The 112796-nt window shown below is 64.9% G+C and carries 105 protein-coding genes, 1 other RNA gene, 1 pseudogene and 1 riboswitch (2 of these 108 cut by a window edge); of the genes and pseudogenes, 53 read left to right on the forward strand and 54 right to left on the reverse strand.

Annotated features, from left to right (window positions below):
• Positions 1 to 175: the 3' portion of a hypothetical protein gene (locus E2I15_RS20330; RefSeq protein ID WP_137480586.1), read on the forward strand. Its footprint begins 26 nt before the window's first position; the window shows 175 of its 201 coding nt (coding positions 27–201); its start codon lies off the left edge, out of view; it ends in the stop codon at positions 173 to 175.
• A 23-nt stretch (positions 176 to 198) separates the two neighbouring features.
• Here E2I15_RS20330 and E2I15_RS20335 read toward each other — a convergent pair whose 3' ends face one another.
• Both E2I15_RS20335 and E2I15_RS20340 read right to left on the reverse strand, forming a co-directional pair.
• Positions 199 to 630 carry a PAS domain S-box protein gene (locus tag E2I15_RS20335; protein ID WP_137480584.1) on the reverse strand — a complete coding sequence of 144 codons (432 nt, stop codon included), beginning with the start codon at positions 628 to 630 and terminating at the stop codon, positions 199 to 201.
• Between the two features lie 103 nt (positions 631 to 733).
• Positions 734 to 1633, reverse strand: coding sequence for a LysR family transcriptional regulator (locus tag E2I15_RS20340; RefSeq protein ID WP_137480582.1), 900 nt, complete (start codon positions 1631 to 1633; stop codon positions 734 to 736).
• 146 nt (positions 1634 to 1779) lie between these two features.
• On the opposite strand from E2I15_RS20340, the gene rnpB reads away from it, so the two are divergent.
• Positions 1780 to 2194, forward strand: an RNA gene (gene rnpB, locus E2I15_RS20345) — RNase P RNA component class A.
• Between the two features lie 173 nt (positions 2195 to 2367).
• On the opposite strand, the gene E2I15_RS20350 is transcribed toward rnpB, so the two are convergent.
• The gene (locus E2I15_RS20350; protein ID WP_137480580.1) at positions 2368 to 3819 is read right to left on the reverse strand and encodes a GntP family permease; all 1452 of its coding nucleotides are present in this window, start codon (positions 3817 to 3819) and stop codon (positions 2368 to 2370) included.
• A gap of 4 nt (positions 3820 to 3823) precedes the next feature.
• Positions 3824 to 4843: a patatin-like phospholipase family protein gene (locus E2I15_RS20355; protein ID WP_137480578.1), complete on the reverse strand. Its 1020-nt coding sequence runs from the start codon at positions 4841 to 4843 to the stop codon at positions 3824 to 3826.
• Between the two features lie 228 nt (positions 4844 to 5071).
• On the opposite strand from E2I15_RS20355, the gene E2I15_RS20360 reads away from it, so the two are divergent.
• The 3 genes from E2I15_RS20360 (at position 5072) to E2I15_RS20370 (ending at position 8527) form a co-directional block, all read left to right on the forward strand.
• On the forward strand, positions 5072 to 5251 hold the full coding sequence (locus E2I15_RS20360; protein ID WP_137480576.1) for a hypothetical protein: 180 nt from the start codon (positions 5072 to 5074) through the stop codon (positions 5249 to 5251).
• Positions 5252 to 5312: 61 nt separating this feature from the next.
• Positions 5313 to 5840: a hypothetical protein gene (locus tag E2I15_RS20365; protein WP_155262472.1), complete on the forward strand. Its 528-nt coding sequence runs from the start codon at positions 5313 to 5315 to the stop codon at positions 5838 to 5840.
• A gap of 179 nt (positions 5841 to 6019) precedes the next feature.
• Positions 6020 to 8527 carry an arylsulfatase gene (locus E2I15_RS20370; protein WP_170991630.1) on the forward strand — a complete coding sequence of 836 codons (2508 nt, stop codon included), beginning with the start codon at positions 6020 to 6022 and terminating at the stop codon, positions 8525 to 8527.
• A 133-nt stretch (positions 8528 to 8660) separates the two neighbouring features.
• On the opposite strand, the gene E2I15_RS20375 is transcribed toward E2I15_RS20370, so the two are convergent.
• Entirely contained in the window at positions 8661 to 9377 is a 717-nt protein-coding gene (locus tag E2I15_RS20375; RefSeq protein ID WP_137480574.1) for an alpha/beta fold hydrolase, read from the reverse strand.
• Positions 9378 to 9482: 105 nt separating this feature from the next.
• On the opposite strand from E2I15_RS20375, the gene E2I15_RS20380 reads away from it, so the two are divergent.
• A complete protein-coding gene (locus E2I15_RS20380) occupies positions 9483 to 10226 on the forward strand; it encodes a sulfite exporter TauE/SafE family protein (RefSeq protein WP_137480572.1) in 744 nt (247 codons plus the stop codon).
• A gap of 51 nt (positions 10227 to 10277) precedes the next feature.
• On the opposite strand, the gene E2I15_RS20385 is transcribed toward E2I15_RS20380, so the two are convergent.
• The 4 genes from E2I15_RS20385 to E2I15_RS20400 all read right to left on the reverse strand — a co-directional run bounded on the left by E2I15_RS20385 (position 10278) and on the right by E2I15_RS20400 (position 16301).
• Positions 10278 to 12077 (reverse strand): ABC transporter ATP-binding protein, encoded by a 1800-nt coding sequence (locus E2I15_RS20385; protein ID WP_137480570.1) that lies wholly within the window; start codon positions 12075 to 12077, stop codon positions 10278 to 10280.
• A gap of 519 nt (positions 12078 to 12596) precedes the next feature.
• Positions 12597 to 13130: an REP-associated tyrosine transposase gene (locus tag E2I15_RS20390; protein ID WP_137480635.1), complete on the reverse strand. Its 534-nt coding sequence runs from the start codon at positions 13128 to 13130 to the stop codon at positions 12597 to 12599.
• Positions 13131 to 13362: 232 nt separating this feature from the next.
• On the reverse strand, positions 13363 to 14952 hold the full coding sequence (locus E2I15_RS20395) for a DHA2 family efflux MFS transporter permease subunit (protein WP_137480568.1): 1590 nt from the start codon (positions 14950 to 14952) through the stop codon (positions 13363 to 13365).
• A gap of 47 nt (positions 14953 to 14999) precedes the next feature.
• Complete coding sequence (locus tag E2I15_RS20400; protein ID WP_170991629.1) at positions 15000 to 16301, reverse strand: HlyD family secretion protein; 1302 nt, start codon at positions 16299 to 16301, stop codon at positions 15000 to 15002.
• A gap of 189 nt (positions 16302 to 16490) precedes the next feature.
• Between E2I15_RS20400 and E2I15_RS20405 the strand changes: the two genes are divergently transcribed.
• Positions 16491 to 17132 (forward strand): TetR/AcrR family transcriptional regulator, encoded by a 642-nt coding sequence (locus E2I15_RS20405; RefSeq protein ID WP_137480565.1) that lies wholly within the window; start codon positions 16491 to 16493, stop codon positions 17130 to 17132.
• Positions 17133 to 17180: 48 nt separating this feature from the next.
• On the opposite strand, the gene E2I15_RS20410 is transcribed toward E2I15_RS20405, so the two are convergent.
• Both E2I15_RS20410 and E2I15_RS20415 read right to left on the reverse strand, forming a co-directional pair.
• Positions 17181 to 17537, reverse strand: coding sequence for a hypothetical protein (locus tag E2I15_RS20410; protein ID WP_137480563.1), 357 nt, complete (start codon positions 17535 to 17537; stop codon positions 17181 to 17183).
• Between the two features lie 84 nt (positions 17538 to 17621).
• A complete protein-coding gene (locus E2I15_RS20415) occupies positions 17622 to 20555 on the reverse strand; it encodes a cadherin-like domain-containing protein (protein ID WP_137480561.1) in 2934 nt (977 codons plus the stop codon).
• 372 nt (positions 20556 to 20927) lie between these two features.
• Here E2I15_RS20415 and E2I15_RS20420 point away from each other — a divergent pair, with 372 nt between their 5' ends.
• On the forward strand, positions 20928 to 21770 hold the full coding sequence (locus E2I15_RS20420; protein WP_137480559.1) for a GNAT family N-acetyltransferase: 843 nt from the start codon (positions 20928 to 20930) through the stop codon (positions 21768 to 21770).
• 242 nt (positions 21771 to 22012) lie between these two features.
• Here the strand turns inward: E2I15_RS20420 and E2I15_RS20425 are convergent, their stop codons facing one another.
• Positions 22013 to 24685: a flavin-containing monooxygenase gene (locus E2I15_RS20425; RefSeq protein WP_137480557.1), complete on the reverse strand. Its 2673-nt coding sequence runs from the start codon at positions 24683 to 24685 to the stop codon at positions 22013 to 22015.
• 260 nt (positions 24686 to 24945) lie between these two features.
• Positions 24946 to 25650, reverse strand: a complete 705-nt coding sequence (locus tag E2I15_RS20430) for an SDR family oxidoreductase (protein ID WP_016845816.1) — start codon at positions 25648 to 25650, stop codon at positions 24946 to 24948.
• Positions 25651 to 25790: 140 nt separating this feature from the next.
• On the opposite strand from E2I15_RS20430, the gene E2I15_RS20435 reads away from it, so the two are divergent.
• Positions 25791 to 26609 (forward strand): ABC transporter substrate-binding protein, encoded by an 819-nt coding sequence (locus E2I15_RS20435; RefSeq protein ID WP_137480555.1) that lies wholly within the window; start codon positions 25791 to 25793, stop codon positions 26607 to 26609.
• On the opposite strand, the gene E2I15_RS20440 is transcribed toward E2I15_RS20435, so the two are convergent.
• The 4 genes from E2I15_RS20440 to E2I15_RS20455 all read right to left on the reverse strand — a co-directional run bounded on the left by E2I15_RS20440 (position 26583) and on the right by E2I15_RS20455 (position 32822).
• The gene (locus tag E2I15_RS20440; RefSeq protein WP_016845814.1) at positions 26583 to 27281 is read right to left on the reverse strand and encodes an ABC transporter permease; all 699 of its coding nucleotides are present in this window, start codon (positions 27279 to 27281) and stop codon (positions 26583 to 26585) included. The genes E2I15_RS20435 and E2I15_RS20440 overlap by 27 nt on opposite strands.
• 75 nt (positions 27282 to 27356) lie before the next feature.
• Positions 27357 to 27734: a response regulator gene (locus tag E2I15_RS20445; protein ID WP_016845813.1), complete on the reverse strand. Its 378-nt coding sequence runs from the start codon at positions 27732 to 27734 to the stop codon at positions 27357 to 27359.
• 114 nt (positions 27735 to 27848) lie between these two features.
• The gene (locus E2I15_RS20450) at positions 27849 to 29084 is read right to left on the reverse strand and encodes an extensin-like domain-containing protein (RefSeq protein WP_137480553.1); all 1236 of its coding nucleotides are present in this window, start codon (positions 29082 to 29084) and stop codon (positions 27849 to 27851) included.
• A 117-nt stretch (positions 29085 to 29201) separates the two neighbouring features.
• On the reverse strand, positions 29202 to 32822 hold the full coding sequence (locus E2I15_RS20455) for an autotransporter outer membrane beta-barrel domain-containing protein (RefSeq protein ID WP_246668206.1): 3621 nt from the start codon (positions 32820 to 32822) through the stop codon (positions 29202 to 29204).
• A 545-nt stretch (positions 32823 to 33367) separates the two neighbouring features.
• Between E2I15_RS20455 and E2I15_RS39280 the strand changes: the two are divergent.
• The 6 genes and pseudogenes from E2I15_RS39280 to E2I15_RS20490 all read left to right on the forward strand — a co-directional run.
• Positions 33368 to 33466: pseudogene (locus E2I15_RS39280) on the forward strand (DUF2147 domain-containing protein); the annotation flags it as partial.
• A gap of 121 nt (positions 33467 to 33587) precedes the next feature.
• Positions 33588 to 34700 carry an AraC family transcriptional regulator gene (locus E2I15_RS20470; RefSeq protein WP_137480551.1) on the forward strand — a complete coding sequence of 371 codons (1113 nt, stop codon included), beginning with the start codon at positions 33588 to 33590 and terminating at the stop codon, positions 34698 to 34700.
• Between the two features lie 86 nt (positions 34701 to 34786).
• The gene (locus E2I15_RS20475) at positions 34787 to 35545 is read left to right on the forward strand and encodes a F0F1 ATP synthase subunit A (RefSeq protein ID WP_137480549.1); all 759 of its coding nucleotides are present in this window, start codon (positions 34787 to 34789) and stop codon (positions 35543 to 35545) included.
• A 56-nt stretch (positions 35546 to 35601) separates the two neighbouring features.
• Positions 35602 to 36216: an inner membrane-spanning protein YciB gene (locus E2I15_RS20480; RefSeq protein WP_137480548.1), complete on the forward strand. Its 615-nt coding sequence runs from the start codon at positions 35602 to 35604 to the stop codon at positions 36214 to 36216.
• Between the two features lie 18 nt (positions 36217 to 36234).
• Positions 36235 to 36684 (forward strand): hypothetical protein, encoded by a 450-nt coding sequence (locus tag E2I15_RS20485; protein WP_137480628.1) that lies wholly within the window; start codon positions 36235 to 36237, stop codon positions 36682 to 36684.
• 159 nt (positions 36685 to 36843) lie between these two features.
• Complete coding sequence (locus tag E2I15_RS20490; protein WP_422109860.1) at positions 36844 to 38328, forward strand: FecR domain-containing protein; 1485 nt, start codon at positions 36844 to 36846, stop codon at positions 38326 to 38328.
• A gap of 92 nt (positions 38329 to 38420) precedes the next feature.
• On the opposite strand, the gene E2I15_RS20495 is transcribed toward E2I15_RS20490, so the two are convergent.
• The 3 genes from E2I15_RS20495 to E2I15_RS20505 all read right to left on the reverse strand — a co-directional run bounded on the left by E2I15_RS20495 (position 38421) and on the right by E2I15_RS20505 (position 40160).
• The gene (locus E2I15_RS20495) at positions 38421 to 39248 is read right to left on the reverse strand and encodes a class I SAM-dependent methyltransferase (RefSeq protein WP_246668204.1); all 828 of its coding nucleotides are present in this window, start codon (positions 39246 to 39248) and stop codon (positions 38421 to 38423) included.
• Between the two features lie 117 nt (positions 39249 to 39365).
• Positions 39366 to 39776: a hypothetical protein gene (locus E2I15_RS20500; RefSeq protein ID WP_137480542.1), complete on the reverse strand. Its 411-nt coding sequence runs from the start codon at positions 39774 to 39776 to the stop codon at positions 39366 to 39368.
• 78 nt (positions 39777 to 39854) lie between these two features.
• A complete protein-coding gene (locus E2I15_RS20505) occupies positions 39855 to 40160 on the reverse strand; it encodes a nickel-binding protein (RefSeq protein ID WP_028332582.1) in 306 nt (101 codons plus the stop codon).
• Between the two features lie 166 nt (positions 40161 to 40326).
• Between E2I15_RS20505 and E2I15_RS20510 the strand changes: the two genes are divergently transcribed.
• Positions 40327 to 42141, forward strand: a complete 1815-nt coding sequence (locus E2I15_RS20510) for a winged helix-turn-helix domain-containing protein (protein WP_137480540.1) — start codon at positions 40327 to 40329, stop codon at positions 42139 to 42141.
• On the opposite strand, the gene E2I15_RS20515 is transcribed toward E2I15_RS20510, so the two are convergent.
• Complete coding sequence (locus tag E2I15_RS20515; RefSeq protein ID WP_137480539.1) at positions 42142 to 42924, reverse strand: NUDIX hydrolase; 783 nt, start codon at positions 42922 to 42924, stop codon at positions 42142 to 42144.
• 136 nt (positions 42925 to 43060) lie between these two features.
• Positions 43061 to 43930, reverse strand: coding sequence for an archaetidylserine decarboxylase (gene asd / locus E2I15_RS20520; RefSeq protein ID WP_137480538.1), 870 nt, complete (start codon positions 43928 to 43930; stop codon positions 43061 to 43063).
• A 34-nt stretch (positions 43931 to 43964) separates the two neighbouring features.
• On the opposite strand from asd, the gene E2I15_RS20525 reads away from it, so the two are divergent.
• Complete coding sequence (locus tag E2I15_RS20525; RefSeq protein ID WP_137480536.1) at positions 43965 to 45629, forward strand: aminotransferase class III-fold pyridoxal phosphate-dependent enzyme; 1665 nt, start codon at positions 43965 to 43967, stop codon at positions 45627 to 45629.
• 201 nt (positions 45630 to 45830) lie between these two features.
• Here E2I15_RS20525 and E2I15_RS20535 read toward each other — a convergent pair whose 3' ends face one another.
• The 3 genes from E2I15_RS20535 to E2I15_RS20545 all read right to left on the reverse strand — a co-directional run bounded on the left by E2I15_RS20535 (position 45831) and on the right by E2I15_RS20545 (position 48456).
• Positions 45831 to 46448 (reverse strand): hypothetical protein, encoded by a 618-nt coding sequence (locus tag E2I15_RS20535; RefSeq protein WP_016841638.1) that lies wholly within the window; start codon positions 46446 to 46448, stop codon positions 45831 to 45833.
• Between the two features lie 229 nt (positions 46449 to 46677).
• Positions 46678 to 47367, reverse strand: coding sequence for a class I SAM-dependent methyltransferase (locus E2I15_RS20540; protein ID WP_050629930.1), 690 nt, complete (start codon positions 47365 to 47367; stop codon positions 46678 to 46680).
• Positions 47368 to 47400: 33 nt separating this feature from the next.
• Positions 47401 to 48456 (reverse strand): glycosyltransferase family 4 protein, encoded by a 1056-nt coding sequence (locus E2I15_RS20545; RefSeq protein ID WP_137480534.1) that lies wholly within the window; start codon positions 48454 to 48456, stop codon positions 47401 to 47403.
• Between the two features lie 137 nt (positions 48457 to 48593).
• Here E2I15_RS20545 and E2I15_RS20550 point away from each other — a divergent pair, with 137 nt between their 5' ends.
• Positions 48594 to 49976, forward strand: coding sequence for a TAXI family TRAP transporter solute-binding subunit (locus E2I15_RS20550; RefSeq protein ID WP_137480532.1), 1383 nt, complete (start codon positions 48594 to 48596; stop codon positions 49974 to 49976).
• A gap of 115 nt (positions 49977 to 50091) precedes the next feature.
• Entirely contained in the window at positions 50092 to 50874 is a 783-nt protein-coding gene (locus tag E2I15_RS20555; RefSeq protein ID WP_137480530.1) for a sulfite exporter TauE/SafE family protein, read from the forward strand.
• 23 nt (positions 50875 to 50897) lie between these two features.
• On the opposite strand, the gene E2I15_RS20560 is transcribed toward E2I15_RS20555, so the two are convergent.
• Positions 50898 to 52118 (reverse strand): acyltransferase family protein, encoded by a 1221-nt coding sequence (locus E2I15_RS20560; protein WP_246668203.1) that lies wholly within the window; start codon positions 52116 to 52118, stop codon positions 50898 to 50900.
• A gap of 253 nt (positions 52119 to 52371) precedes the next feature.
• On the opposite strand from E2I15_RS20560, the gene E2I15_RS20565 reads away from it, so the two are divergent.
• From E2I15_RS20565 to E2I15_RS20575, 3 genes are all read left to right on the forward strand, one after another.
• A complete protein-coding gene (locus E2I15_RS20565; protein ID WP_137480526.1) occupies positions 52372 to 53061 on the forward strand; it encodes a L,D-transpeptidase in 690 nt (229 codons plus the stop codon).
• Between the two features lie 188 nt (positions 53062 to 53249).
• A complete protein-coding gene (locus E2I15_RS20570; RefSeq protein WP_170991628.1) occupies positions 53250 to 54818 on the forward strand; it encodes a DUF4403 family protein in 1569 nt (522 codons plus the stop codon).
• Between the two features lie 201 nt (positions 54819 to 55019).
• Positions 55020 to 56234, forward strand: coding sequence for an ABC transporter substrate-binding protein (locus E2I15_RS20575; RefSeq protein WP_137480522.1), 1215 nt, complete (start codon positions 55020 to 55022; stop codon positions 56232 to 56234).
• Positions 56235 to 56419: 185 nt separating this feature from the next.
• On the opposite strand, the gene E2I15_RS20580 is transcribed toward E2I15_RS20575, so the two are convergent.
• The 3 genes from E2I15_RS20580 to E2I15_RS20590 form a co-directional block, all read right to left on the reverse strand.
• A complete protein-coding gene (locus tag E2I15_RS20580) occupies positions 56420 to 59488 on the reverse strand; it encodes an alpha-mannosidase (protein WP_137480520.1) in 3069 nt (1022 codons plus the stop codon).
• A gap of 239 nt (positions 59489 to 59727) precedes the next feature.
• The gene (locus tag E2I15_RS20585) at positions 59728 to 60246 is read right to left on the reverse strand and encodes a PRC-barrel domain-containing protein (protein ID WP_137480518.1); all 519 of its coding nucleotides are present in this window, start codon (positions 60244 to 60246) and stop codon (positions 59728 to 59730) included.
• A 335-nt stretch (positions 60247 to 60581) separates the two neighbouring features.
• Positions 60582 to 60959, reverse strand: coding sequence for a PRC-barrel domain-containing protein (locus E2I15_RS20590; protein ID WP_028344225.1), 378 nt, complete (start codon positions 60957 to 60959; stop codon positions 60582 to 60584).
• Positions 60960 to 61247: 288 nt separating this feature from the next.
• Between E2I15_RS20590 and E2I15_RS20595 the strand changes: the two genes are divergently transcribed.
• Both E2I15_RS20595 and E2I15_RS20600 read left to right on the forward strand, forming a co-directional pair.
• Complete coding sequence (locus E2I15_RS20595) at positions 61248 to 61985, forward strand: response regulator (RefSeq protein WP_018273044.1); 738 nt, start codon at positions 61248 to 61250, stop codon at positions 61983 to 61985.
• Positions 61986 to 61987: 2 nt separating this feature from the next.
• On the forward strand, positions 61988 to 63346 hold the full coding sequence (locus tag E2I15_RS20600) for an ATP-binding protein (protein ID WP_137480516.1): 1359 nt from the start codon (positions 61988 to 61990) through the stop codon (positions 63344 to 63346).
• A gap of 29 nt (positions 63347 to 63375) precedes the next feature.
• Here the strand turns inward: E2I15_RS20600 and E2I15_RS20605 are convergent, their stop codons facing one another.
• A complete protein-coding gene (locus E2I15_RS20605; protein WP_137480514.1) occupies positions 63376 to 63573 on the reverse strand; it encodes a hypothetical protein in 198 nt (65 codons plus the stop codon).
• A gap of 373 nt (positions 63574 to 63946) precedes the next feature.
• On the opposite strand from E2I15_RS20605, the gene E2I15_RS20610 reads away from it, so the two are divergent.
• The 7 genes from E2I15_RS20610 (at position 63947) to E2I15_RS20640 (ending at position 70241) form a co-directional block, all read left to right on the forward strand.
• On the forward strand, positions 63947 to 64471 hold the full coding sequence (locus E2I15_RS20610; protein WP_137480512.1) for a lytic transglycosylase domain-containing protein: 525 nt from the start codon (positions 63947 to 63949) through the stop codon (positions 64469 to 64471).
• 167 nt (positions 64472 to 64638) lie between these two features.
• A riboswitch (TPP riboswitch) is annotated at positions 64639 to 64780 on the forward strand.
• Positions 64768 to 65781, forward strand: a complete 1014-nt coding sequence (locus tag E2I15_RS20615) for an FAD-dependent oxidoreductase (RefSeq protein ID WP_137480510.1) — start codon at positions 64768 to 64770, stop codon at positions 65779 to 65781. (Overlaps the previous riboswitch by 13 nt.)
• On the forward strand, positions 65772 to 65969 hold the full coding sequence (gene thiS, locus E2I15_RS20620; protein ID WP_038383033.1) for a sulfur carrier protein ThiS: 198 nt from the start codon (positions 65772 to 65774) through the stop codon (positions 65967 to 65969). Before E2I15_RS20615 ends, thiS begins: the two co-directional genes overlap by 10 nt.
• A 185-nt stretch (positions 65970 to 66154) precedes the next feature.
• Positions 66155 to 66937, forward strand: coding sequence for a thiazole synthase (locus E2I15_RS20625; protein ID WP_137480509.1), 783 nt, complete (start codon positions 66155 to 66157; stop codon positions 66935 to 66937).
• A complete protein-coding gene (locus E2I15_RS20630; RefSeq protein ID WP_137480507.1) occupies positions 66924 to 67532 on the forward strand; it encodes a thiamine phosphate synthase in 609 nt (202 codons plus the stop codon). The genes E2I15_RS20625 and E2I15_RS20630 overlap by 14 nt, the downstream gene beginning before the upstream one ends.
• A 23-nt stretch (positions 67533 to 67555) precedes the next feature.
• Positions 67556 to 69454, forward strand: a complete 1899-nt coding sequence (gene thiC, locus E2I15_RS20635) for a phosphomethylpyrimidine synthase ThiC (protein WP_137480505.1) — start codon at positions 67556 to 67558, stop codon at positions 69452 to 69454.
• 391 nt (positions 69455 to 69845) lie between these two features.
• Complete coding sequence (locus tag E2I15_RS20640) at positions 69846 to 70241, forward strand: hypothetical protein (RefSeq protein ID WP_137480503.1); 396 nt, start codon at positions 69846 to 69848, stop codon at positions 70239 to 70241.
• A gap of 91 nt (positions 70242 to 70332) precedes the next feature.
• Here the strand turns inward: E2I15_RS20640 and E2I15_RS20645 are convergent, their stop codons facing one another.
• Positions 70333 to 72003, reverse strand: a complete 1671-nt coding sequence (locus E2I15_RS20645) for a flavin-containing monooxygenase (protein ID WP_137480501.1) — start codon at positions 72001 to 72003, stop codon at positions 70333 to 70335.
• 154 nt (positions 72004 to 72157) lie between these two features.
• On the opposite strand from E2I15_RS20645, the gene E2I15_RS20650 reads away from it, so the two are divergent.
• The gene (locus tag E2I15_RS20650; RefSeq protein WP_137480499.1) at positions 72158 to 72553 is read left to right on the forward strand and encodes a hypothetical protein; all 396 of its coding nucleotides are present in this window, start codon (positions 72158 to 72160) and stop codon (positions 72551 to 72553) included.
• Positions 72554 to 72687: 134 nt separating this feature from the next.
• Entirely contained in the window at positions 72688 to 73209 is a 522-nt protein-coding gene (locus E2I15_RS20655) for a mismatch-specific DNA-glycosylase (RefSeq protein ID WP_137480498.1), read from the forward strand.
• Positions 73210 to 73237: 28 nt separating this feature from the next.
• On the opposite strand, the gene E2I15_RS20660 is transcribed toward E2I15_RS20655, so the two are convergent.
• Positions 73238 to 73672, reverse strand: coding sequence for a lipid-binding SYLF domain-containing protein (locus tag E2I15_RS20660; RefSeq protein ID WP_016840903.1), 435 nt, complete (start codon positions 73670 to 73672; stop codon positions 73238 to 73240).
• Positions 73673 to 73878: 206 nt separating this feature from the next.
• Between E2I15_RS20660 and E2I15_RS20665 the strand changes: the two genes are divergently transcribed.
• The 3 genes from E2I15_RS20665 to E2I15_RS20675 are packed head-to-tail and all read left to right on the forward strand — an operon-like array spanning position 73879 to position 75198.
• Positions 73879 to 74316, forward strand: a complete 438-nt coding sequence (locus E2I15_RS20665; RefSeq protein ID WP_137480496.1) for a YeeE/YedE family protein — start codon at positions 73879 to 73881, stop codon at positions 74314 to 74316.
• A 2-nt stretch (positions 74317 to 74318) separates the two neighbouring features.
• Positions 74319 to 74798, forward strand: a complete 480-nt coding sequence (locus E2I15_RS20670; protein ID WP_137480494.1) for a DUF6691 family protein — start codon at positions 74319 to 74321, stop codon at positions 74796 to 74798.
• 4 nt (positions 74799 to 74802) lie between these two features.
• Complete coding sequence (locus E2I15_RS20675) at positions 74803 to 75198, forward strand: RidA family protein (protein ID WP_137480492.1); 396 nt, start codon at positions 74803 to 74805, stop codon at positions 75196 to 75198.
• A 302-nt stretch (positions 75199 to 75500) separates the two neighbouring features.
• On the opposite strand, the gene E2I15_RS20680 is transcribed toward E2I15_RS20675, so the two are convergent.
• On the reverse strand, positions 75501 to 76259 hold the full coding sequence (locus E2I15_RS20680; protein WP_137480491.1) for an SOS response-associated peptidase: 759 nt from the start codon (positions 76257 to 76259) through the stop codon (positions 75501 to 75503).
• Positions 76260 to 76321: 62 nt separating this feature from the next.
• Here E2I15_RS20680 and E2I15_RS20685 point away from each other — a divergent pair, with 62 nt between their 5' ends.
• From E2I15_RS20685 to E2I15_RS20705, 5 genes are all read left to right on the forward strand, one after another.
• Positions 76322 to 76822, forward strand: a complete 501-nt coding sequence (locus E2I15_RS20685; RefSeq protein WP_137480489.1) for a hypothetical protein — start codon at positions 76322 to 76324, stop codon at positions 76820 to 76822.
• 42 nt (positions 76823 to 76864) lie between these two features.
• Positions 76865 to 77284, forward strand: a complete 420-nt coding sequence (locus E2I15_RS20690) for an NUDIX hydrolase (protein ID WP_137480486.1) — start codon at positions 76865 to 76867, stop codon at positions 77282 to 77284.
• Between the two features lie 84 nt (positions 77285 to 77368).
• On the forward strand, positions 77369 to 77746 hold the full coding sequence (locus tag E2I15_RS20695; RefSeq protein ID WP_028343726.1) for a TIGR02301 family protein: 378 nt from the start codon (positions 77369 to 77371) through the stop codon (positions 77744 to 77746).
• Positions 77736 to 78392 (forward strand): HAD family hydrolase, encoded by a 657-nt coding sequence (locus E2I15_RS20700; protein WP_137480484.1) that lies wholly within the window; start codon positions 77736 to 77738, stop codon positions 78390 to 78392. Before E2I15_RS20695 ends, E2I15_RS20700 begins: the two co-directional genes overlap by 11 nt.
• A 155-nt stretch (positions 78393 to 78547) precedes the next feature.
• Positions 78548 to 78814 carry a hypothetical protein gene (locus tag E2I15_RS20705; RefSeq protein ID WP_028332620.1) on the forward strand — a complete coding sequence of 89 codons (267 nt, stop codon included), beginning with the start codon at positions 78548 to 78550 and terminating at the stop codon, positions 78812 to 78814.
• Positions 78815 to 78820: 6 nt separating this feature from the next.
• On the opposite strand, the gene E2I15_RS20710 is transcribed toward E2I15_RS20705, so the two are convergent.
• Positions 78821 to 80155 (reverse strand): dihydroorotase, encoded by a 1335-nt coding sequence (locus E2I15_RS20710; RefSeq protein WP_137480482.1) that lies wholly within the window; start codon positions 80153 to 80155, stop codon positions 78821 to 78823.
• Between the two features lie 128 nt (positions 80156 to 80283).
• On the opposite strand from E2I15_RS20710, the gene ygfZ reads away from it, so the two are divergent.
• The 5 genes from ygfZ (at position 80284) to E2I15_RS20735 (ending at position 85832) form a co-directional block, all read left to right on the forward strand.
• The gene (gene ygfZ / locus E2I15_RS20715) at positions 80284 to 81165 is read left to right on the forward strand and encodes a CAF17-like 4Fe-4S cluster assembly/insertion protein YgfZ (RefSeq protein WP_137480480.1); all 882 of its coding nucleotides are present in this window, start codon (positions 80284 to 80286) and stop codon (positions 81163 to 81165) included.
• Positions 81162 to 81788, forward strand: a complete 627-nt coding sequence (locus tag E2I15_RS20720; protein ID WP_137480478.1) for a DNA-3-methyladenine glycosylase I — start codon at positions 81162 to 81164, stop codon at positions 81786 to 81788. The genes ygfZ and E2I15_RS20720 overlap by 4 nt, the downstream gene beginning before the upstream one ends.
• On the forward strand, positions 81785 to 82396 hold the full coding sequence (locus E2I15_RS20725; protein WP_028343721.1) for a YfbR-like 5'-deoxynucleotidase: 612 nt from the start codon (positions 81785 to 81787) through the stop codon (positions 82394 to 82396). The genes E2I15_RS20720 and E2I15_RS20725 overlap by 4 nt, the downstream gene beginning before the upstream one ends.
• A 115-nt stretch (positions 82397 to 82511) precedes the next feature.
• Positions 82512 to 83018, forward strand: coding sequence for a tyrosine phosphatase family protein (locus tag E2I15_RS20730; protein ID WP_137480476.1), 507 nt, complete (start codon positions 82512 to 82514; stop codon positions 83016 to 83018).
• A 108-nt stretch (positions 83019 to 83126) separates the two neighbouring features.
• Entirely contained in the window at positions 83127 to 85832 is a 2706-nt protein-coding gene (locus E2I15_RS20735) for a DUF2339 domain-containing protein (RefSeq protein WP_137480473.1), read from the forward strand.
• A 24-nt stretch (positions 85833 to 85856) separates the two neighbouring features.
• Here the strand turns inward: E2I15_RS20735 and E2I15_RS20740 are convergent, their stop codons facing one another.
• The 7 genes from E2I15_RS20740 to E2I15_RS20770 all read right to left on the reverse strand — a co-directional run bounded on the left by E2I15_RS20740 (position 85857) and on the right by E2I15_RS20770 (position 94481).
• The gene (locus E2I15_RS20740) at positions 85857 to 86090 is read right to left on the reverse strand and encodes a DUF6894 family protein (protein ID WP_016844381.1); all 234 of its coding nucleotides are present in this window, start codon (positions 86088 to 86090) and stop codon (positions 85857 to 85859) included.
• Between the two features lie 139 nt (positions 86091 to 86229).
• Positions 86230 to 86808, reverse strand: coding sequence for a hypothetical protein (locus tag E2I15_RS20745; protein WP_137480471.1), 579 nt, complete (start codon positions 86806 to 86808; stop codon positions 86230 to 86232).
• 187 nt (positions 86809 to 86995) lie between these two features.
• Positions 86996 to 87982 (reverse strand): acrylyl-CoA reductase (NADPH), encoded by a 987-nt coding sequence (gene acuI, locus E2I15_RS20750; RefSeq protein WP_137480469.1) that lies wholly within the window; start codon positions 87980 to 87982, stop codon positions 86996 to 86998.
• A 100-nt stretch (positions 87983 to 88082) separates the two neighbouring features.
• On the reverse strand, positions 88083 to 89327 hold the full coding sequence (locus E2I15_RS20755) for an MFS transporter (protein ID WP_137480467.1): 1245 nt from the start codon (positions 89325 to 89327) through the stop codon (positions 88083 to 88085).
• A 190-nt stretch (positions 89328 to 89517) separates the two neighbouring features.
• Positions 89518 to 90996: a cell wall hydrolase gene (locus E2I15_RS20760; protein ID WP_137480465.1), complete on the reverse strand. Its 1479-nt coding sequence runs from the start codon at positions 90994 to 90996 to the stop codon at positions 89518 to 89520.
• Between the two features lie 328 nt (positions 90997 to 91324).
• Positions 91325 to 94234, reverse strand: a complete 2910-nt coding sequence (gene ppdK / locus E2I15_RS20765; RefSeq protein WP_170991627.1) for a pyruvate, phosphate dikinase — start codon at positions 94232 to 94234, stop codon at positions 91325 to 91327.
• 91 nt (positions 94235 to 94325) lie between these two features.
• Positions 94326 to 94481: a DUF3096 domain-containing protein gene (locus E2I15_RS20770; protein WP_016844375.1), complete on the reverse strand. Its 156-nt coding sequence runs from the start codon at positions 94479 to 94481 to the stop codon at positions 94326 to 94328.
• A 234-nt stretch (positions 94482 to 94715) separates the two neighbouring features.
• Here E2I15_RS20770 and E2I15_RS20775 point away from each other — a divergent pair, with 234 nt between their 5' ends.
• Positions 94716 to 95075: a DUF1236 domain-containing protein gene (locus tag E2I15_RS20775; protein WP_137480461.1), complete on the forward strand. Its 360-nt coding sequence runs from the start codon at positions 94716 to 94718 to the stop codon at positions 95073 to 95075.
• 234 nt (positions 95076 to 95309) lie between these two features.
• On the opposite strand, the gene E2I15_RS20780 is transcribed toward E2I15_RS20775, so the two are convergent.
• The 8 genes from E2I15_RS20780 to E2I15_RS20815 form a co-directional block, all read right to left on the reverse strand.
• Positions 95310 to 96410, reverse strand: a complete 1101-nt coding sequence (locus E2I15_RS20780) for a hypothetical protein (protein ID WP_137480459.1) — start codon at positions 96408 to 96410, stop codon at positions 95310 to 95312.
• 119 nt (positions 96411 to 96529) lie between these two features.
• Positions 96530 to 97123, reverse strand: a complete 594-nt coding sequence (locus E2I15_RS20785; protein ID WP_137480457.1) for a class I SAM-dependent methyltransferase — start codon at positions 97121 to 97123, stop codon at positions 96530 to 96532.
• Positions 97124 to 97126: 3 nt separating this feature from the next.
• Positions 97127 to 99223: a glycine--tRNA ligase subunit beta gene (glyS, locus tag E2I15_RS20790; RefSeq protein WP_137480455.1), complete on the reverse strand. Its 2097-nt coding sequence runs from the start codon at positions 99221 to 99223 to the stop codon at positions 97127 to 97129.
• A complete protein-coding gene (locus E2I15_RS20795) occupies positions 99223 to 100173 on the reverse strand; it encodes a glycine--tRNA ligase subunit alpha (protein WP_137480453.1) in 951 nt (316 codons plus the stop codon). Before E2I15_RS20795 ends, glyS begins: the two co-directional genes overlap by 1 nt.
• Positions 100174 to 100352: 179 nt before the next feature.
• On the reverse strand, positions 100353 to 100544 hold the full coding sequence (locus E2I15_RS20800; protein ID WP_026193154.1) for a hypothetical protein: 192 nt from the start codon (positions 100542 to 100544) through the stop codon (positions 100353 to 100355).
• Between the two features lie 116 nt (positions 100545 to 100660).
• Positions 100661 to 101572: a S49 family peptidase gene (locus tag E2I15_RS20805; protein ID WP_137480451.1), complete on the reverse strand. Its 912-nt coding sequence runs from the start codon at positions 101570 to 101572 to the stop codon at positions 100661 to 100663.
• A gap of 245 nt (positions 101573 to 101817) precedes the next feature.
• Positions 101818 to 102621 carry a tRNA1(Val) (adenine(37)-N6)-methyltransferase gene (locus tag E2I15_RS20810; protein WP_137480626.1) on the reverse strand — a complete coding sequence of 268 codons (804 nt, stop codon included), beginning with the start codon at positions 102619 to 102621 and terminating at the stop codon, positions 101818 to 101820.
• Between the two features lie 16 nt (positions 102622 to 102637).
• Positions 102638 to 102865 (reverse strand): putative signal transducing protein, encoded by a 228-nt coding sequence (locus tag E2I15_RS20815; RefSeq protein ID WP_026193157.1) that lies wholly within the window; start codon positions 102863 to 102865, stop codon positions 102638 to 102640.
• Between the two features lie 135 nt (positions 102866 to 103000).
• Here E2I15_RS20815 and E2I15_RS20820 point away from each other — a divergent pair, with 135 nt between their 5' ends.
• Positions 103001 to 104011, forward strand: coding sequence for a polyprenyl synthetase family protein (locus E2I15_RS20820; protein WP_026193158.1), 1011 nt, complete (start codon positions 103001 to 103003; stop codon positions 104009 to 104011).
• Positions 104012 to 104093: 82 nt separating this feature from the next.
• On the opposite strand, the gene E2I15_RS20825 is transcribed toward E2I15_RS20820, so the two are convergent.
• Entirely contained in the window at positions 104094 to 104933 is an 840-nt protein-coding gene (locus E2I15_RS20825) for an AraC family transcriptional regulator (protein ID WP_137480449.1), read from the reverse strand.
• 238 nt (positions 104934 to 105171) lie between these two features.
• Between E2I15_RS20825 and E2I15_RS20830 the strand changes: the two genes are divergently transcribed.
• Both E2I15_RS20830 and E2I15_RS20835 read left to right on the forward strand, forming a co-directional pair.
• A complete protein-coding gene (locus E2I15_RS20830; protein WP_137480448.1) occupies positions 105172 to 106413 on the forward strand; it encodes an ABC transporter substrate-binding protein in 1242 nt (413 codons plus the stop codon).
• Positions 106414 to 106636: 223 nt separating this feature from the next.
• The gene (locus E2I15_RS20835) at positions 106637 to 107740 is read left to right on the forward strand and encodes a mandelate racemase/muconate lactonizing enzyme family protein (RefSeq protein ID WP_137480446.1); all 1104 of its coding nucleotides are present in this window, start codon (positions 106637 to 106639) and stop codon (positions 107738 to 107740) included.
• 198 nt (positions 107741 to 107938) lie between these two features.
• Here E2I15_RS20835 and E2I15_RS20840 read toward each other — a convergent pair whose 3' ends face one another.
• Positions 107939 to 108289: a hypothetical protein gene (locus E2I15_RS20840; RefSeq protein WP_137480444.1), complete on the reverse strand. Its 351-nt coding sequence runs from the start codon at positions 108287 to 108289 to the stop codon at positions 107939 to 107941.
• Positions 108290 to 108483: 194 nt separating this feature from the next.
• Here E2I15_RS20840 and E2I15_RS20845 point away from each other — a divergent pair, with 194 nt between their 5' ends.
• Positions 108484 to 108708, forward strand: coding sequence for a hypothetical protein (locus tag E2I15_RS20845; RefSeq protein ID WP_137480443.1), 225 nt, complete (start codon positions 108484 to 108486; stop codon positions 108706 to 108708).
• A gap of 90 nt (positions 108709 to 108798) precedes the next feature.
• On the opposite strand, the gene E2I15_RS38795 is transcribed toward E2I15_RS20845, so the two are convergent.
• The 3 genes from E2I15_RS38795 to E2I15_RS20855 all read right to left on the reverse strand — a co-directional run bounded on the left by E2I15_RS38795 (position 108799) and on the right by E2I15_RS20855 (position 110379).
• Positions 108799 to 108936, reverse strand: a complete 138-nt coding sequence (locus tag E2I15_RS38795; protein WP_016848367.1) for a hypothetical protein — start codon at positions 108934 to 108936, stop codon at positions 108799 to 108801.
• Positions 108937 to 108966: 30 nt separating this feature from the next.
• A complete protein-coding gene (locus E2I15_RS20850; protein ID WP_016848368.1) occupies positions 108967 to 109401 on the reverse strand; it encodes a cupin domain-containing protein in 435 nt (144 codons plus the stop codon).
• Between the two features lie 321 nt (positions 109402 to 109722).
• Positions 109723 to 110379 (reverse strand): glutathione S-transferase, encoded by a 657-nt coding sequence (locus E2I15_RS20855; RefSeq protein WP_137480441.1) that lies wholly within the window; start codon positions 110377 to 110379, stop codon positions 109723 to 109725.
• A 174-nt stretch (positions 110380 to 110553) separates the two neighbouring features.
• Here E2I15_RS20855 and E2I15_RS20860 point away from each other — a divergent pair, with 174 nt between their 5' ends.
• Complete coding sequence (locus E2I15_RS20860) at positions 110554 to 111777, forward strand: polyhydroxyalkanoate depolymerase (protein WP_137480439.1); 1224 nt, start codon at positions 110554 to 110556, stop codon at positions 111775 to 111777.
• Between the two features lie 269 nt (positions 111778 to 112046).
• Positions 112047 to 112796 carry the 5' portion of a substrate-binding domain-containing protein gene (locus E2I15_RS20865; RefSeq protein ID WP_137480437.1) on the forward strand. Its footprint extends 45 nt past the window's final position, so 750 of the gene's 795 nt are visible here — the first part of the coding sequence; its start codon is at positions 112047 to 112049; the stop codon falls past the right edge of the window.

Here is a 112796-nt window from a genome sequence, read left to right on the forward strand (position 1 = left end):
GGCGCTGCGTCAGCTTATCGCCGACGAAGGGCTGACCATCGCGATCCTTGCGGCGGTTGCCGCAGCGACGGTGATCGCATTTGGTTTCGGCGCGGAAGCCGACATCGTCGCCACGATGCTGGTCATCGGCCTCGTGACCGCGCTAGCGGAGACCCGCCTGCGATCGGGGAAATAGCGGTCACCTCATGGCCGGCGTCATCACGATGTCCCGGCCTGCTGCGCGGCGCGGCGCCGCAACTCCTTGAGTTCCTCGAAACGCTTGGTCACGTCACGCATCACCGCGACGGTGCCGGCGACCTTGTGCGCCGCATCGTGCAGCATCGCGATGGTGAATTCGACGGAGATGCGCGTGCCGTGCCTGGTCAGCGCCGGCACCGACAGCAGATCGCCCTGACCGTAGCGGCTCGTCCCGGTCGCCATCGTGTGGCGGAAGCCGGCCCAGTGACGCGCGCGCAGATTCTCCGGAATGATCAAATCGAGCGATTGTCCGATCGCCTCCTCGGCGCTGAAGCCGAACAGCCTGACCGCGCCGGGATTCCACAAGGTGATGCGGCCTTCGGCATCGGTCGCAACGATCGCGTCGGAGGCGCCCTTGAGCAACGCCTCTCCCACTTCTGCCGCAATATCCATCGTTGACCTCCTGCTGACGCCATCCTGCTGTGAACGCGGATGTCTGCGCTGACAAGCGAAGAAAACCGATGGGACTGATCGGTGATGCCGATAGCAATCGCGGTCAGCGCCGCCGCCGCGTGGCAGGCCTCGCCCGCGGGAGGTCCGCGCTCGTATTGACCTGGGATGCGGCAAGCCGATGCATGGTCTCGACCGCGCGCGCCAGATGATCGTCCTGGCTGTCAGCCGGATAGGCGACATAGGCCGGCATCGCAAAGCCAGGTGCGCCGGCGACGGCGTGCAGCCGCCGCGCCTTCAGGAGCGGCTCCACGATACGGCGCGCAAAGAATCCGGAGCCGCCATTCTCCAAGAGATGCTGCAAGCCGAGCCAGCCGATGTTCACCGTCAGCGCGGGCCCGGCGAAATTCGGAAACAGCGTAGAATGACGCGCGTAGAATTCGGGTCCCCAATCGACATAGACATAGCCCGGCCCCGGCTCCGGTACGCTCTTCGGATCGGTCGACACCAGGATGAGCTGCTCCTCGAACAGCTGCTCGACCTTGAGGCCGGGGCGGCTCTGCGGCGTGTACATCACGCCGATATCGATGCGTCCCTCGACCAGCCCCTGCATCAGCTCGGGCTCGAGCGCGCTCTCGGCGCGGATCGAGATGTCGGGATGCGCCCGCGTCATCAGCGGCAGCCAGCGCAGCAGATATTCTTCCCAAAGGCCGATGCGGCCGCCCACGACCAGCGTCGCGGAAAATCCCTTGGGGATGCCGACGTCATGGCGCGCCTGCTCGACGGTGCGGACCAGCACCGAGGCGTGGCGCTGAAACCGCCGGCCTGCCGGCGTCAGCGTGGTGCCAGCCTTGTTACGCACGAACAGCACGCAGCCGAGCTGCTGCTCGAGCGTGTGGATGCGGGTGCTGACGGTCGACTGGCTGACATGCAGCCGCTCCGCCGCGGTGATGAAGTTGCCGGCGCTGACCACCGTCAGGAACGTCCGGGCCAGTTCGGTATCCATGGCGCCTCGACCTTTGAATCGATCAAATCGATATCAAAGGCCCCTGCTCTGCGAATGTCAAAATCGAAGACCGGCTAGGCGCCACGCCAAGGGTTAACCATCGCAATCGCTTGACGCGGGCGGCCAAAGCCCGCATGCGTACGCCGTCAGTCGGCCGGACGGCCGCTCCCGCAAGCGCCGAAAGGCCGCGGGGGAGGAAAGTCCGGGCTCCATCGACATGCGGTGCCGGATAACATCCGGCGGGGGCGACCCCAGGGAAAGTGCCACAGAGAACGAACCGCTCCCTCCTCGGAGGAAGTAAGGGTGAAAAGGTGCGGTAAGAGCGCACCGCGTTTCCGGCAACGGAGACGGCATGGCAAACCACACCGGGAGCAAAACCGAATAGGGACGGCAACGCGGTTAGTTCGCGCATGCGCGATAACACCGCAGGGCGATGTCAGGCCCGCTGTCCGGGTAGGTTGCCGGAGGCAAGGTGCAAACCTTGTCCCAGAGGAATGGCCGTCGCGCATCATTCGCAAGAATGGTGCCCTACAGAACCCGGCTTACAGGCCGGCTGATATTCTAAATCGTTTTCGAGCGAAGTGGAGTTCCGGTTCGCATCAAGAAAACGCGTCTTGCTTAGATGGACCATGAGGGGCTCGGCGCAACACGCCGGGCCCCTCGCCATTTTCAGGTGACCGTCATTCCAGCCGGGCTCGCCTTGCGGCCGGCAGAGCCGACCCATCATCCTTGCGTCAGAACGACCCGAAAGCGGTGCCGATCGCAATCACCGCTACGAGCGCGATAACGGAACTCGCAATGCCGACCATGACAATGTCGAGATAGCTGTCGCGATGCTTGAGCCCACAGATCGCAAGCAGGCTGACGACCGCGCCGTTGTGAGGCAAAATGTCCAGTGTTCCCGAGCCGATCACCGCGACGCGATGCAACAGGCCGGGGTCAATACCCGCCTCCGCGGCAAGGTGCATATAAGTCTGGCCCAACGCATCGAGCGCGATCGTCAAGCCGCCGGAAGCCGATCCCGTCAGCGCGGCGAGGATGTTCGTCGCGACCGCGAGCGACACCAATGGGCCGCCCTCAATTTGTAATACCCAGTCCCGCACCACGCCGAAAGCGGGAAGCGAGGCGATAACGGCGCCGAATCCGACAAGGCTTGCGACGCTCAGGGCCGGCAGGACCGACGCGTTGGCACCCGCATCCATGGTTCGTCGTAGTGCGGGCAACCGCGTCCAGTTGCAGAGGATGACCGTCACGATCGCTCCGGCCAACGCCACGACAACCGACCATACACCGGCCACGGCAGCCAGCGATGTATTTCCCCACCGCTGTTCGGCCAGGAACGAGAAATCAAGCCGAGGCAGCACAACAAGCGACATCACCAGATTGACGGCGACGACGACGATCAGGGGAAGGATGGCGTTGAAAATCGGGACGGCGGCGCTGCTGTGATGTCCGCGGCGGAGCTCCGCCGGGTCGAATTCTCGCGCCGTCGTAGCCCGCTCGCGCAACAGCTCGTCGTCGGCTGCATCCGCCGGAACCGGCGGCTCGTCGCCATAACCCTCCTTTGCACGACGCGCTGCTTTCTCCGCGCGAAGAAGCCACCACAGCCCGACGCCCAGCATGATGATCGATGCGACAACGCCGAGGCCCGGTGCGGCAAAGGGGGTCGTGCCGAAGAAAGGCATCGGTATCGCATTCTGTATCGACGGCGTGCCCGGCAGCGCCGACATGGTGAAGGTCGAAGTCCCGAGAATGACCGCCGCCGGTACCAGACGACGTGGAATCCCCGCCGTGCGAAACAGCGACTGCGCCATCGGAACGATGACAAAGAAGGCGACGAACAGGCTGACGCCGCCGTAGGTGACCAGTGCGCCTGCGAGCACGACCGCGAGGATGACCCGGCGTTCGCCCAGGCACCGGGAGATGAAGCCCGCGACCGCAGCGACCGCGCCGCTGTCATCCATGAGCTTTCCGAACACGGCGCCAAGCAGAAAAATAGGAAAGAACTGCGCGAGAAACTCCGACGCACTACCCATGAAGGTCTGCGTCCAGTTGGCAAGCAGCGGCTCGCCACCGAAGGCTGCGGCCACCAGCGCACAGAGCGGCGCAAGCAGCAGCACGCTCCAGCCGCGGAAAGCAAGACAGACCAGCAGCCCAAGCCCGACGAGAATGCCGAGAAGACCCATCGTCTCAGCACTCCGTCAGCAGAATATCGAGATCTGCCGTCGAACGCTCACCGAGATCGGCGCCATGCGCGTCGAGGAATTCGCCGGCGGCTCGCCGCCCTTCCTCGTGCAGCTTGGCCACGAACGCCCATTCGGCATTAAGCTTGGATGACGAACCGAACGTCGCAAGCATGTCGCTCTTGATCCGGTGCGTCTTCATCTGCGCCCAGCGGGCGCCCTCCCCGGTACCGGGGTCGGCGACCTGGCGAAGCAACGCGATCATCCGCAGCTCCTTTGCCAGCGGTGAGTTGAATGAGATCTCGTTAAGCCGGTTGAGAATGTCGGCGGCCGTACGCGGCTGCTCCGGACGCTCGGTCGGGTTGATCTGGACGACGACGGTGTCGCGCGCGTCGGTCTCGCGAACGAGCGGCGTAATCGTGGGATTACCCGCATAGCCGCCGTCCCAATAGGGCTCGCCATCGATCTCGATCGCGCGAAACATCGTTGGCAGGCAAGCCGACGCAAGCAGGACATCCGCGGTAATCTCGGCGTTGCGAAAAATCCGTCCGCGGCCGGTACGCACGCGCGTGGCGGTGATGAAGAGCTTGATCGGCGCGCGTGCAAGACGCTCGAAATCGATGCTGTCGTTCAATATGTCGCGGAGCGGATTGAAGCCAAGAGGATTGAGGTCGTAGGGTGAAAGCATCCGCGACATCAAATCGGTGAAGAGATAGGCCGGGGAGCTGTCAAGCGACCAGCGTCCCATCAGGCGGTCGAGCGGCGACCGTTGCAACGGGCTGAATGCGGCGGCGCGCGAGACGCTTCGCCAATATTTTTCAAGCGCTTCGCGTGCGCCGGCAGCGCCGCCCGCGGTCCAGCCATCCGCCAGCACGGCTGCGTTCATCGCTCCGGCCGATGTCCCCGATATGCCCGCAATCTGAAACCATGACTCTTCGAGAAGCCGATCCAGGACACCCCACGTGAACGCACCGTGCGATCCCCCACCTTGAAGCGCCAGGTCTACGAGCACGGGGCTGCGGTTCATGAGTCCATGCTCACCAGCACGCGAGGCCCTGATTATGTCGCAGTTTAACCGAACATGCGAGACAAAGTTGCGGTCGCTGCCCAGTTCCGATGGCACACTTCGAACGAAATTGTCTCAACTCGAAGCGAAGCGGACCGACCGCGTCAGTGCAGCCGCAGGCTCGCGTTTCTTGGAAGGCGACATGCATCGGTGGCGGGCGTAGAGTGTGTCCCTCGCGGAGGATCGCAGATGGACCTTCAGAAGATCATGGCGAAGGCAAGGGACATCGCCAGGAGCAGCGGCACGATCACAACCGAGCAACTGAACGGGATGTGCCCCAACAATATGGAGCCTGAAGATATCGCGGCCCTCTTTGCGGCTCTGCGGGCTGAGGGGATTCGTCTCAAGGATGACGAAGCAGAAAAGTAGGGGCCACTGTGCCTTGACGCTGGAGCAAGGCAACTCAAGAAGATCAAAAGGAGGAATAGGAATGTCGGTCGCCGGCAAGTTCGAACGTAGCATCCTCAGCCATGAAGAATATGAGGCGATCCGTCTGACGCATCATCCCGCCATCTACGGCGTCGAGGTGGCTGAGCTCGAGGCCATGCGACCCCGCTTGCGCAAGATGCGCGACAAGGAGCGAACGGTCGGCCGCCAAAAGCAACGAGAGAGCCGCGGAAAGGCTGAGGCTCGCGGGACGAGCTTTCCGGGAACCGCCAAGCATGCTTCAGAGCGTAAGCAGGTCTTCGCAGCGGCGCTGAAACGGGTGAACACGGAGCTCCGGCGTCAGCACAATTTGGCAGCCCGGACGGCACATGTCGAAGCGGCTCGAAAGGCCCTCGCACTGCACCGGGCCGCGAACTTCACAACTCGTCCCTCGGCTGGAGCCACCGCGGACGAAGGCATGGCGCCGAAGCCAAGCGAACGCCGGCGAAAGGTCATAGCAGGCGCGAAGATCGGACGCGTGTCGCAGGCGACAAAGGTGGCTCAGGCCGTCCGCGACGCGCGCGGTGCATAACCCGGGCAAACAAGTGGCTGATTGATTTCAGCGAGGCATTTCAGCGGCATTGGTCAATGCCGCTGACCTAGTCGGGACTGCTCCAATCTTCGCGCGCGCTTTCCGGCTTGATATACATCAATGTTACGACCGCCGCGACAGATGACGTTGCCGATATTTTTTGAATTGGGAGCGTCACCATGTATTGCTCGAAAGCTGTGTCGGCTCTTACTCTTGGATTGCTCATCTCCACTTCGGCGCTAGCCCAGCAAAACACCGCTGCGCCGGGCTCGCCCGGCGCCACGGCAGCGATCGACGGAAGGCAGCTTCCGCCACCCGATCCCAAGTTCGGCGGCATTATCAAGGACGGCGCCCTGCAGTCGAAGCCGTGGTGGCCGTCGCGTGTCGTCCCGCCCAGGGACGCACCGAACGTGCTCCTGATCATCACCGACGACGCCGGTTTCGGCGTGCCGAGCACCTTTGGCGGCGTCATCCCGACGCCGACGATGGACCGCATCGCGAATGACGGCCTGCGCTACAACCGCGTCTTCTCCACCGCCCTTTGCTCGCCGACCCGCGCGGCGCTGATCACCGGACGCAATCACCATTCGGCGGGCTTCGGCGTGGTCTCCGAGCAGTCGACCGGCTTCCCGGGCTACAACAGCATTATCGGCAAGGATAAAGCGACAATCGGTCGAATCCTGCTCGACAACGGCTACGCCACTTCGTGGTTCGGCAAAGAGCACAACACCCCGGTCTACACCGCCAGCCAGCTCGGGCCGTTCGACCAATGGCCGGTCGGCATGGGCTTCGAGTATTTCTATGGCTTCGTCGGCGGCGACGCCAACCAGTGGGAGCCCAACCTCTTCCGTAACACGACGCAGATTTATCCGTTCCAGGGCAAGCCGCCCGGCACCTGGAACCTCGTCACCGCGATGGCGGACGACGCCATCGATTGGATGACACGGATGCACCAGACCGACCCGTCGAAACCGCTCTTCATCAAATACGCGCCCGGCGCCACCCACGCGCCGCACCACCCCACCAAGGAGTGGGTCGACAAGATCAGCGCGATGCATCTGTTCGACGATGGCTACGAGAAGCTGCGCGAGCGCATCCTCGAGAACCAGAAGCGGCTCGGCGTCGTTCCCAACAACACCAGGCTCGCACCATGGCCCAAGGAGATGCTGAAGCCGTGGGACCAGTTGAGCCCCGTGGAGAAAAAGCTCTTCATCCGTCAGGTCGAGGTCTTTGCCGCCTACGCCGCCTATAGCGACCACGAGATTGGCCGCGTGATCCAGCAATTCCAGGACCTCGGCAGGCTCGACAACACGCTTGTCATCTACATCAACGGCGACAACGGCACCAGCGCGGAAGGCGGACCGCTCGGCACGCCAAACGAAGTTGCGTTCTTCAACGGCCTGAACGAGCTGCCGGCAGACGTGCAGATGAAGTTCTACGACGTCTGGGGCACCGAACAGACCTACAACCACATGTCGGCCGGCTGGTCATGGGCATTTGATACCCCGTTCGACTGGTTCAAGCAGAACGCTTCCAGGCTCGGCGGCATCAACCAGAACATGGTGGTGTCGTGGCCGGCACGCATCAAGGACAAGGGAGCCTTGCGCGAGCAGTTCGTGCATGTGATCGACGTCGTCCCCACGATCCTCGAGGCCGCGGGCATCCGCGCGCCAGAAGTCGTCGACGGCATCAAGCAGGCACCGATCGAAGGCACGAGCTTCGCCTACACGTTCGACGCGGCGAACGCGAAGACCGCGTCGCGTCACAAGACCCAGTACTTCGAGATGTTCGGCCAATGGGCTCTCTATGACGAGGGCTGGATGCTCTCCACCAAAGTCAACCGCGCGCCCTGGCAGACGTTCGGCCCGGCCAACCCGGACCCGCTCAACAATCAGGTCTTCCAGCTCTACAACCTGAACAACGACTTCAGCCAGACCGAGGACATCGCGGCGCAGAACCCTCAGAAGGTCAAGGCGATGCGACAGAAGTTCGTTTCAGAAGCCAGGAAGTATCAAGTCTTCCCGCTCGATGCTTCAGTCGCGGCCCGCATCGTGGCACCGCGCCCGAACATCACCGCCGGCCGCAAGGAATTCGTGTACACGCGGCCGATGACGGGACTGCCGCAGGGGGATTCGCCGGCGCTGCTCAATACCTCGTACACGATCACCGCGGACATTGATGTGCCGCAGGGCGGCGCCGAAGGCATGATCTTGACTTCGGGAGGCCGCTTCGCCGGCTATGGCTTCTACCTGCTGCAGGGCAAGCCGGTCTTCCTCTGGAACATGGTCGATCTCGAACGCATCAGGTGGGAGGGCTCTGATGCGCTGTCGCCGGGCCGGCACACGGTTGAGTTCGATTTCAAATACGACGGCATTGGTGCCGGCACGCTCGCGTACAACGATTTCAGCGGCCTCGCTCAGCCCGGCACCGGCACGCTGAAGGTCGATGGCAAGACGGTTGCCAGCCGGAAGATGGAGAAGACGCTGCCGATGATCCTGCAATGGGACGAGAGCTTCGACATCGGCTCCGACACGCTCACGGGCGTGAACGATGCAGACTACAAGCCTCCATTCCCCTTGACGGCCAAGCTCAACAAACTCACGATCAAGGTCGACCGGCCGCAACTGACGCCCGCGGACATCAAAAAACTGCAGGCGGCGATGCGGGAAAAGGCCAGCGCCGACTGATCGCAGGGCATGCGTGCGGACCGCGCTACCTGGCGGAGAGCCCGCACCTGCGGGCCATCGCGCCGCGACGTTTTCGAGAACAATGCGCCGCGAAGCTCGGGATGCCGGGTGCGATGTCTAGCATCGCCCCGGACTAGGCAGCAATCTCCTGCAGCAGCGCCATCAGCGCCTCCGGCGCGGTGACGTTGGGCGAATGGCTGGCGTCGATCTCGAAATAGCGCCAGCCGGCTTCGTTTTTGATGCGCCTGGCGAACTGGCCGAACGTGTCGGCCTGCGTGGCGCGGGTGGCGTAGATGTAGCTGCGCGGCAGGCTGGTCTCGCCGTGCTTCAATCTCAATTTCTGCTCGAAGCATTTGATCGGCATGTCGACGCGCCGCGCGGTCAGCCATTCGACGTCTGCGGGAGACGTGTCCGGCGGCACCGGCATCGGCGGAATCCGCCAGCCATCGCCGTCGCTCGCGAACTCACGCATGGTCTCGACGGCCTCTTCGTTGAGATCGAACAGCGACTGGCCGTCGCGCGGAACGAAGGCGTCGATGTAGATCATCTGCGCGATGCGCTCGCGCACCCGGTCGGCGACGCCGGTCGCGACCATGCCGCCATAGGAGTGCCCGATCAGCACGATGTCGCGCAGGTCTTCGTAACTGATGACGCTGAGCACATCCTGGATATGCGCTTCGAGGTCGAGTCCTTGATGCGCAAGGTGCGCGCGCTCACCGAGCCCGGTGTAGCTCGGCGTGACCAGCCGATGCCCGGCGGCCTGCATCAGGGGATGCATCTTCTTCCAGACCCAGCCTGCCGACCAGGCGCCGTGACAGACCAGAAAGGTCTTTTGCGAATTCGTAGTCATGGGATGCTCCCGTTCCGATTGTCGTTGATGAGCCGCGATTTTGAAGTGTACCGACAGCTTGCGTCGTGTAAACGTCCCGGCAACGATCATAAGAACGAGATGAGGATGACCACGGCAAGCTATGCGATCCTGTTCTTCGGCGCGCTTGCCGGCGGTTTCGTCTCCGGCCTTGCCGGCTTCGGCACCGCGCTGATGGCGCTCGGCATCTGGCTCTACGTGCTGCCGCCGACACTCGCGGTGCCGCTGGTGCTGGTCTGCTCGGTCATCGCGCAGCTCTCGACGCTGCCGTCGATATGGAAGAGCATCGATTTCCGGCTGGTCTGGCCGTTCGTCATCGCAGGCCTCGCGGGCGTGCCGATCGGCATCCTGCTGATCGCGCAGGCAGACCCCGAGGTCTTCAAGCTGACGATCGGCGTCTTTCTGCTGGTGTTTCCGACCGCGTTGTTCCTGCAGCGCAAGCCGATGTCGATCGCCTTCGGCGGCAAATGGGCCGACGGCGCGATCGGATTTGCCGGCGGCATCCTCGGCGGCCTCGCCGGACTGTCCGGCCCGCTGCCGATCCTGTGGGCCAGCGTGCGCGGCTGGGGCAAGCAGCAGCGTCGCGGCGTGTTCCAGATCTTCAACTTCACGATCCTGGCCGCCGCGCTTTGCGTGCAGATCGCAAGCGGCCTGGTGAAGCCCGAGCTGATCTGGCTGGTGGCGTGCGCGTTTCCGGGGACGCTGCTCGGCGCCTGGCTCGGCGCGCGGCTCTATCACGCGCTCAGCGACCGCAATTTCTCCGACGTCGTGCTGCTGCTGCTGTTCCTGTCCGGCGTCGCACTGGTGTGGAACGGGCTGGCGCCGAAATAATGCATTCGCGCGTGGCTGAAGGACAAATGTCCATCAGCCACGCGCTTTCGTTCACTCAGCCGCGGCCTGGCCGAACTCGGTCGCCTGGCGCTCGAACAGGCCGCGATAGATGCCGCCGGGACGCGCGGCCAGCACCTCATGCGTGCCCTGCTCGACGATCTCGCCGCGGTCGAACACCAGGATGCGATCCATGCTGCGTACCGTCGACAGCCGGTGCGCGATCACGATCGAGGTGCGGCCCTTCATCAGCCGTTCCATCGCCTGCTGGATCAACGCCTCCGATTCCGAATCGAGGCTCGAGGTCGCCTCGTCCAGGATCAGGATCGGCGCATCCGCCAGGAAGGCGCGCGCCAGCGCCACGCGCTGCCGCTCGCCGCCCGACAACTTGACGCCGCGCTCGCCCACCAGAGTGCCGTAACCCTTCGGCAGCCGCATGATGAAGTCGTGCGCATTGGCAAGCCGCGCCGCCTGCTCGATCGCCTCCATGCCGGCGCCCGGCCGGCCATAGGCGATGTTCTCCGCCAGCGTGCGGTGGAACAGGATCGGCTCCTGCTGCACGATCGCGATCTGGCTGCGCAGCGATTGCTGCGTTGCCCTGGCGATGTCCTGACCGTCGATCAGGATCCGGCCAGCGGAGACGTCGTAGAGCCGCTGCACCAGCTTGACGAAGGTCGTCTTGCCGGAGCCGGAGCGCCCGACCAGGCCGACCCGCTCGCCGGCGTCGATGTCGACCGAAAGCCCGTCATAGAGCGGCCGGCGATGGCCGCCATAGTGGAACGTGACGTCGTCGAACACGATGCGGCCGCCCTGGATGTCGATCGTCCCAGCGTCATCCGCATCGACGATGCCGAGCGGCTCGCCATGGATCTGCACCAGCTCCTCCATGTCGTTGACCGAACGCTGCAGGTTGTTGATGTGCATGCCAACGTCGCGCAGATACGCATGGATGATGTAGTAGCTGGTCAGCACATAGGTGACGTCGCCCGGCGTCGCGGCGCCCTGCGTCCACAGCAGGATCGCACCGCCGATCACGGAAGCGCGGAAGCACAGCAGCACCAGGAGCTGCGCCGTCGAGGTGTGGTTGTAGCGGAACCAGGTCCGCCGCACCCGCCTCCGCCAGCGGCTGATGACGCCGTCGAGCCTGATGTCCTCGCGCGCTTCCGCACCGAACGACTTCACCACCGCGTTGCAGGTCAGGGCATCGGCCAGCGTGCCGCCGACCTTGGTGTCCCACGCATTGGAAACCCGCGCGGCCGGCGCGACGTAGCGCACCTGGAACGCCATGGTCATCGCGACATAGATCACCGAGCCGACCGCGATCACCGCGCCGAGCTGCGGCCAATGCACGCCGAGCAGGATCATCGAGCCGACCAGCACCACGACCGACGGCAGCAGCGCCATCAGGATGGTGTCGTTCAGCAAATCGAGCGCCCACATGCCGCGCGTGATCTTGCGCACGGTGGAGCCGGCGAACGAATTGGCGTGCCAGTCGGTCGAGAAGCGCTGCACCCGCATGAAGGCCTGCTGCCCGACATCGGACATCGTCTTCAGCGTGAACGGCACGATGGTCTGGATGCCGACCAGCCGCAGCACCAGCGACAGCGCGCCGAGGCCGACGATGGCGCCGAACGCCAGCATCGCGGCATGGCGCGCGACCGCATCGGTGGCGCCCGCGGTCAGCGCGTCGACCAGATGGCCGGAAAACACCGGCATGAACAGGTCGGCCGCGGTTGCGCCGAGGAATCCCGCCGTCACCGCGGAGGCACGGAGCGGCTGTTCCAGCCAATGGCGGAAGACAAAGGGAAGCACGATCCGGATCGCGGCCGGCCGCTTGGTCGTCAGAGAGGTCATGGCACATTCCGGCCACGCTTTTGCAGCGCGAGCCGGCTCCATCTGAGGCGACGTGCGGGCGGAATCCGACCGCGAGCGCCGCTGGAAATTGTCGATAGATTGTTGGGAAGTTTTGATGATCGGGGATCGGGCCCGATCAGCGCCGGGAGCTAACGCGTAAAGGCGTCCAGCACCGTCGAACGCGGGCGCGCGATCTGCGAAATAGGCGACTTCATGCGCATCTCCCGGGTTCGAGTAAGGAAGCGCTGCTTATAAATGCATCACGCGCGATTGGCAAGGTAACATCGGCGTGAGTGCGTCAATGTGTCGACGATGCAACGCTCTGCACGCGACCGGGCGCACCGCGCGCGAAGCCGATGCGCTCAATGCGCGACAACGGCCGACTTTCGTAGCCCGGATGAGCGAAGCGATATCCGGGAGCGCCGGTCATCGCTCGATGCGATCATCGGATCAGGTCGGCCACCATCCCGCATGTCGCTCCGCTCATGCGGGCTACGAATGAAGATCCGCCAACCCTCCTCACTCAGGACGTTCGCCAAAACTTCCGCCTTCTCCCGCATCACCCGCCCAATCGATTGGCAGCACGCCCTCCCTCACATACCGATGAAACGAGGAATGTCGCCAGTCGCACACGCGCCGGACCAAGCCATGCTTGACTGGGTTGAAATGGATGTAATCAACGTGCCGCGCGAAGTCATCTTCATCGCGGATTGTGTGCTCCCAAAACCGCCGCTGCCAGAGCGCCAGATCACCATTCGATCGACGCTTCAGCTCTATCGAGGCAGCGAGCAACCGGCTGCTGAAGTGTCCCTTGATCCGACGCCAACGACCTGCAAAATCGGAATCGCCTTGCGGCAGTGTAAGGATCGCGTGGAGGTGATCGGGGAGCACCACCACTGCATCGACTGAGAACGGACGTTCGCGACGGGCGGTACCGAACACATCCCGCAACGCCGTGATATGATCCACGAGTAAGCCGGATCGCCGGTCATCGAGCGTGACTGTGAAGAAGAACGTACCGCCAGGAATGAAGTTGCGCCGGTATCTGACTATCCCGTACTCCGCAGCGTCCCCGCATGTCGCTTCGCTCATGCGGGCTACCACGTCAGATTATTGCAGACTGGCGGACACATGCGTCAATACAGATCAACGCCTGGAGCTCGACGCTCCGTAGCCCGGATGAGCGAAGCGATATCCGGGGCCGCGTCACGTTCAGCGATGAACTGTTGAGATCGGTCCCGCATGTCGCTCCGCTCATGCGGGCTACGAAAACAGATGACACCACCTAATGCGCGTCGCCGCCGCTCGCGGTCATCGACGGCGGCTTGTTGACGAACAGCACCAGAAGGCTGAGCGCGACATAGAACAGCGACAGCATGAAGAAGGCGTCGCCATAGCCCATCACCGCGGCCTGGCGGTGCACGATCTGCGAAAGCTGCTTCATCGCCATGACGGCGGAATCGCCCATGCCCTGCATGCGCTGGGTGAACATGTTGAGGGTCTCGACCGCGGTGGTGTTGCCCCAGGTCACGCGGTCATGCAGCCGCGAGATGTGCAGGTCGGTGCGGTCGTTGAGCACCTCGTTGATGACGGCGAGCCCGACCGCGCCGCCGAGATTGCGCATCAAATTGAACAGGCCGGAGGCGTTCTTGACGCGATCCTGCGGCAATGTGGCGAGCGCGATGTTGTTGGTCGGCACCATCGCGCACATCATGCCGATGCCGCGCAGGATCTGCGGCAGCAGCAGCTCGTAGAAATCATAGTCGCGGGTGATCCAGGTCATCTGCCAGGAGCCGAGCGCGAAGGTCACGAGGCCGAAGGCGATGATGTAGCGCAAATCGACCTTCTGCATCAGCCGCCCGACCACGGGCGCCATGAAGAACATGGTGACGCCGGAGACGAACATGGTCTCGCCGATCATCAGCGCGCTGTAGCCGCGGATCTCGGCGAGATAGCGCGGATAGACGTAAGTGAGGCCATAGAGCCCGATGCCGATGCAGAACTGCAGCACGCAGCCGACCGCGAAATTGCGATTGGAAAAGGCGTAGAGATCGACGATCGGCTCCTCCGCGGTCAAGACGCGCCAGAAGAACGCGACCGCCGAGACGAAGCAGACCGCGGCGCAGATCGCGACCGAAGTGTCCTGCAGCCACTCATATTGCGGCCCCTCCTCCAGCACATATTCGAGCGAGCCGAGGAAGCCGCCCATGAAGATCAGGCCCCACCAGTCGAAGCGCTCGAGCAGCGCGAAGTTCGGCTGGTCGAAATCGACCAGCGCCAGCACGCCTGCCGTGATGATGACGCCGGGTACGATGTTGATGAAGAACAGCCAGTGCCACGACATCAGGTCGGTGATGTAGCCGCCGACGGTCGGTCCAACCGTGGGCGCCAGCGTCGCGACGAGGCCGATGATCGGCGCCACGATGTGGAATTTGGTGCGCGGGAAGATCGTGTAGGCCGAGGCGAACACCGTCGGGATCATGCCGGCGCCAAGAAAGCCCTGCAGCGCGCGCCACAGGATCATCTGCTCGATCGAGGAAGCGAAGCCGCACAGCAGGCTCGAGGCGGTGAAGCCGAACGCCGAGATCGCAAACAACAGCCTTGTGCCAAGCGCGCGCGACAGGAATCCGGACAAGGGAATCGCGATCACTTCGGCGATCAGATAGGCGGTCTGCACCCACGACACTTCGGTCGAAGAGGCCGACAGGCCGGCCTGGATCTCGGACAGCGAGGCCGAGACGATCTGGATGTCCAGGATCGACATGAACATGCCGAACACCATGATGATGAAGGCGACCAGCCGCTTCGGCTGGATGCGCTCGGACTCCGAGGCGCCGGTCATCATCGAGGGCGAAGCAGTGGTCGTATCAGCCATGGACTCATCGGCTCCAAGCCTCGGACTCCGTCCGAAGCTTCAGGACATCACTGCGGATGGATCATCATCGGCGCGTCGAGATCGGTTTCGGCATCGGCGTCCGCCGCGCCCTCGCGGGTGTCGACGGTGGTGTAGACCGACATGCCGGCGCGCAAGAGGCCCTGCTTGGCGACGCTGGCCGGCACGCGAATGCGGACCGGCAGGCGCTGCACGATCTTGGTGAAGTTGCCGGTGGCGTTGTCGGGTGGCAGCAGCGTGAACACCGAGCCCGCTGCCGGCGAAATGCTGTCGACGAGGCCGGTGAACTTGCGGAAGCCGTAGGCGTCGACCTTGATCGTCACCCGCTGCCCGGTGCGGATGCGCTTGAGCTGGGTCTCTTTATAGTTGGCGTCGATGAACACGCCGTCGAGCGGCACCACATTGCCGAGCCGCTGACCGACATTGATATAGTCGCCGGTGTTGACCAGGCGGTTGGAGAAGGTGCCGTCGACCGGCGCGCGGACATTGGTGAATTCGAGATCGCGCTCGGCCTTGGCGAGCTGGGTCTGCAGTTCGGCGAGCTGGGCGCGGGCCTCGGCCTGCTGCGCCTTGGTCACCTCGACATTATCCTTGGCGGCATCATAGGCCGCCTGCGCGGATCGCACGCTGGCCGCGCCCTGGTCGCGGCCGGCCTCCGAGACTTCAAACGTAGCACGCGAAGCAAAACCCTTGGTGCTGAGCGCCTGCTGGCGATCGAAATCGAGATCGGCGCGCTTCAGGCCGGCCTGCGCCGACGCGAGCTGGGCCTGGGCCTGCTCGACCGAACTCACCGCCGCCGCAACCTGGCGGCCGATGCGCTCGATCGTCGCCTGCTGGGTCGCGATCCGGGTGCGCGCGGCATCGACCGCGATACGGTAGTCGCCGTCATCGATCCGGAAGATCACGTCGCCCGCGCGCACCAGCGCGTTGTCGCCGGGCAGGATCGCCGCGATATGGCCCGCGACGCGCGCGCCGAGCATGGAGTTGTTGGCGCGGACATAGGCATCGTCGGTCGAGACGTAGAAGCGCCCGACCATCAGATAATAGGCGGCATAGCTTGCGGCGGCGAGCGCGAGCAGGCCGACGATGCCTATCAACACGAATTTGCGCTTGCCGGATTTCGGCGCTGGCGCCGCAGCAGGCGCAGCCGCCGGCTGCTCGGGCGCAGACGCGGGCGGCGCCTCCGCGGGGCGCTTGTCGCCGGGACCTTTGGCTTCATCAGCCCGGCCCTGCTCGCCGAGATCGGCGGATGCATCGCGCGTGATCGCGTCCTCGGCCATCCCAGGCTCGGAACGAACGATGCGTGCAGCCTGATCCCGTGCTGCGGCCATAGCCGAGGCTCCCCACAAAAAATCTTGACGCGCGCGATGGCGGAATAAGGGCCGTGCGGCGCATCGTCACTGTCAAGATACCATTGACCGAACGGTTCGGTCAATCTATATTCCCACCTGCCAGATTATAGGGCTTCGATTCTTCCCTTTCCCACTCTGGGTTGAATTCTTTCCTTGGAAGCTAAATCAATGGTTGCAGCGCCCCAAACCTCCGTCCAGTCCGTCGGCGAGGAGGAATCGTCGAAACGCCGCCAGATCCTGGACGGCGCCCGCAAGGTGTTCCTGGAGCTCGGCTTTGACGGCGCGAGCATGGGCGAGATCGCGCGCGCTGCCGGCGTCTCCAAGGGCACGCTCTATGTCTATTTCCCCGACAAGGCCGGGCTGTTCGCGGCGATCGTCGAGGAGGAAAAACTCGAACAGGGCAAGGTCGCCTTCAATTTCGATCCGGCGCGCGACGTCGACACCACCCTCCCCGAATTCGGCCGCGCCTATGTCGCGGTGTTGTGCCGGCCCGGCGGCGGCTCGGCGATCCGCACCGTGATGGCGATCGCCGAGCGGATGCCCGAGCTCGGCAGCCGGTTCTATACCCACGTCATCGCTCACACCGTCGACCGCTTCGCCGCCTATCTGGAGGCGCGCGCCGCGCTCGGCGAGCTCGTGATCGACGACTACCAGCTCGCGGCCTGGCAATTCATGCAAATGTGCCAGGCGACGCTGTTCCAGGCGTTCATCTTCCAGGCCAAGCCCTCGCCCTCGCCGGATCGGATCGCTGATGTCGTCGACAGCGCAACGCGCGTGTTCTTCGCGGCGTACCGGCCGAAGGTTAATTGATAAGGCTGTTTGATTGGGCCGATTGACAACTCGGCGCAACGGCAAGCCCTAACGCACGAGGATTGTCACGCGCGCGATTTCGCTCAACACAGCCGGCCGTTGACCGCCATAGGCACCGCTCCTCAGCACAGCCATGTACGATCCTGCCGCGCGATAGATGTGTGTGCGCGTGAAGCCGCGGATCGACGAGATCGTATCGTCGATACTGCCATCGCCGAACTCGAGCACGACCACGCCCTCCGGTATTCCCGGCCCGGTGCCGGAGAAGGTCACCTCGAGCGGCGCCGCGCCTGACACCGGCGAGGCGACGAGAGCACTGGTCGCATTCATCTGTGTCGTCGCGGTCATGTCGATCACGCCAAGGACGATGGCGGCGATAGCAAATAGTGGCGAACGCCACGTCATTTGAATTTTCCGATCATCCGCCCGCCGCAAGCAGATTGCGGCGGGCGGCCTTGTGAATCAAGCGGCAGGACTATTCCATCCGGCTCACACCAGATGGAAATCGCCCGCGTGCGCCTGCAACTGCGCCGTATGGATGCCGGCGAAGGTGATCGTATCGCCGAACGCGTCGGTGATGACGGCACCGGCGGCGGTGTCGGTCGCATGATTGGCGAGCATGTCGTCGACGCTGGTGAAGATCGACTTGTCGAGCTGCACGGCATCATTGTGCAGATCGAAATCGGTGATGACGTTGGTTCCGAAATGCGGGCGGAACAGGAACGTGTCCGGCCCGTTGTTGCCCGTCAACGTATCGCCGTCACCGCCGATCAGGACGTCGGGACCATTGCCGCCGATCAGGATGTCGTGCCCGGCCGAACCATCGAGCACGTCCTGGCCGTTGCCGCCATTCAGCGTCGTGTGGCTTCCGGCCTGGTAGTCGGCGCCGGGATTGAAGACGACGATGCTCAGCGTCGACGACGCCGTCGCACCATGGGGATCGGCTATCGTGTAGTCGAACGTGTCCTGCGCGACGATCTGCGACGGCAAGCCGCCGTTGTTGGCGACATAGACATAGCTGCCGTCGGCATTCAGCGTCAGCGATCCGTAGGTGCCCACCACGGTATGCCCGACATTGCCGGCGGCCCCGTCGACGGCGCTGACCACCAGGTGGCCCTGATCGTGAACGTCGGGATCGGTGTCGTTGGACAGCAAACCGTGCGACGCGTCGACCAGCGTGGACTTCTTGGCCGTGCCATTGCTGTCGGTGACCGCAATCGGCGCATCATTGGCGCCGTTGATGGTCAGGACGACATCCTGGGTGACGGCCCCGCCATGCGCATCGTCGATGATGACGGGCACCGTGACGATGAGGCTCTCGCCGACTGACAGGAAATCCAGATCCTTGTCGGCAATGCTGAAGCTCCAGTCGATCTTGCCTGCGTTGGTGTTGCCGCCCTCGGGCGTGATCGTAAAGGCGGCCTCGAGCGAGGCGATCTGGGCTGGCGTAAGCTCCGACGTGAAGTCGTGCGTCGCGTCCTGCCACGTCACCGTCTCGCTGGCGGTATCGATCGTCGCGCTCGGGCGGTCGTTGAGGTCAGGATCGGTGAACGCAATCGCACCGGAGGTCTCGTCCGGCGTCGAGCTCCCGGTGACGCCGGGCAATTCGCTGATCGTGCCGGTCAGATCGGAGAGTGCCGGAACCACCGACACGGGATCATTGGTGCCGGTGAAGACGACCGTCACCTGCTGGGTCGAACTGTCGCTGACACTGGAGCCGGTGTGATGATCGGAGACCGTGAGGTCGTAGACCACGGTCAGCGTCTCGCCGGTTGCCAGGAAGTCCAGGTTCTTGTCCGCCAGGTCGAACTGCCAGTTGAGCGTCCCGCTGGTGCCGTCGACGCCGATCGAATCGGTCAATGCGGTCGCGAGGGCCGCCTGGGTCGCGAGCGGAATAGTGGCCCCACCGGACCAGGTCGCGGAGTCGGGCGCGGCACTTGCGGTGTGGGTGTCGCCGACATTCGCATCGGAGAACGTCAGTGTGCCGAGCAACTCCTGCAGCGCAGCGGAATTGGTCGTGTCGGCCAATTCGGTCAGCGAATGCGGCGATCCCGGATCGGGCGACAGCACCGGCGGGCGATTCAGCACCTCGGTCTGGTTGAAGGTGCCGTCGGCAAACTGGAAGTTCTGGATGTTGGTGACGGTGTCCGTCCCGTCAGCTGATCCGCCGCGCTGGTCGGCGATCTGGATCGCGCCGCTGCCCAGCAGGGTCGCGATATATTGCAGCCTCGTTCCGCTGTAGACGACCGTGTTGGTGCCGCCCCTGCCGTCGATCGTATCGTTGCCGCCATTGCCGCGAAGCACGTTGTCGATGTCGTTGCCGGTCATCGTGTCGTTGCCCGAGCCGCCATTGGCGTTGTCGATCAGCGATGCCGTCTCGGTCGGGTTGTTCGGATCGATCAGCGCATTGGCGATGTTGCCGCGCGCGAAATATTCGGCACCGCCCGCCCCGTCATTGCCGAGATCGGCACGCTGCGCGTGCGCCGCGCTGGTGTCCAGGATGGTCCAGGCGCCGGGATTGAGGTCGACGGAGAGGTTGGTCGTGTAGTTGGAGAGGTCGTAGGTGTCGGTGCCGCCGCCATCCCACACCGTCATCAGCACGTAGTTGCTTTGCGGCGCGCCTTGCCCGACGCCGTCGATGAACTCCTGGCCGGTGAAGGAGCTCCAGGTGTAGATGGTATTGCCGTTATGCGCCGTGACCCCGTAGTTCGCGCCATACATGTACTGCAGCGCGGCGATGTCGTCCTGCATGTAGGTGGTCGGGTGATCGGGCGCGTTATCGCCATTGGTGGCGTTGTCGCCAGGAAACTGGCTGTAGGTCATCACCGAATATTCGTAGGAGTTGTGATCGGCCGGCAGCGCGGGGAATGTCACGCCGTGCCCGTCTTGCGTGACGTGGCCGTGCTTCAATCCGAGATTATGGCCGGTCTCGTGCATGATGCCGGCGGCATCCTGGAAGCTGCCGAGCACCGGGTTGGTGTAACCGCCGGTGACGAACCATGCGTCGCCTTGCGCGCCCATCGCGGAGAATGGCGCATTGCCGTTGTATCCAAGCTCCGGCGGATTGGCTTCCGCGGTGCCTGGCGCATTGCCGGGAACGTGCAACCCGGTGTGCGAGGCGACATTGCTGTCGTCGGTGTAGTTGATCTTGTCGGCGTTGGCGTAACGCAGCGTCGCGCCGGCGGCCGTTGTCTCCGTAAAGGTGAGATTGGTGAAGCTAGCGACATTGGCTAGTGCTGTACGCACCGCCGTCTGCTGGATCGCGGTGAACGCGCTGAAATTATCGATTTCCTGGTAGTTGTATTCAGCCGTGCCGGTGGGGAACGAAAACGTCAGATCCTGCGCGCCGCCTGAACCCCATTCCCATCCCCAGAGAATGCCATCGATGTCAGGGTTGCCGGACAAATTAACAACTTGAGTCATGAAAAAACTCCGTTTTGGGTGAAATCAGAAACGTCCCCAAATTCCGTTCAGTCGTCTTGCCGACGTACGCTGCAATCCTTTCTGCTGAGGGTGATTTCCAGTTTCGAGTTTTGCGACGCGAGGATCGTCGGATCGGCACTCACGTGCGTCGAGCCTGACGTCCACGAACCGCGCAGGAGATTGTTAGGCTTGCGGCAACAACAAGTCAAACGTGTTTCTGATTACAACAAAACCATAAATTGTTACGCGAATTCGTCGAAAACTTTCCGTGCGTCGCGTCACACTGTGTGGGCAGTCGTATTCTCCCGGAGTATTGTCGTCGCGCAGGCAGGGAGGCACGATCCGTGACTCCGTCACACGAGGTCGGCGTCGATGAGCGAGCTACGCATCCAGCACATGCGACCAGACGAGATCGCGCTCGCGGTGGACTGGGCCGCGGCGGAGGGATGGAATCCCGGTCTCGCCGATGCGCCCTGCTTTGCCGCCGAAGACCCGCAGGGCTTCTTCATCGGCGAGCTCGACGGCGAGCCTGCCGCGGTGATCTCCTGCGTCAATTACGGCGCACAATTTTCCTTCCTGGGCTTCTACATCGTGCGCCCGGATCTGCGCGGCCGCGGCCACGGCCTGAAGATCTGGAATGCGGCCATCGCACATGCGCGCCCGCGCGTGATCGGGCTCGATGGCGTGGTGGCGCAGCAGGCGAACTACCAGAAGTCCGGCTTCACGCTCGCTTACGCCAATATGCGGTTTGGCGGCACTGTCGCCGCACCATCTGCGCCGAGCGACGGCACAGTCGCGCTGACCGATCTGCCGATGGCGCTGATCGAGGCCGATGACGCCACGGTGTTTCCCGCACCGCGCCCCGCCTTCCTGCGCAGCTGGATCAATACGCCGGGACATGTCGGGCGCGCGCTGATGCGCGACGGCAGGCTGGCCGGCTGGGGCGTGATCCGCCCCTGCCGGACCGGTCGCAAGATCGGCCCGCTCGTCGCCGATGACCGTGCCGGCGCCGAGGCCATCCTGTCGGCATTGCTCGCGAGCACAGGCGACGGCGAGATCTTCCTCGACGTCCCCGCGATCAACCGCGACGCCGTCGCGCTGGCGCAAGACCTCGGGCTGTTACCGGTGTTCGAGACCGCGCGGATGTATACCGGCGCGATCCCGCCATTGCGGATCGATCGCGTGTTCGGCGTCACGACGTTCGAGCTCGGCTAGGGCATGACGCGACGACGTCGCACGGCAAGGATGCGGCGTTCCGTCGCGTCCGCACAAATTTCGGAATATTGGAAATGTGCCCCTGAGTTGCCCGACGTGTCAAGTCGCCTGGTCGAGCGCCAGCCGCCGCCGGCTACTTTGCATGGGGTTGTTTTCGATATTTTGGCGGAACGCCTCCGCGACAAGAGGTGGATGCCCGGGACAAGCCCGGGCACGACGCGCCACCTGATCACACTCCCGAACTAGTTCGCGGCCGCATTGACCTCCGGCGTCGCAACGTTGTCCTGCTCGATCTCCTCGGGCAGGCCAGCGAAGCGCCGCAGTGCCTTCGCCATCTTCACGCGGCCGGCGACGCCGGTGATGATGACGTCGACCATCACGAACGACGAGTGGAAGTGACCCTGCGCCTTGAGCTGCTCGACCTTGACGCCGGCCTTGGCGAGCGCGTCGCCATAGGCGATGCCTTCGTCGCGCAGCGGGTCGAACTCGCTGGTCGCGATGAACGCCGGCGGCAAGCCTTCGAGCCTGCCGCGCAGCGGCGCGACGCGCGGGTCGGTGCGATCGGCCGGCGAGCAGTACAGGTCCCAGAACCAGTACATCAGCCCGCGGGTCAGGAAATAGCTGGTCGCGTTGTCGACATAGGACGGCCGGTCGAATGTGGAATCCGTGACCGGACAGATCAGGAGCTGGCCCGCGATCTCGGGCCCGCCGCGATCGCGCGCGAGCTGGCAGGTGACGGCCGCGATGTTGCCGCCGGCGCTCCAGCCGGCGACCAGCAGCGGCCCTGCCCTGCCGCCGAGCTCGGCGGTGTGGGCCGCGATCCAGCGCGCCGCCGCATAGCCATCCTCGGCCGCGGCCGGGAAGCGATGCTCGGGCGCGTGGCGATAGCCGACGCTGACGATGATCATGCCGGTGCGCCGGCACAGGTCGCGGCAGAACGGATCGTCCGACATCTCGTCGCCGAGCACCCAGCCGCCGCCGTGGAAATACACCACGATCGGATGCGGCCCCGGCGTCGCCGGCCGGTAGAGCTTGTACGGCAGCGGACCGTCCGCGCCCTGCAGCATGCCGCTGCCCACCTCGCCGACCGGGCGGCCAAAGGGACGCCCCTTGTTGAACTCGGTGAGGAAGTCGCGCGCGCCCTGCGCGCCCATCGTCTCGAGCGGCGGCAGGTTCATCTCCGCCAGCATGCCGAGCACGAGCCGCACATCCGGCTGCAAGCGCACCACCTCGCCGTCATTGCACTGCTCGGCAACGCCGGGACCCGAGAGCTTGAAGCCGAGCATGCCGCGGTCGACCACCTCGTTGCAGATGCTGCGATACGGACCGACGCCGCCCGTATAAGGCATCACGCCCTGCGGCTTGCCGGGTACGTTGGCGCCCGTGTACCAGGTGTTGGCGAGCCGGTGCAGCGTCAGCGTCGCGCAGTCGGCCATGTGCCGTTCCCAGCCGGCTTGCGCGGTCTCGGTCGCTTCCATCGTGGTGAAGCCGGCGTCGCGCAGCGCGGCGATGCGGTCGACCACCCAGTCGACATGCTGCTCGATCGAGACCGCCATGTTCGACAGCACCGACGGGCTGCCGGGACCGGTGATCATGAACAGATTGGGGAAGCCCGCGACGGTGACGCCGAGATAGGTCTGCGGTCCGTGCGCCCAGACGTCCGACAGCGACTTGCCACCGCGGCCGGAGATCGGATGCACCGCCATGATGGCGCCGGTCATCGCGTCGAAGCCGGTGGCAAACACGATGACGTCGACATCGAAGCTGCGCTTGTCGGTTGAGATGCCGCTGGCGGTGATCGCCTTGATCGGCTCCTGCCGCAAATTCACCAGCGTCACGTTCGGACGGTTGTAGGTCGCGTAGTAGTTGGTATCGAGGCAGGGACGCTTGGCGCCGAACGGATGATCATGCGGGGCGAGCGCCGCCGCCGTCTCCGGATCCTTGACCACGGCGCCGATCTTTTCGCGGATCAGATCGGCCACCAGTCTGTTGCCGTCGACATCGACCGCCTGGTCGGCCCAGAGCTGGGTCAGGATGTGGACGAGGTCGCCCGCCGCCCACGCCTTCTCGAACCGCTCGCGGCGTTCGGCGTCGCTCAATTGCCAGCTCACCACGGTCTGCTGCGGATAGGGCACGCCGGCCATCGACCAGCGCGCCTGCTCGCGATAGGCGGCGCGGTCGCTCTCGAAATAGGTCTTGCGATCCTCCGGTGCCGGGCCGTTGCCCGCAGGCAATGCGAAGTTCGGCGTGCGCTGGAACACGGTGAGCTGCGCGGCCTGCTCGGCGATCAGAGGAATCGACTGGATGCCCGACGATCCGGTGCCGATCACGGCAACGCGCTTGCCCTTGAGATCGACGCCCTGATGCGGCCAGCGGCCGGTGAAATAGATCTCGCCCTTGAAGTCCTTGACGCCGTCGATCTCCGGCGGCTTCGGCGACGACAGGCAGCCGGTCGCCATGATGTAGTAGCGGCACGAGACGTTGGCGCCGTTGTTGGTTGCGATCTGCCAGAGCCCGGTCGCATCGTTCCAGGTCGCCTGCGTGACCTTGGTGCCGAACCTTATGTCGCGACGCAGATCGTAGCGGTCGGCGACGAAGCCGAGATAGCGCAGGATTTCCGGCTGGGTGGCGTATTTCTCCGACCAGGTCCAGGCCTGATCGAGCTCGGGATCGAAGGTGTAGCTGTAGTCGATGGTCTGGATGTCGCAGCGTGCGCCGGGATAGCGATTCCAGTACCAGGTGCCGCCGACATCGGCGCCCTCTTCGAGCGCAACCGCCGAGAAACCCGCCTTGCGCAACCGATGCAGCAGGTAAAGCCCGGCGAAGCCGGCGCCGACCACCGCAACGTCGACCTGCTGCGTGGCTCCGCTCTGCGTGGAGTCTGAAGCGCGTGCTGCAACTGCTGCGTCTGGCATGCCATTCCTCCCGTATGATTTGATTTGACGGAAGGCTAGCCCTGCGCTTTCGGTTTGTCATCACGACAAACGCAATCAGAGGTGGCCGAAATTATGACGCGCGCGGCCTGCAGCGCGCCGCGCAGCGCGTAGACGCAAGTGGTGACGACGCAATGGGGTACGAACGGGGCCACGCCTCAATGTCGTCCCGGCGAACATTTGGTGCCGCTTGTGAATCACAAGCTCAAATGCTCCTCGGGATGACGGGTTTAGCAGTTGGCTCAAATCGAGCGCATCAATCCGCCATCGACGCGGATGTTCTGGCCGGTGATATAGCCCGCGCCGTCCGAGACGAGGAAGCTGATGGTTGCGGCGATCTCTTCCGCCTTGCCGTAGCGCTTCATCGGCACGCTGTCGCGCCGCTCGTCGGTTGCCGGCAGGCTGTCGATCCACCCCGGCAGCACGTTGTTCATGCGCACATTGCTGGCGGCGTAGCTGTCGGTGAACAGCTTTGTGAACGCGGCGAGCCCGGCGCGGAACACCGCCGAGGTCGGAAACATCGCGCTCGGCTCGAACGCCCAGGCGGTGGAGATGTTGACGATCGCGCCCGACTTCTGCGCCTGCATGTGAGGCGCGACGAGACGCGTCGGGCGGATCACGTTCATCAGATAGACGTCGAGACCGGTGTGCCACTGCTCGTCGGTCAGTTCGAGCACACCCGCGCGCGGGCCGTGGCCGGCGCTGTTGACCAGCGCATCGATGCGGCCCCAGCGCGCCACCACGCCGTCGACGGCGCGCTTCAGATCATCGTTGGAACGGTTCGAACCGGTGAAGCCGAGGCCGCCGAGCTCCTTCGCCAGCGCCTCGCCCTTGCCCGACGACGACAGGATCGCAACGCGGAAACCATCGGCCGCGAGGCGCCGCGCCGCCGCCGCTCCCATGCCGCTGCCGCCCGCGGTAACGAGCGCGACCTTCTCTGCTGCCATGATCCGATATCCCTTCTTGATGCTTCGTTCGGGGCGACCCTAGCACCGCCGATCGCAGCGCGCGACATCGCGCCAGCTTTGCGTCACCAGACGAAATGCGGCAAGGTGACCGACATCGTTCTCCGATACGCAGCATTCACATGACATCGTTCGTTCGAAACCTCCTCATCGCCGCCGCGCTGTTGTTCGCGGGCCCGACGCTCGCGCAGACCCGGTCCATCATCGTGGCCTCGACGACATCGACCGAGCAGTCCGGCTTGTTCGGCTATCTTCTGCCGCGCTTCTCGGAGGCCTCGGGCATCGCCGTGAAGGTGGTCGCGGTCGGCACCGGACAGGCGCTCGACATCGGACGGCGCGGCGATGCCGACGTCGTGTTCGTGCATGATCGTGTGGCCGAAGAGAAGTTCCTGGCCGAGGGCTTTGCGACCAGGCGATATGACGTCATGTACAACGACTTCGTCATCGTCGGCCCGAAGGCCGATCCGGCGCATATCGCCGGCGACAAGGATGTCGCGGACGCCCTGCGCAAGATCGCCGCGACCAAATCGGCCTTCATCTCGCGCGGCGACCACTCCGGCACGCACGAGGCCGAGCTGCGGCTCTGGAAAGCGGCCGGCGTCGATCTCGGCTCAGCGAAGGGCCAGTGGTATCGCGAGATCGGCCAGGGCATGGGTCCGGCGCTCAACATGGCGTCGGCGTCGAATGCCTATGTGCTGTCCGACCGCGGCACCTGGCTGTCGTTCAAGAACCGCGGCGAGCTCGCCGTGCTGACCGAAGGCGACCGGCGGCTGTTCAACCAGTACGGCGTGATGCTGGTCAATCCGGCGAAGCATCCGACGGTGAAGGCCGCGGACGGCCAGGCCTTCATCGACTGGCTGGTCTCGCGAGCCGGGCAGTCGGCCATCGCCGGCTACAAGGTCGGCGGCGAGCAGCTATTTTTCCCCAACGCCGCGCACTAGCAGAAACGCAATCGTGCTGACGCTGACGCTCAGCGCAAGCAGGATGACGCCAAGCCCGAGGCCGAGCGCCAGCTCGCCCTTGCTGGTCTCGAGCGCGATCGCGGTCGTCATCGTTCGCGTATAGCCGCTGATATTGCCGCCCACGATGATGATGGCGCCGACCTCCGCGATGGCGCGGCCGAAGGCGGCGAGGAATGCGGTGAGCAGCGAGGCGCGGCCGAGCGAGAACACCAGCGCAAGGCTGCGCAGACGGGACAGGCCGTCGGTGCGAATCAGGTCGGCATATTCCGCCCACAGCAGCGCGACCGGACGATGCACCAGCGCAACCACGATCGGCGTCGCCAGGATGACCTGCGCCACCACCATTGCCGTCGGCGTGAACAACAGCCCGGCGAAACCCAGCGGTCCGGATCGCGACAGCAGGAGATAAAGCCCGAGGCCGACCACGACCGGCGGCAGGCCGAGACAGGCATTGGCGAGCACGATCACCACCTGCCGCCCTCGAAACCTCGATATCGCAAGCCAGCCGCCGATCGGCGCGCCGATCAGCAGCGCGAGCAGGCTCGCCAGCAGGCTGACACGCAACGACAATGCGACGATCCCGAGCAGAACCGGATCGCGACCGGCTATCAGGGAAGCTGCCGCCGTGATCGACTGTGCGAAGTCATTCATGCCGGCCTGGAAGACACGTTTGCCCCGTACAACCTCCGCACCGCCAATTTCGCGGGGGCGATCAATCGCTGAGGCCTAGGCGGCATTCTCGAGCAGCTTCGCCACGGCCGCAACCAGTTCATCGGGCGAGAACGGCTTGTTCAGCAGCACGCTGTCCGGCACGCCTCTGGTCGGCCACTCGTCGCCGCCGCCGCCGGTGATGTAGAGCACCGGGAATGACGGATCGATCTCGCGGGCGCCGCGCGCCACACGCCAACCGTCGAGCCGGCCGAGCAGGCGAATGTCGGTGACCAGTGCGCTGTATTTGGTGCGGAACGCCTTCAGCAGCGTCAGGGCTTCCTCGCCCGAACCTGCGATCGCCGGCTCATAGCCGCCGTCCCTCAGGGCATCCTCCACCATCATCTGAAGATCACGATCGTCTTCGATGACGAGAATGATCGGCGCGTCTTGCAAAGTTATCCCCCAAACAATCAGCCGGGTGCCGCCCGACTCAGCGAGCATATGCAACAAAAGTGGCTACCGTTTGCACGGTGTCACCCAGTAAAAATACGGGTATCAGACGCGTCCCTATTCGTCGGCGAATTCGTCTTCTTCGTTGACCCCCGCCTTACCCCGCGGGGCCGGCTTTCTGCCGCCGAGCGATCCTGTGACATAAGGTTCGCGCGTTGCATAGGGGTTACGGCCGCCGGCACGCGCCGCGACCTCCTCGCCGGAGACGGCGGCGGGCTGACAGATCAGGCGCCGGCTGGCCCGGCGCATCAGATCCACATGGATGTGGTCGTAGTGATAGACGTTGGACCCCGGCGCCAGCACCGTGGTGAATTGCTGGCAGGCGGCGGCCTGGACATCGCGCAGAAAGCCCTGCTCTTCCGGCAGGCCCTTCCAGCCATCCTTCACGGTAATGCGACGACCGTCAGCCAGCGTGAAGGCTGCGATGTCGAGCGCATTGCCGAAGGCGTGCTCGGAAATATGCGCGTGCGAATTGCCGTTCATGCCGCGGCAGGAATAGGCCGAGATCTGCTTGATCTCGACGACACGCGCGCCGAACCAGCGCTGCGCCGCCGGCTGCACGGAATCGGCGAGCCAGCGCTCGAGCACCGAGACAATCGGACACGCCAGCGTTGCCGCCGGCTTCACTGCGACCGGGCCGACCGTCACCACCGGATTGCCGCTCGAGGGACCGAGCCGCGGCGGCGGTGGCGCGCCGGGCGGCTGCTGGGAATACGGTGCCGGTGAATAGGGCGCGGCCGCGCTGTCGCGCTGCGGATTGGAGGGCAGGCCCGGATAATAAGGTCGCTCGCCCTTGGCGTCGGACGGACCGTCCGGCGGCAAATCGATCTCGTCCTGCTGCGGCGGAACGCCGGGCGCCGACAGCGAGACCGGCCCATTCTGACGGCTGCCATAGCTCGGCTCGTTGCCATAGCTCGGCTGGCCGACGGCCTGATTGGAATACGGTGCCTGCGCGGGCGACGGAGACGGCTGGCGGTTGATCGGCCAGCGCGGCTGGTTGCCGACTGACGCCGGCGGACGCAGGCTGTCGTCGGCAAATCCGTAAGCTGCACTGCCTTCACCCAGCGCGGCGACCTTGAGCGGGAACTCGGCGCCGCAGACGCCGGGGCCGGAGATCGGATCAATGCGGACGAGGTCGGCGCTTTCCTTGACCGCGCCCGACTTCAGGCATGCGGCCTCGGCCTCGGCCCGCCACGGTTCGCGCTCGGCAGTCTGAAACAGACCGCGACCGCAACCAGCAAGCGACACAAGGACAAGGGAGCCGACGAGATACAAACGAACTCCACGCGTCATGGCGCGGAGGTTCTGCGAATTTGATTAAAGACTCTTCAACGCATTTCGATGCGTTGTTTTCAGCTGTCCTTAACCATGCGGCGGAACCCGGCAGGCCAACGCGCGCCCTGATCGCCATCACCACGTGTAGCGAACGACACTCTTGCCGCCATAGGACGACGTGACGTCGGAGAACTCGCCTTCGAAGGTGAGCGCCGCCGACCAGCCGCTGGTCCAATTCATCGCCGCGCTCGCGGTGGTGAGCACCGCATCGCTCGCAGGCGCTGCGCCGTTGACCACGAAGGACGCGCCCGGCAGCGTCTGGAATGTCGCGGCAACACTGCGATCGGTGTTGTAGTCGTGCGCCCAGGCAAGTCGGCCGCGCAGGCTGAGAATGCCATCCTGCAACGCGATCGAGCGATCGCTGCGGACGCCAAGTTCGCTGCGCGTGGCGGTGACGGTCTTGGCGCCATAGGCCGTCGCGAACGCGCTCGATCCCGACAGCACCTGCTCGGCATAATCAGGCAGATCGTAGGTCGTGAACTGTCCGGCGGCATAGGGCGTCAACGCCAGCGACCACGACGTGATAAAGCGATAGCCGCCTTCGATCCGGCCCGACAGCGCATTGGCGTTGAACTGCGCGCGCAGCCGGTCGATGCCGGCGATCGTCACGGTGCGATCGGTGGTGACGTCCTGCCAGCCATAGGCGAGCGCACCCAACAGATAGGCCGGACCGACTCCATGACGGATGAAGGCGCCGGCCTGGAACAGGTCGGAGCGTCCGCCGCCGAGCGCATTGGCCACGCTGAAATTGGTGCCGCCGCCGGCGAGCGCAAAGCCGGCAATCGTGTCGGGCGAGATCCGGTAGTCGGCGCCGACGGCGACACCGAAAATGCGGCTCGTCGTCGAATTCGATCCGACGGCGGTGCCGCCATCGGTGCTCTGTCCGCCGCCGAAGCCCGCCGCCCAGACGCTCCAGCGCTGCTCGAACGTCTGCGGTGGCGGCGGCGCCTTGCGATAGATCGCGGCATAGATGTCGCGCGCGCCCTTCGCGCGCGACATGCCAGTCGATGCGTCGCTCATGGTGTCGCCGGCGAATTGCGACGCGCCGCCATTTGCAGACACGCCCCGCCCTTCGGTGAAGGGATCCGTCATGACGCCGAGGAACATGTTCATGGCATCGAACGTGGTCTGCTGCGAGCCGGTACCGAGTTCACCCGACGCCTGCGTCAGCCCGGCCGGAGTCAGCGCGCTGAATGCGGCGGGAACGCTGCCGGTGCTGTTGAACGAGTTGGTGATCGCATTGCCGACCGCGGCCTGATTGCCGCTGAACTTTCCGGTTGCGGCAAAATTCAGCGCCAGGTTGAGATAGACGTTGTTGGCGTCATAGCTCAGGCTGGAGATGAGGTTCGATGGCAAATTGCTGTTGACCGGCCCGGCAAAACGGCCGCTGACACCGCCGGCCGCGTTCAGGATGGTGTACTGCTTCCGGAACGTGCTGCCGGTGAAGGACGCGTTGACCGTGGCGCCGCCGAGCGTTGCCACGCCTGTCACATTGGTGCGATCGGACGCCGCGGCCGACACTTCGACCAGATAGGCCGATGCGGCGGTGAAGGTCAGGCTGCCCTGCACCGTCAGGGTGCCGATCGAGTTGCCCGGCGACAGCGTGCCGCCATTGACCAGGACATTGCCGACGCTGCCATTGCCGCCGAGCGTGCCGCCGGCATTGACCGTCACGGCATTGCCAAGCGAGCCGTTGACCAACAGCGTCGCGCCGGAGCCGATGGTGGCGCCGTTCTGGTAGTTCTGCGCGTCGGTCACGGTCCAGACGCCGCCCTGCACGTTGAGCAACTCGAAATTGATCACATTTGAGAGCGTGCCCGAGCCCGGCCCGAACAGATTGAGCGTATCGGTGCCGACGCCGCCATCGATCCGGCCGGTGATGGAGGAGCTGCCATAGAGATTGAGCGTGTCGTCGCCGCCTTCCATGCTGATCGCGCGGCCGGTATTGCCGATGATGGTGCCGTAGTTGGACAGCACGTCGGCGCCCTCGCCGGTCTGGATCGCCGCGCCGTCGCCGCGGATGAAGCGGGTCGCGCCGGTGCCGGTATAGGTCACGCCGTTCAGCGTACCGACCGAGCCGGTATCGGGCGTGCCGTTCTGCAGCAGCGTGACGCCGTTGGGATCGGGAATCGTGCCGTTGCCGATGATGGTGCCGTAGTTGACGATCCTGTCGTTGTCGACGGCGGCATTGCCGGTCTTGTTCTCGGAACGGATCGCATAGCTGTTGTTGCCCACGATGGTGGCGCCGGCGTAGTTGATCAGGTCGAGCGCCGCCGATCCGCTGCGCGAATGGTCCGGATTTGAATCGTTGTTGACGACGATGGCCGCCGCGGCTCCGTTGATGGTGCCGTAGTTGCGGACGGTGCCGCCGCCGATCGCAAGGCCTTCGCTGTTGTTGAAGCGGCCGCCGTCGTCGGCGCCGGTCGCGCCGGTGCCCTGGACGATGCCGTAATTGGTCAGCGTCAGGACATTGTCGATATCGATGCCGTCGCCATCGCTGCGCGTCGACACGCCGTCGATCGCCCCGGTGATGGTGCCGTAATTGGTGACGATGGCGTTGCCGCCGCCGACACCCGCACCGTTGCGGCCGATGATGGTTGCGCCGGCAAAATTGTTGACCGTGATGGTGCCGGCGTCGCCCGCGGTGCCGTTCTTGGCACCCGAGATCAGGCCGCCGGCATAATTGTTGACGGTGCCGTTGTGGCCGCCCTGAAGATCGATCGCATCGGCGCTGGGCCGGCCGGTTGCGGGATCGATCGTGCCATTGGCGATGATTTGGCCGTAATTGTCGATGGTGAAGTTTTCGCCGGGACGGATCGCATCCGCATTGGCCGCGGTGATCAGGCCGGTCGCGCGATTGGTGATGTGGACGCTCGCGGCGGTCGAGGTGAGATTGTCGAAGTCGATCGCCTGGCCGGTCGCCGATTTGATGGTGCCGGCATTGTCGACCGAGAATCTGGCCGCGGTCGTGCTGTTGCTGCCCGACGCGCCGTTGATCTGGATGGCGTCGTCCGCCGACTGGATCGTCGCGCCCGCACTGTTGACGACCGACAGCGAGATCACGTTGTTGAGATTGGTGGTGGCGCGGATCGCGCGAGACCCGGCCGTATTGGTCGCGTCGATCAGGCCGGAATTGGTAATCGTGGTGGTGCCGCCGCCGATCCGCATCACGTCGCTGCCTGATGACCTGATGGTGCCGCCGCTCCGGTTGGTGATCGAGAACACGTTGGTGTTCGACGTCGCGTTGACGAAGTCGAAGACGCGGCCGTTGCCCGTCGACTGGACGGTGCCGGCATTGTCGACGGTGACCGAACCGCTGCTCAGGCCGCCATTGATCCGAAATGCATCGTTGGATGCCGTGAAGACCGCGCCGGCATTGTTGATCAGCGTGAGATTGCCGCTGATGGCGCTGCTCGAGGTGTCGATGCCGCGCGACGTCGCCGAGATGGTGCCGTTGTTGGTGATGACGACGCCGGGCGATGACAGGCCGGTGATCCAGGTGATCGCGGTGCCCGTCACCGACAGGCTACTGCCGGCGGCGACGGCGCCGGTGTCATTGTTGGAGACGGTCTGCGCCGTCGTGCTGTTCGGAGGAGTGCTGAAGCTTGCGGCCAGCGCCGGACAGGAGAACCCCAAGGAAGTCGCAGAAATAGCCCGCGCAAGCCGGCTTGCGCGGCTCAGAAACTCGGATTTCACGTAACGCCCCCAAGTACGTTACCGGGGGTGAGCCCCGGTCATTCCGGCGGCAATCTGGGTATGCTTTGTGACAGGCGCACAACAATTGGCGGCGTAGCCTTGCGGCGCAACGACACAGGCTCACGATGCGCGCGGCAGAAGCGACAGCAACCGACATACATCCGAACGGTACCGTTATCCGGCGCCTGGAGCCGGTACCCGCCGTTGAATATATTTGCGGCGCGTCAACGCCTTGATTCGGCGGCTATTTGAGCCGTGCATCGCAATGCGGCATTGCCGCGAATAGCGGGCCTGACAACAAGACTGACTTTTTCGGCCTGGAACCCCTTGCTAACTTTGACGTTAATGCGGGCAGCGTTGTGAACGAGGGAGTTTCCCCAATGGATTTCGCGAGTCCTCTGCTGAGCAAGCTGAGCATTGTGGCCGCGTACATCGCGTTAGCCTTCGTCGGCGCCATTATTCTCGGCGTGTTCTAGAATATTCGACCAGGCATGAGTTCAGTGCCCGGCGGCTGCCCCGCCGGGCGCTTTACTTTTTGCGTTCGCTCCGGCCGCAACTACGACTCGACGATCGCGATGAGGGGCTCGCATGCGATGCGCGCGCAGGGCCGCGCCTTCGGTGGCGTGTTCTGCAGCGGCCAGACTGCCGCCGCACGGAGACAGCGGATATCAGGTTTGCCCGCCCGACAGTCCGCTTCATGTGGATCGCCGGGCGCGCTATAAGACAGCTGTGTCGAGGGTGATTTGAACGCGCGAGCGGCTTGCGATGGCGATGACGGCTCTTGAACTCGGGCTGCGCGGCGCGGTGGTCGCGCTGTTCCTGGTGGCTTGCGCAGTGCTGCTGCTGCGCTACGCGGCGGTGCATCGCGCCGCGTATCTCGGCGCCGCGATGGGCGTCGCGGGCGCAGCCTACGCGATTTCGACCGCGCCGTTCTTTCCCGCATCGTCATTCGGCTGGAGCTCTCCGTTCGTCGCCTTTGCCATGGGCTCGCCGGTGATTTTCTGGCTATGGGCGCGCGCGATGTTCGACGAGCGGTTTACCCTGCGGCCCTGGCATGCGGCCGCCTGGACGCTGCTCGCCGTCCTTGGCGTTGTGAGCCACAATTGCTGGACGATCTGGCCCGATCTCGCCCAGACCTGCGGCCGCGCGCTGGCGCTGGCGACGATCGCATTCGCCGGGCTCGGGATCGCGCAAATTGTGAAGGGTTGGCGCATCGCCGTGACCACGGCGCGGGGCCGGATCCTCATCGCACTGGTGATCGGGATCGGCCTCCAGATGAACGTTGCGGCGCTGGCAGGGCTGGCGGCAATTCCGCCCCGCTCCATCGGCTTCAGCGGCGCACTCGGCCTTGGTGCATTCGCGCTGCTGTCGATCTGGACGATGCTGTTCGATCCGCCCGAGGGCCAGCCGGCGGTTGCCGGCGCGGGCTCCGGTGGTCCGGCCGGCGGCCGGGGATCCGGATCATTCGAAACCGACGGCCCAACGCCTAAGGACCGCGCGTCGCTCAATCGCCTCAACCAACTGATGACGACCGAGCGCGCGTATCGGCAGGAGGGGCTGACCATCGGCGTGCTGGCGGTCAGGCTCGGCATGCCGGAATACCGCTTGCGCACCCTGATCAACGACGGGCTCGGCCACCGCAACTTCAATGCCTTCCTCAACCGCTATCGACTTGACGAGGCCAAGGCGGCGCTCGCCGATGCCAGCCAGGCCGAGGTGCCGGTGCTGACGATCGCGCTCGAGGCCGGATTCCAGTCGTTGGCGCCGTTCAACCGCGCCTTCAAGGCCGACACCGGGCTGACGCCGAGCGAGTTTCGCCGACGGGCGGCGGGCGGGCAAAACCCGGACGATCAGGCGGAAATCGCCCGTCCAAACTGAAAATTCGCTCCTCGATTTCAGAATTCGATAGGCCTGCGGCCGCCGGGTTTGGGCAATCTATCCCGGCCTTGCCGCTCGAGAGCAAAATGGCCATCGACCCCATCCATCAATTCAAGATCGAACCGCTTTTCACAATCGGCCGCATCGGCGATCACGCGATCGCCTTTACCAACTCGTCGCTCTACATGTTCCTGACGGTCGCGCTGATCGCCGTCCTGATGATCGGGGGCGTGGCAGGACGACGACTGGTCCCCGGGCGGCTCCAGTCGGTCGCCGAAATCTCCTACGAGTTCGTCGCCCGCATGGTCCACGACAATGCCGGCTCGGAGGGCATGAAGTTCTTCCCGCTGATCTTTTCGCTGTTTTCGTTCATCTGCGTTTCGAACCTCGTCGGCATCGTCCCCTACGCGTTCACGATTTCCAGCCACATCATCGTCACAGCGGCGCTGGCATTGTTGGTCTGGTTCACGGTGCTGACATACGGCCTGTACAGGAATGGTTTGAAGTTCTTCATGATATTCGTGCCGTCCAGTATCCCGATCTACATCATGCCGTTGGTCGTGTTTATCGAGGTCCTTTCGTTCTTCTTTGTGAAGCCGGTCTCACACAGCCTGCGTCTGTTCGCCAACATGCTCGCCGGCCACATTGCCTTGAAGGTGTTCGCGGGCTTTGTCGCGATGCTCGGCATCTCGCTCGGCACCGTCGGCTGGATCGGCGGTGTATTCCCGCTGGTGCTCACTGTCGCACTCACCGTCCTCGAATTGCTCGTCGCATTCCTGCAGGCCTACGTCTTTGCGATGCTCGCCTGCATCTATCTCAGAGACGCGATCCACCCGGGCCATTGACATCAGGCCCTCTTGGACTTCGGATCGTTCAATCATAAGGATGGGGTCCCAAATATATGAAGCACTTCCTCACCGCGGCAAGGCTATTGGCCCTCGACCTCGCCTCGACGCTTGTGTTTCTGGTTCTGTTCCTGCTGACGCACAACACCGCGCTCGCGGTCGGCCTCGGCGTCGCATTCGGCGTCGTGCAGATCGGCGTCCAGATCGTGCGCGGCAAGCGGATCGACACCATGGAGTGGCTCAGCCTGTTCCTGGTCGTCGCCGCCGGCACCGCCACGTTGCTGACCCATGACCCGCGCTTCGTGCTGTTCAAGCCGAGCGTGATCTACGCTATCGTCGGCATCGTGATGCTCAAACCCGGCTGGCTCAACCGCTACCTGCCCGGGATCGCGCAGAAAGTCGTGCCCGACGTCGCCGTCAGGGTCGGCTATGCTTGGGCCGCCCTGATGTTCGTCTCCGCCGGTGTGAACGCCTTCGTCGCGCTGACCTGCGAGATCACGACATGGGCCGTCGTGATGCCGATCTTCGGCATCGTGAGCAAGATCGTGGTGTTCCTCGGCGGCTTTGCCGCGCTCCGCCTCACCGCGAGGCGCCGCATCCGCGCCATGCCGGAGGCCCAGCGCGAAGCCGTGCTCGCGCTCGAAGGTGCACCGGTGCCCGCGGCGCCGTAACCCCCGATCGGAGTGCGGTTGACGAAACAAACGGCCCGCGCAACGAAACCATTTTGCCCTGGCGATGAAGAATTCCCGAAACCAAGCCTGCCTAGTGATGGCTTCGACAACGCGCTGCTTCGGCGCGATCACAAGGGGGACATGATGGCTTTCACCGCTTCCGCGCTTCGTCACGGCAAACTGCTGGCGGCGACCGTGTTCACGCTCGGTCTGCTGACCTCGGCGTCCTTTGCCTACACCGACGAGCAGCAGCAGATGTGCACCAGCGACGCCATGCGGCTGTGCGGCTCGGAAATCCCCGATGTCGATCGCGTCACCGCCTGCATGATCCGCCAGCGCGCGCTGCTCAGCGACGGCTGCAAGGCGGTGTTCCACTACGTGCCACCGGCGGCCGCGCAACCCGCGAGTTATGCGCCCGCGGCCAAGTCGGCGAAACCGCTCAATATCACTCCTCACAAGCGTGGCTAAGCAAAACCCCAGCAGCGACCAGGCACCGCGCTTCCGGTAACGGAGCGCGGTGCTTGATCGTTTCGGTCCGCCATGACAACAAGGCCGGACCGTTCATCCGGCATTCAGCCTGACGCGGCTCAATTGCCGTGCCCACTGCCTCCCCGGGAATCGATGGTGATGCGCCGCAGCTTTCTCTTTGCGCTTCTGCTTGGCGCCGGCGTCACGATCGGTTGGCAACCAACGGCCAATGCCGCGACGGACTTGACGCAGTTCGCACAGGCGCCCGCCCCGGCGCCGAGTCCGACGCCGGCTACGCCTGCTCCCGCAACACCCGCGCCTGCAGCGCCGGCGCCGGCCGCCAATGCGCAGCCCGCGGCACCCGAGCCGATCGGCAACGTGGCGACACTGACAGGAACCGCGACCGTCACGCGCAACAACACCGCGACGCCGCTGCAGATCCGCGACGACATCTTTGCCAATGACGAGGTCGCGACATCAGCGACCTCCTCGCTCGGCATCACCTTCAACGACGGCACCACCTTCAACCTGCGCGCCAATGCCAGGATCACAATCGACAATTATGTCTATGAGGACGGCGGCCAGCAGAACAGCGCGCTATTCAACGTCACCAAGGGAACGGCGGCCTTCGTCGCCGCCGCGGTCGCCAAGACCGGCGACATGAAGATCTCGACCCCGACCGCGACGCTCGGCATCCGCGGCACCACCGGCCTCGTCGAGGTGCCCGAAGGCGCCACCGCGACCAGCAGGAATGTCGGCATCAAGCTCTATCCCGACGCCGACGGACATGTCGGCCGCATCGAGGTCAACGACCGCAGCGGCGCTTCGCTCGGCGTGCTGACGCGCGGCGCGAGCGGCTTTGCGATTCGTCCGGGCACCGGCGGCGCCCGCTTCGCAGCGGTGCCGCTGACGATCTCGCCGCAGCAGATCACGCGCGACCAGGGCTTTGTGCGCCAGGTCCATAGCGCGCAGACGCTCGGCCGTCAGGTCGTGACCGAACAGCGCGACTTCCGCCGCGCCAATCCCGACTTCCGCAGGGCGAATCCGGCCGCGCCCTATCCGAACCGCGGCCAGCCGGTGCAGCCGAACCCGCAGCGGCAGAACGGATTGCCGGGCCAGAACCGCAACGCCCCGCAGCAGCCGGGTCAGCAGAACCGTCCCGGCCAGCAACCGGGCACGCCTGGCCGGCAAGGCTCGCAGCAGCCCGGCACGCAGCAGCAAGGCGGCGCACAGCATGCGCTGCCCGGCCAACCCGGCGGCGCGACGCTGCCGCGCGCGCCCGGCGTCCAGACCCCGGCTGGACAACAGCCCGCGCGCCAAGGCGGTGCGACGCAACCCGGCGGACAACAATCGCCGGCACGGCAAGGCGGCCTGCAGCCCGGCCGCACACAGGCGCCGGGCGGCGTGCGCCAGCCAGGACCACCAGCGGCCCAGCCGGGTCAGTCGGGCGCGCCGCGACAAGGCACCGCACAGCCTGTGCCGCAGGCGCCCGGCCAGATGCGACCCGGCGTCCAGCAGGCCGCACCGGGCGCGCGTCCGGGCATGCAACGGCCCGCCGTGCAGGCGCGTCCAGGCTTCCAGCAACGGCGCGCGCCGCCTCCGCCGCGCGGTGCGAAGCCTCCGCCCAGGGACAAGCGTCAGTAACCGAGCGATCGCATCAATGTCGATCAAACATGCGAATGGCGCCGGCGAGAACGCCGGCGCCACGCGCAGATCGACCAAAGGCGAGCGGCAGATCAGCCCCGCCTGGTGATCACAGCCTCCAGATACTCACCCGGGATCACCAGCGTGCCGTCCCTGGCGATATTGAACTGGTCCATCAGGCCGAACATGTCGGCGGCGAGCAATTGCTGCTTGACCGGATCGATCGCGCCGAACGCCTTCAGCACCGGACCGTAATAGGTGCGAAAGATCTCGAGGAAATGCTCGCGCGACCTGTAACGGAAATTGAAGTGCCTGCGCTTGGCATCAAGCGTCGCCTGCGCGCCGAACAAGGTGCCGAGATGCGCCTCGGTGCCCCACAGTGCGGGAGATTTCACCCCCGGCGCCGGCGGCACATATTTGCCGATGGTCTTGAACACCTGGCCGATGAACCCTTCCGGCGTCCAGCTCGCAAGTCCGATCTTGCCGCCGATGCGGCAGACGCGGCGCAATTCATTCGCCGCCTGCTGCTGGTCGGCGGTGAACATGACACCGAAGGTCGACAGCACGACGTCGAAGCTCGCGTCGGCAAACGGCAGCTTCTCCGCGTCCGCTTCCTGGAATGTGACGGGCAGACGCTCCGCGGCCGCCCGCTCGCGGCCGCGCTCGAGCAACGCTGCGACGTAGTCGGTCGAGACCACGTCGGCAAAGCGCCGCGCCGCGGCCAGCGTCGCATTGCCGTTGCCGGCGGCGACGTCGAGCACCATTTGATTGCTGCGCAGGTCGACCGCCTCGCAGAGCATCTCGCCGACGATCTGGAGCGTGGTGCCGACGATCGCGTAGTCGCCCGAACTCCAGATGGCTTGCTGGCGCGCCTTGACGGCGGCGAGATCGACAGTCGGCATTTCGGTCTGAACATTCATGTGCATCTCCTTTGAAAATGTGATGCGGCTCGTGGCGAGGCCGCCGGCTTCGCCGAAAGTCCGCGAGTTGCGCCAAAACGGCGTCGAGCAGTGCAATGACTTCAAATGTCCTGCGCGCTACGTGCGGCGGTCGATCAGGACCGGGATGGTCGATGCGGCGACGATGCTCCAGTCCGAGCGATGCCTGCAGCCGTGGCTGTTACGCTGAGTCGAGGCCTCCTGCTGCGCCGGAGCTGCACGATGCTCCCGAGCGACAGGCTCCTCCGCTCTGGTGAACACGGGTGAGGACAAACCCGCGATCACCAGCCCGAGCAGTGCGCTTCGGCCGACCGGCCGCGAGCAGCGGTTGCCGGCGCCCTTCGACTGACGGCCGCCGGACTCGCGCGGCATCAGGCGACTGGCCTGCCGCTCGCGACGTGCGAGCATGCCTGCGACCGATTGATTGACGATCCGGCGGATACGCAAAAGCAGGAAGGAAAAATGCCTTCGTACCGGACTTGAAATGGATTCCATGAATAAAATCGACATAATCGTTTCCTTGATCGAAGTGTGATGGCGCCCCGGATCAGGTTTGGCCGGGATCCGCCATGCGACGCCGCGCAGGCGTCATTCGGCTGCAATGGGCGGTTGGACCGGATCACCACGCACCACCACGGTTGCCGCGACCTTGTAGAATTCCTCGCCCGGCATGCCGACGCAGCGCGCATGCTCCCGGATCGAGTCACCGTCACGCGCCTCGTATATGCAGAATGTGCCGATGCGACCGTCCGCCTCATGCACCACATAGCTGCGGATCCAGCGGACGCGGTCCGGCATCTGCTCGTCGCCGATCCTGGCGGACGTTGCGCCGGCGAGTTCCAGCTCGCTCATGTTCGCCCAGGCGCTCGGACGGCGAATGACATAGAGTTCCATCGAAATCTCCTCGGTTGCGACTGTTGAACGGCAGGCTGCGCTCATGGCGAGCCATGATGAGCTATAGACGCCGTCGATGCCGACTGTCCTTACCGCGGACTGATCATTGCCTGATCTTTGTCTGATCTTTGCCTGAACCTTTTCCGCCGAACCCCAACTCATACACATGGCATTCTCATTCGGACTGTTCGAGCTTGATGAAGCTGGACGCGTGCTGCTGTGCGCGCGCCAAGAGGTCCCATTGCAGCCGCGCGTGTTCGATCTGCTGATCTATCTGGTTCGACACCGCGACCGGGTCATCTCCAAGGAAGAACTCCTCGAAGCCGTCTGGCCGGATGTGACGGTCACCGACAACTCGCTGCAGCGGGCGGTGAGTGCGTTGCGCGCCGCGCTCCGCAACGGCGGCATGGACGGCGCGATCCGAAATCTGCCGGGCAAAGGCTATCGCTTCTTCCTCGAGTCCGAGATCAGGCAGCCGGAACGCATTGACCCCAAGCAAGTCGATGGCACCGTCGGTGCAATCGGTGCAATCGGTCTCGCCCGACGCGCAGCGGCCGGACAATTGTGGTTGCAGGCAGCGACCCTGTTCGCGAGCGCGGATGAAAGCGGCCAGCTCGACGCTGAAGATTTCCACGATTGGGCGCTTGCCCTGCAGTGCCTCGGCAGAGCCACGGCAGCGATCCCGATTCTGGTTCGCGCGGTCGGCGCACGCAGCCAGGCCGGTGACGCGGCAGGCGCCACGGTCGACGCGATAGCGCTCTCGGCCTTGCATTTCGAAAGCGGCCAGGCCGCGATCGGAAAGGGCTGGCTCGCGCGGGCGGAGGATTGGGCTTCAACGCTCGACGATCCCCCGACGACGGCCCTGGTGTTGTGGATGAAGTCGAAACTGTCTGCGTTCGATGGCGAGCCGGAACAGGCACTCGCGTTGGCCGACGCTGCCTACACCGCCGTCAGATACAAGGACGCGATCAATATCGAAGCGCTGAGCCTGGCCTATCGCGGCTTCTATCGGCTGTGCCTCGGCGACACGCACGGAGGACTGGCCGATCAAGACCATGCCGCCGCAGTTGCCCTGTCCAGCAACAATCTGGACCCGATCATGGGCGGCAACCTCTACTGCAACATCCTCTGGGCAGCCCGGATGTTCGGAGATTGGGCACGCGCCGACCAGTGGACTCGGAGCTACCAGAACTTCTGCTCTGGCAGCGGCATGGAACTGACGGGCTCATGCCAGTTGCACCGCTCCGAGGTGCTTGGCATCAGAGGCTCGCTCGACGAAGCGCTGTCGCGCATTCAGGACGCGCTCGCGCGCCTGACCAGCGATGCGCCCTGGTCTCTGGGCGATGCCAACCGGGTGCTGGGCGACATTCAGGCGGCGATCGGCAATGACGACGCAGCGCTCGAAGCCTATGACAGGGCTTACACACTGGGCTGGTGCCCGGAACCGGGCCGCGCCATGCTGCTGCTCGCAAGAGGCGAAGCGGAAGCCGCCTATGCAAGCCTCGAGCGGAGTCTGATCGGCAAGACCTGGTGGACGCTGCAGCGGCGCGGAATCCTGCTCGCGCATCTGGCGCTGGTTGCCGCACACACGCATCGGACCGCCCGAGCGAAGGCATTGATCTGCGAACTTTCGGGAAGTCCGGATCGCTGGCCGATGCCCTCGATCCGTGCGCTCACCAACGAAGCGCAGGCGATCCTCGCGCTTTCCCGGCAGGATCATGAAACAGCCATGCGGCATCTCCATCTCGCTCGCCAGCTGTGGTCCAGCATCGAAGGGCGGGTTCAGATCGTGCGGCTGAGGCTTCAGATCTCCAGCCTCCAGCTGGAACATGGAGACGTTCGCGGCGCCATGGCCGAAGTTCATGCGGCACAGCTTCTGGCGCGTGACCTGGGTTCGCCCAAGCGGCTTGCCGAGTGTCTTGCCTTGCAGCGCGACATCGACGCCTGGCAGCCAACGGCACGCCGTCAGATGTGCGGATGATCACGCCGCGCGACGCAGCCAGTCGCGCACGCGTTCGATCAGATTCTTGCGCGGCGCGGGCTGAGGTGCCGCGCCGGCCGGCGGGACCTCGTGCACCAATGGCGGCGCTTGTTCAGGGATCACCGTCTCGGCAGCTGGATCTGGTGCGGCCGCCGGAACGTCTTGCGGCGCCATTGCCGGCGGATCGGGCTCGCCTTGCGCCAGCGGCGGCTGATCGATGGCCGACGTTTCCGCCGGCGCGGCCACATCGGCAACATCCGGCGCGTCGGCGACCTCCTGCTCGTCGACGACCTGTGGCACTGCGGCTTCGCGAATCCGCCGGCGCTCTGCGGCCACGGCTCTCGCCCGCGCGCGCCGCTCGCGCTCGGCATTCGCCGCTGTCTGCAACACGATCGGGCCGACATTTTCCAGGAAAGCGCGCTCATAGCCGCGCGACAGGCGGTCGAGCGCTGCATCGAGCGGCAGCCAGTCGACCTCCCTGATGTCGCTCATCAACTCGCGCACCGGCTTGCCGCCGGCATCCATGCGCCAGTAATGCACCACTTTTGAGCGCCCGCCTGAATCATAGACCAGCGTACCGAGGAATTCGTGCACCTCCACATCGTGGCCGGTCTCCTCCAGCACCTCGCGCTCGGCGGCGGCGCGCGCGGTCTCGCCATCATCGAGCTTGCCCTTCGGCAACACCCACTCATTGCGCTTGCGCAGGCGCACGACGGCAAAGCGCGGCGGGCTCTCCCGCCGCAGCACAATGCCTCCCGCCGCCAGAACAGGCGTCCGCGCCATCTCGTGTCCTAAAGGTTTGCGATTTAGGATCGTCGCACGACGATCGCAGTCATTCTAAAGCATGATCCAGAAAAGTGGAAACCAGTTTTCCGGGCAGAACTTGCTCAAACAATGACACGCGAAGAAAAACGCGAGATCAAATCACTGGTTTTCGCAACAGCGGCTCGCCGCATTTGATCCGCGTTCCCTCCGCGACATTGTCGCAGAATTCGAAATTGCCGGGCGCGAGCACGATAATCGTCGAGCCGTGCTCGAACCAGCCGAGTTCGTCGCCCTTCTTCACATGCGCGTCACAGGGAAAATCCACCGGGCCCCGCGATTGCGCGTTCAGCGTGATGTCGAGGAAATGCAGGCGGAGGCTCGCCACCAGGATGGCGGCGACCGGAACCAGCGTCAGTGCTTCGCCGGTTGGAAGCTTCGCGCGCAGCACCGCGCGCTCGTTCTTGCAGAACAGCCGCTCGATCCGCTTCAGCGCGATCGGATTGACGTTCCAGACATCGCCATGAATGAACGTCACCTTGTCGATGGCAAGATCGTAGGGCGCGTGGAAACGGTGATACATGCTCGAGGTCAGCCGCAGCGTGACGAAGCGGCCGTTCCGGTGCTGCTCCAGCAGCGCGGGATCGCCGACCAGATCGAGCAGTGAATAGGGCGCGCCCTTGACCTGGAACAATTGCCCGTCCTCGATCCGCCCATGCGCGCCGATGATCGCATCCGACGGGCTCGCGATGATGGCGGGATCGGCTGCGGCCGGACGCAGGCCGGGCTTGAGCTCGCGGGTGAAGCAATCGTGCAGGCTCCTGAACTCCGTCTTCTTGGCCTCCGACAGATCGAGGTCGGAGAACAGCTTCCAGCAGGCGATCGAGGCGTCGCGCACCAGGGGGTTCTCGACCTTCGAGAACCAGCCCATGAAGCGGGTCAGCGCGGCCCGCGGAATCCGGTTGGTTAGCAGGAAATTGAGGTCTTCCTGCTGGGTGAATGCCGAGATCAGGCCCTTGACTGTCATGAATCTGTTAGGTGCTGAGGCTAGCGCTTCTGTCATGGAAACATCCCTTCCGATTCTCTCGCTGTCCGCCGCCGCGCTTGCCGGCGCCGCCGCAGCTTTCCCCAAAATTCAGGCCCGCATCGCGCTGTCGCGTGCCAAGCACCGCTCGCTGACCGGACATTCCAAGATGTCCAAGATGGTCGCGCGGATGGTCCCGCACTACGAATTCGACATCGACGACTTCTTCCGCTCCGACGGCGCGCCGAAGGACGTCGCGATGCAGCGCCAGGACGGGTTCTTCCGCCTCGCCGGCCTCTACGGGGATCGCTACCCCAAGGGCCGCGCGCTGACCGCCGAGGTGACGGAGCGCATCTCCGACCTGCAGTTCACCGAAACCTACCGCGTGCCGTTCCAGTACAGCCGCCTGGTGCGCGAACATCTCGGCACCTCGGCCTTCGTCGAGGCCTCCAGCGGCGTTACCGTCACCGACGTCGACGGCAATGTGTTCTACGACCTGACCGGCTCCTACGGCGTCAACATCTTCGGCAACGACTTCTACAAGGAGTGCATCGCCGAGGGTGAGAAGCGCGCCCACGCGCTCGGCCCCGTGCTCGGCCCCTATCACCCGGTCATTGTCGACAACGTCAAGCGGCTCTGCGAGCTGTCCGGCCTCGACGAGGTCTCGTTCCACATGTCCGGCACCGAGGCCGTGATGCAGGCGGTGCGGCTCGCGCGCTACCACACCAAGCGCAAGCGCCTCGTGCGCTTCGCCGGCGCCTATCACGGCTGGTGGGGCGACGTGCAGCCCGGCGTCGGCAACCCGGTGTCGCCGCACGAGACCTTCACGCTCGCCGACATGTCGGAGAAGACGCTGCACGTGCTGCGAACGCGCAACGACATCGCCTGTGTGCTGGTCAACCCGCTGCAGGCGCTGCATCCGAATTCCAACGCGCCCGGCGATTCCGCGCTGGTCGACTCCTCGCGTTCCTCCAAATACGACCGCGCCGCCTACACCGAATGGCTGAAGAAGCTGCGCGAAGTCTGCACCGAGCGCGGCATCGTCCTGATCTTCGACGAGGTGTTCGTCGGCTTCCGCCTCGCCGCCGGCGGCGCCCAGGAATATTTCGGCGTCAAGGCCGACATGGCGACCTACGGCAAGAGCCTGGCCGGCGGGCTTCCGGTCGGCGTGGTGTGCGGCCGCAAGGACCTGATGCGCCGCTTCCGCGACGACCGTCCGGCCGACATCTGCTTTGCCCGCGGCACCTTCAACTCGCATCCCTATGTGATGACGGCGATGGACGAGTTCCTGAGCCGGCTCGCCAGTCCGAACTTCCGCTCGATCTACAACGGGCTGGACGAGACCTGGAACGGCCGCGCCAGGGCGCTCAACGAGCGGCTCAAAGCCGCGGGCCTTCCGGTTCGCGTCGGCAACATCTCGTCGATCTGGACCGTCTATTACACCGAGCCGTCCCGCTACAACTGGATGCTGCAATACTATCTGCGGGCCGAGGGACTGGCGCTGAGCTGGGTCGGCACCGGCCGCCTGATCTTCACCCTCAACTACACTGACGCCGACTTCGCCGAGGTCAGCGACCGCTTCGTCGCGGCGGCCGAGAAGATGAAGCGCGACGGCTGGTGGTGGCATAAGCCCGGCCTCACCAACAAGAACATCAAGCGCCAGATCCTGAAGGAGATGGTCGCCGTGAGGTTCGGCCGCTGAGGGCTGGCGCTGCTCTCGCACTCCGTCTTCCGTCCCTGCCATTATAAACACCGTCATTCCGCGATGGTCCGAAGGACCAGACCCGGAATCTCGAGATTCCGGGTTCGATGCTGCGCATCGTCCCGGAATGACGATGCTCAACACGTAGATGCCCGGGACAAGCCCGGGCATGACGCAGTTTGAAGACGCTGGGAGCAACGATCAGGCGTGCTTGACGTGCTTCTCGAGACCCGGATCGATCAGTTCGCCCTTCATCAGGAACAGCGGCGCCTTGTGATAGAGCTTCAGGTCGTTGAAGGGGTCGGTGATGATCTTGGTCATCCAGACGAGGCCGGTCTCGACATCGCGGATGAAGAACAAATGGATGGTGCGGAACAGGAGGCCGCCGACGCCAACCACGAGCCAGATCTTGGCCACCTGGCGGGTGAAGTCGCCCATCGTGACCCAGGGCTTGAACAGGCCGAACAGGGTCGGATCGAAGTACAGCACCATCGGCGACAGCGCCCAGATCGCCATCAGCACGACCTTGCGCTGCAGATTGTAGCCGACCTTGATGTCTTCCTTGTGCTCGTGGGTCGCCTGATTGACGTGGTCGTAACCCTTCGGCTCGAAGAAGAAATGACCGGCCTGGCGCGAGGTCATCGAGACCAGCCAGCCGACCAGTGCCGATACGACCGGATCGAAGAACAGCATCACATAAGCGAACAGGAAGCTCAGCGCGCTGACGAAGTGTAGGCTCTGGTTGATCCGGCTGTGATGGTAGAAGCGATGGTCATCCCAGCGCTGGGTACGCAGCTCTTGCAGGAAATTCTTGATCATTGGTTCCCCCAACATCTTTCGGGACAGGATTTACAGAGATTCGATGTATCGCGTGTGACATCATCATAATGACATATGACAATGCGGAGCGACGCCTTGACGCAACCGGAGCAGGGTTTTGCCTCATCCCGACGAAGTCTGCGGGGATAAGGCGAAGGAGACCGTAGCCTCCCGGTTCGGGATGCGCTGTGCGCTACCTCAGCCGGGAGGAACGGCGGGCTGGGCCGCCTCAGGCGGCTTTGGCAACGTCCGCCTTGCGGAAGCGGACCAGCGAGAAGTGGCCGAGCGGCGGAATCAGGCGGCGCTCCGCGAGCTCCATGCCGCGTGCGCCCGCGAGCCATTTGGTGTAGCGCGACCAGGCGAATTCGGCGGTCCGGAACCCGAGCGGGCGCACCACCGGCTGCAGCTTCTGCTCGATGAAGCGGCGGACGCCGGCATCTGCGCTGACGCGGGTCAGGATGATCAGTTCGCCGCCCGGACGCACCACGCGGGCGAACTCGTCGAGCGCGGCTTCCGGGTTCGGCACCGCCGACAGCACATACTGCGCCATCACGACGTCGAACGAATTGTCGGGAAATTCGAGCTTCTCGGCGTCCATCACCGCGAGGCCCTCGACATTCTTCAGACCCTGCTCGGTGACCCGCTTCTTGGCCTTCTCCAGCATCGCTTCCGAGATGTCGGTGCCGAAGATGCGGACGTTCTGGCTGTAGAGCGGCAGCGAGATGCCGGTGCCGACGCCGACTTCCAGCACCCGGCCGCCGATCTTGTTGGTGGCCTGGATCGCGGCCTGCCGGCCCTTGCTGAACACACCGCCAAACACGAGGTCGTAGATCGGCGCCCAGCGATCATAGGCCTGCTCGACCGTCTCGCGGTCGAAGTCCATGGAACGGTCGGCACCCAGCTTGATGATTTCAGCCATAGATCGTCTCTCGTCTCTCGTTCGATTGAGCTGTTAATTCGGAACCGCACTGCGGCCGGCAACGCGGCGGGCGGGCCGCGGCGCGCGGCTCGGATGCAGCGTGGCCAGATTGCCGATGAACTGACGCGCACTGTTTTCCCAGGAACGCTCCAATGCAAAATTGCGGCAGTCGGCGCGCGACATCGTCAGCGCGCGCAGGCAGGCGCTGCGCAGGTCTTTGTCGATCGCGCCGATCGGATGGTTGGCAATGACATCCTTCGGGCCGGTGACCGGGAATGCCGCGACCGGCGTGCCGCAGGCCAGCGCCTCGAGCTGCACGACGCCGAAGGTGTCGGTCAGACTCGGGAACACGAAGACGTCGGCGGCGGCGAGGTGCGAGGTCAAATCCTGCCCCTTCTTTTCGCCGAGGAAAATCGCGTCGGGATATCTCTGTTCCAATGCCGCCCTTTGCGGGCCGTCGCCGACCACGACCTTGGAGCCTGGCAGGTCCAGCGACAGGAAGGCGTCGAGGTTCTTCTCCACCGCGACGCGGCCCATGGTCATGAAGATCGGCCGCGGCAGATCGAGCACCGCCGGCTGGTCCGGATTGAAGATTCTGGTGTCGACGCCGCGGGTCCAGAAACCAAGCCTGCGGAAGCCGCGCTCGGCGAGCTCGGTGCGCAGCGAGTCGGTCGCGACCATCGTCATCGACCCGGCGGCATGGAAGTGGCGTAGCACCGCATAGCCGACGCTGTCGGGAATGCCGGTGCGCACCGAAACATATTCCGGGAAGCGCGTTGTATAGGATGTGGTGAAGGCGAGCTTGTTGCGCCGGCAATAGCCGCGCACCGCCCAGCCGATCGGCCCTTCGGTCGCGATGTGGATCGCCTCGGGCGCAGCCTCCTCGATCCGGCGCGCGATCTCGCGGCGGTTCGGCAGCGCCACGCGCAGGCCCGGATAGGTCGGCACACCGACCGAGCGAAAACCGTCGGGAGTGAGGAATTCGATCTCGGCGCCGAGGGTCGCTGCGCTGCGCGCAAGCGACGTCAGCGTCCGGACCACGCCGTTGACTTGCGGATGCCAAGCATCGGTCGCGACGAGAATGCGCATTGCAGGAGATCCAAATCGTTAATTCGATTCTGCTCGCACGACGTTCTGACATGGATGTTTCAAACGTATGACGTCATCGAAATGTTAGGTTCTTTTTCACGGCAAACGGCCGGTTTTTCGTGTAACATGACAACCAGATGTCAGAGCAGACTGAAAATTCCGGCACCGCGCGCCGCAGAATCAGACGGCAAAACTCGTCGCTCTTGATCCTTGCGGCCGGCATGCTCGTGTTCGGACTGGCCGCAGGCGCGCTCTATTACGCGCTGCGTCCGGTGACGCTCTCGATCGCGGTCGGCCCGACCGGCAGCGAAGACGTCAAGCTGATCCAGGGCTTCGCCCAGGCTTTTGCACACGATGGCAGTTCGGTGCGGCTGAAGCCGGTGACGACGCAGGGCTCCGCCGAGAGCATCGCACTGTTCGGCGCGAACAAGGTCGACCTCGCGGTGGCGCGCGGCGATCTCGATCTGCCGTCGAGCGCCGAATCGGTTGCGATCCTGCGCAAGAATGTCGTCGTGCTGTGGGCGCCCTCGGGCGGCAAGGGCAAGCGGCGGTCCGCAAAGATCAAGAGCATCGACGACCTCGCCGGGCACAAGGTCGGCGTGATCGGCAGCACCCCGGCCAATGTCACGCTGCTGCGCGTGATCCTGACCGAGTCCGGCGTCAATCCCGACAAGGTCACGATCAGCCAGTTCGCCGTCAACAAGATCGCCGACCTCGCGCGCGATCCCTCGCTCGACGCCTACATGGCCGTCGGCCCGCTCGACAGCAAGGTGACCTCGGAAGCGATCGCGGCCACGGCGGCCGCGCGCGGCGAGCCGGTATTCCTCCCGGTCGATGTCTCGGACGCGATTGCCCAGAAGCATCCGCGCTACGAGTCCGAGGAGATTGCCGGCAGCATCTTCTCGTCGTCCCCGGCGCGGCCCGAGGACAAGGTCGAGACCGTCAGCGTCAATCACCTCATCATCGCGCAGCATGCGCTGAATGATGCGATCGTCGGTGCGCTCGACCGGCAGCTGTTCACGCTGCGCCTACAGGTCGCGCGTGACGTGCCAGCGGCGGCCAAGATCGAGAAGCCGGATACCGACAAGGATGCCGCGCTGCCGGCGCATACGGGCGCGGCCGCTTATATCGACGGTACCGAGCGCACCTTCCTCGAGAAATACTCCGATTATATCTGGGCCGGCATCCTGCTGCTCTCCGGCCTCGGCTCGGCCGGCGCCTGGCTGCGCCACTACATGAAGCGCGACGAGCGCGAGCACTATATCACCCATCGCGACAATCTGCTGGCGCTGATCTCGCGGGTGCGCGGCGCCGAGACGGCGGAACAGCTCGCGGCCATGCAGGGCGATGCGGATGCCCTGTTGCGCGAGGCGCTCGACTGCTACGACGACGGCGCGATCGAGGAAGGCGACCTCTCGGTGATCGGGCTGACGCTCGAGCAATTTCACCACGCCGTCTCCGACCGCCGCACCGTGATCAACGGTGACAAGCCGGGCCTGCCGCGGATGCGCGCCGGCTAGGCCGCGTGCACGCCGAATTGCACCGAGAGCAATGTGCACCGAGAGCAATGTTTCGATTGCGCGTGCAGGCGCGCGTGGCCATGTTGAGTACGACCACAACGCTTCGCACGACACCATGATCACGTCCATCGTCGCTGACCTGCCCGGGCCTTTCCTGCTCGCGGTTGCCTTCGCCGGCGTCTTCCTGATCGCCTTCATGAAGGGCGCGTTCGGCGGCGGCTTTGCCATCGTCGGCATCCCGCTGCTGTCGCTGGCGATGGACCCAATCGCGGCAGGCGCGCTGCTGGCGCCGTTGTTCGTCGTCATGGACATTGCCGCGCTGCGGTTCTGGCGCCCGAACACGTGGTCGCGCATCGACCTCGCGATGCTGCTGCCGGCGCTCGTCGTCGGCATCGGCCTCGGCTATTTCGTGCTGCGCGATCTCGACCGGCATGCCGTCGAGATCGTGATGGGCGTGGTGACGCTGGTGTTCGCCGCGCTGTGGTTTCTCGGCGGCGGCGAGATCAAGCCGCGTCCGCGCTCGGCGTTCAAGGCGACGTTCGCCGGCCTGTCCTCCGGCGTCACCACGATGGTGGCGCATTCGGGCGGGCCGCCGCTTGCGATCTATCTGCTGCCGCTCGGCATGCCGAAGGCGCTCTACGCCGGCACCACCAGCCTGTTCTTCACGGTCGGCAACCTCTTGAAGGCAGGCCCGTGGCTCGTGCTGGCCGCGCCGTCGCGCAGCCTGTGGATGCTGATGGCGCTTTGCGTGCCGGCGGTGCCGGTCGGCGTCTGGGCCGGATGGCGGCTGCATGAACGTCTCGACCAGCGCGCGTTGTACCGTGCCTGCTACGCCATTCTGGTCATCACTGCGGCCAAGCTGCTGTGGGACGGATTGGCCGGATATCTCAGCTCCTGAACAGCGAAAGCGCTGGGTCCTTGTCAGGAGGATTGTCTGCTGCGGACGACGTTCGCGGCAACGGCAAGCGACGCAATGTCCTGGCACGTCGCGGCCGCGTCGTCCGGTGCAAGGCGCTCGCGCGCCACGAACGAGAAGCGGCTGCGCAGTTTCAGGATCGGCTTCTCGATCCAGTGCCAGGAGAACGCGGCGAACAGCGTGATCAGCAGCAGTGCGATCGCGAACTGAACGATCACGGGCGCCTGCGGCAGCCATACCCGCACCACCTGCTGCACCGGAAATCCGTAGAGATAGATGCCGTAGGAATAGTCGCCGCGCGAGACCAGCGGCAGCCGCGGCAGCTTCGAGACGCCGAGATATGCAGTGATGTAGACCAGCGCCGGGGCAATCAGAAGATTGAGCACCGGCTGGCTCATCCAGTCCGCCGGGCCGAGCAGCGCGGCGCCTGCGCAGAGCGTGCAGCACGCGGCGAGAAGCCATCCGTTGTAGGGAACGCGGTCACGATAGAGATAGATCGCGATGCCGAGCATGAACGCGACCGGCAGCTTCGCGCCGCGTCCGAGGAACGGCGCCGTGCTGAAGATCCTGTCATGCACCGTGCCGGCGACGCCGGCGGGCAATTGCGACGGTTGCGCGCTATGCCCGGTGAGTGCGAGCGCAAGGCCGATGCCGACCAGCACCAGTGCACCGAGCACGATGAGCGCCGGCTTGCGCAACAGGCCGAACAGGATGAACACCGTCATCAGCGCGTAGCAGCCATATTCGAACGGCACCGTCCACAGCGAGCTGTTGACCTCCGGCGCGGGATTGCCGCTGAACACGCCGGGCAGGACGTAGTTCACGAGGCCGATGATGTTGGTGAAATATTTGTAAGTGCCGAAGTTGGTGAAATAATCCGACAGCGGCAGCGCGGTGAAGATCGGCCCGAGGATCAGCGCCGACAGCACGATCTCGACCGCAAGCGCCGGAATGATCCGCATGCCGCGATTGGTGAGAAACTCCTTCAGCGAGAGCCGCAGCCCGCTCGCCGCGATCAGGAACCCGCTCAGCGCGAAGAACATTACGAGAATGGCGTAGTGCGGAAACCAGGCGATCCACGCCTGCTCGCCGTCGCCACTGCCGCTCGCGACATAGGGCGCGTGGGCGGCGACGACGGAAATCGCAAGTGCAATACGGAGAAAATCGAACCCCGGGCCGAAGCCCTTCTGCCGATCCAGCATGCTGCCGATCGTGTGCCCCAGCATCATTTCCACTCCATTCCGAAACAATGCGCGGGGGACAGCAAACGCCGTGCCAGGAAGACTGTCTTGCGGTGGTACACCCCTTCCCGGCAACCCGGCCTTAACCGTGCGAAGAAACATGCACGAAACAATTCCCTAACGGCACGAAACCATTTTGGCGATTTCGTGCAAACGTCCTGAAACGCCTCACCTGTACTGCTTTGACCCAACGACGCGCCGGAACTGGCGCGCAGGGCGCAAACAACAGGGGTCGACAATGTTCAATTCCATCAAGCTGAACTCGCGTCTCGCTGCCGCCGCCTTCGGTGCGCTGGCGATTGGCACCGTCGCTTTCGCAAATACCGCCGCGGCCGCTCCGCTGCCGATGTTCCCCTTCATCCTGACGCCGCCGACCGAGGCCGTGCAGCCGCCGGTGCAGTCGATGCCGCAGGCGCAGGAGGAAGACCGTTCCGTCGAATTGCCCGCCCGCCTGCGCCGCCAGGTCGTCGCCTATCCGACACGCGAGGCGCCCGGCACCATCATCATCGACACCCCGCACACCTATCTTTATCTCGTGCTCGGCAACGGCCAGGCCATGCGCTACGGCATCGGCATCGGCCGCGACGGTTTCACCTGGTCGGGCACCCAGACCATCACCAAGAAGGCGGAGTGGCCGGATTGGACGCCCCCGCCGGAAATGATCGCCCGCCAACCCTATCTGCCACGCCACATGGCCGGCGGCCCCGGCAATCCGCTCGGCGCCCGCGCCATGTATCTCGGCGGCACCATCTACCGCATCCACGGCACCAACGCGCCGGAGACGATCGGCACCCGCGTGTCCTCCGGTTGCCTGCGCCTGACCAATGAAGATGTTTCCGACCTCTATTCGCGGGTCAGCGTCGGCACCAAGGTGATCGTGCTGCCGATGACCGACCGCCGCGCCGATCTCGGCTCGGCCGTCCGCTAAGTCCTCCCCTCCAAGGCGTCGTCTAATAAAGGCGTCCTCGACGACGGCTCCGGCACTTCGTGTCGGAGCCGTCGTCGCGTTCATAAACCTTAACGCCTTCGCCCCTGAAGCAGCTTGATCCCGCCACACTGGCGCCCTCGTCGGGGGGCCTGTACAACCCGTCAAGTTGATTTTCATCCGGGGGAATGATGCGTCTACCGATGCATCCAAGGACGATAGCGCTCGGGACCGCGGTAGTGCTGGTCTCGTTCGTGATCAGCCTCAAGGCAATGGACTGGCTCGCGCCGAGCGTCACCGTACAGAAGCCGAAGCTCGCAGAGCTGCCGCCGCTGCCGCAGGCGCCGCGTTCCTCGACGATCGTGGCGCAGGTCTCGGTCGCGCTGTCGGCGATCCGCGACGCCGCCGAACGCGGCGCGCCGAAGACCTTCGGCGGCAAGGCCGACAACCCGGTCCAGCAAATCCTGCAAAATGCCGACATCGGCTGGACCGCATCGCGCGGGCCGATCGCGGCCACCGGCGCGCAGGACGTGCTGACGCTGACCACTCCGATCAACGGCACGCTCAAGGTTACCGGCGCGCTGTCCGCCAAGGCAACCGGCGCGGTCAGCGACGCGCTCGGCAGCCTACTCGGCGGCAACGTCGCCAAGCAGATCGGCGCCGTGAACATCAAGAACATCAACGCCAACGCGGAGATCAAGGGCAACGTCACCCTCACCGCGCGGCCAAAGCTCGGCGCGTCCTGGCGGATCGAGCCGAACCTGCAGGCACAGGTCAATCTCGGCGACACCAGCCTGTCGACGGCCGGCGTCCGCATCAGCGTGCCGGCCCAGGTCAAGCCTGTTATCGACAAGGCGGTCGCCGACCAGATTTCCGTGGTCGAGGCCCGCTTGCACAACGACCCGGTGTTCCAGAACAATGCCCGCGCGCAATGGGCCAAGGCCTGCCGCTCGATCCCGCTGCAAGGTACCGGCGGCACCACCTCGATGCCGCCGATGTGGCTCGAGCTGCGACCGACCCGCGCGATCGCCGCGCAGCCGAAGGTCGATGCGTCCTCGCTGATCCTGACGATGGGGATCGAGGCCGAGACGCGGATCACGGAGGCGCAGACCACCCCGAACTGCCCATTCCCGGAAAAACTCTCGATCGTGCCGCCGATGGCGAGCCAGGTCGCGATCGGCCTGCCGGTCGACCTGTCCTTCACCACGCTGAGCCAGCTGGTCGAGGCGCAGCTCAAGGGCAAGACCTTCCCCGAGGACGGCTCCGGTCCGGTCGACGTGACCGTCAAGAGCGCGAGCATCGCCGCTTCCGGCGACCGGCTTCTGATCTCGCTCCTGGTGCACGCCAAGGAGAAGGCCAGCTGGTTCGGCCTGGGCGCCGAAGCGACCGTGCACATCTGGGGCCGGCCGCGGCTCGACCAGCCGTCGCAGACGCTGCGGCTGACCGACGTCGAGCTGGCAGTGGAATCCGAGGCCGCGTTCGGCCTGCTCGGCGCCGCCGCGCGCGCCGCGATCCCGCACATGCAGCAGACCCTCAACGACCGGCTGGTGGTCGACCTGAAGCCATTCGCGACCAACGCGCAGCGCAAGGTCGCCGCCGCCATCGCCGACCTGCAGAAGAACGAGGAAGGCATCCGCGTCGACGCCGAGGTCAACAGCATCAGGCTTGCCGGCATCGACTTCGATTCCAGGACGTTGCGGGTGATCGTGGAAACCGACGGCACCATCAAGGCCGCCGTCACCGCGTTACCGGCGCTCTGACCGCCGAGCAAGACCCGCCCCTCACCCAGGTTGCCTCGCAATCCGTCCCCTCCCCGCAAGCGGGGCGAAGCAAAAGCGCGCCGGCGATCGAGCCGGGTTCCGGCGCATGCTCAAAAAGTCGCCTTTGCGACAGCTTGCCGCAGCGGCTAGAACGCCCCGGTGGAAGCAACCCTCAATGAAAAAGTTAGGGAGAAAAACACGATGAAAACACTCTTGGCCGCAGCGGCGGCCGGCCTCGCGCTCGCGGTCTCAGCGACCGCGGCGAATGCCCAGATCTCCGACGACGTCGTCAAGATCGGGGTGCTCACCGACATGTCGAGCCTCTATGCGGACGCCACCGGCAAGGGCTCGGTCGCCGCCGTCGAGATGGCGGTCGCCGATTACGGCGGCAAGGTGAAAGGCAAGCCGGTGCAGGTGATCGCTGCCGATCACCAGAACAAGCCGGACGTCGGCGTCAACATCGCGCGCAACTGGTACGACAACGACAAGGTCGACGCGATCCTCGACGTGCCGACCTCGTCGGTCGCATTGCCGATCTCGGCGCTGACGCGCGACAAGAACAGGATCAACATCAATTCCGGCGGCGGCTCCTCCGACATCACCGGCACCGCCTGCTCGCCCAACACGGTGCACTGGACCTACGACACCTATGCGCTGTCGAACGTCGCCGGCAAGGCGATGGTCAAGCGCGGCGAGGACACCTGGTTCTTCGTCACCGCCGACTACGCCTTCGGCATGGCGCTGGAACGCGATGCCGCCAATGTGGTCAAGGAAAGCGGCGGCAAGGTGCTGGGCGACGTGCGTCATCCGCTCAACTCGTCGGACTTCTCGTCCTTCCTGCTGCAGGCGCAGGCCTCCAAGGCCAAGGTCGTGGCGCTGGCGAACGCCGGCGGCGACACCACCAACGCGCTGAAGCAGGCTTCCGAGTTCGGCCTGACCCAGGGCGGCCAGAAGATGATCGCGCTGCTCCAGGAGATCACCGACACCCATTCGCTCGGCATCAAGGCCACCCAGGGCCTGATCGTCACCGACGCCTTCTACTGGGACATGAACGACGAGACCCGCGCCTTCTCGAAGCGCTTCAACGAGAAGGTCGGCCACATGCCGACCATGATCCAGGCCGGCCTCTACTCGGCGACCATGCATTACCTGAAGGCGATCGAAGCCATCGGCTCCGACGAGGCGCCGAAGGTGATGGCCCAGATGCGCGCCACGCCGGTCAACGACTTCTTCGCCAAGAACGGCCATATCCGGATCGACGGCCGCATGGTGCACGACATGTATCTGTTCGAGGTCAAGAAGCCCGAGGAATCCAAGAACGAGTGGGACCTCTACAAGCTGATCGCGACCGTGCCCGGCGACGAGGCGTTCCGCCCGCTCGACAAGGGCGGCTGTCCGCTGGTGAAGTCGAACTGACGGCTAAAGCGCGATGTGATTAGGTTGAATCGTCATCGCGCTTTAGCTCCTTGTTTGAGCATGACCTTTTCGGAAAACCGCTTCGCACTTTTCCGGATCATGCTTTAGTCCACACCGGATCGCGTCCAGCGATGCGATCCGGCCTCTCCTCGCAAGGCGGGCCGGGCGAAAGTTCACTGCAAGCATTAGGTCTGGAAGACCCGCAGCGTTGCGATCTGGAATGGACGCAGCGCCAGGAGGCACCGCCGACCCTCGGTTGCCAGAGCCTCGATGCGGTCTTCCAAGGTGTTGCTCATCCACACCGACGCGATGTCGACGCCGAAATCGAGCGTCGCGGCGGCGCAAATGCCTGCGCTCTCGTAGAGCCGCACCACCCAGCCGTCGCCATCCTCGGCGGGCTTGATCGTATCGACGATCACGTTGGCTGGCGACGCGGTCAAAAGCGAGTGTCGCAACGGCGCGCGCGGTTTTCCCTTCGTCCACAGCACCGGACGCTCGAACCGCAAGGCGCGCCCGACCGTGTCCGCGCTGCGCCAGTCGCCGTGATGGGGATAGATCGCATAGCGCATCCGGTGCCGCCCGATATCGGCCTGGGGATCAGGCAATTCGGAGCCGCGCAGCAGCGTCAGCGCGAGCTGGTTGCCGAACGCCGAATAGCCGTGACGGCAGTCGCTGAACAGCGACACGCCGAAATCCGGCTCGGCGACATCGGCCCAGCGATGGCCGGGCACCTCGTACTTGGCCGCATCGGCATCCGTGTTGGCATGCGTCGGCCGCTCGGTTGCGCCGAACATGGTTTCATAGGTTGCGTTGGATGCACGGCAGGCCACCGGGAACATGACCTTCAGCGCCGTCTTGCGCTCCTGCCAATCGATCGTGGTCTCGAATTCGAGATGATCGGCGCCGGCATCGAGGCGGATCACCTGCGCGAGCCGGCTCGCGCGTCCGAGCCCGCGCTCGAAACGGACCTCGCCGCGCAGTCCGCCATCCGACAGCACGGCACAGCTCACCTCCCCCGTCACCTCGCGCGCGGTCTCCAGCGCGAACGGATCGATATCCCATGCCTCGAAATCGAGCGGCCGGTCATCGAGCAGCAGCAGCCGGGCTGCCGGTGATGCGAAGGTCTCGCGGCCGGTCGCAACATGCAGCAGCGACCGAACAAGCCCGCTGCGATCAATGCGCGCTTCGAGCCGCGCGTTCGACAGCACGAAGCCGTCCGCATCGGCGGCGACCACAACGCGATCGTCGGTCGTCGTCGTTTCGCCCGCCGCAAACGGCGCGGCGACGATGTGACGAAGCTCGCCGTCGGGGTCGGAGGCGACCTCGGCACGCGCGCAGCCCAGCGTGTTGACGGGTGCCCAATTGCCGTCTTCGGGATCGCACAGTGTCGCCAGCACGGCTTGCGTGCGACGCCCGGCCTCCTCCGCCACGCCGGCGAGTTCGACCTCCGCACGTTCATAGACCTCGCGGATGCTGCTGCCGGGAATGATGTCGTGGAACTGGTTCACCAGCAGCGTGCGCCACAGCGCTTCGATCTCCTGTGCGGATGGTGCCGGTTGCCGGCAGGCAGCCGCGACAATGGTCACGAATTCGAGCGCCTGAAGGCCGGCCTCGCAAGCGCGGTTGAGGCGCTTGGTCTCGGCCTGCGTGGTGTAGGTGCCACGATGATATTCGAGATAGAGCTCGCCTTCGATCGTCGCCAGATCCGGCGCCGATATCACCAGGCGGTCGAAGAACTCGTCGACGGAGCGAATCTGGATCCGCGGCAGCCCCTGCAAGTCCCTTGCGCGCTGCAACGTCTCGAGCATCGTCTCGTCGGCGCCGCCGCCGCCGTCGCCATAGCCGAACAGATAGAGTGCATCGGACGAACGGTCGGCGTCCTTGTAATTGGCGGCGTGATAGCGGAGCTCCGCGACCTGCGCCGATCCGTTGTAGGTGTCCGCCGGGGGGAAATGCGCCAGCACCGTGCTGCCGTCCAGTCCGCGCCAATGGAAGCTGTGATGCGGCGGTGAGGTGAACTTGTTCCACGACAGCTTCTGGGTCAGGAAGCGCGACATCCCCGCCGACCGCATCAGCTGCGGCAGCTGGGCGTCGTAGCCGAACACGTCTGGATTCCAGAACACACTGGAGCGCGCGCCGAACGTTCGCTCGAAATAGCGCTGCCCATAGAGGAACTGACGGCAGATCGACTCGCCCCACGGCAGATTGCAGTCCGGCTCGATCCAGCTGCCGCCGACCGGGAGCCATTGGCCGGCGGCGGCCTTGGCGCGAATTCGGGCGAACAGCTCAGGGTCATTCTGCTCGATGACGGCATACTGATAGGCCTGCGAGCAGGCGAACTTGAAATCGGGATAGCGCTCCATCAACGCCACCGCCGTGGAGAAGCTGCGTTGCGCCTTGCGCCGGGTTTCCGCCAGCGGCCACAGCCATGCCGTGTCGAGATGGGCGTGGCCGATCGCCGACATCTCGTGGGTGATGCTGCCATTTCGCGCCGCGAGCAGGCCATCGAGGATCGCCCGCGCCGCCGGCCATGTCGCGCGATCGTCGGGATCGGTGATGTTGCAGATGCGGTTGAGATCGTGCAGCAGGCGCCCCGCCCAGGTCCGATCCAGCGCCGGCTGCGCCGTCTCTCCGACGGCTCCGTATGACCTCGACTTTGTCGTGGGATCGCGGTCAGCCTCGAGCTGGCGCAGCACCTCGTAATCGAAATAGAATGCCGAGGCCTCGGGATCGAAGCGGCGCAGCTCGCAGGCGACCAGCGCGTAGGCCTGCGGATCGCTCCAGAACGCGCCGAACAGGCCGTTGCAGGCCACCTCCACATGGAAGCTGACGGTCTCCCCGCCGCGGGCCGACTGCACGAGCGGCGCGATGTGGCGGCCGGGATTGAGACCCTGCGAGGAACGTCCGTTGAGCCAAAGCAGCGCTTCCGAGCGGCTGTCCCAATACAGATCCACGCGCGAGCCCGCCCAGGCCTGCGGCACCTCGGCCACGACGTGCACCCAATAGGTCGCCCATAGCGGTCCCAGCGTCTCGCCCAATGGGACCGGTCGATAATCAAGCTTGAGCGCGTCCTCGAGGCTGATCCGCTCGGTGGGACCGGCAAGCGCGAGCGAACTGGCCGGCACGCGGTCGGCATGAATCTTCTGTTGCAGCCGCTCCGCAAAGCCTTGCAACCGGCGCCGCGTGTATTGCGGGTAGCGGCCGCGAATCCGGGCTACCGCGGGATCGCCGCTCTCGCGGTCCTTGTCATTCATCAGTTTCAGCCATTTGAAGAATGATTACGTAAGCTCAATCGGTTGATGATTATTGAAACGGGGTCGCTTCGCGGACCTTACCTCTCCGATGCCTCACCTCTCCAATGCTTGGAGACGCGCTGTCCGACTTGGATTGCCTGACCTGATCCTTACATTCTTCCCGGATTTTATCCATCGGCCAACAAGAAGCGCGCCCGGCAGCAGCCGGACGCGCTTCTTCTTGCAGGTCGCGATATGCCTTAGTCGGTCGAATATTTGAACTCCGGCATCGCCTTCAGCTCGTCCTTGGTCGCATTGAAGACCGCGTGATCCGGATACCAGGGGTTCGGCTTCGACGTCGCCGCCGCCGGTGCGGCACCCGTGGTGGTCGTCTTGCTCGTGCCGCCAGCGCCGGTGTTCGACGCGCCGGTATAGGCGATCGGCTCGTTCACGAACTTCACCTTGTCGATCGGTACCGCGACCAGGTGCTCGCCGACGCCAAGGAAGCCGCCGACGCCGATCACGACCGCCTTGATGGCGCCGCCCTTCTCCATCAGCAGATCATTGATCGAGCCGACGCTTTCGTTGGCATCGTTGTACACGCTGAGGCCGACGACCTTCGACGCGCGCCAGTTGCCCTTGAACGAATCCGGCGACGTGACTGACGTCGACGCCGCAGGAGACATCTTGTCGCCCTTGTCGGTTGGCGTCTGCGCGACGGCGACGGTCGCAAGCAGCGCGGTGCCGGCGAGGCCGGCGATGATGGATTTGACCAACATTGATGGCTCTCCTCTCGCAAAATCGATGCTGGGAAAACCCGTCATCTTCGCAACCGTTCCTAACAGACCTGCGCTCAAAAGTCGCCTGGATGCCGAGGAACACGGTGAGGACTTTCAGCGCATGGAACGCTGCGCCGCTTGACGGAAGCGATCGTGGATCTCTCAACTAAGCTTGCGGTTGAGCCTCACGACTGCGCCGGACGCGCAGTCCATGATGTGACGATGTTTGGCTCACTAAGTCGTCCCGGCGAACCGCGCTGCACAAGCCGCGCGCTCGCCCCGGCGACCGCATTATCGATCGGCGAGCGTCGTCATGCGCGCAAGTTGCCGCGCGATCAGAAGCCGCCCCAATAGGGCGGCACGCCGTAGAAGCGATGCAGCTCGACTTCCTGCGAGCGATCGCCCCAATCGAAATCCTTGTCGGCACGGAACGACGGCGCGCGCTTCAGCTCCTCGTCCTCGATGTCGAGCTCGTAGGCCTCGAACTTCGGGTTGTAGTGCAGCCGGCCCCAGGGCAGCGGGATCAAATTGGTTCCGATGCCCAGGAAGCCGCCGAAGCTCAACACCGCGTACGATACCTTGCCCGAGATCTTGTCGATCATCAGCCGCTCGATATGGCCGATCATGTCGCCATTGGCCCGGCGCACCGCCGTCCCCTCGACCCGGTCGCTTGCAATGAGCTGATGCGGCCTGGTCTCGACCTCGACAGCCATCTCACCCTCCCTGACCTGAAAGGGAAATAACGCGTCGCCGGGGGAACGGGTTCCGCCCCCGGATATGACAGCCGCCCTGCCCTTCCTCCGGCTGCAATGGCGACCAGGGACCGGTGCGCTGTCCCGGGAGGGTTCTGCCTGCATTTCAGGGCATCCGGATTGATGACAGAACGATAACTTTTCTCCCTGCCGCCGACCTGTTAACCCGGACAGCCGGGCAAGATTTCAGACACATACTGAAACAAAATTCCTGAGCCGCTTTCCCCGAATCACGGACAAAAGATCGGTATGACCCAGGCTGCGCCCAATATCCTTGTCGTCGAGGACGACCGCGAGACGCGGTCCCTTATCGCAAAATATCTCCGTACCAATTCCTGTCATGTCACGACCGCCTCGGACGGCCGCGAGATGGCCAAGGCGATGACCGACCACCGAGTGGATCTCCTGGTGCTCGACGTCATGCTGCCCGGCGAGGACGGCCTCAGCCTGTGCCGCAAGGTGCGGGCGGAATCGCAGACGCCGATCATCATGCTGACCGCGCGCGGCGAGGACGTCGACCGCATCCTCGGCCTCGAGATGGGCGCCGACGACTACTTGGCAAAGCCGTTCAACCCGCGCGAGCTGCTGGCGCGGATCAACGCGGTGCTGCGCCGGCAGGCCGCCGCGCGCAACGCCAGCGCGATCGAGGGCGCGACCACGCTGACCTTCCTCGGCTGGCGTATCGACATTCGCCTGCGCGAGCTGCGCAACCCCGAAGGCGCGCGCGTCGCCATGACCAGCGCCGAGTTCGACCTGCTGCGCACCTTCTGCGAGCGGCCCGGCCGCGTGCTGTCGCGCGACAGCCTGCTCGACCTGACCCAGGGCCGCAGCGCCGGCTCGTTCGAACGTTCGATCGACGTGCTGGTCAGCCGCATCCGCCGCAAGATCGAGCCCGATCCGCAGGAAGCCACCATGATCAAGACGGTGCGTTCCGGCGGCTATGTGTTCACGCCGAGGGTGGAGGCGGTTGCCGCCACGAACAACTGACCATGAAGCTGCTGCGCGTGCTGAGTCTGCGGGGGATCGGCGCCCAGATGGCGGCGCTGGTCGTTGTTTCGATCGTCGCGCTGCATTTGATCATCACCGCCACCTTCCTGATCCATCGCCCTGATCGGCTGGAGCCTTCGGATCGCTGGCACACCCAGCTCGCCGCCACCGCGCAGCTGCTTGGGCATGCCCCGGCATCGGAGCGGCCGCGGCTCCTGGCCGACGTCGCCCGTGCCTTTCCGCAACTTGCGATCGGCGACCTGCCGGCCGATGCCGGCGCGCTCACCGAGACCGATACGCCGAGCCTGCATGCGCTGCGCCGGCTCGGCGCCGGATATCGCGTCTACTCGCTGCCGCGCGAGGCAGACGGCGCGCCGCATGACAACGACGTCCGCCGTGTCGCGATCCGGCTGCCCGACGGCGCGATGTTCGCCGCGAACCTGATGCCGGATCAGCACATGCGGCCGTTCTGGGGCGGGCCGTGGATGATGACGGTGCTGTTCGCCGTCATCAGCGTCACCCTGCTCGGCCTGTGGGCGGCATGGGCGCTGACGGCGCCGCTGTCATCCTTCGTCAAGGCGGCCGAGACCTTCAGCCTGAACGGCGCTGCGGCGCCGCTGCCCGAGCGCGGCCCCGAGGAGATCCGCTCGCTGGCCAAGGCGCTGAACCGGATGCGCGAGCGCATCACCGCATTGATCGACGACCGCACCAAGATGCTGGCCGCGATCAGCCATGATCTGCGCACGCCGATCACGCGGATGCGGCTGCGCGCCGAATTCATCGAGGACGAGACCCATCGCCATCGCATGCTGCGCGACCTCGACCAGATGCGCTCGATGCTGGAATCGGTGCTGTCGTTCCTGCGCAACGACCGCAAGCTCGAGGAGATGACGCTGGTCGACATCGCGAGCACGCTGCACCTCGTCATCGATCAGTTCGCCGACATGGGACACAAGGTCAGCTACGCGGGCCCACAGCACGCGATGGCGACCGCGCGGCCGGCCGACCTGCATCGCTGCATCACCAATCTGGTGGACAATGCCGTGCGGTTCGGCGGCGAAGTTGCCGTCCGCCTCGACGTCAAGCCCGACCGCCTCGTCGTCGACATCGAGGATGACGGGCCCGGCATTTCGGATGCGCACAAGGCGAGCGTGCTGCAGCCGTTCGTGCGCGGCGACCAGGCGCGCAACATGGATGAGGCCGAAGGCTTCGGCCTTGGTCTGTCGATCGCCAACGCCATCGTGCTCGCGCATGCCGGCACGCTGTCGCTGCACGATCGCAAGCCGCACGGGCTCGTGGTCCGGATCGAATTGCCGACGCGGCAGCAACAGTTGCAGCCGCGGCAGAAATCCGCGGCCTGATCAGCCGAAGCTGATGCGATGAGGAGACGTCAGGCGGCGAGCGGTGTAATAAGCTCCGCTTCCTCGTAGATCGCGATGGCCTCGAAGCGGTAATTGCAGGCGCGGCAATTCCACAGGAATGACGTACGGCCTTCGCTATGCTCCACCCAATCGGGGCGGGCGATCGGCTTGCCGCATTGCGCGCAGGGATTTTCGCGAGGCATATAGCCGGTGTCCCGACGGACCATGGCGCATCTCCCGAATGTTGTTTCTTGCGTGCTTGCAATGGACAGAGCTGCTGACTGAACGCTCGCTTGCTCTGTCGGGGATGAAGTCTAGACCCTCATTGATTCGTTTGCACGACAAACTGCTGTGGATAGCGTGCGGCAAAATTAGTCAGGAAAATTGCAAGGAAATTGCAAGCCAAGACAATTTTTGGCTGAGACGATTGAAGCGAACAATTTGAAGCATCATTCGCGCAATCGTCGGCCGGCCCACCGGCATCGGGACACACGGATGCATAACGTTCGCTGATGCGAAGGTTTTGCCACATTCCTGCCCGCTCGCCGTACCAATGAGACCGCAGAACCGACGCGCATCTGAAAGCCCCGAGCGACCGAGATGAAGACTGTACAAGCCCTTGGCTGCCTTGCCGCGATCGCGGTGCTGGCGTCCTGCGCGAGCGCGCAGGCGCAATCGCGCGCGCAATATGAGGCGATGGTAGCGGCCGAGGCCCAGGCGAACCTCGTGCCGGAAGAGCTGGTGCATCGCGTCATCGTGCGCGAGAGCAAGTACCATCCACAGTTGATCGGACGCGGCGGCACCATCGGGCTGATGCAGATCAAGCTCGGCACTGCACGCGGCCTCGGCTACACCGGTACCGCCGAGGGTCTGCGCGATCCGCAGACCAACCTCAAATACGGCATCAAGTACCTCGCCGGCGCCTATCGCGCCGCCAATGGCAATCACGATCGAGCCGTGCGTTATTTCGCGGGCGGGTATTACTACGTCGCAAAGCGCCAGCGCGGCGATCGCCTGAAGGAAGCGAAGCATGGCGGCGCGGGTGCACCGCCGAAGGAGCTCGCCAAGTCGGAGCAAATGACGGCCGATACCGCCGAGCCGAAGCCGGAACCGGCTGAAAAATAGCGCCGATCGCGTCTGCGCCGCCGCACAGCGTGGCCGGCCTCCTCGACACCGCCTCTCAACGCAGATCGCGCGATTGTACCGCTAGCACCTGGTGTGAAGAGGTGCGGCACCGCAGGGCGCCGCGTCTGGCATACAAGTTGACACACAAGCCTATCCGCCTACATTAGGGGCGTTCCGAGGGGTGCTCCGAAGGAGGAGCTGAGATACCGCAAGCTTGGACTAGCCAGCAGGCGAATAGTCCGGGACCGCGGTGACCCTTTGAACCTGATCCGGGTCATGCCGGCGAAGGGACAGGGATGTATCAGACGTCAAGACCGCGGGGGGATTCCCCCGTCACCATCATCGGAGCAGGCATAGCCGGCGCCTGGCATGCGCTATTGCTCGCAGAGGCCGGACGTGCCGTCACCCTGCATGAGCGCAGTGACGCCGCGATGACGGAATCCACAAGCCATTTCGCTGGCGGAATGCTGGCGCCGTGGTGTGAGGCGGAGGCCTCCGAGCCCGTGATCTCCCGGCTCGGCATCCGCTCGCTCGAGCTCTGGCGGCAGCACGTCCCGGAAACCCCGTTCAACGGCTCGCTGGTGGTGGCGCATCCGCGCGACCGCGCCGATTTCGAGCGCTTTGCCCGCCTCACGTCAGGCCATCGCCGGCTCGACGCCGAGGCCGTTCGCACGCTCGAGCCGTCGCTCGAGGGCCGTTTCCGTGACGCCCTGTTCTATCCCGACGAGGGCCATGTCGAGCCGCGCCGCGTGCTGCCGCGGCTGCATGCCGCGATCGCCAAGGCTGGCGGCGTCATCAAGTTCGGCAGCGACGCCGAGGCAACCGATCTCGACGGCCTAGTGATCGACTGCCGCGGCCTTGCCGCGCACGACCGCGAGCCGAGCCTACGCGGCGTCAAGGGCGAGATGATCATCATCGAGACCTCCGAGGTGGAATTGGCGCGCCCGGTGCGGTTGATCCATCCGCGCTGGCCGCTTTACGTGATCCCTCGCGGCGACGGCCGCTTCATGCTGGGCGCGACCTCGATCGAGGCCGAGGACAACGGCGTCAGCGTGCGCTCGGCGCTGGAGCTCTTGGGCGCGGCCTATGTCGTGCATCCGGCGTTTGCCGAGGCGCGCATCGTCGAATTCGGCGCCGGGCTCAGGCCTGCCTTTCCCGACAATCTGCCGAAAATCAGGATCGAGCAGGAACGCATCACGGTGAACGGACTCTACCGTCATGGCTTCCTGCTCGCGCCGGCGCTGGCCGAGCTGACGCTCGCCTATCTCGCGCGCGGCGAAATCGACAATGAGGTGATGCAATGCGCGTGATCGTCAACGGCGAGCAGCGTGAGATCAGTGCCGTCAGCGTCGATGCGCTGCTGGCCGAGCTCGACTACGAGGGCACGCATTTCGCGATCGCGCTGAACTACGACGTGGTGCCGAAGAGCCGCTGGGCCGACACCGCGCTGAAAGCCGGCGACGAGATCGAGATCATCACCCCGCGGCAGGGAGGGTGATGTGAGTTTGTTCGCACACTCCCTCCCCTGCCGTCCCGGCCGAATGCGCGCTTGCGCACGGAGCCGGGACCCATACTCCGCGGCCCATCATTTGGGCGCCCTTGGAGACGCTTGTCGCAACAACATCCGGTCGTGGTTATGGGTCCCGGCTTTCGCCGGGACGACGGCATAGTTTGAGGAGACACATGGTCACCTTCTACGGCAAATCCTTCCCGTCCCGCCTGCTGATCGGCACGGCGCTGTATCCCTCGCCTGCGATCATGCAGAACGCGATCCGCGCCTCGGGCGCCAGCATCGTCACGGTGTCGCTGCGGCGCGAGGCGGCGGGCGGCAAGACCGGCGATGCGTTCTGGTCGCTGATCCGCGAGCTCGGCGTCACCGTGCTGCCGAACACCGCGGGCTGCCGCAGCGTGAAAGAGGCGGTGACCACCGCCAAGCTCGCGCGCGAATTGTTCGGCACGCCCTGGATCAAGCTGGAAGTGATCGCCGACAACGACACGCTGCAGCCCGACGTGGTCGGCCTGGTCGAGGCGGCCGGCATCCTGGTCAAGGACGGTTTTGAAGTCTTCCCCTATTGCACCGAGGATTTCTCGGTCGCCTCGCGGCTGGTCGACGCCGGCTGCAAGGTGGTGATGCCGTGGGCAGCACCGATCGGCAGCGCCAAGGGCATCACCAACCGCGATGCGCTGAAGCTGCTGCGCGACCGCCTGCCCGACATCACGCTGGTGGTCGACGCCGGCTTAGGGGCGCCGTCGCATGCCGCCGAGGCGCTCGAGCTCGGCTATGACGCCGTGCTGCTCAACACCGCCGTGGCCAAAGCCGCCGATCCCGTTGCGATGGCCAATGCCTTCCGCCTCGGCGTCGAGGCCGGCCGCACCGCTTACGAAGCCGGGCTGATGGAAGCCCGCGACTTCGCCTCCCCCTCCACCCCTGTCGTTGGGACCCCGTTCTGGCATGCCGTATCCTGATCCGTTCTATCCCGTCGTCGACAGCATCAAGTGGGTCGAACGACTGGCCAAACTCGGCGTCGGCACCATCCAGCTGCGCGCCAAGGAGCTCGACGATGCCGGGGCGCTGCAGATCGTCAGCGACGCGCTGGCGGTGACCAAGGGCACGCCGACCAAGCTCGTCGTCAACGACTATTGGCGCGCGGCGATCGTCGCCGGCGCCGAGCATCTGCACCTCGGCCAGGAAGACCTCGCTGAGGCCGACCTCGCCGAGATCCGCAAAGCGAAATTGACGCTCGGCGTCTCAACCCATGACGACGCCGAGCTCGCCACCGCGCTCGCCGCCAAGCCCGACTATGTCGCGCTCGGCCCGATCTTCTTCACCACGCTCAAATCGATGCGGTTCGAGCCGCAGGGCATTCCGAAGATCACCGAGTGGAAGAAGCGGATCGGCTCGATCCCCCTTGTCGCGATCGGCGGCATCAAGTTCGAGCACGCGGCCGAGATCTTCGCCGCCGGCGCCGATTCGATCGCCGTCGTCAGTGACGTCACCCAGAACCCCGACCCCGACGCGCGGGTCAAACAATGGCTCGGCCTCAGCGCCGCAGCCGCCTAACCGAATTCAACGGAGGATCCCTCATGAACATCCGCTCCAATCCCGACACAACCCGTCCCGCCGTCACCACCGGCGCGCTGCCCGCCTCGCGCAAGATCTTTGCGACGCCGGAGGCCGCACCCGATATGCGCGTGCCGCTGCGCGAAATCATGCTGTCGGAAGGCGCGGGCGAGCCGAACCTGCCGGTCTACGACACCTCGGGCCCCTACACCGACCCGAACGTCACGATCGACGTCAATGCCGGCCTGCCGCGCAATCGCCTCGCCTGGGTCAAGGAGCGCGGCGGCGTCGAGGAATATGAGGGCCGCACCATCAAGCCGGAGGACAACGGCAATGTCGGCGCCGCGCACGCCGCCAAGGCGTTCACCGCGCACCACACGCCGCTGCGCGGCCTCGACGGCCACAAGATCACGCAGCTCGAGTTCGCCCGCGCCGGCATCATCACCAAGGAGATGATCTACGTCGCCGAGCGCGAGAATCTCGGCCGCAAGCAGCAGCTCGAGCGGGCCGAGGCCGCGCTTGCCGACGGCGAAAGCTTTGGCGCTGCGGTGCCGGCCTTCATCACCCCGGAATTCGTGCGCAGCGAGATCGCGCGCGGCCGCGCCATCATTCCCTCCAACATCAACCATGCCGAGCTCGAGCCGATGATCATCGGCCGCAACTTCCTGACCAAGATCAACGCCAATATCGGCAACTCGGCGGTGACCTCGTCGGTCGAGGAAGAAGTCGACAAGATGGTGTGGGCGATCCGCTGGGGCGCCGACACCGTGATGGACCTCTCGACGGGGCGCAACATCCACACCACCCGCGAATGGATTTTGCGCAACTCGCCGGTGCCGATCGGCACGGTGCCGATCTACCAGGCGCTGGAGAAGTGCGACGGCGATCCCGTCAAGCTGACCTGGGAGCTCTACAAGGACACGCTGATCGAGCAGTGCGAACAGGGCGTCGACTACTTCACGATCCACGCCGGCGTGCGCCTCTCTTATATCCACCTCACCGCCAACCGGGTCACCGGCATCGTGTCGCGCGGCGGTTCGATCATGGCGAAGTGGTGCCTCGCGCATCACAAGGAGAGCTTCCTCTACACGCATTTCGACGAGATCTGCGATCTGATGCGGAAGTACGACGTCTCGTTCTCGCTCGGCGACGGCCTGCGTCCCGGCTCGATCGCCGACGCCAACGACCGCGCGCAGTTCGCGGAGCTCGAGACGCTCGGCGAATTGACAAAAATCGCGTGGGACAAGGGCTGCCAGGTCATGATCGAGGGCCCCGGCCATGTGCCGATGCACAAGATCAAGATCAACATGGACAAGCAGCTCAAGGAGTGCGGCGAGGCGCCGTTCTACACTCTCGGGCCGCTGACGACCGACATCGCGCCGGGCTACGACCACATCACCTCGGGCATTGGCGCTGCGATGATCGGCTGGTTCGGCTGCGCGATGCTGTGCTACGTGACGCCGAAGGAGCATCTCGGCCTGCCCGACCGCAACGACGTCAAGACCGGTGTCATCACCTACAAGATCGCGGCCCACGCCTCTGATCTCGCCAAGGGCCACCCCGCCGCGCAGCTGCGCGACGATGCGCTCAGCCGCGCCCGGTTCGACTTCCGCTGGGAGGACCAGTTCAACCTCGGCCTCGATCCGGACACCGCGAAGAACTTCCACGACGAGACCCTGCCGAAGGAAGCCCACAAGGTCGCGCATTTCTGCTCGATGTGCGGCCCGAAATTCTGCTCGATGAAGATCACCCAGGACGTCCGCGACTACGCCGCAACGCTCAACGACCCGACCGGCGTCGGCATGTCGGCCGCAGGCACCATCGAGGACGGCATGGCGCAGATGAGCGCCAAGTTCAAGGAGATGGGGTCTAGCGTGTATCTCGATGCGGACAAGGTGAAGGAAAGCAATCGGGTGTTGTGAGGCATCGCCCTCACCGCGCGTCATGCCCGGGCAACAGCGCGAAGCGCGTCTTCGCGCGGGATGACCCGGGCATCGATCGAAAAACGAAAGGCCGGGTGAAAGCCCGGCCTTTTTGCGTCTAGACCATTCGCTTGTAAATCCAAGTGCGTGTGTGCGGCTTGTAGCGGGCCGGTCACGACGGCAATCGGCTCAGGACAGCAAGCGTTCCGAAGAAACCCTTGACTTGGATCAACGAAAAATCCGCGATCTCATCGCTTGCTATGACGGTCAAAAGCGATAAAGGTCGCGTCGGGGATATTACCCCTGCCCTCAAATAGACGATTGAGCGCCAATTCCACGTTCGTTTCGCAGAGAGTCCAGTAGCCTAATGACCATTTGATTGGAGAGTTTCATGAGAACCCTCAATGCCGTGCTATTCGTATTTCTCGTTGCGCAAGCAGCCTCGACACAGGCTGCGGATTTGAACGGAGCTTGGACGATCGACGCCTCGGCTTGCAACCAAGTCTTCACCAAGGAGAACAACAAGCTCGCGTTCAGGAAAGATGCCGATCTCAACGCGGGTGGCCTGATCGTCCAGGGCAAGCAAATCACCGGCACGTTTCAAAAATGCACTGTCAAATCGTTGCATGATGACGGACAGAATGTCCGCGTGATTGCGGCATGCTCGGACGGCGTTGCGGTTTCGGACACGGCATTCGACATAAAGCTGTCTGGAGAGAACAAGATCATACTCAGCTCCAAGGAACCGGTGCCCGTGGAGACGCCGTATGTTCGCTGCTCGATGTGATATTCGGCGGCGACGGCCTGAGAGTAACGCGGATGATCGACTAGCGAAGGTCCTAAGCCGTGCTTTGCACGGGACCATTGGCTAACCTACCCTATGACGCCGTCGCGCCAACGGTCGCTTGCGCGCCGCCCCGCACGCCTCCACCAAAATCAATCTCCCGATACCCCTCCGCCGCTACCCCGTTGATGATCCCCAAAAACTTCGGCGTGCCGCCGTTGTAGACGAAGTAGCGGACCGTCCCCTCCTCGTGGCCGGCGACGTTGGAGTTGTAGCCGGTAAACCACGACTTGGCTTTGCGCATCAGCATGATCTCGTACATCTTGACGACATGCGCGGTCCAGCGCTGCTGCGCCTCCAGCGGGGCGTCGGCGCGGGTCAGGCCGCGATCCCACATGTATTGCAGCAGGTTGGTGCACCAGTTGACGCCGTTCTCGATGCCGCGCGGGAAGTTGGTCGAAGCGGAGGCGCTTTGCGGGCCGGTCGGCATCAACAGGTTCGGGAAGCCGTGCACGAGCATGCCGAGGAAGGTCGACGGCGCATGCTTCCATTTGTCGGCCAGCCGCTCTCCGCCGACGCCCCTGATATCGATCAGGTCGTAGGCGCCGGTGATGGCGTCGAAGCCGGTGGCGTAGACGATGATGTCGAAATCGTAGTCGCGCGCCGTGGTGCGCAGGCCTTTCTCGGTGACGCGGACCAGCGGCGTCTCGGAGAGATCGACGAGTTGCACGTTGTCCCGATTATAGGCTTCGAAATATCGCGTCTCCAGCGGCAGGCGCTGCACGCCAAAACCGTGATCCCGCGGGATCAGCTTCTCGGCGACATCAGGATCGTTCACACGCCGGCGGATACGGCCCGCGATATATTCCGAGAGCTCCGCATTGGCGGCTTCGTCCATGAAGATCTCGCGGAAGTTCGCGAGCCAGATGCCGAAGCCGGGCTCGTCGTAGAGCTTGTCCCACAGCTTAAGCCGCTCCTCGCGGCTCACCTCGTAGAATCCGCGCTTGTCGGGGCCATGGACAAAACTGCCCGGCGTCAGCGCGCAGGCAGCAAAAATCTCGTCATAGCGGGCGCGGATGTCGGCCATCTCCTGGTCGGAGATCGCGGAGTTGTTGAGCGGCGCGCTCCAGTTCGGCCGGCGCTGAAACACCGTGAGCTCGCCGACCTTGTCTGCGATCTCGCCGATCAGCTGGATGCCGGTCGCGCCGGTACCGATCACGGCGACCTTCTTGCCGGCGAGATCGACCGGCTCATGCGGCCAATAATAGGTGTGGAACGAGCGGCCCTTGAAGTCATCGATTCCGGGCACGCGCGGCATGGTCGGCGCCGACAGCAACCCGATCGCGAGCACCACGAAGCGGCAGGTCAGTTCGCGGCCGTCACTGATCCTCAATTGCCAGAGATCGCGCGTCTCGTCGAACTGCATGGTCTCGACCTTGCAATTGAATTGCATGTGCTTGCGCAGGTCGAACTTGTCGGCGACGTAGTTGAGATAGCGCAAATTCTCGGGCTGGCCCGAGAAGCGCTCCTTCCAGTGCCACTCGTCGAGCAGCTCGCGCGAGAACGAGAAGCCGTAGGTGTAGCTCTCGGAATCGAAGCGGCAGCCCGGATAGCGGTTCCAGTACCAGGTGCCGCCGAGATCGGGCGCGGCTTCGAGCAAGGTGGCGTCGATGCCGAGATCGGCCAGCCGCTTGATCTGGTAGATGCCCGCGACACCGGCGCCGACCACGATCACCTCAAAGTGGGTTTTCGCCTCTCCCGTCATGTCCGCTCCCGAATTCTTCTTGATCTGTTTGGCTGGATTACAGACCCTTTTGCACCTGCAGGCAACCGCGCGCGAGCGGGCGCGACTTGCGTTGAGGCGCTGCCTGCACCACATCGATCACTGCAATTCACCAAATGCAGTCCGGGCAAGTGACATGACCGACAATCTCACCGGCGTCTGGGACGGCAGCTATGTTCAGCCGAGCGGCATGGTCACGTTCCTGGCGACGCTGATCGACGCCGGCGGCGCGCTCGGCGGCAGCGTGACCGAACCGTGCGTGACGCCGGGCTGTCCGATCAGCACGCACAATGCCTCGCTCGCGGGCCATCGCTCCGGCAGCGCTGTTACGTTCGTCAAACGCTACGAGCCGCCGGGCTACGGCTATGACACCGTGCACTATGAAGGCGCGGTCAATGCCGACGCGACCGAGATCGACGGCCGCTGGAGCATCCGCGGCACGGCGTTCTCGGGCACGTTCCTGATGGTGCGCGCGACCGGACCGTCGCAAGCGGTCACGACGGAAGAAAGGATCAAGGAGCCGGTACGCTAGCCCGTGACGAAGTTTGGTTGAATGGGTCTTGCGAGAGAGCCCGCACCCCAGCCCTCCCCCGCGGAAAGGGCGCGCAGCTCCTTCGCGGCTGCTACTCAACTCTGTCTCATCAATGCTCTATTGACCCTTCCGAGATGCCCGATCACAACCACCACCGCCTCCCCGACCAGCTCCGCGCCAATCTGCGCCTGGTGTTCGTCGGCACCGCGGCGAGCACGCGGTCGGCCGCCGTCGGGCATTATTACGCGCATCCCGGCAACCGGTTCTGGCGCGCGCTGCATGAGGCCGGCATCACGCCGCGGCGCTATCGGCCGGACGAATTCGCCGCGCTGCTCGCGCTTGGTATCGGCTTCACCGATCTCTCCAAGACCGGCGCCGGGATGGATCACGAAATCAGCAGGCAGTCGTTCGACGTCGTCGGCTTCAGGGCGAAGATCGCGACCTACCGGCCGAAGACTGTCGCCTTCACCAGCAGGAAGGCGGCGAGCCTGTTTTACAACAGGCCGACCACCGCGCTCGTGCCCGGCCGGCAGCCATCAATGAACGGCTTTCCGGAAGTGTTCGTGCTGCCGTCGCCATCAGGCGCGGCCTCGGGGCATTGGACCTTAAAGCCGTGGCGCGAGCTCGCCGAGTGGATCACGGAATCGGATGGGTAGAGCCCGCGGACGAAGCCCGCGCGCCCCCCTACTCCTTCAACGTGATCGCAAGCCCGCTGAGGTCGACATTGGCCATCAGGCCGACCTGCTTGCCGCTCAGCTCGAGCACCGCGCCGTTCGGGTTGGTCAAAAGGATGCCGCGCACGCCGGCGCCGAGCGCAACGCCCATGCCCGCCGCGGCATAGACGCCGTTGATGTCCTGCGGACGGCGGATATTGCGCACCCGCCCCTGCAACGTGGTCTGGGAGCCGCCGAACACGAGGCCATAGTCCAGCCCCCCGGCCGTGAGCCCATAGGTCTGGCCGTGGAAGGTCATGACGCCCTTGCCGGCGGAGCCGCCGAACACCCAGCCGCCCTTGAAGATCACGAGCGTCACCGCGCCCTCGTCAGCCAGGGCGGCGGACGTTCCGGTGAGCATCGCCAGCGCGAGCAGCGCGGCGCGGGCGACGGATGGCAGTCTCATGGGAGTTCTCCGGACGAAGTGAGAGCGAATCGCGGCAACCCAACCGACCGGCGGCACCACTGAAATGCCGCGAAACATGCGGGATTGCGCTTGTTCCTGATGGCGCGGAGTCTATCATCGGCGCCGCAGCCGCGCGACCACCGGCGCATGCGCGCCCACCGCTTTGCCGGATCGCTGAGGAGTTTGCGCAACAGGGATCTGCATCGATGCACGATTTCACCCCACTTTCCGGCCTTGCCGGCGGCGCGCTGATCGGGCTTGCCGCCGCGCTCTTGATGCTGCTGACCGGGCGAATCGCCGGGGTCACCGGCATCGTCGGCGGCGCGCTGCAGGCCGATACCGCCGACCGCGGCTCCGACCGATCCTGGCGCATCGCGTTCATCGCGGGACTGATCGCAGCGCCCCTGATTGCGGCGCTGTTCGGCGCGCCGCTGCCGCGGCCGGCGATGAATGCGAGCCTTGTGGTCGTCGCGATCGCGGGCGCGCTGGTCGGATTCGGCACGAGGATGGGCAATGGCTGCACCTCGGGCCACGGCGTCTGCGGCTTTGCGCGGCTGTCCGGCCGCTCAATCGTGGCAACGTGCATCTTCATGCTGACGGCGATCGTAACCGTTGCGATCGCACGGCACGGGATCGGAGGGTAGCGATGCCGGTGCTTGCCAGTTTTATCTGCGGCCTGATCTTCGGCGCGGGGCTTCTGATCTCCGGCATGACCGATCCGCAGAAGGTGCTCGGCTTCCTCGATCTGTTCGGCGCGTGGGACGCGACGCTCGCCTTCGTGATGGCGGGCGCGGTTGCGGTCGCGGCACCCGGCTTTGCGATCGCGCGGCGGCGCGCCGCGCCGGCGTTCTCGGCGCGCTTCCTCTGGCCCGACCGCCGTGACATCGATGCACCGCTCGTTGCCGGCGCGGTGCTGTTCGGCATCGGCTGGGGCCTCGTCGGCATCTGCCCAGGGCCGGCATTGGTCAATCTCGCCGGCCTCTCGCTGCCGGTCGTGGTGTTCGTCGTCGCGATGCTCGCAGGCATGATCGGCCAGAATCTCTTCGGCAGCAATCTTTGGCGCCGACGTGCAGCGGCGCCGCGCGCCATCGAAACGTCTCCCCTTCCATCTCACGCAGACGGGTGACCCAATGACTGAAAAGACAGCCATCAAGCACTTCCCTCCTCCGCCCGGCGTCCAGGCGCCGCCACTCTCGTTCGGCGCCCGCGTCGGCGATTTGTTGTTCATCTCCGGCATTCCCGGCTTCGACGCCAATCGCGATCTGCCCGACGGCTTCGAGGCGCAGTTCGCCAATGTCGTGACCAATTTCAAGCGCGTGCTGAATGAAGCGGGCGCGACGATGCGCGATCTCGTCAAGGTCAACGTGCTGCTGACGCGCGCCAGCGACGTCGCGACGATGAACGCGCTTTATGCCGGCGCGTTCGGCCCCGCGCCCTACCCCGCTCGCACCACCTGCGTGGTGGTGGCGCTGCCCAATCCGAAGATGCTGATCGAGATCGAGGGCGTGGCACACGTGAAGGGGTGATGCGGGGATCGTCGCCGTAATGGTAGGGCGGGTTAGCGGCTTCACGTCGCAAGAATGCGAATGTGTGACTCACAGCGAGCCACAAACTCGATGTCGTCCCGGGCAAGCGAAGCGCGACCCGGAACCCCATAGCCACCAATGCCACTTGCTTTGCAATGCTGGAGCCACAGCGCGCTTCGACAGCTAAACCCTGTGGTTATGGGTCCCGGCCCCCGTGCGCAATTGCGCACTAGGCCGGGACGACGATGTGGAGAAACGTAGGTACAAATCCACACCGCGCAGCGCGCGGCTTCAGATGCTCCTCAAAACAAAGATCCCTGCCCGTCGTCCTCGCGCACTGTCGCCTTTCTTGGCGCGGCCTTCTTCGGCTGCGCGTCCTCCGCGGCGATTTCCTCCGCGGTCATCGGCAGCAGCAATTGCGCATCGTCGTTGGCGACGGCATTGACGCGCATCGTCACCTGGTGCCAGGCGAACTCGCCGATCTCGGGGCCCTTCAGCATCGGCATCACGTCGTCGACATCGTTCGGCAGGCAGTCGAGCCAGCGCGCGAATTGCTCGGGCCTGATCGTGACCGGCACGCGGTGATGCAATTGCGCGAGGTCGGGGCTCGCGGGCGCGGTGACGATCGCAACCGTGTCCTGCTCCTCGCCGTTCGGCCCCATCCAGGTCTCGGCGAGCGCGGCGAAGGCGAGCGGATGGCCGTCGCGGCGATGGATGAAGAACGGCCGCTTGCGGCCGCCGGCGTCCTGCCATTCGTAGTAGCCGTCGGCCGGGATCAGCGCGCGGCGCCGCTTGATCGCGTTCTTGAATGCGGGCTTCTCGCGCACCGTTTCGGAGCGCGCGTTGATCAGGAGCGAGAAGGTCCTGGGGTCCTTGACCCAGGACGGGATCAGGCCCCAGCGCATCAATTGAAAATGCCGGCCGCCATTCTGCAGCAGCACCACCGGGATCGGCTGGGTCGGCGCAACATTATACCGCGGCGGAAAATTCGGCTGCTCGATATAGCCGAACATTTCGCGCAAGGCCGCCGGCGGCGAGGTAATAACGAAGCGTCCGCACATTTGCCGTCCAGAGTGGTATCCGTTTATTCTGCCTTAACTTGGACCGTTAAAGACTGCGATCAATGACCTCAACGGCCGCCATAGCGGGCTCTTCCCCGCGACCGACGTATCCCGACGAGGTGCGGGCGGCGCTGTTGCGCGCCGCCAACATCAATCCCCGCACCGGGCTTGCCACCGACTACCTCAATCACTTCAACGAAGCCATCATGCTGCTGGAGATGGTTCCGGACCTGCCGGAATGCGCCAGCGATTTCCTCGAATGGCAGCCCCTGTCCTATGCCGAGCATTTCACCGCGTCCAATTTCCGGGCGCGCGATCTCGCGATCGAGGCCTATGAGACCGCGGACGCCGCAATCCGGGCCGAATTCGACCAGCTCACCGACAGCATGACGAAGATCCTGACCGAGGTCGGGGCGGCGATGCGGCAGTTGCAGCAGGACAAGAGCCGGGTCGCACTCGCCGAGCAGGCGATCGTCTGGGTCAAGCCGCTGGTGATGCTGACCGCCGGTATCATCAACGGCGCCGCAGAGGCCGATGTCGACAGCATCATGGCGGGCGCCTGAGTTATCGGGCATGATGGTTTTCACAACCGGCTGCCAATCGCCTTGACCTCTCCCGAACCTCCGATCCGCCCGCAACTCGCCGTATCAGGCGTGATTTTCCGCGACGGCAAGGTGCTGCTGGTGCGCCGCGCCCGCTCGCCGGGCAAGGGCTTCTATTCGCTGCCCGGCGGCCGGGTCGAGTTCGGCGAGACGCTGCACACCGCCCTGCACCGGGAGATCGACGAGGAGACCGGTCTCAAAGTCGAGATCCTCGGCCTCGCCGGCTGGCGCGAGGTGCTGCCGACCGGCCCCGGAGGCGGACATTACCTGATCATGACCTTCGCGGCGCGCTGGGCGTCCCGCGAGCCCCACCTGAACGACGAGCACGACGATTTCAAATGGCTGGCGCCGGAGGAGATCGGCGACCTCAAGGTCACCGGCGGCCTGCATGAGGTCATTGCGGCCGCCCGGCGGCTGGTTTGAGGCCCGTTTTGGCGGCTTTGGCGGGTCCTGCCGCCTTGCCTCGGGCGCATTGAGGGGGCATACCACCGCCATCCGGAACCCCTGATGATCAGAGCCTTTCTCGCCGTTGTGATCCTGATGTCGGCATGCCTTGCGACGCCCGCCCGGGCGCAGGACGCGGCTGCGCCGTTCGACGGCGATTTGCAGCGGCTGGCCGAGATCCTCGGCGCCCTGCATTATCTGCGCGGCATCTGCGGCTCCAACGAGGGCGCCAAATGGCGCAACGAGATGCAGGCGCTGATCGATGCCGAGACTCCCTCCGGCGACCGCCGCGCCCGCATGATCGCGGGCTTCAACCGCGGCTACAACGGCTTCCAGCAGACCTACCGGACCTGCACGCCCGCGGCCACCGTGGCGATCCGCCGGTACATCGAGGAGGGCTCGAAAATCTCCCGCGACCTGACGGCCCGCTATGCCAACTGAACGGGCGATCTTCTTCGACCTCGACGGCACCCTGACCGACCCGAAGCCCGGCATCACCGGCTCGATCCAGTACGCGCTGGAAAAGCTCGGCCGCCCGGTTCCCTCGCAAGATGACCTGACCTGGTGCATCGGGCCGCCGCTCAGGGCGAGCTTTGCGATGCTGCTCGGCGGCGAGGAGCTCGCCGATCGCGCGGTCGAGCTCTACCGCGAAAGATTCGGCGATGTCGGGCTGTTCGAGAACGCGGTCTATCCCGATATCGCGGAGGTTCTGGCCGAGCTGCGTCAGGCGCCGGGCCGGATGTTCGTGGCGACCTCGAAGCCGCATGTGTTCGCGACGCGGATCATCGCGCATTTCGGCCTTGGCGGCTATTTCGACCACGTGTTCGGCTCTGAGTTCGACGGAACCCGGGTCAATAAGGTCGACCTGCTCGCCTATGCGCTGGCACAGACCGGGGCCGATCCGGACAAATCCCTGATGATCGGCGACCGCAGCCACGATGTGATCGGGGCGAATCGAAACGGCATCCGGGCGATCGGCGTCACCTATGGCTACGGCACGCCGGAAGAGCTGACCGAGGCCGGCGCCAGCCATCTCTGCGCCACGCCGCGCGCGGTGCTGGACCATATCCACAGCTCATTCGGCTGATCGCGGCCCGGATATCCGGAATTCCCCTTTAAATGCCGAGGCGGCCGTTAACCTTTTCGAAAGATGTGGGCTAGGCGGTACCCGCATGCGTGATACATCTCGCACGTCGCAGTGGTTCGCTCCTCGGACCGCGCGCAGTCATTTTGCAGAGTTTCATGCGCCATCCAGCGTCCTTCCCCCATCACCAAGACCCGCGACCCGACCACGAGCAGAAGCAGGCCGCGCTGGGCTACCTGAACGAGGCCTGGGCTGAAGCACGTCACGACGGCGTCGATGGCGACTGCCTCGCGCAGGCGAGCCTGTTCGCGGCGCTGGCCGAGCTCGTCGGCACCTATGGCGAGGACGCGGTGGCGAAATTCGCCGAGGGCCTCGCCGCGCGCGTGCGCAACGGCGAGTTCTCGCTGGCATTGGCCCGACAGTAAGATCCGCTACTGCTTCAGCGCCTCGAGGAACCGGACCGGTTCACCGGTGGACGGTGTCGTGACTTCGCCCTGCCACATCACCCGCCTGCCGCGCACGAAGGTACCCACCGGCCAGCCCTGCACCCGCACGCCGTCATAGGGCGTCCAGGCGGCGCGCGAGGCGATCCATTTGTTGGTGATGGTCTCGCTCCGCTTCAGGTCGACGATGGTGAAGTCGGCATCGTAACCCGCCGCGATGCGACCCTTGCAGGCGATGTTGAACAGGCGCGCGGGCCCCGCGCTGGTGAGATCGACGAAGCGCTGTAGCGACAGCCTCCCGGCATTGACGTGATCGAGCATCAGCGGCACCAGCGTCTGCACACCGGTCATGCCCGACGGCGAGGCCGGATAGCTCTTGGCCTTCTCCTCCAGCGTATGCGGCGCGTGATCCGAGCCGAGCACGTCGATGATGCCCTGCTCGATGCCGTACCAGATGCCGGCGCGATGGTCGGCCGAGCGCACCGGCGGGTTCATCTGGGCCAGCGTGCCGAGCCGCTCGTAGCACTCCGGCGCGGCCATGGTGAGATGATGCGGCGTCGCCTCGCAGGAGGCGACATCCTTGTGGTCGCGCAGATACAGAATCTCTTCCTTGGTCGAGATGTGCAGCACGTGGATGCGCTTGCCGGTCTCGCGCGCGAGATTGACCAGGCGCTCGGTCGCCATCAGCGCAGCGGTCTCGTCGCGCCACACCGGATGCGAGCGCGGATCGCCCTCGTTCCGCAGCGGCTTGCGCTCGTTGAGGCGATATTCGTCCTCGGCGTGAAACGCGGCGCGGCGCCGGATCACCTGAAAGATCCGCCGCAGGCTCTCGTCGTCCTCGACCAGCAGCGCGCCGGTGGAGGAACCGATGAATACCTTGACGCCGGCGCAGCCCGGGGCGCGCTCGAGCTCCGGCAGATCCTGCACGTTCTCGCGGGTGCCGCCGATGAAGAACGCGAAATCACAATGCATGCGATGGCGGCCGCGCTTGATCTTGTCGGTGAAGGCCTCCTCGGTGACCGTCAGCGGATTGGTGTTCGGCATCTCGAACACGGCGGTGACCCCGCCCATCACAGCGCTGCGCGAGCCGGTCTCGAGGTCTTCCTTCTGGGTCAACCCGGGCTCGCGGAAATGCACCTGGGTGTCCATCACGCCGGGCAGGATGTGCAGGCCCTTGCAGTCGATCACCTCGCCGGCCGAGGCCTGACCGAGCGAGCCGATCGCGGCGATGCGGCCGCCCGCGATACCGATATCGCGCACGCCCTCGCCGTCCTGATTGACCACAGTGCCGGATTTTAGAATGGTGTCAAAATGCTGATTCATCGGTCCTCGACGCCCGCTTTCGGCTGTCGCGCGGGCCTTGTTCGGCGCACTCTAGCGCCTTAGCTTGGCAGGGGATATCGCGGCCTGCGCGTTTCCCAAGGAACTTGGAAAAAGAGCCAATTTTGCGAATGAAAGCAGCGTTTCTTCCAGATCGGGGCGTGGTCAAGGTCTCTGGCGAGGACGCCCGCAACTTCCTCAACGGCCTCATCACCGCCGATATCGCCGAGCTGCGCGCGGGACAGGCCCGGTTTGGCGCGCTGCTGACGCCGCAGGGCAAGATCATCGTCGATTTCCTGATCACCGAGATACCCTCCGGCCATGGCGGCGGCTTCCTGATCGACGCGCCGCGCGCGCTCGCCAAGGGCCTTGCCGACAAGCTCGGCTTCTACAAGCTGCGCGCCAAGGTCGTGGTCGAGGACCTTTCCGACAGCCTCGGTGTGCTGGCAGCCTGGGATGGCGAGCCGGCGGCGACACCAGATCTCGAGTTCGCCGATCCGCGCAACCCAGCGCTCGGCTGGCGCATCCTGATCCCTGAAGATTTGAAGCAGAAGCTGGCTGAGCTGATCGGCGCCGATCTCGTCGACTCTGGCGCCTATGAGGCGCATCGGATCGCCACCGGCGTGCCGCGCGGCGGGCTCGACTTCATGTATGGCGACGCCTTCCCGCACGAAACCAATATGGACCGCCTCAACGGCGTCGATTTCGACAAGGGCTGCTATGTCGGGCAGGAGGTGGTGTCGCGCATGCAGCACCGCGGCACGGCGCGCACTCGCACAGTGAAGATCATTCTCGATGGCCCCGCGCCAGAGGCTGGCGCAACGATCCTGGCCGGCGACAAGCAGGTCGGCACCATCGGCTCGACCGCTGGCGAGAATGGTCTCGCGCTGGTCCGCATCGACCGCGTCGCCGACGCGCTCGACGCCGGCGTGTCGCTGACCGCGGGCGGGCTGTCGCTTCACCTCGCCGAACCTGACGCCGTCCGCATCACACCCAAGCAGACCGTCGCATGAGCCGTACCGCGCAACTGCATCCCGACGGCAAGACACGGTGCCCCTGGCCGGGCGAGGATGCGTTCTACGTCGCCTATCACGACAATGAATGGGGCGTGCCGGAATATGACGACCGCGCCCTCTATGAAAAGCTGATCCTCGACGGCTTCCAGGCCGGCCTGTCCTGGATCACGATCCTGCGCAAGCGCGAGAACTTCCGCAAAGCCTTCGACGATTTCCAGCCCGAGAAGATCGCGCGCTACAACGACAAGAAGGTGCACGCGCTGATGAACGACGCCGGCATCGTCCGCAATCGCGCCAAGATCGAAGGCGCGGTGGCGAGTGCGAAAGGGTATCTGGAGATCATGGAGAAAGGCCCGGGCTTCTCGAAATTCCTGTGGGACTTTGTCGACGGCAAGCCGAAGGTCAATCAGTTCAAGACCACCGCGAGCGTGCCGGCCTCGACGCCGGTCTCGATCAAGGTCTCCAGGGAACTCGGCGCGCGCGGCTTCAAGTTCGTCGGCCCCACCATCGTCTACGCCTTCATGCAGGCGACCGGCATGGTCAACGACCACCTCGTCACCTGCTTCTGCCACGAAGCCTGCAGCGGCAAGCTCCGCACGCCGCGGCTCAAGAAAAAATGACGGCGCGCAAATCGACGGAGACAACCCGCGCCTGGCAGCGGATGTTGTCCGGACGCCGGCTGGACCTACTCGATCCGTCACCGCTCGACATCGAGATCGTCGACATCGCGCACGGGTTGGCGCGGGTCGCGCGCTGGAATGGCCAGACCAGCGGCGCGCACATCTTTTCGGTGGCGCAGCATACGTTGCTGGTCGAGGCGGTGATGCGCCAGCAGATGCCGCGCGTCGACATCAGCCATCGTCTCGCCGCACTGCTGCATGACGCACCCGAATATGTCATCGGCGACATGATCTCGCCGTTCAAGGCGGTGCTGTCAGGCGAATACAAGGTGGTGGAAAAGCGGCTGTTGTCGGCGATCCATGTCCGCTTCGGCCTGCCCGCCGTGCTGGCGGACGAGATCACCCAGCAGATCAAGGCCGCCGATCGCGGCGCCGCGTATCTGGAGGCGACGCATCTGGCGGGATTTTCGCAAGCCGAGGCCAAGCGGCTGTTCGGCCGCGATCCGGAACTGCCCGAAGCGACCGAACGCGACTATCTGACGCCGTGGACCGCAGCGCGGGCCGAAAAGCAGTTCCTCGAGCGCTTCAAGGCATTGCACGCGTCGTAGGCGCGGCACCCGTGCCGCCGGTTGCGCCGCAAAACGCAGAATCGGCATAGCACCCCCGCCTTTGCCCGCTCGGGAGCAGCCGTTATAATCCGGCGTACCCGATAGAAGGACCATCATGCTTCACGTCTGCTCGCTTGCCGCACTCTCCGACACGGTTCGTGCCACTGGTGCCAGCCATGTGCTGACCGTGATGGCCAATGTCGACCAGGTGCAGCGGCCGCCTTCCGTGCTTCCGGCCAATCATCTGAAGGTGTCGATGGACGACATCATCGAACAGATGGACGGGTTCGTCGCGCCGAACGAGGCGCATATCGAGAAGGTGCTGAGCTTCGTGCGCGGCTGGGATCGCCAAGCACCGATGGTGGTGCATTGCTACGCCGGCATCAGCCGCTCGACCGCGAGCGCGTTCGCCACGGTCTGCGCGCTCAACCCGCACCGCGACGAAATGTCCATCGCCCGGATGATCCGCGAGGCCTCGCCGATCGCGGCCCCCAACCGGCTGATCGTCAGCCTCGCCGACAAGGCGCTGGGGCGCGAGGGCCGGATGCTGCGCGCACTCGACGCGATGGGTCCCGGCAGCATGAGCGTCGAAGGCCGGCCTTTCCACATCGATCTGGACTAAGCGCGGCCGGCCACGGCCGATCGCTTGAACTTCCGGTCCTCCTCACTGCACTACTAGGTTGCGACGGGCCGCCGGCTGGCCAAGTCCGGCGCGTCCTGCTGGAGGCCCATGTTCGATTCGCCGTTCGACTTCCTGACGCTCGTCCTCGCCATCGTCGCGATTATTTTCGCGCGCAAGGCGCTGGGCCGGATCGACCTGCTGCAGCGGCGCCTGGATGCAATCGAGGCAGCGGGCGGCGCCGCCGCGCCGACGGCCGTGCCGCCGCCGCTGGCTCCGCTGCAGGCGTTCGAGCAGACGCCGCCGACGGCGCCTTCCATCACGCCGCCGCCGCTCCCGGAGGCAGCTCGCAGCGAGCCGGATACGCAAGCCGGACCGACCGCGGACGCGCCCGGTGCCGCGCCACCGCCCCTGCAAGAACCGCCAGCCCCGCCGCAGCCGGCACCCGGCTTCGAGGAGACGCTCGGCACGCGCTGGGTGGTTTGGATCGGCGGCCTGACGCTCGCGCTCGGCGGCTTCTTCATGGTGCGCTATTCGATCGAGGCCGGGTTGCTCGGCCCCGGCGTTCGCACGCTGCTCGGCGGACTATTTGCGCTGGCGCTGCTCGGCGCCGGTGAATGGACGAGGCGCCAGGAAAGCATCTCCAATATCGCGGCGCTGCCGATCGCCAACATCCCGGCGATCCTCACCGCGGCCGGCACCGCCGTGGCATTCGCCACCGTCTACGCCGCCTACGCGCTGTACGACTTCCTCGCGCCCGCAACCGCTTTCATCCTGCTCGGCATGGTCGCGCTCGGCACGCTGGCCGCCGCGCTACTGCACGGACCCGCGCTGGCCGGGCTCGGCATCGTCGGCGCCTTCGTCACGCCGCTGCTGGTGTCGTCAGACAAACCCGACTTCTGGTCGCTCTACATCTACCTCGCCATCGTCACGGCGGCGGCGTTCGGCCTCGCGCGCATCCGGCTGTGGCGCTGGCTCGCGGTCACGACGATCGCCTTCGCGCTGCTGTGGACCTTCCCATGCCTGGCATGCGGGTCCGAGATGATCGCACCCCATGTCTTCCATGTCATCGCGGGCTTCGTGCTGGCGGCACTGCTCGTGGTCTGCGGCTTCATGTTCGGCCCTGACGGCGATGGTGAGGAGATCGAGCCGATTTCGTCGGGCTCGCTCGCCGCCTATCTGCTTGGCGCGATGCTGATCGTGCTCAACAGCGCCCACGCCGACACGGCGATGATCGGCTTTGCGCTGCTGGCAGCCGCAAGCCTGCTTGTCGCTTGGCGGGCGCCTGCCGCTACCCGTGCGATCGGCGCCGCGTCGATCTTCGTGTTCATTGTATTCGGCGAATGGGCCGTCCGCCGCAACGTCGACATGCTGGTGCTGCCGGGCGGCGCGATCCCCGGCATCGGTCCGTCCGCGACCGACGGCTCGGTCTCGCTGCATCTCGTCACCGCGGCGCTGTTCGCAGCCGCCTTCGGCATCGCCGGTTTCCTCGCACAATTCCGTTTTGCCACCGCGAAGGTCACGGTGACCTGGGCCGCGGCGGCCGTGTTCACGCCGGTCGCGCTGCTGGTCGCGCTCTATGCACGCATCGCGCATCTCGACCGTTCGATCCCGTTCGCGATCCTCGCCGTGCTGCTGGCGGCGGCCTACGCAGCCGCGACCGAGGCGCTGACCCGGCGCGGCGAGCGGCCGGAGCTGTCGCCGTCGATTGCGTTGTCCGCCACCGGCGCCCTCGCCTCGCTGGCGCTGGCGCTGACCTTCGCGCTCGACAAGGGCTGGCTCACTATCGCGCTCGCGCTGGTGTCGATGGGCACGGCGTGGCTGTCGGTGCGGCGGCCGATCCCGTTCCTGCGCTGGCTTGCCGCGATTCTGGCCGGCATCGTCGTGCTGCGCGTGGGCTATGAGCCGCGGATCGCGGGCGACGCCGTCGGCACCACGCCGATCTTCAACTGGCTGCTGTGGGGTTATGGCGTGCCGGCGCTGTCATTCTGGGCGGCAGGCCATTTCCTGCGCCGCAACCGCGACGACGTCCCGCTGCGCATCGTCGAATCCGCCGCGATCCTGTTCACGGTGCTGCTCGCCTTCATGGAGATCCGCCACGCGGTCAACCGCGGCGATGTCTATTACGCCAGCGCCGGGCTGACCGAGGTCGCACTGCAGGTCGGCGTGACGCTTGCGATGGCGATCGGACTCGAGCGGCTGCGCCTGCGCAGCGGCAGCATCGTGCATAATGTCGGCGCGATCCTGCTGACCGCGTTCGCCGGGCTTGCCAGCCTGTTCGGGCTGCTGGCGCTGGAGAACCCGATGCTGTGGTGGCAGGACGTCGGCGGCAGCTTCATCAACCTGCTGCTGCTCGGCTACGCGCTGCCGGCGGTGCTGGCGCTGCTGCTGTCCTATGCGGTGGCGGGCCATCGTCCTGCCGGCTATGCCAACACGATCGCCGCCGGCGCGCTGGTGCTTGCGCTCGCTTACGTCACCTTCGAAATCCGCAGGCTCTACCATGGACCGGTGCTGACGCGCGGCGAGACGACGGGCGCGGAACAATACACCTATTCGATCGCCTGGCTGATGTTCGGCGTCGCGCTGCTCGGCATCGGCGTCGTCGTCAACTCGCAGCGGGCACGGCTCGCGTCTGCGGCGGTGATCGGGTTGACGATCCTGAAGGCGTTCCTGATCGACATGTCGACGCTCACGGGTGTCTACCGGGCGCTGTCGTTCATGTGCCTTGGCATCGTGCTGGTCGCGATCGGCTGGCTGTATCAGCGGATCCTGTTTCGCAGGCGGGCCGCTCCGCCGCTCGCGCAGGCCGAGGGTTAGAACTTGCCGTGCTGAAAAACAGCTTCAGTCGACGGACTCGGCGACCAGTCGAATCCTGAACACAGGTTTTCTGCCCTCGTCGAGCAGCTCCATGTGCCATTCGCTGTTCTGCTTCAGATTGCGCGAGATGCTGCCGAGGAAATTTCCGCAGACCTTGGTCATCTCGGCCCAGGCCACATCGCGGCTTTCAAACTCCGTCGCGTGGTCGGATGCACCAGCGTAATCGCCGTCACTGATTCGAAAAAAATATTGCGCCATATGACTACTCAAAATCAGAGTCCCCAATGTCCCGCCTCGCGGCGAACGCCAGGTATTGAGTAGCGAGCAAGGCGTGGCGACCGCCATCCGTATGACTACGGCTTGGCGGCGCTATTCCCGCTAGCGCGCAGATGAAAGGTTAGTCAGTGGAGCGGCGCAATTCCGGCGCGCTCTCGACCTTGGCGGGCTCGGCCTTGACCGGCTCGAGCTTCGCGCTTCCGACCTGCGGCGTCTCAACGCGCGACACTTCGGTCTGCGAGGCATCCGCGGATCGGGTGCGCGGATGCAGCGAGCGCGGACGCGCCGCCGCGCGCGCCATCAGCATCTGCTGGCCGCCCTGGTGATGGAAATCGCAATAGGCAAAGCCCATGCCGGAGACCGAACCGCGGAACGTGCGGTCGTCCTGCTTGTCGAGATTGAAGCACGGTTCGAACGGAATGCCCTTCAGGGACGCGCAAACGCTCTGACCGCGGATCTGCAGCGTGTTGCCGGGCAGGCGCACGTGACGGATCGGCCCCGAGCCGGAGAACTGGATCGAGCCTGTCGCACCCAGATCATCGAGGATGCGGCCGGCGCCACGGGTGCCATCGAAACAGGTGAACGCGAATACCTTGCCGGCGACGAACCTGCGGGCCTCATCGGCGTTCATCATGCCCGCGAATGCCGGCACGACCATCGCTCCGGCCGTGACGGCCCCCAAAACCAAACGCGCAAGCATGAGCTACTCCACTGACGAGCGCGGGCACCCGCTCCTTGTTGCGCATGATCCCCGCGACCGACGCTTCTCGGCGTCTGCGCGAGGAAACCCGGCCCCCCGGGATCATGCCGCAAGTCTCTTTACCCGCTGCTTACCATACCAACAGTGGCAACATTGGAGCAGCTTGGTTGGTAAAGTCTGAACGTCCTCAGACTATTTTTACCACGATGCGGCCGCGGACCTGGCCACCGAGGATTTTCGCGCCAAAGCCCATGACTTCGTCCAGGACGATTTCGTGAGTGATATCAGCCAGTTTTGCCTTGTCCAGATCGCTGGCGAGGCGGCGCCAGGCGGTCCTCCGCAGCTCGATCGGACACATCACTGAATCGATACCGAGAAGGCACACACCCCGCAAAATGAAGGGCGCGACCGACGACGGCAGGTCCATACCGGCCGCCAGACCGCAGGCCGCGATGGCTCCGCCATACTTGGTCATCGACAGCAGGTTGGCGAGCGTGGTCGACCCGACGCTGTCGACGCCGCCGGCCCAGCGCTCCTTCGCCAGCGCCTTGGGCGCACCTGACAGTTCGGCGCGGTCGATCACCTCGGTGGCGCCGAGACCCTTGAGATAGTCGGTCTCCGACATCCGCCCGGTCGACGCGATGACGTGGTAGCCGAGCTTCGAGAGCACGGCGATCGCCACCGAGCCGACGCCGCCGGCGGCACCCGTGACCACCACCGGGCCGCTCTTCGGGGTGAGACCGTGCTTCTCCAGCGCCAGCACCGAAAGCATCGCGGTATAGCCGGCGGTACCGACCGCCATCGCATCGCGGGCCGAGATGCCGTCGGGCAGCCGCACCAGCCAATCGCCCTTGACCCGGGCCTTTTCGGCATAGGCGCCGAGATGGGTCTCGCCCATGCCCCAGCCGTTGCAGACGACCTTGTCGCCCGCCTTCCAGTCCGGATGGCTGGATTGCTCGACCGTGCCGGCGAAATCGATGCCGGCGATCATCGGGAACCGGCGCACCACCGGCGCCTTGCCGGTCAGTGCGAGGCCGTCCTTGTAGTTCAGCGTCGACCACTCGACGCGGACGGTGACGTCGCCGTCCATCAGCTCGGCTTCGTCGAATTGTGTGAGTGCGGCGGTGGTACCCTTGTCCGCCTTGTCGATCCTGATTGCCTTGAACGTTGCCACGATGTGCACTCCCCGTAATCTTGGTTTCGGGGAATGGTTTAGAGCATGATCCGGAAAAGTGGAAACCGGTTTTCCGGACAGATCATGCTCAAAGAGAGGATCAGGCAGGCTGCGCAACCGGGCGGACGACGGGCTTTTCGACGATCGGCAGGTTGATCAGCGCCGACAGCACGCCAAACAGCACCGACAGCCACCAGATCGGGGTGTAAGAACCATACTGCTCGAACACGATGCCGCCGAGCCAGACCCCAAGGAAGCCGCCAACCTGATGGCTGACGAAGGCGAAGCCGTACAGCGTCGCAAACCAGCGCGTGCCGAACATCAGCGCCACCAGCGCCGAGGTCGGCGGCACCGTGGAGAGCCAGGTCAGGCCAGAGATCGCGCCGAACGCGATCGCCGAGAAGGTCGTGATCGGGAACGAGATGAAGGCGATGATCGACAGCGCGCGGGTGAAGTAGATCACCGACAGGATGTAGCGCTTCGGGAAGACGTTCTGCAGCCAGCCGACGCTGAGCGAGCCCACGATGTTGAACAGGCCGATCGCCGCGATCACCCAGCCGCCGGTCGATGCCGGAATGCCGCGGTCGGCGAGATAGGCCGGCAAATGCACGGTGATGAAGGCGAGCTGAAAGCCGCAGGTGAAGAAGCCGAGCACCAGCAGCACGTAGGAGCGATGGCCGAACGCCTCGGCCAGCGCGGTCTTGAACGACTGCTGATCGGCGGGCGCGGCGTCATTCGTCTCCGCCGGCGGCGTCGAGAGCGCCAGCGACAGCGGCAGGATCAGCAGCATCAGCGCGCCGAATACGAGGAGCGCGGTCTGCCAGCCGAAATTGTCGATCATCGCGACGCCGAACGGCGCGAACAGGAATTGGCCGAACGAGCCTGCGGCGGTGCCGGCGCCGAGCGCGATGCCACGCTGCGCGGGCGGCAACAGCTTGCTGAACGCCGACAGCACCAGGTTGAACGAAGAGCCCGACAGGCCGAAGCCGATCAGGACGCCGGCGCCGATGTCGAGCGACAACGGCGTCGTCGAATAGCACATCAGCAATAGACCCGCGGCATACAGCAGCGCGCCGACGATCATGACGCGCAGCAGGCCGAAGCGGTCGGCAATTGCACCGGCGATAGGCTGGCCGAGCCCCCACAGCAGGTTCTGCAGCGCCAGCGCGAGGCCGAACACGTCGCGGCCCCAGGTGAACTCATGGCTCATCGGCTGCACGAAGAAGCCGAGGCTGGAGCGCGGGCCGAAACTCAGCAGCGCAATCGCGCAGCCGCAGACGATGATGACAAGCGGCGTGCGCCACGTGCCCGACGTCGGTCGCAGATCCCCGGTGGTAACGGCCATCTTGTCTTCCCCCGCAACTGCCGCGCGGGGAGCAGCCCCGCCGAACGTTACGGGGAGTTAATGCAGATGCATGGAAATCCCAAGAGGCGTCGGAGAAAAATATTCGCCTGCAGGGCTGCTCTGCAGAATCGGAGAGGATGATGACCGTCATTCCGGGGCACGCCGGCCGCGGAACGGGCGGCAGAAGGCCCTATCGCCGGGCGCTGGCCTGCTCGGCCGAGCTCCGGGCGGCCTCGGCGAGCTGCGCCGAGATCTTGGCGGTCTCGGCCGGGTTGCCCCAGCTCGGCGCGTCGCTGCCGTCGCCCCAGGCGCGCGGGCGATAGAAGGTATGGACGCCGAACTTGTACATCTTCTTCATCTCGCTGACCCAGGACGGCCGCACCCAGTAGGCGTGGTAGTGGGTCGAGCGGTCGACTTCCGGCAGCCACAATTCGCCGTCGAGCATCGCCTTCGCGATCTTCCTGGCGCGATCCCACATGTCGGGCTCGCGGACGACGTCCGGGATGTTGTCGCAGGCGAAGGTGAACTGACAGGCGTAGTGGCGGTTCTTGTTCTGGTAGACCACGCCGCACACTGTCTCCGGATATTTGCCGGAGAAGGCGCGGTTCAGCACCACCTGGGCGACCGCGATCTGGCCACGCACCGCTTCGCCGCGGGCTTCGAAATAGACCGCCTCCGCGAGGCACTTCTCCGACTTGGCGCGCGACTTCTCGTCGAACAGGCCGAGCCGCTCCGCCGGCGTCTTGGTGTGCTGGTCGTCGGCATTGACCTCGCCCTTCGGCGCGATGCTCTCGCCCATCTCGCCGGCCTTGACCGGACCGTCGGCATCGACCGGCAACGATGCCATCACCTTCATGTCGGGATCGGGCGTTGCTGCCGGCGTCACGACAACCGGCGCCTCGCCGGGCTGCCAGCGCTCGAGGTTCTCCGGTGTGCCGAGCGACGAGCCGAAGAACAGGCTGGCGGTCTGGAATGCGAACGGGTCGCGCTCGCGCGCCGCATCGGCGGGCGCAACCGCGGGCTTCGCGGGCGCGGGTTTCAGATCGTCGAGCGGGTTGGCCTCGAGCGACAGCGACACGTCGTTCTGCTGTGGCGACGGCTTGGCATATTGCGGCAAGGGCGGCGCGCGCAGCGCCTCCTGCAATTCAGGATCGAGCGGCGCGCTGTCGGCCGGCGCGGTCGCGGTCTTCATGCCTTTGACCGACGAATTCGATGTCGCGGAATCCTCGTTCGCCGGCGCGGTATTTGCAGGCTCCGCAGGTTCGACCTGATCGGGCCGCCGGACGACGAGGCGATCGCCCTTCAGGGTGCGATCGACCTTGGGAAAATCAGATGCCTGGTAGCGCGGCGGCGGGGTCGTGATCGGATTGCGCGTCACCGTTCCGGTGATGTCGAGGTTCGAACTGTCCAGTCTTGCGAGCAGGATTTGCGGGGCTTGCGGCGCGGACGTGCCGATCGGACGACCGAAACTGTAGGTCGCGACCTGGATGGAGCCGACGGCGGAGGCGAAGACGCGCTTCTGCCAGCGCTCGGCGACGCCGGGCTGCCGGGCCAGGAGCGAGGCAATATCCTGATATCCGATCTCGGTCGGCATCAGTGCGAAGATGCCAAGACCGAGACCGAAGAGCGCAAGACGTGCGCCCTTCGGCTGGTTACGCGACACAAACATCGTACGCTCACGCAACGCTTACTGAGTGCAATCGAACGCGGTACATCCGCGCAATTCGACCTTTCTCGTTGCTAAACCGTTTAGGTTGCCGCGGAGTTAATCGGCGTTGCTCGCGCGCTACACTCAAGCGATCGCAGATGTTTCGCATGTTGCATTGCGCGCTTTGGTAAACGCACGGCGCACGAAGGTCGTAAACAACAGGTCAACAGGGATGGTGAACAAGGTGTTACGCGGCACCGTCGCCGCGTGCTGACGACAACGCACGCAAGAAGCAAAAATGGCCGGGACTTGGTCCCGGCCATTGCAGTTCTCTGAACTACGTAATCGCTCACGCCTGGCTGGCGATCTCCTTGCCGAGCGCGGCCTGCGCCGCGGCGAGACGCGCGATCGGCACGCGATAGGGCGAACACGAGACGTAGTCGAGCCCGACCTCGTGGCAGAACGCGACCGACGCGGGATCGCCGCCGTGCTCGCCGCAGATGCCGACCTTGAGGCTCGGCCGCGTCTTGCGGCCGCGGGTGACACCGATCCTGACGAGTTCGCCGACGCCGTCGCGATCGACCGAGATGAACGGATCGATCTCGAGGATGCCCTTGGCGACATAGGTGCCGAGGAAGCTCGCGGCGTCGTCGCGGCTGATGCCGTAGGTGGTCTGCGTCAGGTCGTTGGTGCCGAAGGAGAAGAACTCCGCGGTCTCGGCCACCTCGCCCGCCATCAGGCAGGCGCGCGGCAGCTCGATCATGGTGCCGACCTGGTAGCTCAGCTTGACGCCGGTTTCCTTCATCACCGCGTTGGCGGTCGCATCGATCCGCGCCTTGACCAGATCGAACTCGGCCTTGGTCGCGATCAGCGGCACCATCACCTCGAGACCGACCGGCTTGCCGGTGCGCTTGCCGGCCTCGACGGCGGCCTCGAAGATCGCGCGCGCCTGCATCTCGGCGATCTCCGGATAGGCGATCGCAAGACGGCAGCCGCGGAAACCGAGCATCGGGTTGAACTCGGAGAGTTCGCGGGCGCGGTCGGCGAGCTTGCGCGGATCGGTGTTCATGGCGCGCGCCACTTCCTCGATCTCGGCCTGGGTGTGCGGCAGGAACTCGTGCAGCGGCGGATCGAGCAAGCGGATGGTGACGGGCAGGCCCTGCATGATCTCGAACAGCTCGACGAAGTCGGCGCGCTGCATCGGCAACAGCTTCGACAGCGCGGCGCGGCGCGACTGCTCGTCCTCGGAGAGGATCATCTCGCGCACGGTGCGGATGCGGGTCTCCTCGAAGAACATGTGCTCGGTGCGGCAGAGGCCGATGCCCTCGGCGCCGAACTTCACCGCGGTGCGCGCGTCATCGGGCGTATCGCCGTTGACGCGAACGCCGAGCTTGCGGACCTCGTCGGCCCAGCCCATCAGCGTGCCGAACTCGCCGGACAGCTCCGGCTCGATCATCGGCATGCGGCCGGCCAGCACCTGGCCGACCGAGCCGTCGATGGTGATGACGTCGCCGGTCTTGAAGGTGCGCGAGCCCACGCTCATGGTGCCGCGGCCGTAATCGACGCGGATGGTGCCGCAGCCGGAGACGCAGGGCTTGCCCATGCCGCGCGCGACCACCGCCGCGTGCGAGGTCATGCCGCCGCGGGTGGTGAGGATGCCTTCCGCAGCGTGCATGCCGTGGATGTCTTCCGGGCTGGTCTCGATGCGGACCAGGATCACCTTGCGTCCGTCGGCCTGCAGCTTGGCCGCTTCGTCCGACGAGAACACGATCTCGCCGGAGGCAGCGCCGGGCGATGCCGGCAGGCCGGTCGCGATCACGTCGCGCTTGGCGGCCGGATCGATGGTCGGGTGCAGCAGCTGGTCGAGCGAGGCCGGATCGATCCGCGTCACCGCGTCCTTGCGCGAGATCAGGCCTTCATTGGCGAGCTCGACCGCGATGCGCAGCGCCGCTTTCGCGGTGCGCTTGCCGCCGCGGGTCTGCAGCATCCACAGCTTGCCCTGCTCGACCGTGAACTCCATGTCCTGCATGTCGCGGTAGTGCTTCTCGAGCAGCGTGTAGATCCGCGTCAGCTCCTTGAACGCGACCGGCATCGCGGCTTCCATCGACAGCTTGTCGGAGCCGGATTCCTGGCGCGCTTCCTCGGTGATGTCCTGCGGCGTGCGAATGCCGGCGACGACATCCTCGCCCTGCGCGTTGATCAGGAACTCGCCGTAGAGCTTGCTTTCGCCGGTCGAGGGGTTGCGGGTGAACGCGACGCCGGTGGCCGAGGTCTCGCCCATGTTGCCAAACACCATCGCCTGCACGTTGACGGCGGTGCCCCAAGATTCCGGAATGTCGTGCAGCTTGCGATAAGTCACCGCGCGGGCGTTCATCCAGGATGAGAACACGGCGCCGATCGCGCCCCATAGCTGGTCGTGCGGATCCTGCGGGAAGTCGTGGCCGGTCTCCTTGGCGACCGCCTCCTTGTACTTGCCGACCAGCTCGACCCAGTCGTCGCCGGTGAGGTCGGTGTCGAGCGAATAGCCCTGGCCGTCCTTGAAGGTGTCGAGGATGTCCTCGAAGTGATGATGCTCGAAGCCGAGCACCACGTCCGAATACATCGTGATGAAGCGGCGATAGCTGTCATAGGCGAAGCGGCGGTCGCCGGAGAGTTCGGCGAGCGCCTCCACGGTGCGGTCGTTCAGGCCGAGGTTGAGCACGGTGTCCATCATGCCCGGCATCGAGGCGCGCGCCCCCGAGCGGACCGAGACCAGCAGCGGGTTTTTGGCGTCGCCGAACGTCTTGCCGGTCAGCTTGCCGACATAGTCGAGCGCCTTCTCAACCTGTGCTTTCAATTCCTTCGGATACGTCTTATCGTGCTCGTAGAAATAGGTGCAGACCGAGGTCGGAATGGTGAAGCCGGGAGGCACCGGCAGGCCGAGATTGGCCATTTCCGCGAGGTTGGCGCCCTTGCCGCCGAGCAGATTGCGCAAGGTCGCCTGGCCCTCGGCCTTGCCGTCGCCGAACGTATAGACCCACTTGCCGGCCTTGATCGCAGCCGGGGCGACCTTCTTCGCAACGGCCTTCGCCGGCGCCTTGCTGGCGGGCTTTGCGGCCGGCTTTGCAGCCGATTTGGGGGCGGCTTTCGGCGCCGCCTTCGGGGCGCTCTTCTTTAGCGCCTTGCGCACGGGCGCGGCCTTGCGGGCTGCGGCGGAGGGCTTTGATTTCGCTGCTGTTTTCTCGGCAGTTTTCTTGGACTTCGCGACGGCTTTGGCCATGTCAGACAACAATCCGAAAAGAGGGGTCGAAGATGCGCGCCTTACACCATTTTGAGGGGTTCCGCGCAAGCCGCGAAACCCCGCTTTCCCGCTAGAGGTGCAGCCAGCGCAGCAGACCCATCCCCACGAGCCCGACGAAGATCAAATAGATCGCGACGATGTAATTGAGGAGCCGCGGCATGATCAGGATCAGGACGCCTGCGATCAGAGCCACGATAGCAGGCAGATGCCCAGCGGTGATGGTCATTGAAGTGTTCTCCGGGGTTTCTTGGAGGAGCGAATCGAGCGGCAGTCTATCCGCTGAGGGGGGTTCCCACATCAAGACGCCCGCACGGCCTGAGAGTTCCCGCAACTCACGAAAATTGCTCCAAATTGCCGCGTATATGGCGGCGGTTGTCCGGAACATCACCGCAGCCGATGCATTGGCTCGCCGTGCGCATCGGCGAAGGCTGGCGCGCACTGAAAAAGAATGGAGCGAGCCATGCGAAACAGATTACTTGCCGTTGCAGTGGTTGCTGCCGCGATCACGGTGCCGGCTGTTGCCGCACAGGCCCAGACCGTCGGCATCGTCCGCGGTGGTCCGGCTGTCGCCGTCGAGGATGACGGAGGCATCGCGGTCGAACAGCGTCCGGCATTCCGCGAATACATTGTGCGCGAGCGTGTACCGAACTACACCATTCCGGATCGCGTCGTGGTCGGCACCGTGCTGCCGGACGCCGGCGTGACCTATTACGACGTGCCGCAGCGGTTCGGCGCGACGCCCTATCGTTACACCGTCGTGAACGGTGAGACCGTTCTGGTCGAGCCGCGTTCGCGACGGATCGTTCAGGTGGTCGACTAGATCAACGTCAGCACGATCGCCTGAACGACAGTCCGGGCGCCGCGCAAGCGGATGTGCGCGAGGATCGACCGGACCAGAAAGCCCCGTCCGGCCTCCCCTCCGGGCGGGGCTCTTCCGTCGTGTTGTGATGAATTCCAGAGCCTGGTCTTGAGATTTCAGAGCCGGGTCTTGACGCGTTTTTCTTCACGCGACCCGCTGCGGGTTGCGTGAAGAAAACGCTTCAGTGTCGAGGGATCACGATTTGAGGATCGAGAGCAACGTCGAGGTCGACTTGTAGCTCTTGATCGCGGCGTCCTGGAAATCCTGCGTCCAGTTGGTCGCCTGGCGCTCCTCGGCGCTCATCGAGGAGTATTGCTTGAGGATGCCGAGGCTGAACTGGCGCGGATCGCCGGCGGTTTGGCTCTGATTCAGCGCGTCGAGCACGGCGAGACGCGTCCGCGTGTTGAGTTCCTGCTTGGCCGCGAAGATCTCCTCGGTGGAGAACTTCTTGCCCTGGTTCAGCGAGATCGCCGAGAGCGAGCGGTTGTCGAGCGAAGACAGGTCGGCGAGCTGTCCGGTCTTGCGGCGGGAATCGTAGACCAGCTCCTTGCCGCTCTTCGCCGCCTCGCCCTTCTGCCGATCGAGGAAGGCTCGGACATCGCTGGCGATGCTGCTGAAGTCGCGCGTGGTGCTCTTTGTGGGAGGCGCCGTCCCCGCCAGCGCGGCCGCGATCAGATCGCCGGAAATTCCCGATGGCGCCGTGTTGGGATCCTGCTGCGTCGCCTGAACACCCTTCAGCACCGCGGCGCGCTGGCTGGCCCAGGTTGCGGTGGCCTTCTCCTCGTCGCTCGCACCATCGAGATAATCGAGCGCGGCCTGGTAGCTGACGCTGTAGTCGCCGGTCAGGCGCGTGGTCGCCAGCGACGGCTCCAACGCCTTGTCGAAGCGCTGCTTGAGTTCGGTGGCAGCAACCGCCTGCTCGTCCGGCGTGAACTTGCCGCCATTGTTGGTCGAGATCGCAAACAGCGAGCGACGGTCCAGCGTCGAGAGATCGATGGTGGTCTTGCCGTCGACGATCGGTGCCTTGACGCCGGCGACCGTGTAGAGCCGATCGAGCGTGATGCGCGCATCGCTGGCGACGGCGGCAAAATCCGGCAGCGGCGCCTTGGCGAGTTGCGCGCGGGCGGCGTCCGACAGCGTGAGGTTGGTTGCGGCGTTGGACGCCGAGGACGCCGACAGATCGCCGGCGGTGCCGTCGCCCGACAAGGTCGCCGCCAGTGAGGGCGTCGCTGCTGCCCGCGCATAGGCCGAACCATATTGGGCGTAGGGATTGGGCGTGGTGCCGATCGAGGTCATCGGGCGGTCCCTGCATTGGCGCGAGGGGCGATGTCTTAAGAAACCGTTGCTTCGTCAGGACCTTCGCAGGGCATGGTTAACAAATCGCAAATCGTGTCGAAATATTTCTGGAGGCCGGATCAGCCGCGCCTTCGCGCGATGATGCGGTGAATGACCTTGCCGGACGAGGCGCTGACAACCTCGGCGTCGAGCAACAATTCGGCCGCCGCCAATTCGGTCCGTATCAGGGCCGCATCGAAGGCCGCGTAGAGCCGGCCGTGCGGATCGCGCGTATCGTGGCCTGCGGTGACTCGCCAGCTCAGATAGAGCACGCCGCCGGGTTTCACGAGTTCGAACATGCGGCGGACCGATGGTGCGATCAGCGCGTGATCGAGATGCATGATCACGGTCTCGCACAGCACATTGTCAAAGCTGCCGGCGGCGATGCCGGACAGGTCAGGCAGCTCGGCGCGCGCAAAGCGCAGCGTCGGATAGCGGGCGCGTGCTTCCGCGAGCAGGCCCTCGGAGGCGTCATAGCCTTCGGCTGCAAAGCCGTGGGCATTCAGCCAGGCCACCTCGCGGCCGCTGCCGCAGCCGATATCGGCGGTCGCGCCGCCCTTGATGAAGAAACGCGCGACGATGTCCTGCAGATCGCGAGGTGGCGGCTGGTCGTGCCAGTCCTGCGCAAACGCCGCCGCGTCCTTGTCGTAAGCGGCGAGCGTCGCGCGGTCCATCGATCAGCCCTCGATCCGGGAGAAATCCGCCACCGCGCGCGTCGCGGCGCGGATCTCGTTGAGCAGCTTCAGGCGGTTTTCGCGCACCTTCGGATCGTCGTCGTTGACCTTGACCTTGTCGAAGAACGCATCGACCGCCGGACGCAGCTTCGCCATCGCACTCATCGCGCCGGCGAAGTCTTCCTTGGCGACGGCGGCGGAGGCCTCGGCCTTCACCTGGTCGATCGCCACGGCCAGCGTCTTCTCTTCATCGAGCGTGTAGAGCGCGGCGTCAGGCGCACCGTCGAAGGTCCGCTTGTCCTTCTTCTCCTCGATCGAAAGGATGTTGCTGGCGCGTTTTGTGCCCGCGAGCAGGTTCCTGCCGTCGTCGCTGTCGAGGAATTTGCCGAGCGCCTCGACGCGGCGGACGACGAGCAGCAGATCGTCCTGGCCGCCGAGCGAGAACACGGCATCGACGAGATCGTGACGCGCGCCCTGGTCGCGGAGCTGGACCTTCAAGCGATCGGCGAAGAAGGCGAGCAGATCTTTCGGCAGCGTTTCGGCATCGGCCTTGACCGACAATCCGAGCAACGCGGATTTGGCCGTCCTCAGGATCGGCAGGCGCAGCGTATTCTCGACGATCAGCCTGATCGCGCCGAGCGCCGCCCGGCGCAGCGCGAACGGGTCCTTCGAACCCGTCGGCTTCTCATCGATCGCCCAGAATCCCGCGAGCGTATCCATCTTGTCTGCCAGCGCCACCGCGACGCTGACCGGATCGGTCGGCACGCGATCGGTCGGCCCCTGCGGCTTCCAGTGCTCCTCGCTTGCGGCCGCAACGGAGGCATCCTCGCCCTGCGCCAGCGCATAATACTTGCCCATCAGGCCCTGCAACTCCGGGAATTCGCCGACCACTTCGGTCAGCAGATCCGCCTTCGCGAGCCGAGCGGCGCGCCTGGTCTTCTCGACATCGGCGCCGACCAGCGGCGCGATCTCGGCGGCAAGTTTCTCGATTCGCTTGATGCGCTCCGCCTGGGTGCCGAGCTTCTCGTGGAACACGATCTGCTCGAACTTCGGCAGGCGATCTTCGAGCTTGGTCTTGAGATCGGTCTCGTAGAAGAACTTCGCGTCCGACAGTCGCGGACGGATCACGCGCTCGTTGCCGGCGACGATGGTCTTGCCGCCATCGGGCGCCTCGATATTGGCGGTCAGCACGAACTTGTTGGTCAGCTTGCCCGTCTTGGGATCCCTGACCACGAAGCACTTCTGGTTGTTGCGGATGGTGGCGCGGATCACCTCGTCCGGGATCGACAGGTATTGCTCCTCGAAGGATCCCATCATCACGACCGGCCATTCGACGAGGCCGGAGACCTCGTCGAGCAGCACCTGGTCGTCGACCAGTTCGAGGCCCTGCGCGAACGCCAGCTCCTTGGCGTCCTCGAGGATGATGTCCTTGCGCGCCTGCGGATCGAGGATGACCTTTGCCGCCTTCAGCTTGGCCTCGTAATCCTCGAAGCGGCGCACCGAAATCGGACCCGGTGCCATGAAGCGATGGCCATAGGTGGTCTGCCCGGCCTCGATGCCGTCGACCGAGAACTTGACGATATCGGGCTCCTCGGTTTCGAGACCAAAGGTCGCGGTGATGGCGTGCAACGGGCGCACCCAGGTCAGCGAGCCCGATTTGGCCGAGCGCGCGCCCCAGCGCATCGATTTCGGCCAGGGGAAGGTGCGGATGATCACCGGGATCATCTCCGCGATGACATCGATCGCGGCGCTGCCCGGCTTTTCGATCAGCGCGATGTAGAAGTCGCCCTTCGCATCTTTCTGGATCTTTGCTTCATCCAGCGACTTGAGGCCGGTCGCTTTCAGAAAGCCCTGCACCGCCGCATCCGGGGCGCCGATCTTTGGGCCGCGACGTTCGGTCTTCAAATCGGGCTGGCGGGCGGGAATGCCGTGCACGGTGAGCGCCAGGCGGCGCGGGGTCGCGAACGCCTTGGCGCCCTCGTAGACGAGGCCTTCAGCGACGAGCTTGTCGGTCACCATGCGGCGCAGATCGTCGGCCGCCTTGGCCTGCATGCGCGCGGGAATCTCTTCGGAGAACAGTTCGAGGAGAAGATCGGGCATCAGACCGCCCTGCCCGTTTCAGTGTGGATCCATGCCTCGCCGCAGGCCTTCGCCAGATCGCGCACGCGGGCGATGTAGCTCTGCCGCTCGGTCACCGAGATGACGCCGCGGGCGTCGAGCAGGTTGAAGACGTGGCTCGCCTTGATGCACTGGTCGTAGGCCGGCAAGGCCATCAGATGTTCCTTACTGTTGCCACCCGGATTCCTAGAACTCTCTTGCCAGCCGGCGGCGAGATATTTGCGGCAGGCCTCTTCCGCCATCCTGAACTGCTCGAACAGCATCGCAGTGTCGGCGTGCTCGAAATTGTGCCGCGAATATTCCTGCTCGGCCTGCAGGAAGACGTCGCCATAGGTCACCTTCTCGGCGCCCTCGCGGCCGTTGAAGTTGAGGTCGTAGACGCGGTCGACGCCCTGCACATACATCGCGAGCCGCTCGAGCCCGTAGGTGAGTTCGCCCGCGACCGGCGCGCATTCGACGCCGGCGACCTGCTGGAAGTAGGTGAACTGCGACACCTCCATGCCGTCGCACCAGCATTCCCAGCCGAGGCCCCAGGCGCCGAGCGTCGGGCTCTCCCAGTCGTCCTCGACGAAGCGGATGTCATGGACGGCGGCGTCGATCCCGATTGCGGCCAGCGACCTCAGGTACAGGTCCTGAAGGTTCGGCGGCGACGGCTTCATGATCACCTGGAACTGGTAGTAGTGCTGCAGGCGGTTGGGGTTTTCGCCGTAGCGGCCGTCCTTGGGCCGCCGCGAGGGCTGCACATAGGCCGCGTTCCAGGGTTTTGGTCCCAGCGCACGCAGCGTGGTCGCGGGATGGAAGGTGCCGGCGCCCATTTCCATGTCGTAGGGCTGCAGGATGACGCAACCCTGCTCGGCCCAGAACCGCTGGAGGGCCAGGATGAAGCCCTGGAACGAACGTTCCGGGCGCATGTGGTCAGGCAGGGCGTCCATCGTTGGAATCGATCTCGCGAGGGGGTGTGAGGCGCGCGGGACCGTATCGGCGGCAGCCAATGGAATCAAGGCGATGCCGGAATGCTGGACGTCATTCCCGGGCGCCTCGGAGAGGCGAACCCGGAATCTCGAGATTCCGGGTTCGATGCTTCGCATAGCCCCGGAATGACGGGCGATATCTAGCCCGGGCGATAGGCTCCGGTCACGGGGTCGCGGCGCAGGGTCTTGATTTCGCCCGCGCGGGTGGCCTCGGCCACGCGGGACAATCGCGCCTCTTCGAGTTCCTGGTTGATCCGGACCGCCGTCTTGTACGCCCAGCGGACCACGGCCAAGCTTCCCAAGACGCCTGCGAATGCAATCAGCGGCGGCATCGGTCGATCCTTGTCGTTCACGTCTGTCAGGCCCCCAATGGCAGGTATTCTCGCGCAAGGCGGCCTGCGCCGCAATCGCGGTTTTGGGGCTAAATGGCGCGCTCACATCCCTGTGTTCACAGCCCGAATCTGGCCCAAATCGCACGGGTTTCCAGCGCCGAGATCACCTCGTCCGGCAGCGCGGCCAGTCCATCCAGCGCCGCCAGCGACCCCGCCCCCGGCGCCCGCCGGCCGAGCAGGCCGGACAGCAAGCCGCTGGCCGGCGCAATCACCGGGGTCAGCACCTTGTCGCCATAGCGGGCCCGCAGCGTGGAGCGGATGTCGCCGATGCCATCGGCGAGCCCGAGACCGATCGCGGTATCGCCGGCCCAGTATTCGCCGGTGAACAGCACGTCGTCGGCGCCCTTGAGACGGCTGCCGCGGCTCTGCTTGACCAGTGTGATGAAGATCGCATGGATCTCGCGCTGGATCGCCTTGAGCCGGGCGACGTCATCGGGGTTCTCGGGAAGGAACGGATCGAGCATCGCCTTGTGGCTGCCCGCCGTATAGAGCCGGCGCTCGACCCCGATCTTCTTGATCAGTCCCTCCAGGCCAAAGCTGCCGCCGACCACGCCGATCGAGCCGAGGATCGAGGACGGGTCGCAATAGATCTCATCGCCCGCGCAGGCGATCATGTAGCCGCCGGAGGCCGCGACGTCCTCGACGAACACCAACACCGGCAGCTTCTTCTCGGCGGCGAGTTGCCGGATGCGCAAATAGATCTGCCGCGACTGCACCGGCGAGCCGCCCGGCGAATTGATCACCAGCGCCACCGCCTTGGCATTCCGCGTACCAAAGGCGCGCTCCAGCATCTTGGCGACGCCGGAGAGTGTCATGCCGGGCCGCAGCGGTGTCACCGCGCCGATCACGCCTGCCAGCCGCACCACCGGCACGACGGCCGCGCCGCGCCTGAAGCGCGCCGGCAACATTGCCTGCACGCGTTCGAGCAGTCCCGAACGTCCAGCGTGATCACTTCTTTGTTCACTCATGCCGTTACCTCGAATTAACCACTTTTTATCACGCCACTGTCATTGGAATCCGTGGAACGCGTTTTGCATTTTGTCATTGGGGCTGCAATGCGCGGGCGGAGAGGGACTCATGAAAATCTATCTGCTGATTTTGCTGATCGGTACACTCCTGGCGGCGATCCACTTCACGTCCACGCCGGACCGCCAGTCGGAAACGGCTTCGCAGTGATTTAGTGCCTCTGACGACGTGGGCAGCGTCCTGCCCGCTAGCGCCGCGCCAGCGGCAATTCCCCCTTCCCAGCCAGAACCTCCTGCACCCATTTATTGGGCACGCCTGACTCTTCATTGAGCAGCAGTGCGGCATGCAGCCGCGTCGGTGCCCGGCCGCCCTTGGTCGCCCGCACCAGGATTCGGATTGCCGGCGACGTCCCGTCGCCGTGAACCGGCAGGATCTCGAGGCTGCCAAAACCGCGGTCCAGCGCGGCCAGCACCTCGGCAATGCCGTCGGCCCGCCAGATCAGCGCAAGCTGCCCGTTCGACTTGAGAATCCGCCGCGCCGCGTGAACCCAGCCGGCCAGCGTGGTCGCGGTCGCGACATGGGCGCGCTCGCGCACGCCGTCCGGCGAGGCGCGGTGCCGCGACGGATCGTTGAACGGCGGGTTCATCAGCACGACGTCAGCGCTATCGGGCCCGAGGCCGGAATCATCGAAGGCTGCGGCACCGGCTTCGACATCAAGCACGATCACCTCTGCCATGATCGCGTTGGTGCCGGCATTATTCCGCGCAAGCTCAGCCAGGGCCGGGTCGATTTCGACCAGAACGAGATCGATCCCCCTCACCCGACGCGCCACGGCCAGTCCGGCCGCGCCGACGCCGGAGCCGAGATCGACGACGCGGTCGCCTGATCGAGCCGGCGTCGCCGCGGCGAGCAGGATCGCGTCATGGCCGGCGCGGTGGCCGCTGCGGGATTGCCGCAGGCGCAATTGGCCGCCGAGGAATCCGTCTTCGGTGATCCCGGCGTCCGGAGACTCCTTTTTTGACGCGTTTTCTTCACGCGAACCGGGGTCCATTTCGCTTGAAAACGCTCTAGTCATCGGCCCGCAATTCGTGGCCGAGGCCGGCATCGGTCAGGAGCTGGCGGGCCTCGTGGTTGTCGTCCTCATGCACCAAAATCCGCCGCGGCAGCACGCCGAGCGAGCCCTCGATGATGCTCATGTTCTGGTCCAGCACCAGATGGTGGATGTTAGCGCTGTCGAGCAGCGCGCCGATGGCGGAGACCAGCACCATGTCATTGGTCCGTACCAATTCCCGCAAAATACGCTCTCCTGTCACCCCGGCTGTGCGGCACTTGCGCCACATGTCAATAACTTGATGGCCTTGCCGCTGCACCGCGCAGTTTCTATTGTTATAGCTGAGCATAGTGCGTATTCGGCAAAATTGGAGACCAGCGTGGCGGTTATTGTACCCTTCGAAAGCCCGTCCAATGCTTCGATCGACGGGCTGGTGGGACTCGTCGCCGCCGACATGGAGCGCGTCAACGCGACGATCCTTTCGCGGACCGGCTCCGAGGTCACCATGATCCCCGAGGTCGCCAACCACCTGATCTCCTCCGGGGGCAAGCGGCTGCGCCCGATGCTGACGCTGGCGATGGCCCAGCTCGCCGACTATTCCGGCGACGGCCATATCAAGCTCGCCGCCGCGGTCGAGTTCATGCACACCGCGACCCTGCTGCATGACGACGTGGTCGACGAGAGCGAGCTGCGCCGCGGCAAATTGTCCGCGCGGATGCTGTGGGGCAACGAGGCCAGCGTGCTGGTCGGCGACTTCCTGCTCGGCCAGGCGTTCCGGATGATGGTCGAGGTCGGCTCGCTCCGCGCGCTCGACATCCTCTCCGCCGCCGCCGCCACCATCGCCGAGGGCGAGGTGATGCAGCTTGCCGCCGCCAAGAACACCGCGACCACCGAGGACGAATATCTCGCCGTGATCCGCGGCAAGACGGCGGAGCTGTTCGCCGCGGCCTGCGAGGTCGGCCCCGTGATCGCCAACCGTCCGAAGGCCGAGCAGACCGCGTGCCGCTCTGTCGGCATGAATCTCGGCATCGCCTTCCAGCTCGTCGACGACGTGCTCGACTATGGCGGCAAATCCGCGAAACTCGGCAAGAATGTCGGCGACGATTTCCGCGAGGGCAAGATCACGCTCCCGGTGGTGCTCGCCTTCCGCCGCGGCAATGATACCGAACGCAAGTTCTGGATCCGCGCGCTGGAGCGTGGCGAGATCGGATCGGCCGACCTCGATCACGCGATCGGGCTGATGACCAAGCACCGCGCCCTCGAAGACACCATCAGCCGCGCCCAGCACTACGGCGCGATGGCGGTCGACGCGCTGGCGCTGTTCCCGCCCTCGCCGATGAAGACGGCGCTGGAAGAGGTCGTCGCATTCTGCCTGGCAAGATCGCATTGATCTAACCACTCGCGAGCAACAGAGGCGATGTCGTCGCTACGAAAGCAGGGACGACACCAGGGTTTTGCTGCACCGGCGCCCGCTACTCCTTCACCGGCACCCAGATCTCCAGCCCGCCATTGCCGGTGCTTGCGTCGAACTTCTCGTCGTAGCGCTCGAAGTTCGGCGCGTCCGCGACCTTCATGCCGGATTGCGGCAGCCAGCGATTCCAGATCGTGTTGACGGTGCGGCGGATGGTCGAGATGTGGTCGGCGTGGGTGAACACGACGTATTTCTGCTCGGGAATCCGGACGCGCGCGAACTCGCGCGGCAGGTCGGAGAAATCGGCGACCTCGACGCCGGCGATGTAATCGAAATTGCCGGCATCGTCGCCGTTGCAGCAGACGCCATAGGCGATGTTGCCGACCTGACGGGGGATATGCGCACATTGCTGGTGGAAGCTCTGCCACTGCTTCGGAATGCCGGCATCGCTGCCATTGCCGTGGTTGTAACGCTCGCCGATGCCAGCGACGAGGAACGCCTTTCCGGTGGCAATGCGCGGCGGATCGATGTGATCGAGAGCTGTCGAGATCATGGTGATCGGCTCCTGGAGATTGAGCTTCGTCAGGCACGTTGTCGCGCGCACCGTCTCGGGCGTGACGCCGAAATGGTCGCGAAACGCGCGGGTGAATGCTTCGTGGGAGCCGTAATCCGCATCCAGCGCGAGGCTGAGAATATCGGGCGCGCCGGCCGCGAGCTGGCGCGCGGCTTCGCTGAGCCGCCGCGCCCGCACATAACGCATCACCGAGAACCCGGTCGCCTCCGCGAACGCCCGCACCAGATGGAAGCGCGAGACGCCCGCAACGGCGGCAATCTCGTCGAGCGTCAGCGGCGCGCCGAGATGGCTTTCGATGTACCAGAGCGCCTTCTGGGCTGGATTCATGGATCGCGGCTTTCCTGCAAAGCTCGGCCATCATGCACGGCTGCCGCGCGCGACATTTGACAGTCCTTGCTGCCCGGCGGCGAAACTGCGGTTCCGCTCCACGGAAATTTACCCGCAAAGCCGTCGCTGGCAACAATGTTGCAATCGTGCATACTCGCCGACGCATCGATCCGACGGCTCACCAAGCTGCCCGATAATCAAGACTGCAAGAGCCGCGGCCAGCATGTCAGGGAGGACAATGATGCACCACCAACGCTTGAGCTATGCCAACTGCGTCAAGTCCGCGGCGCTTGCGGGGCTTCTGACGATCGCCTTCGCAAGCGCAGCCAACGCGCAGAAGAAATACGATCCGGGCGCAACCGACACGGAGATCAAGGTCGGCAACATCATGCCCTATTCCGGTCCGGCGTCGGCCTACGCCACGATCGGCAAGACCGAAGCCGCCTATTTCAACAAGCTCAACAGCGAAGGCGGCATCAACGGCCGCAAGGTCAACTTCATCTCCTACGATGACGCCTACTCGCCGCCGAAGATGGTCGAGCAGGCCCGCAAGCTGGTCGAGAGCGACGAGGTGCTCCTGATCTTCAATCCGCTGGGCACGCCGGGCAATACCGCGATCCAGAAATACATGAACGCCAAGAAGGTGCCGCAGCTGTTCGTCTCCACCGGCGCGGCCAAGTGGAACGATCCGAAGAACTTCCCGTGGACCATGGGCTGGCAGCCGAGCTACCAGGTCGAGGCGCGTATCTATGCCAAGTACATTCTGCAGAACTATCCGGGCAAGACCATCGGCGTGCTCTATCAGAACGACGATTTCGGCAAGGACTATCTGATCGGCCTGCACGACGGGCTCGGCGACCAGGCCAAGAAGCTGATCGTCGTCGAATCCTCCTACGAGACCTCGTCACCGACGGTGGATTCGCAGATCGTGCAGATCAAGGGCGCCAACCCCGACATCTTCGTCAACATTGCAACGCCGAAATTCGCGGCGCAGGCCATCAAGAAAGCCGCCGAGCTCGACTGGCATCCGGTGCAGTTCCTGACCAACGTCTCCGGCTCGATCGGCGGCGTGATGAAGCCGGCCGGCTATGAAGCGAGCCAGGGCGTGCTGTCCACGGCGTATCTCAAGGACCCCAAGGACACCGAGTGGAAGACCGATCCGGCGATGACCGAGTGGCGCGCCTTCATGACCAAGTGGTATCCTGAAGGCGACCTCGACGACGCCGCGACCGTATTCGGCTATGGTGTCGCCAAGGGGCTCGAGCAGGTGCTGCGGCAATGCGGCGACAATCTTACCCGCGAAAACCTGATGAAGCAGGCGGCCAGCCTCAACTTCGAGATCGGCATCTATCTGCCCGGCACCAAGATCAAGACCGGGCCGGACGACTATGCGCCGATCGAGCAGCTGCAGATGATGCGCTTCAAGGGCGAGAGCTGGGAGCGGTTCGGCCCCATCATGAGCGGCGAGAAGAGCAGTTGAGGGCTTTCCTCCACAGCTTTGCGGTTCGTGATGCCCGGCCGCGCGCCGGGCATCCACGTCTTCGACATGATTCACGAGCAAGACTTGTCGCAAGCAAGACTCGTTACAAGCAAGATTTGCGATGGCCGGAACCCAGACCAGCCGAAGCGACGCCGTTCTTCAGGCTCAAGTGTCCGGCCACCACGAATTCCAGGTACATCCTGCGATCGGAAGGACAACAACAATGAAAATCACCGACGTCCGCGCCCACCATATCCGCATTCCCTATGACGCCGGGCCCGCGAGCTTTCGCCAGGGAGCTTCCGCGATCTCGGCGCTCGACATGGTGCTGGTCGAGGTTTCGACCGATGCCGGCCTCACCGGCTGGGGCGACGCCTTCGCCTATGTCTGCCCGAAGACGAGCTGCACGGCGGTGGCCGAGATGATCGCGCCGCAGGCCCGCGGTCTCGAGGTGCCCGACGCCGCCAGCATCCCCGCCGCGATGGAGCAGATCCAGCGCAACCTGCATCTGTTCGGCCGCTACGGCATCACGATGTTTGCGATCTCGGCGCTCGACATCGCGCTGTGGGATCTCGCCGGCAAGGTGAAGGGCGTACCGCTGCATCAACTGATCGGCGGCGCGAAGCGGAGCACGATCCCGGCCTACGCCAGCCTGATGCGGATCGGCAATCCGGCGCATATCGCCGCCGAATGCAAGAAGGCGATCAAGCTGGGCTATTCCGCGATCAAGCTGCACGAGACCGCCGTGCCTGCGGTGGCCGCCGCGCGCGAGGCCATCGGCCCCGGCGTGCCGCTGATGGTCGACATGAACTGCCCGCTGGACGGACCCGCGGCGATCCAGTTCGCGCGCGACTGCAAGCAGGCCGCGCCGCTGTTCCTGGAGGAGCCGGTCTGGCCGCCGGAGGATTTTGCGACGCTCGCCGAGGTGCGCAGAGAAGGCCGACTCGATATCGCGGCCGGAGAGAACGCCTGCACCGTGCATCAATTCCGCCAGATGATGACCGCGGGCGCGGTCAGTCACGCGCAGCCCTCGGTGATCAAGGTCGGCGGCATCACGGAATTCCTGAGGGTTGCCGTCCTCGCTGACGAGTTCGGCGTCCAGGTGATTCCGCACTCGCCCTATTTCGGGCCGGGCTTCCTCGCCACGCTGCATCTGATGGCGATCCGCGACGCGGGGCTGATCGAGGTGTTCTTCATGAAGCGTCCCGCCTGCCTGTGGGGCGACCGCGTCGACGTCGACGCCAACGGCCATGTCGCCGTGCCGCAGGGCCCCGGCCTCGGCTACGAGCCGGATCGCGACGTGATGGAGCAGTATCGGGTGGCGTGAGTCGAGCCGCGCCGCGAAGGGAGTGCACCCCCTCTCCCACTTGCGTTGGGCAATCGCATCTGGGAGCTTGAGGCGATCGATGTTCCCACAAACTCGTCATGCCCGGGCTTGTCCCGGGCGTGACGGTGCAGAAAAATCATATGCGATTGCCCTGCCAGCAAGCGGGAGAGGTGAAGACAATTCGCAGATCGACCTTTGCTACTTCGTCCCGTCCTTCGCGGCGGGCGCGGCATCCTTCGCCGACGGCGCGTCGGCCTTCTTCTTCATATCCTCGGTCAGCTTGACCTGCTCGGCCCGCAGATCGGTGACGAGCTTCTGCAAGCTCGCGATCTGGCGGTTGGCGGCGTCGAGCTTCTGCTGATGATCCGATGTGAGCTTGTTGATCGTCTTCTGCAGGAAATCGACATTGCTCTGCAGACAGCTCGTGCGCCGCTCCATGGTTTTCTCGACGGTGCAGATCTCGATGCCGGGAACGTCCTGCGCATGCGCGGTTGCGGCGACGCCGAGTGCAAGCGGCGCCAGCAAGACGAGAACAAAACGAGCGGTCATCGGCGTCTCCAGGCAAATGCGTCATTCACAGTTTTGTGCTCGCGACGCTGAAAGCAAGGCAGACATACCACACTGAAACCGCATTCAAGCGGTGTGCTTCACCCATTACGGGGACCACTCGTGGGGACGGGGGCTTCGGAACTTGTTTGGTTCGACCCCTTTTGGCTCGACCTTGGGCAGTGGAGACAGATCGCATGGCAACGCGCGAAAAACGGTTGGCGCAATTCGATGGCAATGGCGAACCTTCGCCGGAACAGCGCGTGGAAGTGCTTTGTGAGGATCATAGCGGAACGTATCAGCTGCCGTTCGCCTGCCGCTTCGTCAACGGCCAGTGGCGCAATGACACCACCGGCGGCGCGCTGGAAGCCAACGTCATCGCCTGGCGGATGCCGCGCGAGAAGCAGGCGGGCATCGCCTGAGGCCGGCATCGGCGCGCGCTGTTTCAAAACGCGACGCGCGCGCGCCGTGTCTTAAGATTTGGAACGCGGGTGGAACGAACCGCGTCCGAATCATTGATCGAGCAGCGTACTGCGTTGTTCACGGCTAGATGTGGTCATCAGCCCGAGGCTGCGCACCACATACAGAAGCATGACGATCGGCCGCAGCCAGCGGCCGATAACAAAGGTTAACTCCTCCGCAGACGACATTGCGATCCCTCCTCTCCGTCCCCCTGGCGATCATTTCCACGGCGTGATCGGCGGCACCGTTTCGGTCGCCGGCGGCACGTCCACGGTCTTGAAATCGGCGGGGCTCACGATCTCGAGGTATTCCATGTCCTTCGAGTAATCGAACAGGTAGTGGGTGATGCCCGGGCGCTGATGGATGACGTCGCCGGCCTCGACCAGCGTCTCCTTGTCCTCGTACATGAACCGCGCCCAGCCCTTGGTCATGATGACGATCTGAAAATCGCACAGATGCTTGTGCCAGCCGGTGCCCTGCTCCGGCGGCATGTCGGGATTGGCCTTGACCAGGTGGCAGATCACCTGCCCGCTGGTGGCATCGGCGATGCCAAGATCGCGATACAGGAAGAAGTCGCGCAGACCCCCGCCCTTGAACTCGGTGTCACCGGGTTTGACGTGGGAGAATTTGCTGACGACGGCGTGCTGGTTCATTTCAAGCCTCCACGGTTCTCGTGTTCGCGAGATCGCGGCGCGGCTCAGCGTCCAAATTTTCGGCAGCGTCGCATCGTCGCGGTCACAGCTCGGTCATTGCCATGCGAAATCCTTGCCAGCCGGGTTGGGCTGCGGCGAACCGCCTCGCCATGCGCTGATATCGCCGCGGAAGCATTTGGAGCGAGGCGCGAATTTGCGCCTCAGTGGCCGTCGCGCGCATCCGTCGCGCTTGGCCTGTGCCCGGTGCCGACGGCACGTCCATTGAGCAAGGCTTGCCTCGTGCTTGAGCCGCCGATGCAGGCAGGCCGGCCCGGGCGCTGCCTAATATTCGACCTCAAGCTCCTCGACGTCGGCCGGCTCCGCCTTCGCGGCCTCGATCCATTCCTGCATCTCGGGCATCGTCATGATGGTGCTGGCATACACCGCAAGCGCAGGCTCGAGCTTGACGTCATAGGTCATGAAGCGGGTCACGACCGGCGCATACATCGCGTCCGCCATGGTGCGGCGTTCGCCGAACAGGAACGGACCGCCTGACGCGCCGAGGCAATCGCGCCAGATGGTGCAGACGCGGTCGATGTCGGCCTGCGCCCGCGACCAGATCTTGAAGCCGGGGAAATGGCCCTTGAGATTGACCGGCAGCGACGACCGCAGCGTGGTGAAGCCGGAATGGATTTCGCCCGAGATCGAACGGCAATGCGCGCGCCGGATCCGGTCTTCCGGCAACAACCCGGCATGCGGCATGAGCTCGTTGAGATACTCGCCGATCGCCAGCGTGTCCCAGACCGTCGCACCGTCGTGGCGCAGGCACGGCACCAGGATCGAGGACGACAGCAGCAGTAGCTCGGCGCGGGCGGACGGGTCGTCGGGCGCGGTGACCACCTCCTCGAACTCGAGCCCGGCGAATTTGGCCAGCAGCCAGCCGCGCAGCGACCAGGAGGAGTAATTCTTGCTGCTGATGGTGAGTGTCGCTTTCGCCATATCGGTCCCTCACGCCTGAACGCGCCCTCAGCTCCCGGACATCGCGCGCCGGTTCAGCCGCCGCGCACCCGGCGCCATCGGTTTTTGCAGCAAGCCACGTGCCAATTTGTCGGGCGGCCAGCCCCGCCTCTGGCGTCGATATTGCATGGCAAGCCCGGCCAAGGGCGGATGCGTATGATGTCAATGCTGTACCAAGCCTATCAGAACCACATGGACCTCACGGCGCCATGGCGGACCGGGGCCGCGGCGGCGCTGAAATACCTCAATCTGGTGCCGCAGGGCGCCACCGACCGGATGTACGGCCGGCTCGCGGCGGCGCTCGAGCTGATCTCGCGCTCCACCCTGACCTACGCCCGTCCCGACTACGCCATCGGCAGCGTCACCTCCGGCAACAGGGAATATGAGGTCACCGAGGAGGTCGCCTATGCGACGCCGTTCGGCTCGCTGCTGCATTTCAGGAAGGTGGACGGACCGGAACAGCCGCGGCTCTTGCTGGTGGCGCCGATGTCCGGCCATTTCGCCACGCTGCTGCGCGGCACCGTGAAGACGCTGCTGCAGGACCACGACGTCTACATCACCGACTGGCACAACCCGCGCGACATCCCGCGCAAGGAGGGCCGCTTCGGGCTCGAGGACTACACCGACCATCTGATCGACTTCCTCGGCCAGCTCGGCCCGCGCGCGCATATGGTGGCGATCTGCCAGCCCTCGGTGTCGGCGCTGGCGGCCGCCGCGATCATGTCGGAAGACAATCATCCGGCGCGGCCGGCCTCGCTGACCTTGATGGCCGGGCCGATCGACACACGGATCCAGCCGACCAAGGTGAACGAATTTGCCAAGAGCAAGCCGATCAAGTGGTTCGAGGACAATCTGATCAATTACGTTCCGATGCAGTGCAAGGGCGCGTTGCGTCAGGTCTATCCCGGCTTCGTGCAGCTCACGGCGTTCGTGTCGATGAACCTGGAGCGACACATCAAGCAGCATATCGATCTCGCCGACCATCTCGCCAAGGGCGAGACCGCCAAGGCCGAGGTGATCAAGACGTTCTACGACGAATATTTCGCGGTCATGGACCTGCCGGCGGAGTTTTACATCGAGACGGTGCGCGACGTCTTCCAGGAGCATCTGTTGCCACAGGGCATGCTGATGCATCGCGGCCGCCCGGTGAACCCGGCGGCAATCCGGCGCATGGGGCTGATGACGGTGGAAGGCGAGAAGGACGACATCTGCTCGATCGGCCAGACGCTCGCCGCGCAAGACCTCTGCACCGGGGTTCGAACCTATCGCAAGGTGCATCACATGCAGGCCGGCGTCGGCCATTACGGCGTGTTTTCCGGCAAACGCTGGAACAACGAAATCTACCCGCTGCTGCGCGATTTCGTGCATGTGAATTCGTGAGGGGATCACGGCGGTCTTTCCCCGTCATTGCGAGGAGCCACCCGGTCGGCGCAAAGCGCCGCCGGATGACAGGCTCCGCGACGAAGCAATCCATCGCTCCACGCGCGTGGAGCGATGGATTGCTTCGTCGCGGAGCCTGTCATCGGGCGCGCGTACGCGCGACCCGTTGGCTCGCAATGACGCGGGACGGCTAGCCACATATCCTCTCGCGCAGTAGTCTCCCCGGCCACGACGACCCGCTTCCCAAGAATCGTCCAGGGAGAAACTCCATGCGAGCCGCCACCGCCTTCCGTGCCCTCACGCTCGCCGTCATCGGCGCCCTCGCCTTCACCTCAGCCGTATCCGCCGCCGAAGTCCATGTCATGATCTCGGGCGGGCTGACCGCGGCCTACAAGGCGCTGGTACCGGAGTTCGAGCACAAGACAGGACACAGGGTGGTGACCGCTTTCGGGCCGTCGATGGGCACCACGACCAATGCCATTCCGGTGCGGCTGGAGCGCGGCGAGCCGGCCGACGTGCTGATCATGGTCGGCTATGCGCTCGGCGACCTCGTCAAGCAGGGCAAGGTGATGGCTGATAGCCGCGTCGACCTCGTGAAGTCGCCGATCGGGATCGCGGTGAAATCCGGCGCGGCGAAGCCGGACATCGGCTCGGCCGACACCGTCAAGCAGGCGCTGCTGGCGGCGAAATCGGTCGCCTATTCCGACAGCGCCAGCGGCGTCTACGTCTCGACCGAGATGTTCGCAAAGCTCGGCATCGCCGATCAGATGAAGGACAAGGCGCGGATGATCCCGGCGACCCCGGTCGGCGAGATCGTGGCCAAGGGCGAGGCCGAGATCGGCCTGCAGCAGATCTCCGAGCTGAAGCCGGTCGCCGGCATCGACATCGTCGGCCCACTGCCGGAGCCGTTGCAGAAGATCACGGTGTTTTCCGCCGGGATCGCGACCGTTGCAAAGGAGCGTGAGGCCGGCAAGGCGCTGATCAGCTTCCTCGCCTCGCCCGATGCGCGCGACGCGCTG

This window comes from Bradyrhizobium sp. BR2003 (assembly GCF_009720285.1).
Classification (GTDB): domain Bacteria; phylum Pseudomonadota; class Alphaproteobacteria; order Rhizobiales; family Xanthobacteraceae; genus Bradyrhizobium; species Bradyrhizobium elkanii.

Excerpts from the sequence above, each read along its gene's own strand:
- E2I15_RS20335 (WP_137480584.1), bottom strand. The coding sequence starts at position 630 with ATGGATATTGCGGCAGAAGTGGGAGAGGCGTTGCTCAAGGGCGCCTCC.
- E2I15_RS20340 (WP_137480582.1), bottom strand. The coding sequence starts at position 1,633 with ATGGATACCGAACTGGCCCGGACGTTCCTGACGGTGGTCAGCGCCGGC.
- E2I15_RS20350 (WP_137480580.1), bottom strand. The coding sequence starts at position 3,819 with ATGGGTCTTCTCGGCATTCTCGTCGGGCTTGGGCTGCTGGTCTGTCTT.
- E2I15_RS20355 (WP_137480578.1), bottom strand. The coding sequence starts at position 4,843 with ATGAACCGCAGCCCCGTGCTCGTAGACCTGGCGCTTCAAGGTGGGGGA.
- E2I15_RS20360 (WP_137480576.1), top strand. The coding sequence starts at position 5,072 with ATGGACCTTCAGAAGATCATGGCGAAGGCAAGGGACATCGCCAGGAGC.
- E2I15_RS20365 (WP_155262472.1), top strand. The coding sequence starts at position 5,313 with ATGTCGGTCGCCGGCAAGTTCGAACGTAGCATCCTCAGCCATGAAGAA.
- E2I15_RS20370 (WP_170991630.1), top strand. The coding sequence starts at position 6,020 with ATGTATTGCTCGAAAGCTGTGTCGGCTCTTACTCTTGGATTGCTCATC.
- E2I15_RS20375 (WP_137480574.1), bottom strand. The coding sequence starts at position 9,377 with ATGACTACGAATTCGCAAAAGACCTTTCTGGTCTGTCACGGCGCCTGG.
- E2I15_RS20380 (WP_137480572.1), top strand. The coding sequence starts at position 9,483 with ATGACCACGGCAAGCTATGCGATCCTGTTCTTCGGCGCGCTTGCCGGC.
- E2I15_RS20385 (WP_137480570.1), bottom strand. The coding sequence starts at position 12,077 with ATGACCTCTCTGACGACCAAGCGGCCGGCCGCGATCCGGATCGTGCTT.
- E2I15_RS20395 (WP_137480568.1), bottom strand. The coding sequence starts at position 14,952 with ATGGCTGATACGACCACTGCTTCGCCCTCGATGATGACCGGCGCCTCG.
- E2I15_RS20400 (WP_170991629.1), bottom strand. The coding sequence starts at position 16,301 with ATGGCCGCAGCACGGGATCAGGCTGCACGCATCGTTCGTTCCGAGCCT.
- E2I15_RS20405 (WP_137480565.1), top strand. The coding sequence starts at position 16,491 with ATGGTTGCAGCGCCCCAAACCTCCGTCCAGTCCGTCGGCGAGGAGGAA.
- E2I15_RS20410 (WP_137480563.1), bottom strand. The coding sequence starts at position 17,537 with ATGACGTGGCGTTCGCCACTATTTGCTATCGCCGCCATCGTCCTTGGC.
- E2I15_RS20415 (WP_137480561.1), bottom strand. The coding sequence starts at position 20,555 with ATGACTCAAGTTGTTAATTTGTCCGGCAACCCTGACATCGATGGCATT.
- E2I15_RS20420 (WP_137480559.1), top strand. The coding sequence starts at position 20,928 with ATGAGCGAGCTACGCATCCAGCACATGCGACCAGACGAGATCGCGCTC.
- E2I15_RS20425 (WP_137480557.1), bottom strand. The coding sequence starts at position 24,685 with ATGCCAGACGCAGCAGTTGCAGCACGCGCTTCAGACTCCACGCAGAGC.
- E2I15_RS20430 (WP_016845816.1), bottom strand. The coding sequence starts at position 25,650 with ATGGCAGCAGAGAAGGTCGCGCTCGTTACCGCGGGCGGCAGCGGCATG.
- E2I15_RS20435 (WP_137480555.1), top strand. The coding sequence starts at position 25,791 with ATGACATCGTTCGTTCGAAACCTCCTCATCGCCGCCGCGCTGTTGTTC.
- E2I15_RS20440 (WP_016845814.1), bottom strand. The coding sequence starts at position 27,281 with ATGAATGACTTCGCACAGTCGATCACGGCGGCAGCTTCCCTGATAGCC.
- E2I15_RS20450 (WP_137480553.1), bottom strand. The coding sequence starts at position 29,084 with ATGACGCGTGGAGTTCGTTTGTATCTCGTCGGCTCCCTTGTCCTTGTG.
- E2I15_RS20470 (WP_137480551.1), top strand. The coding sequence starts at position 33,588 with ATGGCGATGACGGCTCTTGAACTCGGGCTGCGCGGCGCGGTGGTCGCG.
- E2I15_RS20475 (WP_137480549.1), top strand. The coding sequence starts at position 34,787 with ATGGCCATCGACCCCATCCATCAATTCAAGATCGAACCGCTTTTCACA.
- E2I15_RS20480 (WP_137480548.1), top strand. The coding sequence starts at position 35,602 with ATGAAGCACTTCCTCACCGCGGCAAGGCTATTGGCCCTCGACCTCGCC.
- E2I15_RS20490 (WP_422109860.1), top strand. The coding sequence starts at position 36,844 with ATGCGCCGCAGCTTTCTCTTTGCGCTTCTGCTTGGCGCCGGCGTCACG.
- E2I15_RS20495 (WP_246668204.1), bottom strand. The coding sequence starts at position 39,248 with ATGAATGTTCAGACCGAAATGCCGACTGTCGATCTCGCCGCCGTCAAG.
- E2I15_RS20500 (WP_137480542.1), bottom strand. The coding sequence starts at position 39,776 with ATGTCGATTTTATTCATGGAATCCATTTCAAGTCCGGTACGAAGGCAT.
- E2I15_RS20505 (WP_028332582.1), bottom strand. The coding sequence starts at position 40,160 with ATGGAACTCTATGTCATTCGCCGTCCGAGCGCCTGGGCGAACATGAGC.
- E2I15_RS20510 (WP_137480540.1), top strand. The coding sequence starts at position 40,327 with ATGGCATTCTCATTCGGACTGTTCGAGCTTGATGAAGCTGGACGCGTG.
- E2I15_RS20515 (WP_137480539.1), bottom strand. The coding sequence starts at position 42,924 with ATGGCGCGGACGCCTGTTCTGGCGGCGGGAGGCATTGTGCTGCGGCGG.
- asd (WP_137480538.1), bottom strand. The coding sequence starts at position 43,930 with ATGACAGTCAAGGGCCTGATCTCGGCATTCACCCAGCAGGAAGACCTC.
- E2I15_RS20525 (WP_137480536.1), top strand. The coding sequence starts at position 43,965 with ATGGAAACATCCCTTCCGATTCTCTCGCTGTCCGCCGCCGCGCTTGCC.
- E2I15_RS20535 (WP_016841638.1), bottom strand. The coding sequence starts at position 46,448 with ATGATCAAGAATTTCCTGCAAGAGCTGCGTACCCAGCGCTGGGATGAC.
- E2I15_RS20540 (WP_050629930.1), bottom strand. The coding sequence starts at position 47,367 with ATGGCTGAAATCATCAAGCTGGGTGCCGACCGTTCCATGGACTTCGAC.
- E2I15_RS20545 (WP_137480534.1), bottom strand. The coding sequence starts at position 48,456 with ATGCGCATTCTCGTCGCGACCGATGCTTGGCATCCGCAAGTCAACGGC.
- E2I15_RS20550 (WP_137480532.1), top strand. The coding sequence starts at position 48,594 with ATGTCAGAGCAGACTGAAAATTCCGGCACCGCGCGCCGCAGAATCAGA.
- E2I15_RS20555 (WP_137480530.1), top strand. The coding sequence starts at position 50,092 with ATGATCACGTCCATCGTCGCTGACCTGCCCGGGCCTTTCCTGCTCGCG.
- E2I15_RS20560 (WP_246668203.1), bottom strand. The coding sequence starts at position 52,118 with ATGCTGGGGCACACGATCGGCAGCATGCTGGATCGGCAGAAGGGCTTC.
- E2I15_RS20565 (WP_137480526.1), top strand. The coding sequence starts at position 52,372 with ATGTTCAATTCCATCAAGCTGAACTCGCGTCTCGCTGCCGCCGCCTTC.
- E2I15_RS20570 (WP_170991628.1), top strand. The coding sequence starts at position 53,250 with ATGCGTCTACCGATGCATCCAAGGACGATAGCGCTCGGGACCGCGGTA.
- E2I15_RS20575 (WP_137480522.1), top strand. The coding sequence starts at position 55,020 with ATGAAAACACTCTTGGCCGCAGCGGCGGCCGGCCTCGCGCTCGCGGTC.
- E2I15_RS20580 (WP_137480520.1), bottom strand. The coding sequence starts at position 59,488 with ATGAATGACAAGGACCGCGAGAGCGGCGATCCCGCGGTAGCCCGGATT.
- E2I15_RS20585 (WP_137480518.1), bottom strand. The coding sequence starts at position 60,246 with ATGTTGGTCAAATCCATCATCGCCGGCCTCGCCGGCACCGCGCTGCTT.
- E2I15_RS20590 (WP_028344225.1), bottom strand. The coding sequence starts at position 60,959 with ATGGCTGTCGAGGTCGAGACCAGGCCGCATCAGCTCATTGCAAGCGAC.
- E2I15_RS20595 (WP_018273044.1), top strand. The coding sequence starts at position 61,248 with ATGACCCAGGCTGCGCCCAATATCCTTGTCGTCGAGGACGACCGCGAG.
- E2I15_RS20600 (WP_137480516.1), top strand. The coding sequence starts at position 61,988 with ATGAAGCTGCTGCGCGTGCTGAGTCTGCGGGGGATCGGCGCCCAGATG.
- E2I15_RS20605 (WP_137480514.1), bottom strand. The coding sequence starts at position 63,573 with ATGGTCCGTCGGGACACCGGCTATATGCCTCGCGAAAATCCCTGCGCG.
- E2I15_RS20610 (WP_137480512.1), top strand. The coding sequence starts at position 63,947 with ATGAAGACTGTACAAGCCCTTGGCTGCCTTGCCGCGATCGCGGTGCTG.
- E2I15_RS20615 (WP_137480510.1), top strand. The coding sequence starts at position 64,768 with ATGTATCAGACGTCAAGACCGCGGGGGGATTCCCCCGTCACCATCATC.
- thiS (WP_038383033.1), top strand. The coding sequence starts at position 65,772 with ATGCGCGTGATCGTCAACGGCGAGCAGCGTGAGATCAGTGCCGTCAGC.
- E2I15_RS20625 (WP_137480509.1), top strand. The coding sequence starts at position 66,155 with ATGGTCACCTTCTACGGCAAATCCTTCCCGTCCCGCCTGCTGATCGGC.
- E2I15_RS20630 (WP_137480507.1), top strand. The coding sequence starts at position 66,924 with ATGCCGTATCCTGATCCGTTCTATCCCGTCGTCGACAGCATCAAGTGG.
- thiC (WP_137480505.1), top strand. The coding sequence starts at position 67,556 with ATGAACATCCGCTCCAATCCCGACACAACCCGTCCCGCCGTCACCACC.
- E2I15_RS20640 (WP_137480503.1), top strand. The coding sequence starts at position 69,846 with ATGAGAACCCTCAATGCCGTGCTATTCGTATTTCTCGTTGCGCAAGCA.
- E2I15_RS20645 (WP_137480501.1), bottom strand. The coding sequence starts at position 72,003 with ATGACGGGAGAGGCGAAAACCCACTTTGAGGTGATCGTGGTCGGCGCC.
- E2I15_RS20650 (WP_137480499.1), top strand. The coding sequence starts at position 72,158 with ATGACCGACAATCTCACCGGCGTCTGGGACGGCAGCTATGTTCAGCCG.
- E2I15_RS20655 (WP_137480498.1), top strand. The coding sequence starts at position 72,688 with ATGCCCGATCACAACCACCACCGCCTCCCCGACCAGCTCCGCGCCAAT.
- E2I15_RS20660 (WP_016840903.1), bottom strand. The coding sequence starts at position 73,672 with ATGAGACTGCCATCCGTCGCCCGCGCCGCGCTGCTCGCGCTGGCGATG.
- E2I15_RS20665 (WP_137480496.1), top strand. The coding sequence starts at position 73,879 with ATGCACGATTTCACCCCACTTTCCGGCCTTGCCGGCGGCGCGCTGATC.
- E2I15_RS20670 (WP_137480494.1), top strand. The coding sequence starts at position 74,319 with ATGCCGGTGCTTGCCAGTTTTATCTGCGGCCTGATCTTCGGCGCGGGG.
- E2I15_RS20675 (WP_137480492.1), top strand. The coding sequence starts at position 74,803 with ATGACTGAAAAGACAGCCATCAAGCACTTCCCTCCTCCGCCCGGCGTC.
- E2I15_RS20680 (WP_137480491.1), bottom strand. The coding sequence starts at position 76,259 with ATGTGCGGACGCTTCGTTATTACCTCGCCGCCGGCGGCCTTGCGCGAA.
- E2I15_RS20685 (WP_137480489.1), top strand. The coding sequence starts at position 76,322 with ATGACCTCAACGGCCGCCATAGCGGGCTCTTCCCCGCGACCGACGTAT.
- E2I15_RS20695 (WP_028343726.1), top strand. The coding sequence starts at position 77,369 with ATGATCAGAGCCTTTCTCGCCGTTGTGATCCTGATGTCGGCATGCCTT.
- E2I15_RS20700 (WP_137480484.1), top strand. The coding sequence starts at position 77,736 with ATGCCAACTGAACGGGCGATCTTCTTCGACCTCGACGGCACCCTGACC.
- E2I15_RS20705 (WP_028332620.1), top strand. The coding sequence starts at position 78,548 with ATGCGCCATCCAGCGTCCTTCCCCCATCACCAAGACCCGCGACCCGAC.
- E2I15_RS20710 (WP_137480482.1), bottom strand. The coding sequence starts at position 80,155 with ATGAATCAGCATTTTGACACCATTCTAAAATCCGGCACTGTGGTCAAT.
- ygfZ (WP_137480480.1), top strand. The coding sequence starts at position 80,284 with ATGAAAGCAGCGTTTCTTCCAGATCGGGGCGTGGTCAAGGTCTCTGGC.
- E2I15_RS20720 (WP_137480478.1), top strand. The coding sequence starts at position 81,162 with ATGAGCCGTACCGCGCAACTGCATCCCGACGGCAAGACACGGTGCCCC.
- E2I15_RS20725 (WP_028343721.1), top strand. The coding sequence starts at position 81,785 with ATGACGGCGCGCAAATCGACGGAGACAACCCGCGCCTGGCAGCGGATG.
- E2I15_RS20730 (WP_137480476.1), top strand. The coding sequence starts at position 82,512 with ATGCTTCACGTCTGCTCGCTTGCCGCACTCTCCGACACGGTTCGTGCC.
- E2I15_RS20735 (WP_137480473.1), top strand. The coding sequence starts at position 83,127 with ATGTTCGATTCGCCGTTCGACTTCCTGACGCTCGTCCTCGCCATCGTC.
- E2I15_RS20740 (WP_016844381.1), bottom strand. The coding sequence starts at position 86,090 with ATGGCGCAATATTTTTTTCGAATCAGTGACGGCGATTACGCTGGTGCA.
- E2I15_RS20745 (WP_137480471.1), bottom strand. The coding sequence starts at position 86,808 with ATGCTTGCGCGTTTGGTTTTGGGGGCCGTCACGGCCGGAGCGATGGTC.
- E2I15_RS20755 (WP_137480467.1), bottom strand. The coding sequence starts at position 89,327 with ATGGCCGTTACCACCGGGGATCTGCGACCGACGTCGGGCACGTGGCGC.
- E2I15_RS20760 (WP_137480465.1), bottom strand. The coding sequence starts at position 90,996 with ATGTTTGTGTCGCGTAACCAGCCGAAGGGCGCACGTCTTGCGCTCTTC.
- ppdK (WP_170991627.1), bottom strand. The coding sequence starts at position 94,234 with ATGGCCAAAGCCGTCGCGAAGTCCAAGAAAACTGCCGAGAAAACAGCA.
- E2I15_RS20770 (WP_016844375.1), bottom strand. The coding sequence starts at position 94,481 with ATGACCATCACCGCTGGGCATCTGCCTGCTATCGTGGCTCTGATCGCA.
- E2I15_RS20775 (WP_137480461.1), top strand. The coding sequence starts at position 94,716 with ATGCGAAACAGATTACTTGCCGTTGCAGTGGTTGCTGCCGCGATCACG.
- E2I15_RS20780 (WP_137480459.1), bottom strand. The coding sequence starts at position 96,410 with ATGACCTCGATCGGCACCACGCCCAATCCCTACGCCCAATATGGTTCG.
- E2I15_RS20785 (WP_137480457.1), bottom strand. The coding sequence starts at position 97,123 with ATGGACCGCGCGACGCTCGCCGCTTACGACAAGGACGCGGCGGCGTTT.
- glyS (WP_137480455.1), bottom strand. The coding sequence starts at position 99,223 with ATGCCCGATCTTCTCCTCGAACTGTTCTCCGAAGAGATTCCCGCGCGC.
- E2I15_RS20795 (WP_137480453.1), bottom strand. The coding sequence starts at position 100,173 with ATGGACGCCCTGCCTGACCACATGCGCCCGGAACGTTCGTTCCAGGGC.
- E2I15_RS20800 (WP_026193154.1), bottom strand. The coding sequence starts at position 100,544 with ATGCCGCCGCTGATTGCATTCGCAGGCGTCTTGGGAAGCTTGGCCGTG.
- E2I15_RS20805 (WP_137480451.1), bottom strand. The coding sequence starts at position 101,572 with ATGAGTGAACAAAGAAGTGATCACGCTGGACGTTCGGGACTGCTCGAA.
- E2I15_RS20810 (WP_137480626.1), bottom strand. The coding sequence starts at position 102,621 with ATGGACCCCGGTTCGCGTGAAGAAAACGCGTCAAAAAAGGAGTCTCCG.
- E2I15_RS20825 (WP_137480449.1), bottom strand. The coding sequence starts at position 104,933 with ATGAATCCAGCCCAGAAGGCGCTCTGGTACATCGAAAGCCATCTCGGC.
- E2I15_RS20830 (WP_137480448.1), top strand. The coding sequence starts at position 105,172 with ATGATGCACCACCAACGCTTGAGCTATGCCAACTGCGTCAAGTCCGCG.
- E2I15_RS20835 (WP_137480446.1), top strand. The coding sequence starts at position 106,637 with ATGAAAATCACCGACGTCCGCGCCCACCATATCCGCATTCCCTATGAC.
- E2I15_RS20840 (WP_137480444.1), bottom strand. The coding sequence starts at position 108,289 with ATGACCGCTCGTTTTGTTCTCGTCTTGCTGGCGCCGCTTGCACTCGGC.
- E2I15_RS20845 (WP_137480443.1), top strand. The coding sequence starts at position 108,484 with ATGGCAACGCGCGAAAAACGGTTGGCGCAATTCGATGGCAATGGCGAA.
- E2I15_RS38795 (WP_016848367.1), bottom strand. The coding sequence starts at position 108,936 with ATGTCGTCTGCGGAGGAGTTAACCTTTGTTATCGGCCGCTGGCTGCGG.
- E2I15_RS20850 (WP_016848368.1), bottom strand. The coding sequence starts at position 109,401 with ATGAACCAGCACGCCGTCGTCAGCAAATTCTCCCACGTCAAACCCGGT.
- E2I15_RS20855 (WP_137480441.1), bottom strand. The coding sequence starts at position 110,379 with ATGGCGAAAGCGACACTCACCATCAGCAGCAAGAATTACTCCTCCTGG.
- E2I15_RS20860 (WP_137480439.1), top strand. The coding sequence starts at position 110,554 with ATGATGTCAATGCTGTACCAAGCCTATCAGAACCACATGGACCTCACG.